Source organism: Candidatus Schekmanbacteria bacterium RIFCSPLOWO2_02_FULL_38_14 (assembly GCA_001790855.1).
Lineage (GTDB): Bacteria > Schekmanbacteria > GWA2-38-11 > GWA2-38-11 > GWA2-38-11 > 2-02-FULL-38-14-A.
In genome coordinates this window covers 1-115,343 of sequence record MGDH01000042.1, presented here as the reverse complement: position 1 = coordinate 115,343, position 115,343 = coordinate 1, and the positions used below count along the sequence as shown (strand labels likewise).

The following is a 115,343-nucleotide window of genomic DNA, read 5'->3' as shown; positions in this document are numbered from 1 at the left end:
TCTTTGAACCCATCATAAATCACCTCCTTCTGGTTAATATATCGAATTTGCTATTAGCATTGATTTGCTATTAGCATGAAGATATAATAAATTTTATTAATCATATTATATTGTTTTTTAAAATCAACTAAAAAATAACTAAATATTTTTATTTTATGAAAAAAGCACAGAAACAGATAGTTTCATTAATTATCATTTTGATACTCTTTTTATCTATTATTATTTTCTTTGCCTACAGGATTTATTATTCAAGCAAAAATACCCTTGCAGACCAGTTCAATTACCAGCAGTTATTGCTGGCAAAGGAAGTTGCAAGCGACATTCAAGATTATTTTTCAGAGTTAATTGATAAACTTGAACTCTTTTCAAATTACCAGGTTGTCAAAGATATGAAAAAAGAGACTATGGGAAGAATACAAGTGTTGTATAGTCAGGAAAAAGAGTATGTAAGATTTTTGGGTGTTGTGGACAGAGAGGGGAAAACCAGGTACTTTTCATCAAAAATCGGATATGGAGAGCCTGAGAGGGATTACAGCAAAATTAATTATTTTATAAAATCCAGAATAACAGGGCATTCGCTTATTATAATGGATTATTTTAACAGGAAGGGACCTGCAATTGTTATGATATTTCCTCTGGTATTAAAAAGTAATAAGGACGAATCCTCTAAAGATTCATCATCATACAGCGAGTCAAGATTTTTAGGTGCTGTGTTGCTTGAAGTTGAAATAGAAAAAATTATAAAACGTTACATACTCCCAGTCAAATCAGGAAAAAATGGATTTGCGTGGCTTATTGATAAAAACGGGATTTTACTCAGCCATATAAAACATCCGGAAATGGTAAATAAAAATATTTTTACTTCTGAGAAAAAATGTTTTTCCTGCCATAGCTCATTTTCTACAGAAAAAGAGATGGTTCAGGGGAAATTGGGAACCGGGAGGTATTCAGTTAGGGGAAGTCATGCAAATTTTATTGCCTATGCGCCTGTACAGATTGGGGATGATTTATGGTCCGTAGGCGTTGTTGCGCCTGTTTCAGAGGTTGAGGAATTGTTAAAAATTAATCTTGTAAATACATTGATATTGGTTTTTTTGATTATAATCTCTTCAAGTTCAGGAGCATTTTTGCTTGTAAGGATTAATACAAGGAGAGTTATCCTTGAAGAGAAGGAGAGATCTTCAAGGGAAATTCTCAGAGTCAAGACAGAACTCCAGGCTATCTTTGACGGAATAACAGACGGTATTACTCTGATTGATAAAAATTTAGTTATAATGAATACCAATAGAGCATTTGCGAAAATGTTTAGTAAAACACCTGAAGAGATTATTGGAGGGGTTTGCTTCAGAGAATTAAAAAAAGGAAAAAGCAAGTGCCCTTCATGCCCTGTCGAGATTGCACAAAGAACGGGAGCCCCTTCGTTTTCAGAGGAGATTATGGAGAGAGACGACGGAAGCAAATTCTATGCAGATGTAACGGCCTTCCCTCTCAGAAATGAAAATGGTGAAATTGTCCAGATAGTAGAATATGTGAAGGATACAACGGAACAGCACAGGACGAGGACACGCCTTGAGAGGTCAGAACAACTCGCTTTAATCGGCATCTTTGCATCGGCCCTTGCTCATGAGGTCAAAAACCCGCTCAACTCAATAAATTTACAGTTAACCCTGCTTGAGAGAAGGATTTCAAAAATAAATGCAGATATAAAAGATGAGGCCGTAATTCTGATAGATATTGTCAGAAAAGAAATAAGCAGGCTTAATAAATTGACAGAAGATTTTCTTGACCTTTCAAAAGTCTCAAAAAAGAATTTTATTGAGAATGACATTAATCGTGTGCTTAAAGAAACTTTAAAGCTTATTGAAATTGAAGCAAAAGATAAAGGCGTTATAATAAATGAAAATTATACTGAACTGCCTTCAATTCCTATGGACTCAGGACGAGTAAAACAGATTTTTCTTAACATAATAACAAACTCTCTTGAAGCAATGCCAAGAGGCGGGAGTCTGGAGGTTAGCACCTTGCTGGATAATGAGGGTGTTATAGTGAAGATAAGAGACACAGGGATTGGCATAAAAGATGGTGAGAATATATTTGATATGTTTTATTCCACAAAGGAGAAAGGAACAGGGCTCGGGCTATCAATTGCTCAAAAGATAATTGAGGATCACAGCGGGAAAATCAGTTTTGAAAGTCTACCCGGGAAAGGAACAACTTTTACAATAATAATTCCTGTTAAAACATGATTTTTGTAATTTATAATTCATAATAAGGAGATAAAAATGAATTTATCAGATTCATCAAAAGTAAGAAAGCGAATCATACTTGTTGATGATGATAAACACGCGGTTGAGACATTATCAAAGCTTCTTTCAGAGGACGGATATGAGGTTGTGGTATGTTTTAATGGTAAAGAAGCGATAAAAAAAATGGAGCTCAACAAATATGATGTTATTATTACGGATTTAAGGATGCCTGAAATAGGAGGGCTTAAACTTTTAAAAAATATAAAAAAAACAGACCCGGAACTTCCGGTTATAATTGTAACAGCTTTTGGTGAGGTTGGAAGCTATCTTGATGCTTTTGTTAAGGGGGCGTATGATTACATTAATAAACCCATTAATTATGAAGAACTGATAAGGCTTCTTGAGGCAATTTTCAGAAAGGAAGAAGGGAGAAAATGATATGTCTGAGCTTCGCAAAGATCCTATAATAAGAAGATGGGTTATTGTTTCAGATGACAGAAACAATAAATTATCTGAATATGTTACTACAACCACAGAAGAGGAAAAGCATATTTGCCCTTTTTGCCCTGGAAATGAGGAGAAATCTCCTGTTGAAATATTAGCTGTGAAAGACCCTATGAGTGAAGACAGCAGGAGCAAATGGAGAGTAAGAGTCATTCCTGATAAGTTTCCGTTGTTGAGAATAGAAGGGGATTTAAAAAAAAGAGGGCATGGAATGTATGATATGATGAACGCTGTCGGTGCCCATGAAGTTGTTATTGAAACTCCTGAGCACGATGCAGACTGGACAGAATTGGAAATTGACCAGCTGCAAATTATACTTGGTGTATATCGCCAGAGAGCCCTTGATTTAAGAAAGGATACAAGATTCAAGCATATAATTATTGTTAAAAACCACGGCATACCTACAACCCACTACAGCCATTCCCATTCCCATATTTTAGCTATGCCATTTGTTGTTAAGAGAGTTGATGAGGAGTTGAACAATTCCATAGATTATTTTAAAATCAAAGAGAGATGTATTTATTGTGATATAATTAATGAGGAGATAAATATAGGCAAGAGAATCATAAAAGAATCTGATAAATTTCTGGTTTTTAGTCCTTATGCATCAAAGTTTCCTTTTGAAATATGCATTACTCCTAAAACGCATGTTTCAGACTTTGGTGCAATCAGTGATGATGTGTTAAAGGATCAGGCAATTATTTTTAAAGAAATTATGACCGGAATAAAAAAAGCCCTGAGAAATCTTTCCTACAGCATGGTACTCCACTCTGCACCGTTTCAGCGCGGATTGGTGAATGAATATCACTGGCACTGGGAAATAATACCAAGATGCAGTGATATGATGGGTTTTGAATGGGGAACAGGGCTTTATGCAAATCCGGTACTACCAGAAGATGCAGCAAAGATATTGAGAGAAGCCATCCTGTCTTGAAATGTCAAAATAATCTTTTCTTTAAGCTTTGTTATCTGAAATTATAACTGTTTCAGTAATACTTTTTTACTCTCCTGTTGATATATCAGCGACTAGGGAATATAATGAACATAGAAGAAAATATAAAATTTATAAATATTTTAATTGGCGTTATGGAGCAAACTTTGAATATGGAAAAATACAGATTAATTGATCATACATCAGATATAGGGATTGAGGTTTTTGGGGAAAACCTGCCTCAACTTTTTTCTAATGCAGGCTATGCTCTTTTTGACATAATAACAGATCTCTCACTTGTGAAAAGTAAAGTTTCAAAAAGTGTAACTGTAACAGGAAGGGACCTTGATGAAATAATGGTTAACTGGCTTGGAGAGCTTTTATATATATATGATAAAGAAAGAATTATATTAAAAGAATTCAAGATTATAGAGCTAAATACATCATCTATAACTTCAAAAGATAAAAAACAGGATTTTTGTCAAATAATAGCATCTAAAAATAATACAGAGAAGGATAAAGAAGTCGCTTTTTCATTTAAAGAAAAAAAAAGCCCTGAAGAGGTTGAATGGTTGAAACTAGTTGCTGAAATTAGAGGTGAAAGATATGACGATGGAGTTCATATCATAAATACAACAGTAAAGGCAATTACCTATCATCAGCTTAAAATTATAAAAGATGATATTGGTTGGCATACAAGGGTTATTATGGATGTATAAATAAATTATAACCTACTACTAAAAACTATAGTGAACGACATAAGTAACATCCCATACGATAGGCGGGACATTCTTGTCCCGCCGAGACGGGGGTAGAAAACCCCGTCTATCGGGATTGAGATATGTCAATTTATTTTTGTCGTTTACTATAGTGAACTTATAAAGGTGGTGAGTTGAATGGCAGAAAAGATGGAGTTGCAGAGGATAGATGAGTACAGATGGAAAATTCCTAAAAAAGGGAGGATGAGAGTAGATGGTGTGATTTATGCTGATGAAAGAATGATTGAAACCATAAGGCAGGATGAGAGTTTAGTACAAGTTGCAAATGTGGCTCAGTTGCCAGGCATAGTCAAGGCTTCCTTTGCAATGCCTGACATACACTGGGGTTATGGCTTCCCGATTGGAGGTGTTGCTGCCTTTGATGTTGATAAAGGGGTTGTGTCTCCAGGGGGTGTGGGTTATGATATAAACTGCGGGGTCAGGTTGTTGAGTTCAAATCTTTTTCTGGAAGATGTTAAACCAAGAATCAGGGAGATAACCAACGTCATGTTTTCCAATATACCAACTGGAGTTGGTTCGCACAGGAAGGATTTAAAATTAAGCAGCAATGAGGAAAAAAAGGTTCTTGAAATGGGAGCAAAATGGGCAGTCAGAATGGGATTTGGCACTGAAGAAGACCTTCTCCATATAGAAAGTGAGGGGTGTATTTCTGGGGCAAATCCTGAGATTGTAAGTGTGAGGGCTTTGGAGAGAGGAAAAGACCAGCTTGGAACATTGGGTTCAGGAAACCATTTTGTAGAGGTTGGTTATGTCTCAGAGGTATATGATGAAAATCTTGCAGGCATTTTAGGCATAGAGAAAAATAAAATCACTGTAATGATACATACGGGCTCAAGAGGGTTAGGTTATCAGGTATGCGATGATTATATTAAGGTAATGATTGATGCTATAAGAAAATATGATATAGAAATTCCTGATAAACAGCTATGCTGCGCACCTTTAAAATCTGAAGAAGGTAAAAGATATATGGGAGCAATGGCTTGCGCTGCTAACTATGCTTTTACTAACCGCCAGATAATAGCTCACTGGGTAAGAGAAACTTTTGAGAAGGTTTTAAGAATTGGGCCAAATGACCTCGGAATGGATTTGGTTTATGATGTTGCACATAATATAGCAAAAATTGAGACTCATACTGTAAATGGAGTGGAAAAAAAATTATGTGTTCACAGAAAAGGGGCAACAAGGGCTTTTCCTCCCGGCAGTCATCATATACCAAGGGATTATTATTCAACAGGACAGCCTGTTTTAATTCCAGGAGATATGGGGAGATGCTCCTATGTATTAGTTGGAGCAGAAGGGGCTTTTGATGAAACCTTTGGAAGCACCTGTCACGGGGCAGGAAGGCTGATGAGCAGGAATCAGGCTAAAAAATTAGTTAAAGGAAGAGCCATAGAGAGAGAACTCGAGAAGAATGATATATTTGTTAAAGCTTCTGGAAGGGGAACAATTGATGAAGAGGTGCCTGAAGCCTATAAAAATGTAACTGATGTCGTAAATGTAGTAACTGGAGCAGGAATTAGCAGAAAAGTAGCTCAGCTTAAGCCTCTTGGTGTGATTAAGGGATGAAAAATAACTTATAAACTATAACTTCTGTCTTATGACTTTAGGATTAACGAGAAGTGGAGTCTTAAATCAACTTGAAAAAATGGAATTTTTCAATTGAAAGGAGTAATGAATTATGAAAAATATAGAGTTATAGAGAAAGTTGAAACTTCTTAAAGTAAATCTTTAGTCTTTTTAAGAAAGAAGAGTTTAAAATGGATATATATGATAAAAAACCAGAAGAAGGAATAATGGATTTTGAGGAATTTTTTGACAGGTTCCATAATTTTGTCAGACATTCTAGATTTTCACTTGAAGCAGTATGGAGACCTTCAATAGATATTGTTGAATCAGACGAAGAAGTTATAATTTTTGCTGAGCTTGCAGGTGTCAATAAAAGCGAAGTGGAAATTACTTACAAGGATGGAATATTGAGATTGAGAGGTAATCGCAAGCAACCGTACGCACAAAACAAAAAAAAATTTACGCAGCTTGAAATAGAACATGGCAGATTTGAACGCCTGATAAAAATTGAGGAAAAGATTAATGCAGAGGAGATTTCAGTCAACCTTGAAGAAGGGATTCTGAAAATAAGATTGCCGTTTAAGGAAAGAAGAAAAATAATAAAGGTTGAGATAGAAGAATAGAATATTAGGGGAATGACATGCCATTCCCCTACAAGAGGAGGGAAGTAATGGTTTTTTTTGATAAAAGCGAGAGAGAAGAAATAAATCAGGATAAAAAAGAGGAAAATGAAAAAATTCCTAAAGATCTTCCAATCCTACCTTTGAAGGATATGATTGTTTTCCCGTCAACCGTAACACCGCTTGTAGTTGCGGGAGAGAATTCAATAAAGCTTATTGATGATTCTCTTGCAGAAGATAAAATGGTTGGACTTTTCCTTGAGAAAAATCCAAACAGAGAAAAGGGTGAAAAACCGGAGTTAAATGAAGTTGGGACGGTTGCTGTGATACTCAAGATGCTCAAGTTTCCGGATAAAACCATAAGAATACTTGTTCAGGGATTGAAAAGGATTGGTATAATAGAGAGTACCCAATATACCCCATATTTTAAAGGTAAGATAAAAACTGTTGACGATGTTTTCGAGACATCAAAGGAGATGGATGCTTTAAAGGCTGCTCTTGTCAATAACTTCTCTAATCTTATTTCAAAGATACCCTATCTTCCTGAAGAGCTTCAGATTATGGTTATGAACATTGAAGACCCTGGAAGAATTGCTGACCTTGTTGCTTCAAGCTTGAATATAACCCTTGAGGAGAAGCAGGAGATTCTTGATACTCTTGATGTTAAAATACGAGTGGAAAAAGTTATTGCAATTGTTCAGAAGAATTTAGAGCTTTTGGAACTTGGCACGAAGATTCAATCTGAGGTTCAGTCTGAGTTAAATAAGGGACAGAGAGAGTATTTTTTAAGACAGCAGTTAAAGGCAATACAGAAAGAACTTGGCGAGAAGGATGAGAGATCTTCTGAAATTGAAGAGCTTGAGAAAAAAATTGCTGAAGCAAAAATGCCTGAAACGGCTGAAAAGGAAGCAAAGAGAGAGATTGACAGGTTAAAAGTAATACCTATTGAGTCAGCAGAGCACACAGTAGTCAGGACATACCTTGACTGGCTTGTTGCGCTTCCTTGGGCAGTTTCAACAGAGGACAACCTTGATATCCTGCGTGCCAAAATAATTCTTGATGATGACCATTATGACCTTGAAAAAGTAAAAGACAGAATTCTTGAGTATCTTGCAGTAAGAAAACTTAAAAAGGATGCAAAGGGTTCAATTTTGTGTTTTGCAGGTCCGCCTGGGACAGGGAAGACTTCTTTGGGAAAATCCATTGCAAGGGCTTTGGGAAGGAAATTCATAAGACTTTCACTTGGAGGTGTAAGGGACGAGGCTGAGATAAGAGGGCATAGAAGGACTTATATTGGGGCTTTGCCCGGAAGGATAATTCAGGGAGTCAAAACTGCTGGTTCAAACAATCCTGTGTTCATGTTGGATGAAGTGGACAAAATCGGGATGGATTTCAGGGGAGATCCATCTTCAGCGCTTCTTGAGGTTTTGGATCCTGAGCAGAATTTTTCTTTTTCAGACCATTACCTTGATGTGCCTTTTGACCTTTCAAAGGTGATGTTTATTACAACTGCAAATCTCCTTGACCCAATTCCACCTGCCTTGATGGATAGGATGGAGGTGCTTGAACTTTTGGGTTATATGGAGGATGAAAAACTGCACATCGCAAAAAAACATTTAATTCCCAAACAGCTTTTTGAGAACGGTTTGACTGATGATAATCTTTTAATACATGATGAGGCAATAGTCTCCATAGTCAGAGATTATACAAGAGAGGCGGGCTTAAGGAATCTTGAAAGGGAAATAGCAAATATCTGCAGAAAAGTGGCAAAGGGAATTACAGAGGGAAAAGAGGGAAAGTTTGAAGTAACAAAAGACAGCATAAAAGAGTTTTTAGGGAACAAGAAATACTTTTCAGAGATTGCAGAAAGGACCGATGAACCGGGTGTTGCAATAGGGCTTGCATGGACTCCATCAGGAGGGGATATTCTTTTTATTGAATCCACAAAGATGAAGGGGAGCAAGGGCTTGACTCTCACAGGACACTTGGGGGATGTGATGAAGGAATCAGCGCAGGCTGCTTTAAGCTATCTGCGGTCAAGGGCAAAACAGTTTGGAATAGATGAGAAGTTTTTTAATAGTTCTGATATTCATATCCATGTGCCGGCAGGCGCAATTCCAAAAGACGGTCCTTCGGCAGGGATAACAATGGCAACCTCTCTTGCTTCTCTCCTGACAGGAAGGCCTGTTAAAAATGAACTTGCAATGACTGGAGAGATAACGCTTCGGGGAAAGGTTCTTCCTGTTGGCGGAATAAAGGAAAAGGTTATGGCTGCAAACCGCGCAGGAATAAACACTGTCATTCTTCCTAAAAGAAACGAGAACGACTTAGAGGATATTCCAAAGAATGTCAGGGAGAAAATGAAGTTTATTTTTGTTGAAAACGTTGGAGAGGTTTTTGAGATAGCACTTGATAAGAGAAAGGCAAGAGAAGATAAGGTCAAGCCATCCAAGCGTGAGAGACCAGTTTAAGACTGAAAAATTTTCTAACGAAGTTCAATAAAGTTTTTTAGCGCATAAATTTTTGCCCCCCCATATTTTCCGCTTGACAATTTTGACCTTTTCAGTCAAATCTACGCCTTCAAAATTTAAGTATTAAACTTTAAGATACATTTTAACATTTTCACATTCTAACATTTAACATTTTTTTAGAGAGGTTTTAGATGCTTACAATATTATTAATAATCATCGCAATAAGCGTGATTTCTCTTGCATTTGCAGGTTATCTGACAAGCTATGTTTTCAAACAGGATTGCGGAACAAAAGAGATGCAGGAAATATCAAACGCAATCAAAGAGGGAGCTGAGGCATTTTTAAGACGTCAGTATAAAACCATCGGACTCTTAAGCATTGTTGTTGCTGCTGCACTTTTTCTTTTTTATAATTACAGCTCAAGCCCAAACATAACAGAGCTTGGACCTTCAATAGCATTAAAGGTAACTTTTGCCTTCATACTTGGCGCTGCCTGTTCTGCAGTTGCAGGGTTCATTGGGATGTTTGTTTCAATCCGTGCAAACATCAGGGCAGCATCAGCAGCAAGGGAAAGCCTAAACAAGGCATTGCAGATTGCATTGAGAGGCGGCGCTGTTTCCGGGCTTGCAGTGGTTTCGATGAGTTTACTCGGAGTTGGCGGACTTTTTTATTTTTACGGCGGGCTTGATCCTGATCAGTATCTTGTTGTTCCTCTCCAGATTGTAGGATTTGGTTTCGGAGCAAGCTTTGTTGCTCTTTTTGCACAGCTTGGAGGAGGAATTTTTACTAAAGCTGCGGATGTCGGAGCAGACCTTGTTGGAAAGGTTGAAGCAGGAATTCCTGAGGATGACCCGAGAAACCCTGCAGTAATTGCAGACCTTGTTGGTGACAATGTCGGTGATTGCGCAGGAAGGGGCGCTGACCTTTTTGAATCAACTGCTGCAGAGAATATTGGAGCAATGATTCTTGGAATCGCCCTTTACCCGATATTCGGACTTGGCGGAATTATGTTTCCGCTTCTTGCCAGAGCCTTTGGACTTATAGCCACAATGGTAGGAGTTATGGTTGTTAAAACAAAAGAAGATGGCGACCCTATGCAGGCACTTAACAGGGGCTATTATGTTACAACCGTGATAGCTATGATAGGTTTTTACTTTGCTGTACAACTCCTTCTTCCTCCTGGTCCTGGCATTAATAATAACTGGTTTTTTGCTGCAGGTGTAATCGGGATTCTGACAGCTCTTTCCTTTGTTTTCATCACACAGTACTACACAGAATTTAAATACAGACCGGTAAAATCTATTGCTGAGGCTTCAAGGACAGGTCCTGCAACAAACATCATAACAGGGCTTGCAGTTTCAATGGAGTGTACAGCAGCCCCTATTATTGTTATGTCTGCAGCAATAATGGCTGCATACAAGTGCGGGCAGTTTGCACTGCCTGGTGTAACAGGCGCAGGGCTTTACGGAACAGCAATTGCCACAATGGGAATGCTGGCACCATGCGCATATATCCTTGCAATGGATACATTTGGTCCTATAACAGACAATGCAGGCGGAATTATAGAAATGTCAAAACAGCCTGAAAAGATAAGACAGAGAACTGATAAGCTTGATTCAGTCGGAAATACAACAAAGGCTCTTACAAAGGGATATGCAATCGGAAGCGCAGGGCTTGCAGCATTCCTTCTTTTCAGGGCATATCTTGACGAGGTTCAAAAAATTACCCATAAAGTAATTCAGGTAGATCTCAGCCGTGTGCCGGTTTTTGTCGCTGGACTTCTTGGAGCAATGCTTGTTTTCCTTTTCAGCGCCCTTGCTATCAGGGCTGTCGGAAGGGCAGCGTATTGTATAATAAATGAAGTAAGAAGACAGTTTAAGGAAAACCCCGGTATCATGAAGGGAACTTCAAAGCCAAATTACGGGAGATGCGTTGACATAGTTACAATAGGTGCCTTAAAGGAGATGGTGCTTCCCGGTATTATTGCAGTTCTTTTTCCTGTTTCAGTTGGTTTTTCATTTAAGTATCTTTCTTCTTCAGGAAACATAGGTGCTGAGTCTGTTGCAGCGCTTCTGATGGTAGGAACAATTACCGGAATCCTTATGGCGACAATGATGAACAATGGCGGCGGCGCATGGGATAATGCAAAGAAATATATTGAAACCGGAGCCTTTGGCGGAAAGGGTTCTGATACCCACAAGGCAGCAGTAGTTGGCGATACAGTAGGGGACCCGTTAAAGGATACAGCAGGTCCGTCACTGCACGTTCTGATAAAGCTTCTGAGCACAATCACACTCGTTCTGGCACCGCTATTTATATAGAGAAGGGTTCAAGGGTTCGAGGGTTTAGAGTTTAAGAGATAATCCCCCCTGTTTCCCCCTTTAGAAAAGGGGGAGAAGAGGGGGATTTGTTCTAAGATTGAATCCTGCTTTTGCCCCTTACATTATTAACGGCTTTCTTGAATGCTTCTATTTCTTTGCTTATCATATCATCAGTTTTGTTAGAGTCTCTGAGCTTGCTTGCCTGTGCAGAAATATCAGCAGCTGTTTTGATAGCTTCATCCTGCTTTGTCTTGTCTTTTTCAAGCTTTATTTTCTCAACATACAGAAGCACTTTATAATTAAGGGCATCGGGATAATTCTTATTGAGTTCTATCGCATTGTCAAGGGATTTTAAACCATCTTCAATTGCTTCATTTTTAATAAGGTCTATTATTAAATCAACAGCCTTTGCAGCAGCATTCTTATTGACACCGCTTACTACAAGGGGAATGTAGTTTGCTAAATTTTCAGGGCTTTTGCTCAAAACAGAGTGAAGCATCTTTACTTCTTCTGGTTTGATTCCTTCAATTTTCCCAATACAGCTTATTATATCCTGAGGAGAACTTGTTATACACTCAATTGCCTTTTCTCCATATTCCTTTTTAATTTTCGGGACACTCGTAATCCGGGACATTAATGATTTTTTATCCAGTTTTCCAAGAACGGTTCCTTCATCTGTATTTATTGCGTCAAGCACCTGCGGGACAAGTTCCTTGCTTATCCCTGAAACCCTGCTTATCTTTTCAACTGCGCTTTCATTTGCCTTGAGGTTGTTTACATAATCTTTCATGCCCAGAACATTATAAAGTTTTCTGTTGTCAAAGCATAATCCCCAGTCAAGGACGCCTATTGTGTAATGTCCCTCTGAGTTGTTCGGGTCAATTTCGATTCTTTTCTTGAGGTATAGAATGGCTTCAGGGAACTGACCATCGTTCATATACATATTACCTATCTTTGCATACTCGCTTGAAATATTAAGTTGCGCCTCAGCATCATTAGGTTTTAGTTCTATAACTTTCTGGTAATATTTAATTGCATTGTTTGCTATCTCAAGACGTTTTGGTTTTTGAAAGGGGTCTATGTTAACAAGGAAAAGGTTTGAATAACACACGGCTATATTTTTATAGGCTTCATCAGATTTAGGGTCTATTTCTGCTGCAAGCCTGAACTCTTCTATTGCCTTTTCAAAATCACTTTCAGCATAATATTTTTCTCCCTGGCTTAAATGCTTCTGGTATTCTTTTTTCTTTCTTGAAGATTCACAACTGATGAGAGGGATTATTAGGGATATTGAGAGCAGAATGAGGAATATTTTATTTCTTTGCATTGGATTACTCCTTTAAAATAATTTCCTTTTATTTCTATATTACTATTTTTTTGATTGTCAAGAGATTTATTTTGTAATAAATTTAGTTACTTAAAAAAGGGTTAGGGTCTTTAAGAGGTCAGGAATTCATTATCATGAAAGGGGGTGAGTGGAACAATGATGAAGATAATAAAAGCTGACAGCAGGGAATTTAATAATTTCTTTAAGGCTTTATTGAATCGCCATGGAAAGGAATCGCCGGAGGTTGAAAAGAGAGTAAGCAGGATAATTGAAAGGGTCAAAAAATACGGCGACAGAGCGCTGATTGAACTAACAAAAAAGTTTGATGGTGTAAACATCAAACCTGATACTCTGAAGGTATCAGAAAAAGAATTCATTGCTGCAGAGAATATGGTTCCCGGCGATGTGAAAAAGGCTATGAGGACAGCAATGACAAGGATAAAAAAATATCACCTGAAGTATTTAAAGGGAAGCCGTGTTTATTCAGAGAAGAAGGGAATTTTCCTCGGGCAGGGGATGAGAGCAATAGAAACAGTTGGGATTTATGTTCCGGGAGGCAAGGCATCATACCCGTCATCAGTTTTTATGAACGCAATTCCTGCAAGAATTGCAGGTGTCAAAAAAATCATAATGTGCTTTCCTGCTCCAAAGGGAGATTTGAACCCGTACCCGCTTGTTGCGGCAAGGTGGAGCGGAGTCGATGAAGTCTACAGGATTGGAGGGGCGCAGGCTATTGCTGCGATGGCTTTCGGAACAGAAACAGTTCCGAGGGTTGACAAGATTGTCGGACCCGGAAACATCTATGTGGCAACAGCAAAGAGAATGGTTTTCGGAAAGGTCGGGATTGATATGGTTGCAGGTCCCACTGAAATTGTTGTTGTTGCTGACGCAGGGGCAAACCCCAAATATATTGCTGCCGACCTTCTTTCTCAGGCTGAGCACGACGAAACAGCATCAGCAATTCTGATAACCAATTCAGAAAAAATAGCTTCTCAGGTTAAAAAAGAAATATCAGCGCAGATAAAAAAACTTAACCGCTCTGAAATAGCAATCAGGGCGCTTGAAAAATTCGGAGCTATAATCATAACAGAGACAATTTCTGACGGTATTGGTATTGCAAACCGGATTGCACCGGAGCATCTTGAGATAATGGTAAAGAACCCAATGCGTCTTGTATCTAAGGTAGAAAATGCAGGCGCTGTGTTTCTTGGGAGTTATACTCCGGAAGTTCTTGGAGACTATGCCGCAGGACCAAGCCATGTGCTGCCAACAGGCGGAACAGCAAGGTTTTCTTCAGTTCTCTCAGTTGATGATTTTGTGAAAAGAATCAGCATTGTTTCTTTTAACAGGAAAGAATTTTTAAAGCTAAAAAGGCTTCTCATAACTTTTGCATCTATTGAAGGACTTGATGCCCATGCAAGGTCTGCAATGGTGAGAAAGTGAGAGGGCAAATTTTAGATTATAAATTGGAAACTTAGAGACAGAATTATGAGGGAATGAGAGTATTGAGGATTTTTTGTGATTCAGGGGAGATATCAACAAAAAAAATTCCGAGGTGATAATTTCCATTTTCAGCTATCTCAGACCTTCTCACTTCGCCTTTTAATGTCAGCAGGATTTCCTCAAGGGCAAGAGTTATTTCAAGCACTGAGTGTATTGGAAAAGGAACCCCTGACTCTATGAACATTCCGCTCAAGCTGATATTCAACGTAAGGGCAATTCCCTTCCTTTTCTCGTATTCTTTTTGATCAAAATAATTATAGGCATTTAAATGAAGTGATTTGATTCTTGGATATCCACGTTTTTCTTTAAAAATATTTTTTTTCATTGCCTGTATTTACAAAAAAATTAAATGTGATATTAAAATAGACTAATCATGAAGATTGTGTCAATAAAATTAAAACTGAAGTTCAAATTGCAACTCAAGGCTAAAAACTTTTTGGATTTTTTGAGAAAATGGACACGGTAGGCAAGTTATTTTTAGAGACTGCAAAAAAATATCCGGACAAAGAGGTTCTCCTGTACAAACACGAGGGGAAATTCCACGCAATAAGGTTCAGGGAATTTCTGCAGAAGGTTGAATGTTTTGCGGCAGGACTTGAAGCCCTCGGGTTCAGGAGAGGGGACAGGCTTGCTATTTTTTCAGAAAACCTGCCCCAGTGGATGATATGTGATATTGCAACAATCGGGGCAGGAGGGATAGATGTTCCCCTTTACACTTCCCTGACCCCGTCCCATCTTGAGTACATTATCAATGATTCGGGTTCAAAAATAATTGTTGTTTCAAACGAGCAGCTTCTGAAAAAGATTCTTTCTATAAGGAGTAAACTGAAAACCATTGAAAAAATAATTATTCTTGAGAGCAATTCAGAAAGAACCCCGGAAGAGGCTCTTACTTTCAGGGAAGTTGTTGAAACCGGGAGAGAGAGGCTTGAAAGCGGCTCTGAAAGCTATGAGAAAAGAGTATCAACCGTGAAACCATCTGATATGGCAACGATAATGTACACATCCGGAACAACAGGAGTTCCAAAAGGAGTTATGCTCTCTCACCGCAATATTACAGCGGAGATTTATGCTCTCGGGAAAAGTATTGAGGTTGAAAAAGATGACCTCCTGATATCCTTTCTTCCTCTGAGCCATGTTCTTGAGAGGATGGTTGAATATTTCGTGATATTTAACGGATGCGGGGTTGGTTACTCGGAAAATATCGAAGCCCTTGCAAAGAACCTTGCAAAGCTCAAGCCGACGCTTCTTGTTTCAGTGCCAAGGGTGTATGAGAAAATCTATTCAATGATTTCGGATGGTGTTGAAAGGGAAAGTGAATTCAAGAAAAAACTTTTTCACTGGGCGCTGAAATCCGGAAGAGCTTACAGGGAAAACAGGGGGACTGAAAGAAACAGAATCAGTTATATAAAAAATTTAATTGCTGAGAAAATAGTCCTTTCGAAAATAAAAGAGAGGCTTGGAGGAAGGCTGAGAATGCTTATTTCAGGAGGTGCACCTCTGTATAAAGAGGTTGGCGAGTTTTTCAGTGATTTGGGGTTGGTAATTCAGGAGGGATACGGGCTGACAGAAACAACCTGCGCCGTTACACTGAACAGGAGAGATGATGTCCGTTATGGAACTGTCGGACAACCATTGCTCGGAATTGAAATTGCAATTGGAGACAGGAATGAGATACTTGTACGAGGGGCTGTTATAATGCAGGGGTATTATAAGGATGGAGAGGGGACAAGGAAGGTAATTGATGATGAGGGATGGTTACATACAGGAGATGTTGGCTTTCTGGATTCAGATAATTTTCTTACCATAACGGACAGACTTAAAGACCTGATAAAGACATCAGGCGGGAAGTACGTTGCGCCACAGCAGATTGAAAATGCATTCAGGAAAAACAGGTTCATATCTCAGGCAGTTGTAATAGGCGACAGGATGAAGTTCATAACCGCGATTCTTGTCCCTGATTTTGGAGTCCTTGAGAGATATGCTGAAGATGAGAAGATAGAATTTTCCAGTAAACCGGAGTTAATAAACAACTCAAAAATAATTTCTCTGTACCAGTCTATCACTGATGGAATCAACAAAGAGCTTGCGACTTTTGAGAAGGTCAGGAGATTCTCTCTTGTAGCGGATGATTTCAGAATTGAATCAGAAGAACTTACTCCGACACTAAAAGTAAAGAGGGGGATAATTCTTGAAAAATACAGGGATGTTATTGAGAAGATGTATGACTGAAACATAAAAATTTCAGCTGTGAGTTATAAGTTATAAGCAGACAACTATCAGGTTTATAAAATGATTGTGAAAGAACAAAAAAAATATTTAATTTGTGAATTGCATTGCAGGTTTTACAAGAAGGGCAAGAAAGAAGAATCTGCCTGCAGGGGATTTGAGATAATGAAAAGTTTGCTTGATAACAAAATGTTTCAGGATAAAACAGAGGGTTTAAGGGTTCAGGTAAAAGAAATAACTTTCAGGTCTGATGATATCCTGAAAGAGATTATCTGCAAAAAATGTGATTTTTTCATAGATGGATGCGATTTCAGGGACCCTGACTGCAATTATGATGCCTCTCCCTGCGGAGGTTTTATCCTGCTCAGTTATTTATTTGAAAAAGGGGTTGTTTCCAAGGAAGGGATTTAAAATCCATAGCAGGGAAAGAAATAGAGTAATCTTAATTATCATTTATAAAACCCTAAAGTGCGGGCTGTTGCTGGCTGATGCAGTGTAGCGTCCCGAGTCCGTACACAAGGTCGCTGCAATTTATTCCAACAACACTGCGTTCAGGAAACTGTCTTTGGATTATTTCAAGGGCTTTCTTGTCATTTTGTTTTCCAAAAACAGGAGCCAGCACAGCACTGTTGCCTATGTAAAAATTTGCATAACTTGCAGGAAGTCTTCTTTCCTTATCTCCAATAAAACCCGGCATTGGTAATTTTACTACCTCTAATCTATTCCCATCCTGGTCTTTTGATTCGCATAAAATTTCATAGTTTTCTTTAAGTATTTTATAATTTGCATCTTCTTTATTTTCCTCATAGCAACAAAGGACAGTAGAAAGATTAACAAACCTTGCTATATCGTCTATGTGGCCATCAGTATCATCCCCAACTATGCCATCTTTGAGCCAGATAATATTGGTTACTCCAAGAAATTCTTTTAGATATTTTTCTATTTCGTTTTTGCCGAGATGAGCATTTCTGTTTTTATTTAAAAGGCAGACTTCTGTTGTCAGCAAGGTTCCATTGCCATTTACATCAATTGAACCACCTTCAAGAATAATTCCGGGCTTGAAGCAGGGCAGGTTAAGATGTTTGTTTATAAATGATGGAATTTCTGTATCCTTAATAAGGTCTTTGTATTTGCCACCCCATGCATTGAAAATCCAGTGGGACATGGCTATTTTTTTTTCATTTTTATTTAACAGAAAAATAGGTCCATAGTCTCTAAACCAGACATCTGCGTAGTTGTAAACAAAAAAACTGATACGGCTCAAATCAACATCTTTAAAAGTCAATAGTTTAAAAGCGTTAGCCTCAATATCTTCATTTCTTACAAAAAGATTTACTCTTTCGCTTTTATGAATTGTTTTTATTATATTTAGAAAAACTTTTTCAACTTTTTGAACGCGGTCAGGAAAGGTAATGGGGTCATGTGGCCATGAAAGCCAGATTGCATCATGTTTTTCCCATTCAGCAGGCATATAGTAGCCTAACTGGGAAGGAGTCTTGGTTTGGTTATTTATATTGGTCATTATGAAAAATCAAAAGTCTAAATGATAAATTAAAATTTAAAATTTATACTATCCACGAGTCACGAACGACGAGTCACTTTTTTACCAGCATCCCATACGTTTCCGGTCTTCTATTTTTTAAAAATCCCCAACCATCGCGGATTCTTTTGTTCTTGCTTAAGTCAACTTCTACCACGACCACTTCTTCTTTTTTGCTGCTTGCTCTTTTAAGCACTTTCCCAAAAGAGTCACAGACAAAGGATTGTCCCCAGAATTCAAGTTTCCCTTCTGTTCCAACCCTGTTCACTGATGCAACGTGTACTCCGCTTGCAATTGCATGGGAACGCTGGATTATTTCCCATGCATCATGCCAGTCTCCGTCAGGTGAAGTATAACCTCTAATCCATCCTATAGCAGTTGGGTAAAATATTATATCAGCGCCTTTGAGTGCAAGAATCCTCGCAGCCTCAGGAAACCACTGGTCGTAGCATATCAGAACTCCTATTTTAGCATATTCAGTATTATATACTTTAAACCCGGAGTTTCCCGGTTTGAAGTAGGTCTTTTCATAAAAAAGCGAATCTTGGGGGATATGAACCTTGCGGTAAGTATTGAGAAGTTTTCCATCTGTGTTTATTACAACAGCAGAGTTGAAATAATTCTTCTTTGAATCTTTTTCAAAGATTGGCGCGATGATGACAATTCTGAAATCTTTTGCAAGAGCGGAAAGGACATCTGTGGTTTTTCCCGGAATTGTTTCAGCTAATTTGAAAGCATTCTTGTTCCTGAACTGTGGAAAATATTTTGTGCTGAACAGTTCCTGAAGGCAAACAATCTTTGCACCTTCCCCCGCAGCCTCTTTTACTTTCTCTATGATATTTTTTAAATTTGCCTCAGGATTTTCAGAAACAAGGGTCTGGATAAGCCCGATTGTGATTTTACTTTTGTTTTTTGTGTTCATTGCTTGTATTGAAAAAAACTCTATAAAACTATTATCCCTGTAAAGATATGAATTCTGGTTTAATATAAATAACCGGGTTCCATGTCAAGCATGGAATTACTGAAACCAGTATTGTTAATTCTGTTTTGACAGGTCCTGGAAAAAAATCTTTTAGACTATGGTTCCCAAAGGCAAAGGCACTGAGGTCTGGTATTGAACCTATCGCAATAAAAAACCAAATCATATCTGCAAGGTTTGCATTAAAAGGCCTTGCAGCTGTCAAGCCCGTGTTTTTCAAGATAGCGCTGATGATATTCTTCTGCTTTGTAAAATTCAGCAGCAGGAGCAATCTGTGTAACTATTTTTCTGTCATAGACTTTTGAGTCTTCAAGTTTTTTTAAAGACTTTTTTGCTAATGCTTCCTGCTTAGGTGAATAGAAGAAAATCACTGACCTGTACTGGGTGCCTATATCAGGGCCCTGCCGGTTAAACTGTGTTGGGTTGTGAACTTTCCAGAAAACATCAAGGAGTTCTTCATAAGTAACTTTAGAAGGATCATATTCTATATGCACAACCTCTGCATGGCTTGTTTTGTCTGTGCATATATCTTCATAAGTTGGGTTTTTAAATGTGCCTCCCATATAACCGACTGTTGTATTTACAACTCCTTTTAGTTTTCTGAATTTTGCTTCTACACCCCAGAAACACCCACCTCCAAAAGTCGCTTTCTCCATTTTCTCCTCCTTGTTAAATTTGAGCGCTACTGAATTGATGCAGTATCTCTGTCCAGTTGGTTTGGGACCATCTGGAAATAGATGACCAAGATGAGAGCCGCACTTTCCACATATTACTTCTATTCTCCTCATTCCAAGGCTGTTGTCTTCTATTGTTTTTACACTTCCATCATATGCAGGTTTCCAGAAGCTGGGCCATCCTATACCTGATTCGAACTTTGTGTCTGAGCTAAAAAGTTCATTCCCGCAGGCAGCACATTGATAAATTCCTTTTCCTTTATTGTAGGTGTATTTCCCTGAGAAGGGGAGTTCTGTCCCTTTTTTTCTCATCACGTTGTACTGTTCTTCTGAAAGAAGTTTTTTCCATTCCTCATCGCTCATTGCCATTTCCTTAGAGTTTACTGAAACATCAGGGCAGGATAACTCATCTTTCTTTTCTGCACGGGTATCTTTTTTGCCGTATGTGATAAGCACCAGCAATAAAATAGACAGAGTACTAAAAAAGATTATGAACTTATTATTCATTTTACACCCTCCTTATCTAAACTTTTTAATCTAATTATAAATTTATTGAAATAGTTCAAGGGAGAAATTCAGGGGTCTGGAAAAAAGTTGTAAGTATGCAAAGTTTTGTGGTTACAGGGTAGTGGAGGCTTTAGCCTTCCATCCTGAAAACCACGGGCTTGTCTATGAATCGTAAGTTGCAAATACAAAATTTGTAGGAAGTGTCAAGGGAATGTAAAGACAGTTTACTTTTTTTGACTTGACATAGGTATATCCCTTTAATATTAGTTTTCTTCCATATAATCATGAAAATTAGCGGGACAGGAATGTCCCGCCTATAGATAGGCGGGGTTTTCTAACCCCGCATCTTAAGATTATAGTCTAGTTTGAAAAAGAGGAGGAAAGGTTATGGGTATTCTTATTGGAATTTTGGTTGTGCTCGTTATCATTATCGTTTTTTCCTTTGCGCTTTTTAAATACAAGAATCGCAGACCCCAACCAGATTACTTTGAGATTTATGAGAATCAGGACACTACACCAGTCGGAAAAGTAGGCATATTTGCAACAGCCCTTATTATGCCAACCAACCACAACCACTGGTTTTTTCATAATATTGTAAGGAAGATATTCAAGGTTGTTATTCCCTGGCCTTTCAATGTTCTTGCCACTAAGGACAGAGGAGTTGCGCTTTTAGACCCTAAACACGTCCATGCCAGAGAACCATTCGTTCCAACTCATCTTGAAGACGCTTTCGGGGATGACCGGGACCTTGACGGGACTCCTTACATAGAGAAATATCATCAGGGACAGGTTATATGGCAACCGCCATCTTCAAGAATCTATCTTGACCATGGATACTTTCTCTATACAGGGCGTTTGGGTGGTGAGCCGTCTATTTGCGGAAAGGTTGCGAATAAATCAAGGCTTTACTACTATGACCACGGGATTAAGCAGAAAAAACTGCCTCATTGGGAAGAGAGTTTTAAAATAATCAATGGCGCCTTTGATAAAATCAAGCAGAAATATAAAGATGTGGAGTTCAGGTCAGAGACTAACCTTTTCTATTATGATATGAGGAAAAAGCTCCATGAACTGCTTGATTCCGGATGCGAAACAATAATCCTTTCTTCTCCAATGGGCATCTATTCACACTTCGAGGATTTTAACTCAAGTTTTTATCATTGTTTTGAATACATAGAAGAATGGGAAAAAGAGCACAACAAAAAAATCAAGATAATCATTGCTCCGCAGATGGGGAATTTTCAGCCACTGAGACAGGCTTTCCTTGAAATGCTTGAAGACAGGCTTGATACAGTTCCAGAGGGCTCATCTGTCACAGTTGCTGTTACTGTCCACGGAATGCCTTGGGACGCTTTTCAGTGGGAAGGCTGGTTAAAACTTGCACCTGCATACCGCGACAAACTTTATGAAGATGTAAAGGAAATGCTGAAGAAGTACAAGTTCAGCAAAACAAATGTAGTAACCTGCCAGGATGAATTTGCAGACCCTATCTGGGACCCAAAGGAAAAATATCTTTCAACCAACCGCGCTTACTGGAATGCAATTAAAGAGAATTATGATTATGCAATAGGACTTCCAATTGAGTTTTTTGCAGAAAATTCTGACACGCTTATGCACCACGCAATGAAATGCTACCAGAACTTTGACCAGTATGATATAGAGAAGCCAATTGACTATCCTGACTGGTCAGTTCCATACAGCAGAATAATGGTACAGGGCAAAACCAAAGTAATCTACAATGGTGTTCCTGTAGGAAAGTATCAGAAACATGTAATTGAAGCCCTGCACCAGTCACTTGATTCTGTGATGTCGAAGAGGAAGTAGTTTTATTGGTCGCTCGTCACTGGTATTTTGTCGTTTCTATGTCGTACCTCGTAAGATGTAAAAACAGGTCTTATAAAAATGCGGGGTTAGAAAACCCCGCCTATCGATAGGCGAGACATTCTTGTCCCGCTACTTTCATATTGCAAAGACAAATTATATTTTATTATTTCTATGAAATATGACTGCATAGTAATCGGGGCAGGAATTGGCGGGCTTACATGCGCAGCGCGTTTTGCAAAAAATGGAATGAAAATCCTTCTCTGCGAAAAATTCGAACATATTGGAGGAACAGCTTCAGTGTTCAGAAGGGAAGGATATACATTTGCAGCAGGGCCATTATCATTCAGCTATCCAGTTTATGTTGCCAGCACATTGAAGGAACTAGGCGTAAAAGAAGAAATTACTTTCAAGCGCTCACATTTCCAGTATAAATCTGGAAAAATAGATTTGCTTCTTTCACTTCCTTTTCAAGAGTTGACTGATGAATTGAAAAAATATTTTCCAGAAGAAAAAAAGGGTATCCGTTCATTTTTTAGATTGATGAAGAAGATTGGAAAGGCTCAGGATAAAAGGTGGGAGTGGGACTATCAACTGCTTGAGGGAAATAAAAAAAACGAAGCTAAAAAACCATATGGCAATGAGGTTGAAAAGAGACTTTCGGTTATAAAAAAATACAGCAGAGTTGGTGCAAATAAGTTAGCAGATGGGTTTGTGAAAGATGAAATTCTTGAAAACCTTTTGGCAAACCAAAGTTTTGAAGAGGGAACAATGTCAGCTTCTTTGGCTGCGAACATGTGGGATTTGATGAGTGAAACTGGCATATGGTACCCTGACATCGGTTTTGAGGGGATTGGCAAATTATTTTCAAAAATAATATCTGAAAACGGAGGGGAGATAAGAACTTTTTCTCCGGTATCAAAAATCGTTGTTAGAAATGGTAAGGCTACAGGTGTAGAACTTAGTGGAGGAGAAGAGATTAAGTCTGACATTGTTATTTCATGTCTTGACCATAAACTTACTTTCCTTCAGATGATAGGTGAAAGTTTTCTGCCCCATGATTTTGTAAAATGGGTGAGAGATTTAAGAGACAGCGGTTCAGTTTTCTGTGTTTACCTTGGTGTTGATTCTTCCAAAGTAGACTTGAGCGCTTTAAGGGCATTACATCTTTTCTATCGTTCCAGTATAGCCCCTGTGGATTTATGGGGAAGCGGTACTTTCTCAAAAGAGTTTTTTACAAGAAGGGAATTTGAAATCTGCCACTGGTCTGGAAAAGATAAAAGCTTTGCTCCTGAAAGAAAGGACGCTATAATTATCAGAGTAAATGCACCCTATCAGCACTTCAGAAAATGGAAAGCCATGGAAGGTGGACGGAAAGAAGGATATTATGAGTATAAGGATAAAATAATAAAATATCTGATTCAGGCAGCAGAAACGATTCTGCCCGGACTTTCTTCTTCTGTTGAATTTTCTGAGGCATCAACACCATTGACATATGAAACATGGGGTGGAGGAAGCGAAGGCGCCTGTGCCGGATGGTCGTGGGATGAATCTGATGAGATGGGCTCAGAGCTTAAATGCCTGATAAGGACTCCAGTCCCAAATCTCTACATGGTTGGCTATCAGGCTTTTTCACAGCTTTTTATGGGAGGATTTGCAACAGCTATGCACAGCGGGAATATGGTAGCGGATATGATAGTGGAAGAAGTGAATGGGTGAGTCGATTAATTGTAGCAGTAGAGCGAAGCTCTACTTTTTAAAAATTTTGGAGTTCAGAGTAATTCCCAAGCCGTTCCTCAAATTCTTTTGTTTTCTTTTCACGCTCGTCAAAGAGAACCTCAAGTTCAGTGAATAGTTCTTCAACTTTTTTCTGCGATTCGTGGATTGTCTTTGAGAGCTTTTTGATTAATTCAGCTTTGCCTGCCTGGCAGGCTTCAAGATAAGCCTCTGAGTTCTGGTTTATTTCCTTTTCGAGGCTTATGATGGTGTTTTCAGTTTTTGCAATCCTGCTTTTCAATGCTCCGAGTATCTTTGACCTTTCAGAAATTATTTGAGCTCTTGCGCGCCTCTCATCTTTTTTGCTTAGCGGCTTATCTTGCGATTTTCCGTTTCTGCTATTGCTGTCTGTTATAAGAGATGCTTCATCTTCCCATCCTATCCTCTCAAGGAAGTCATGGTATGTCCCTTCAAAGATGCTTACCTTACCTTTATCAAATACAATGAGCTTAGTCGCTAAGGAATTTAGTATCAGCTCGCTGTGGGTTACTACTATAACTGCTCCATCGAATTTGTTTATTGCCTCAAGCACTGAGTCAATGGACTGCATGTCAAGATGGTTTGTTGGCTCATCAAGAAGAAGAAGGTTTGCCGGGCTTACAAGAAGTTTTCCGAGAAGGACTCTGCTCTTCTCTCCGCCTGAAAGTATGCTTACCTTCTTTAATGCCTTGTCGCCGTCAAACATCATGAGACCGCAGATACTGCGGGAGGCCCTGCGGTCGTGCCCGGGGTGCGCATCAAGCATTTCTTCCTCAACTGTTTTTTGGGGATTAAGGCGGTCTATGTTGGTTTGACCAAAATAGGCAGCCTTAAGTTTTGGATGCGTAATAATATTTCCGCTAATAGGTGAAAGTTCTCCGGCAAGAAGATTTAGGAGTGTAGTTTTTCCTTTGCCGTTTTTCCCGATAACACCGATTCTGTCGTTTTTTGCAACCGAGAAATTTAGCCCTTCAATGAGCGGGGGAGAAACATGGTCAAAAGAAAATAATAAATCCTCAACATCCATGAGCCTCTTGCCAAAAAAAGGAATCGATTTGAATTTAAAATCCAGATTTTTTACATCAGACAGCTCTTCAAGTTTCTCCTTCTTCTCAAGCTGCTTTATTCTCGACTGGACTGCGCGGGCTTTGCTTGCCTTTGCCCTGAAGCGATTAATAAACTGCTCGTCTTCCCTGCGTTTTTTCTCGATGTTTGTCCGTGTCTGTTCATAGACTTCTTTTTCCGTTGCAATCTGGTCATAAAGCTTTTGTGTGGAGCCAGCTATCTTTTTGACTTTGCATCTGTGGATTGCCATTGTGTGTGTTGTAACGCTGTCCATGAATAAACGGTCGTGGGTTATAATAATGAGCTCTCCCTTCCATGCGAGAAGGAAGCGCGTAAGCCAGCGGACGGAGACGATATCAAGGTAGTTTGTAGGCTCATCAAGAAGTATCATGTCCGGCTCTGAAACAAGAACCTTTGCAAGATTAAGCCGTATCTGATATCCGCCTGAAAGCTCGTAAGGGTTGCGGCCAAAGTCTTTTTTAGAAAACCCGAGACCGTTAAGAATGGTCTCTACCTTGTAGGTCTCATCTCTGCCTTTTTCCTGTGGTCTCAGGCTCAGGCATCCTTCTTCGAGGATAGTGTCCTCTGTGAAACTGATATGCTGGGAAAGATGAGAGATTATGTACCTGTTCGGGATGCTGATAGTTCCGGAGTCGGCGTTTTCCTCGCCAAGTATGAGCCTGAAGAGAGTGGTCTTTCCGTGGCCGTTTCTGCCGACAAGCCCGACCCTTTCACCCGGGCTGATGGAGAAGCTCACACCGTCGAAGAGTATCTGCTCGCCATAGGTCTTTGTTAGATTGCTTACCTGAATCATCCTTTGCTCCAAAAGAGTGTAGTTTGTTAAATTAATTTTATGAAAATAAACAAAAATATTCTTTTTTACAAGCTATTATTAATTATTGAATTGAAGATTAATGATGTAGTGTGTATAAGGAATTTATAAATTCTTATGTAAAAAGAAAAAAAGTTATAAAGAATTGTAAATCAAAATCAAATTAATGTTGACTCAAGCAGATTATTGCTTTATAAAAACAATGCGTTTTTAAATGCGGAAAGTTTCAAAAAAATTATATTTTTCTTAAAAACAAATTAGTGTTTCAGGGAAAAAAAATAGGTCAAGTGAAAGAGCGGGGAATAGGCTATAAGCTTTTTATAATATTTTCCCTTACAACAATCTTACCTGCTCTGATTTCCAGTTACCTTATTATAAATTATAACCTTCCTGAAGAATATTCAAAATACCAGCTTATTATCTTATTGTCTCTTGAAGTAGTTATTATTTTTCTTGGAATTTACCTTTCATCAACAATGGCAGGTTCAATAATGAAAGCCATCAGTGCAATAAAAGAAGTTGCTGAAGGAAATGTGAGCAAGAGACTGACAGAATCAGCAAGGGAAGAGATAAGCGGGCTCGCAATGAATTTTAACCGGATTACAAGCAACCTTGAAAATACCATAAAAAACCTTGAAGCATCAGAAGAACAGATGAGAAGGATGCTTTTCAGAATAGGAAATATTATTGCTTCTCCTGTTGATATAGACAAGGTAATGCAAATTCTTTTGTCTACAACTGTCCATGTCCTTGAGGGAGACAAGGGGTTTTTTTTTATGCAGGATGATGAAAAAGGGGTTATGAGTCTTTTGGTTAATGTCAATGCAACTGATGAAGATTTGAAATATTATGAGAACTGGAGAGAAGAAGGAATAATAAAAAAAGTAATAAGAGAAAAGAAGTCTGTCAGAATTTCCATAAATAATACTATTGAGGTCAATGAGGTTTTATGCCCAATTGACAAAAGCAAAACAAGCATAAGCGCTCCCATTATTCTTGGCAACAGAGTTATAGGAGTGATAAGCCTTGCTGATAAAAAAAACGGAGGTGAATATTTAGAGGACGAACTTTTTTTGCTTGAAAATTTAAGCAGCCAGATAGCGATGGCGCTTGAAAATTCAAGGCTTCGCAAAAATGCTGAAAAATCATATTTTGAAACCATAATAGCCCTTGCTACTGCTGTTGACTCAAGAGACGAATATACTATCGGGCATTCAAAACAGGTGGCTAAATATGCAATAGGAATTGCAAAAAATATGGGACTTGCACAGAGCGATATTGATGTTTTAAGGGATGCGGCACTGCTTCATGATATAGGTAAAATCGGTATGCCGGATGACCTTCTCAGAAATACAGATGAACTTACAAATGATGAAAAGGACTTAGTATGGAAGCATCCGGTTACAGGAGAAAATATTTTAAAACCAATAGAATCCCTTTCAAAACTCTGTCCAATTGTAAGACATCACCACGAAAGATATGACGGAAAGGGTTATCCTGATGGCTTAAAGGGCAAGGACATTCCCCTTCTTGCAAGGATAATAATGCTTGCAGATGCATATGACGCAATGCGTTCAGACAGGAGCTATCAGAAGGGGCAATCATCTGAAGAGGCTATAGAAGAGATAAAAAAGTATTCCGGTTTTCAGTTTGACCCGCTTTGCGTTAAAACTTTTGTTGAGTATTTAGAAACATCAATTGAAAACTGAAAGTTCAAAACAGCTGTAAGTTATAAGCTGTAAGCTTAGGCAGAAGTGGTAAAACTAAATTGCTAAAGTTAATTCTATTTTATAACCAACACACATAAATGTGTGTTTCTACATTTTATATATATAGAAACAGGTTTTTAAACCTGTTGAAAAACTCGCAATATTGTCATTGCGAAGGGCTTTAGCCCTGAAGCAATCTGACCCAAAGGGTCATTACGAGAGCCGATTTATCGGCTCGTGGTAATCTCGTCTGGATTGCTTCGCTTCGCTCGCAATGACATTACTCCGCAATCTCAGTTTTATGCAAATCAATGAGTTAGAGATTGCCACGTAGCTGTCGCTCCTCGCAATGACAATCTTGGACAATCTACTTTCTGTAGGGAGCTTCAGAATTATTTGAGATTTGTATTTTTCAAGTATATTGATAAGCGGGGTTTTCTAACCCTGCATTCAGGGAAGCAAAAAATTAAAACCTATGCCTATTTATGAATATGAATGTAAAACCTGCGGTAAAAGAATGAGTTTTTTAATCTTTTCTCAGGAAAGCTTGAAAACTCTTGAATGTAAAAAATGTAAAAGTAAAAAGCTCAATCGTTTATTATCTAGGATTGCCACCCCAAAATCAAAAGAATCACGGCTTGAATCCCTTGCGGACCCAAGCAAACTTGCAGGACTTGATGAAAAGGACCCAAAAAACATTGCCAGATGGATGAAGCGGATGGGGAAGGAGATGGGGGAGGATGCTGGCGAGGATTTTGACGATGCAGTTGACCATGCAATGGATGAGGATGCTCAAGAGGGAGAAAGTTCATCAGAAGAGCTTTAAGCTAACAGTATTTAATAGGACGGATATCCTATCTATCATTGTAGGAAGCAGAGCATTGTAAAAAAACTATTTTAAAAATTGTTTCCATTGACATAAAGAAAAATTATTTGCTAAAATTCAATCAAAGTAAAAAGATTAAAAAATTGAAATAAATTAATAAATCTTGAAAAAGGGAAATCTTCAATGATTATAGAATATGTAAAAGAAGCACTTCGAAGAGCTATGTACGAAAAAATAGATGATGAAGAACCTTTCTATGGAGAGATACCAGGTCTTAAGGGAGTTTGGGCAACAGGTAAGACCCTTGAGGAATGCAGACAGCGCCTTGCAGAAGTGCTTGATGGTTGGATTGTAATTCGTCTTAAAAAAGGTCTTTCTATTCCTCAATTAGGCCGTTATCGAATAGAGCCTCTTAAAGCTCTCCAGTTCCGTGGGTAAACTTACTCCTATATCTTGGTTCACCTTAGTAAAACGGCTTCGTTCATTTGGGTTTGAAGGGCCTTTGCAAGGCGGAAAACATCCCTACATGATAAAAGGCAATATAGTTCTTACTATTCCTAATCCTCATCGTGCAGAAATAAGCATTGATCTGCTGTCTCGAATCCTGAAGCAGGCTGGAATTAGCCGCAAAGAATGGTTAGAAAAGTAAATTTTTAAAGATTCTTATTTTCCCTTCTGACGTCTACATCTGGCTATCACAACACATCTTTTTTGTCTTGACATTTTTTGTGTCCTTTCTATACTTGAATAAAATTTCATATCTGAGTTTGATTAGCAAAGCAATTTAGGAATTAATCAGCTTATAGCTGTTATTATTAGTTCTAACAGGTTGCTGAAAGACTCTTTTAGTTGTCATTGCGAGCAGGTCCCTCGCTCGTCATTGCGAGCGATAGCGAAGCAATCTCTGCTGAAAACTCTCAGCAAACTCCTCTTTCTGAAAAAGATATAATCCCTCTTACTCCCCCTTTGGCAAAGGGGGATTTAGGGGGATTTTCTGAAAAGAAAACCCTCAACCCCGGTGAATTTGTTTTTGATATTAAAGATGGCAAGCTCTGGTTAGAGGCAAAAGAAACTGACCTTCAGAAACAGTTAAAAGCCATAGCAGAAAAGGCAAAAAATAGATAGCAACCCACTTAAAATTTTCTTAAGATATGCGTTGACAATTAATAAGCAAAGCAATATTTTTATTAAAAGTTTAACCTCTTAGGCTATTATAAAGATTTTACAAGAAGATTCTCTTTGAAGATAAAGAGGGTGAAGAGCTCTTATAAGGTAAAACAATAATGAAAATTTATTATGATGCAGAGGTTGATGCCCTCTATATTGAGTTTAGAGAACTCGAACCAGGAACTGCTGAAAATAGAGAATTAAATGAAGACATGATAGCAAATTATGGACCAGATGGTAAAATCGCAGGGTTGGAATTATTGAATGCAAGTGTTGTTATTGGTGACACAAAAAAGATTATTGTAGAAGTTACTCCTGTTCAGCAGACTTTAACTTAAGGTTTTTGCAAAAAGGGGTATCCAAGCTTTAAAAAAAAAGAGGAGGTTTATCTGTCATTTATAATTGATGGCATAATTTGGTTAGATGATATTGTAGAAAAACTTGCATGGAAGCATGTTGTTCTCCCTCATGAAGTTGAAGAAGTATTATCTGGTAAATGCAGAATATTTAGGAAAGAAAGTGGTAATGTTGAAGGTGAAGATTTATATAACGCACTTGGCAGGACAAGTACAGGACGTTACCTTTCAGTATTTTTTATAAAAAAACTTGGTAATAGAGCTTTGATTATAACAGCCAGAGATATGAACAGGCGGGAACGGAGGAGATATGAAAAAAAATAAGCAAAAAGGAATGACCATATTAGAGGCAAGCGATTTTTTTGATGAGCATGACATATTCGAGCTCAATAACGTGAAAGAAGTAACAGATATTAAGTTCAACTTGCAAAAAAAGAAATATGTCGGATTGGATATGGATCTATTTAAAAAGATTCGCAGCAAGGCAAAGAAACTTCATAAAAATGAAGACCTGTTAATACAGGAATGGTTGATGGAAAAAGTAGGATAATCTTCCCTAAATCTCTGTAATCATGGGAACTTAAAAAGGATTTTTTGTAATTAATCAGCTTATAGCTGTTAATTTTAATTCTAAATAAAGAAAATTAAGAAATCTTAATAAATCTTTATTCAGGACAGAAAATGGCACACTTTTTGCCTTCATTCATTCATTCATTCATTCATTCATTCATTCAAACTCCCAACCTAATTTATTTCCTAAACTCAGCTATCATAAAAACTGGAGAAAAAATTCCCTTATAATTTTCCTCCTGCTCTTTTTATCTTTTTTTTTCTTAATTTCTCCAGCCTCTGCTATTGCTCAAAAAGCAAAGTTGCTTGCAGGAAAGAAGAAAGGACATCCTAAAATAGAGAGTGTTTTGTTCGAGCTTCAAGAAGAATACATAAAAGATAGAGCTAATGCCAAGAAGTTTGCGAAAAAAAGAGCACTTAAGGTTAAAGAAAAAGATAAAATAACTGTGTTTTTAATCTCAGAAGCTGGAAAAACTGTAGATGCCATTGATAAAAAATCACTTATAAAATATGGCGCTGAAATTATTAAAAGTGGTGATAAGGTATTACAGGTAGATATTCCCGTTAATAGAATAAAAAAGATAGCTGATAATGTTAAGGGAATCTCATTTATTACCCTGCCAGATAAACCTACACCGGAAGGATTCCAAAGTGAAGGTGTTAACTTATCAGGTGCTTCAGTCTATCATTCTGCAGGTTATACTGGTTCAGGTGTAAAGGTTGCAATTATAGATAGTGGTTTTCGACCTTACCGCAGAGCAAGAGGCAAGGAACGCTCAGGATGTAATGGATTTCTTTGAGAGTAAGGCAACTCTTGACAAAATAGAACAGAAGCCATATAATTATAGTCATGGAAAAGAAACCTCAAAAATCTCCGAAGAAATATCCAAAACAGAAGGAGGGGTTGACAATAAAATCTCTTGGAAAGTATTGGAAAAAAGGTTCCCCGAAGTCATATCCGCAATATCAGGGCGAATAAAATCCCCTGTAAAAGAAATACATACTCTTGAAGATGCTGCAAGACATGGTTACGATTATCTAATAAAATATCCACAGGAACAATTACTTGCGACTATAACCGACAAGGAAGGGAAAATTCTATCAACTCATTTTCTTTCTAAAGGCGACAGAGCTTCTTCTCAAATTGATTTGAAAGAAATTGCAGGTATTGCAACAAGAGAAAAAGGAGCTGCTAACGTTTATTTGAAACATAACCATCCTTCTGGTAAATCTGAATTATCTGACAGCGATATAAATACTTATTTGGGTCTTAAAAATCTTTTAGACAGAACAGGTATAGATGCTAAAGGTATCGTTGCAGTTACCATTATGAAGCTACATTTACGGATACTGATTATGATGGATGGCATAATGTATCAGGAAGCGTTGAGGTTATAAGTTTAGAGGCAAGCTATGGAGATACAATTAAAGCATATTTAACTTGGGATGCATGGCCTACAACAAATCAAGATCATGACCTTTTTCTTTATGATAGTTCTATGAATCAAGTTGCTTCAAGCCAAAATTGGCAAATAGGAACACAAAAACCAACTGAATTTATTTCTTATTTAGTAACAAGTACCGGAACATATTATCTTAGAATTAAAAAGGTATATGCCACATCAAATCATCAATTAGAATTATACAGTTCAAACCACCAATTAAACCCAGCGGTTGCCTCAAGTAGCCTAACAAACCCGGCAGATGCAATATATGCGTTTGCTGTTGGCGCAATTGACCAAGGTAATTGGACAACAGGTGACCAGGAACCCTTTAGCTCTCAGGGTCCTGCAAATGATGGCTATATTAAACCAGAGATTTCTGGACCAGACGGGGTTTCAAATTATACTTATTGGGCTGGTGGGTTTTCTGGCACAAGTGCTGCATCTCCTCATGTTGCAGGCGCAGCAGCTTTAGTTTTATCAAAAAATCCAAGCTATTCTGTCTCACAGCTATGGAATGCTTTAACTAATGCTGCAATAGATATGGGCACAGCAGGTAAAGATAATATATATGGTTACGGGAGATTGAATTTACCATCTCTACCTACAACGACTACTACTACGATCACCACCACAACCACGACAACAACTACGACGACCACAACCACATCATCTACTACTACGACCACATCTGGAGGTGGAGGGACATCAACGACTACAACAACCTTAAGTACTACAACGACATCAACTACAACAACTACCACTACATCAACAACTTCTTCGAGTAGTACTACATCTACAACAACAACTACTTCTTCTACTACAAGTACGACAGTGTGTGGTGAGAATCCGGAGATTTCAGAAATTAATCCAACAAAGGGAACTTATTGGAAGGAAGTAACAATAACAGGGACTGGTTTCTGTGATGAAGAAGGACTGATTACGTTTAAAAAATCTGGTTATGAGGCTATGGACGGGTTTATAATAAGCTGGGCAGATGATGAAATTATAGGGTCAGTGCCATGGGGCTGTAAGGTCGGGATAAATAAGGTTAAAGTCACTACAGTTTCTGAAAATGAGAGCAATTCAGAATCATTCAAGTTTATAAAACCAAACCCAAGAATTACTGGTCTTTCAGCCAAATCAGGAATGATTGGTTCAGAACTTGTAATTGCCGGAAAGAATTTTGGTGAGGAGGATGAGAAGAGTCAGGTTCGCTTTAACAAAGCTCTGGCTGATGTTGTTAGCTGGGGAGATAAGAGCATCATTGTTAATGTTCCCGGTATGAAGTTAGGCAAGAAAGGAAAATTTGTTTCAGTCAAAGTCAAGACCATGTATGGCACGAGCAACACCAAGAAGTTTAACGTGTTGCCGGTAAAGTGAATAGTGAACAATATAAGAAAAATTATTGGTATTGTTAAAATAATATCATGGAATGCTATTTTACAAATACCAAGTTTACTTCCCTGCGTTTTAAATCAACTTCAGTTACCTTTACCTTTACCTTGTCGCCAAGCCTGTATATATTTTTTTTCCGTCCTCCCTTGAAACAGTGTTTCTCTTCAATAAATTTATAATAGTCATCCTTAAGGCTTGAAAGCCTTACCATCCCTTCGATAAAGAGTTCGCTGATTTCTATAAAGATTCCAAAAGAGGTTACTCCTGAAATTACTCCTGAAAAAACCTCTCCTTTTTTCTCATACAGGAATTCTAATTTTTTTATCTCAAGCACTTTCCTTTCTGCATCTTCCGCAACCTTTTCTCTTGTTGAAGAATGGGAGGCTATGGCTGGAAGTTTTTCTTCAAGTCCGGTTATTACACCACTTGGCAAATTACTTTTGCTCAGGAGTTTTTTCAGAATTCTGTGGACAATTAGGTCAGGGTAGCGGCGAATAGGAGAGGTGAAGTGGGTGTATATCTTTGAGGCAAGGCCAAAATGGCCAATGTTATCTTTTGAATAGAAAGCGTGTTTTAGTGAGCGGAGAAGGAGTGATGATATCATATGCTCAACAGAGGTTCCCTTGACACTGTTTAATAAATTCTGAAGCGCTTTCGGAACAATTTTTCCTATAGGTTTGACATCAAGCTTCAAGTCTTTAATGAATTCATTAAAATTTGTTATTTTTTCAGCATCAGGTTTCCCGTGTACCCTGTAAAGAGAAGGTATGTTTTTTAAAAAAAGGTGTGATGCAACAGTTTCGTTTGCTGCAATCATGAATTCTTCTATTATTTGATGTGCCAGGTTTCTTTCTGATTTAATAATGCTGGTTATCTGTCCTGTAGCGTCTATTATGAATTGAGGTTCTGGAAGGTCAAAGTCAAGGCTCCCCCTTTTCCATCTTTTCTCCTTTAAAAGCAGACATAGCTCTTTCATGATTATAAATTTGTCCAGGAGATAAGAGTATCTTTCAATTAATTTCTCATCTGAGTCTATGATAATCCTTTTCAGGTTTTCATAGGTCATTCTTTCGTTGCTTTTAATAACACTTTCAAATAATTCGTAACTAATACGTTCCCCGCCTGGATTAAACTCCATAAAAGCTGTAACCGTAAGCCTTGATTCATTTGGTCTGAGACTGCATATATCATTAGAAAGCCTTTCAGGGAGCATTGGTACGCAGTAGTCAGGGAAGTAAATACTTGTTCCCCTGAAAAAAGCCTCTTTGTCAAGATAACTTTCTTCTTTTACATAGTAAGCAACATCTGCAATATGAACCCATAACTTATAATTTCCATTTTCAGTTTTTTCTATTGATATTGCGTCATCAAAATCCCTGGCGTTTTCTCCGTCTATTGTAACAGTTGGAAGGTCCTGAAGGTTTTTTCTGCTTACAATATATTTTATGTCAGGGTGCGAGCAGGTTTCTGCCTCATTAATCGCAGAATCTGAAAATTCCTGCGGAATGTCATATTCTTCAATTGCTATCTTTGTCTCAATGAATCTGTCGTGATGGGACCCAAGAACTTTTATTATTTTCCCTTCAGGGTTGCGGTTTAGAGATGGATATTTTGTAATTTCAGCAACAACAACCTGTCCGTTCAAGGCTTTGTGTTTTTCATTGCCCGGAATATATATGTCGTGGGAAAATCCCTTCTGTTCAGGTATTGCCCATCCGTGGTCTCCTTCTTCTTCAAAAACTCCAACAATTTTTTTATAAAAATGTTTCAGAACCTGCACAACAACACCTTCCGGCTTTTTCCCGGGAGATGTTGTTTCAATTCTTGCAACAACAAGGTCATTGTGCATTGCGTTTCCAAGTTTATTCATATTGATAAACAGGTCATCTTTTCCTTCTTTCACAGGTATAACAAATGCTGAGCCTTTCCTGTTCATTTTTAGCTTTCCAACAACCAGATTCATTTTTTCAGGAATTCCTAATCTGCCATCTTTGATTCTGACTGTCTCACCTGAAAAAATGAGCTCTTCCAAGAGAAGCTCAAAAAACTCTCTGTCTTTGCTGGAAACTTTGAACCCTGATATAAGTTCTTCTGAAGTAAGAGGTTTGTCGCCGGATTTTTTTAAGTATTTTAATACATCTTCTTTTGTGATTTTCATAAATATTACATTTAAAAAGTTTTGCTAAAGATAACGGTTATAAGAAGCAATGTCAAATAACAAAGAATAAAAGTTAATGTTTAATAAATTTAATTACAAAAAAAACCTTGCAAAAAGCTACCCTTAATGTTAGAAAATCTAAACAAACAGGAGAATTTGCTTGGAAGATTACGCAGAAAAGATATCTGAGCGAAAATCATTGTTGATGACTTTTACTCTTGCGTTTTTAATTCCCGGAGGAGGCCATTTTTATCTTGGCAAAAGATGGAGGTCTTTGGCAATATTTTCAGCTATTACACTCCTCTCTCTGCTCGGGCTTCAGTTTTTCGGAGGGTTTTTTACTCCCCAGGGAGAAATGAGCGACCAATCATTTGCAAAAGTTTTTGTTTTGCTTTCAGTTTTTGTGCAGCTTTTTAATGGCATAATATATCTTATTCTCGCAGGTTTTAAAAGCTCAGCTCATGTCCGCGGAATACCGGGAATGATGGAGATAGGCGGAACCTTTATTATTATAGCAGGGCTTTTAAATATACTTATAATAATGGATGCCTATGATATTGCTATGAATAAAAAAGGGTAGGACAGGACGAGATTTAAAAGCAGAGTTGAGGTTTTGGAAAGGGAAAAAAGTGTTTCAGGTTTTAAGTTTTATATTCTTGGCTTTTGCAGTTTCTACAATATGGGGAATTTTAGACTTTGATGGGGGAAAAAATGAATTGCTGCCGTCATTCAGAATAGGGATTTATATTTTTCTTGGATTGGTAGGCATGGCAGCTGGCTTTGGAATAATTATCACTTTCCTTTCTTAAATTTTAACCTTCCATTTTATGGTTATAAGAAGTTTAGTAGTTCTTATCAATCTATTGCCGTTTATTTTAGCTCTTTTAAGAGACAGGAAACGGTTTGTTTTTTTTGGAAGCCCACGACAGGTACCAGAAACCGTACATATAAAAAGAGCAAAGAAACTAACAGCAAAAATAGCTGGCCTTGGACCTACTTTCATAAAACTTACACAAATACTGAGTAGCAGGGCTGACCTTCTGCCAAAGGTTTATCTTGAACAGCTTTCAACTCTTCAGGACCATGTTCCTCCTGTAAAGACAAAAGAAATCGTAGGGATAATTGAAAAGGAGTTTAATCAACCCGTTGGAGAGGTTTTTGAAAGATTTTCTGAACAGTCAATAGCTGCTGCATCATTAGGGCAGGTTCACAGAGCTGTTTTCAAGGGAGAGGATGTAGTTATTAAAGTTCTTCGCCCAGGAATTGAAAGGCTCATTTATATGGACCTGAGGGTTCTGAAAATAATAGTAGATTTTTTGTTTTGGGTTTTTCCTGTTCATGAAGTAAAAATTTTTGAAATAATAATTCAGGAATTCTCAAAGATAATCAAAGAGGAGATGGACTTTTTAAAAGAATCTGAGAATGCTATAAGATTTAGGGAGAATTTTAAAGAAAACCAGAATGTTATAATACCTGAAGTTTACCCGGAACTAACTACAAGAAGAGTTCTTGTTTTGAAATATTATAAGGGAGTAAAAATAGACCAGATTGATGAACTGAAAAAACTCAACTTAGATATGAAGAGAATTCTTGAAACTCTCATACTTATTTATTCGCATCAGGTATTAATCGATGGGTTTTTTCATGCTGATCCTCATCCTGGGAACATTTTGGTGAACCAAGAAGGTAAGATTATACTTTTGGACTTTGGGATGGTGATAACAATAGATGAAGGCACAAGAAGGGAGCTGGCAAAAGCAGCTATTGCCGGAGCCAACAGGAAGTATGACGAACTGATAGAAAGTCTTTCAAGGCTTGGAGTAATAGACCCTGATATGAATTTATCAGTTCTAAAAGATGCAACAGAGATGATGATGAATATTTTTGACAAGAAAAAGATTTCAAAGAAAAGAATTAAAGAGATTTCGAATGAAATATTTAATACCTTTTACCATTTCCCACTATATCTTCCATCAAATCTTGTATATCTTTTTAAAACAGCTGTTTTAATAGAAGGGATAGGAATCAAATATAATCCTGATTTTAATGGAATCAAAGACGGAACTCCGATTGTAAAAAAGGTTTTTGGTCAGGCTTTGAAAGAGCCAAAAGTTGAGATATTTGATCTTGTGTACGGAAAGATGAAGGAACTTTACAGACTCTCTCAGAACCTTGAGAAGGTAATGAGGCTTGCTGAAAGGGAACAGTTCAAAGTCAGACTTCATCCGGTTGATATTACGTGGCTTGAAGGAATTTTTGGCTATATGTTCCGCAGGATAATGGTAAGCATAACTGCAACATCAATAGCACTGGTTGGTGCAATACTCTATTTGAGGATTGAAAGAATATGGTTGCTTTTTATATCATTTGGCTTTGCAGGATTTTTATTGCTGGTAACATTTGTGCTTCCGGCAAGGCGTGTATTCAGTCCTTCTGAGTGGCACAAAAGAAGGGTTGAAAGAGAGATAGAAGAAAAATTTCCTTTTCTATGATAGTGGAAACCTGTTAATATAATTCAGTTAATTAATATAAATAGGAGGGTGTTGCAATGCCTGCAGAAGAAAAAAGCAAGGAAAAATATGAAGAGTTTAAGAAGAAGTCCAAGGAGGCGTGCCAGAATTTTGTTAATACAATATTATCCAAGATACCTGATGATGTACTGGAACACCTTGGAAATTCAAAAAAAGAAATTCTGCTTGCTCTCAAGTCGATGATAGACGAGGAGATAAAAAGAACTGAAGATGATGTAAAGAAAGCAAAGGACACAAAGGTTAAATCTTAATTAAAGAGGTAAAATGTCAGAAAAAAAGGGATTTAAAGAGTGTCCTTTCTGTGGCAAAGAAGTAGAGGAAGGGATTATTAAATGCCCTTACTGTAAAAGAATCTACAGGCTTGCAGCAGAAAGCAAAGTGACTGAAGAAAGCCCTTCTCCTCTTTTGATAAAAAAACCGCGGATAAACATCATTGTCTCCGTCTTTGGTTTTATTACGGTTGCGTTGCTGTTGTTTTATTTCTACTTACAAAAAGAAGAAATTGGAAATAACAGACAGAAATCAGCAATTATTGAAGAAGGAAAAAGTTTAGCTTTCACAGAAAAAAATGAGGCAAGAGGGAACAAAGAAAATGCTGAACAGGGTTTAAATGAAAATGTATCTGACCAAGCAGTATTATCCCGGACAGTTAATGCTAATGAAAAAGGAACTGCAGAAACTGGAACCTATGCTGAAAAGCCATCTCCGGAAAATATAAGAATGACAGGGGAAAAGAGAACTGAAGCTTATGTTCTTTACAGGAAGGGGTTATCTCTGGAAAAAGAAGGGAAACTGGATTTGGCTGAAAAAGAAATATTGGCATCAATAAGCATAGACCCATCCATTGCATGGGCGCACTATAGATTGGGAATTGTATACCTTAAGAAGGGGATGGATGATAATGCTCTGAGAGAATTTGAAAATGCTTTAAAAGTGGACAAAAAAATAGTTTTTGCTCATTATCAAATTGGTAAAATATATCAGAAAAGAGAGGATATGGAGAAAGCTCTCAATGAGTTTCAGAAGTCAGTAGAGATAGACAGCAGTTTTTCATGGGCTCATTACAGATTATCTGTTATATACAAAATAATTGGCAGAGAAGAATTGAGCAGGAAAGAATATGAAATATACAGCACCTTAAAAGGAAATACAGAAGAGTTTGAAGAATAGACATAGAGCGGAAAGGAGGTTTATATTTGATCAGAAATGAAAAACATAAAAAGGCTATGTTGATATTTTTAATATTCTTTTTTGTTTTCTCAGGATTGGATTTAGATTTTTCTGGTAATGGCAATATATTGATTAATCCAAGTTTTGCGGCAAAAAAAAAATACAGAAGTTCCCGCCGCACCAGCATACCAAAAAAAAAGGATTTTACATTCCCTGTAATATTAAAGGAGGATAAATATTCTGAGAACAGCGAATTAAACTCTCTTGGAAGTTTAAAAAAAGAGATTGAGAAGTTGGTTAGCTCAGGGGCATTGAGTAATTCGTCTTATGGGATTAAGATAAAGTCACTTAAAACAGGAGAGGTAATATTTGAAAAAAACTCTGACCTTTCATTGATTCCAGCATCAAATATTAAACTGATAACCGCTGCAGCAGCACTGGCTTATTTAAAACCAGAATATACTTTCAAAACGATGGTTTATTATGGCGGGGTTTTGAAAAACGGAAAAGTTGAAGGAAATATTTACTTGAAAGGATTTGGCGACCCTTCGCTTGTTTCTGAAGACCTCTGGATTATGGCAAATAATGTATACTTGAAAGGGATAAGAGAAATTACCGGAAATGTCATTGCAGACGATTCATTCTTTGATAACAAAAGAATGGGGGACGGATGGGAAGAATATCCGAAAGAGAGCCTTTATACATCGTATGTAGGTGCACTTTCTCTAAACTATAATACTGTAAGAATTATTGTCTCTGCTCTTCCGCAGGACTTAAAACATCCTACAGTAATGGTTGACCCTCCAACCAGTTATGTAGATATTGATAACAGGGTAGGATTAAAAACGTCAAAAGGAGGGGCTGCAGTATCAACCAGATGGATAGATGAAGATTCTGAGAACAATGAGAAAATTCTCCTTCAGGGAAGAATTGCAAACAGGGGAACAGCAGAAACTTATAAAAAAATTGATAATCCCCCGATTTATACTGCTACTGTCTTTAAAGATTTTTTGGATAAAAACGGTGTTTCAATAAAAGGAAAGGTTGAGAGAGGTGGTGTCCCGGGGAATGCGAGAATTCTTGTTATTCATAATTCCAGGCCGCTTGTTTCAATTATAAGAGATATGAACAAATACAGTAATAACTTTATTGCAGAACAGATTTTTAAGGTATTAGGAGGAGAGTTAAAGGGCGCTCCGGCAACAGAGGAAAAAGGAATAGAAGTGGAAAAGGAATTTTTAAAAAAAATAGGAATAGAAAACGGAAGCTATTCAATCGGTGACGGAGCAGGTCTGTCAAAAAAAAATAAAATAGCACCCTCTCAGATGATAAAAATTTTAGAGTATATGTATAACGATTTTGAGCTCTGGCCAGAGTATATTTCGTCACTGCCGATATTCGGAATAGACGGTTCATTAAAGAAGAGGTTGCCAGGATTTTTTACAGAAAGAAGAACAAGAGCCAAGACCGGTACTCTCAATGGGGTCACATGCCTTTCAGGTTATCTTGTTACGGCAGATAATGAACCTGTAGCTTTTTCTTTTCTTTTCAACAGGTGTTCTGATGTCTGGGCAGCTAAAGAAGTGCAGAACTCGATAATAGTCAAACTGAATAAATTTTCAAGAAATGGCATCTCAGGAGGCAAAGCAACAAATTAACCTTGGAGGAAATTTATGAAAAGAATTTTTTGTGGAATCGTTTCATTTCTCTTTCTTCTGTGCGGTTGCAGCCAGGGAACAATCAACAATCTTCCTTTTTATTTTATTTTAATTCCAGGAATTGCGGCAATTATAATTGTTTTTGTTGCAATCTCTTTTATATTTAGAAACCAGCAGGGACTTTATATGTCTCCTGAAAAAGTGATGAAGAAAAACCTTTCAACTGAAATAAACAAGGCTGGGAGATATAAACAAAAAACAGGGCTGCTTATTCTTGAGGTGAAGAGTGGAGTTCCAAGAGGTGTCCACTATTTTCTTCCTGGTAGAACTATTGATGTTGAGACAATTCAGAGCAAGTTAAGAGGACATGACCAGGTTATAAAAATGAACTTCAGGAGATACAAGGTTATTCTTTCTCAAATTGTAGCAGATGATAACCCTGAAAATATAAAAGAAAGACTTCTAAAGGTTGCAGAAGAAAAAGGTTGGGGAAATGTAAGAATAGGTGTTGCTTCATACCCTAGGGATGGAGAAACAGCAGACGACATCATAAAAGCTGCAGAAAAAGATTTGGATAAATAAAAAAGGAGGGAGGTGGTAACCAATGAAGAGGTTAGTGCTGAGATTAACAGCCATACTATTAGTTTCATTCTTTGCATATCTTGTTCCTGATTTTGCAAGAGGTGAAGGAGATATATCAGTAGCAGGAAAGCTTTTATGTTCAAGCATGGAAAAAGGACATAAACATACACTCAAAGATTCTTCAGGTAAAGTATTGAATATAATTGAGAAAAAACCGTATGAAATAGGTTGTCAGACAGAAGAAGTAAAAATAACAGGAAACAAAGAAAAAGAAAATGAGATTGCTTTGAAAAGTTTTGAAGTCAAGCAAAAGGATGGTGCATTTAAGAAATATATTTATTGTGAAGCTCATAAAAAAATGGATAACTGCAGCGTATCAGAAAAGAAATAAAATGTAATTTAAAAACAGATAGATTCCTTTTGGCACAAAATTTGCATTTGTAAGTTTTAAGGCTTCGGGGGTTGTGTTGCCAAAGGTTGAAGCAACTATAAGGTGTTTTATTCCGCGGGATTTAGCTTCGTTTATTGCAATTTCAAGGGTTTTTGTTGTGTTCTCAATGCCAGGTTTTTTAAAGTACATTTTGTTTATGTCTGCTTAAACTGTTTTCGCCTTTTGCTCCGGTTCTTCAGCTTTTACCGTAGAAGAAGGCGGATATAAAATTCTTAGTTTTCTCTGAGCTCTTTTAAGCTTTTTCCTGATTGTTCTTAACTCTTTGTCAGATTTTTGGTTTTCTGAATCTGAGGCTTTTTCTTTTATTTCCTTTTTTAAGTCAGCAATAGATTTTTTCAGTTTTTCTGCAGTTAACATAGATTTTTCTCCTTGCTATATCAGTAAAGGACACAGGTAAGTTACTGTAATTACCACAATCACAATACCTATTAAGTCAACAATAAAACCATATTTTATCATTTTTGTAATGGGAATGCAACCAGAACCATAAACAATGGCATTGGGAGGGGTTGCAACAGGAAGCATAAAACCTAAGCTTGAACCAAAGCAGGCACCCAGTGCAGGGAGAATGGGATTAATGTTTAGCGTCTTGGCAACTGCAATAGCGATTGGAATTACCATATTGGCTGACGCAGTATTGGATGTGGTTTCACTTATAATAACTGCTAAAACCGTAAACAGAAGAGTCGTCATCAAAAGAGTTTTTACATGGGTTAATTCAATTAAAAAAGTTCCAATTGATTTTGCTAACCCTGTTTTAAACATTAACTCACCAAGCGCCAGCCCTCCTCCAAACAAAAGTATTGTTCCCCAGTCTATATCTGCAGCCTGATTCCATTTCAATGTAAACTCCCGCTTTTTCCGGTTGACAGGGAGGATAAAAAGGAGGCTTGCTCCTATGAGCGCTGCAATAGACTCGGGAAAAATGTCTGAGAAGAATTTGTATGTATCATTTTCTGTTCCTAAAAATAATCCAAGAAGACCCGGCAAAACCCAAAGTGCTACAGTTACTCCAAAAGCTAAAATGACGTTTTTTTGACCTGAATTTAGTTTGCCGAGATTTGAATGCTGTTTTCTGAAAAAGCGGGACTGTTCTGTACTCAACTGTTTTTTCAGAGGGCAGGACCTTGAAATATAGAGGTAGAGAAAAAGAAACAGGAAAATTGAGATTGGAATTCCAAAAGACATCCAGCTAAAGAAAGATATCTTTATGTTTGTATATTTTTCAATCATTCCAATAGCGATTAAATTTGGAGGTGTTCCAACTGGAGTTGCTATCCCTCCGATAGAAGAGGCAAATGCAATGGTAAGCATCAAGCCTGTACTATATTTATATCTCTTGAAGCTATCACCACTTTCTGATGTTAGGGTTTTTAAAATACTTATACCAATTGGAAACATCATGGCAGTGGTAGCAGTATTGCTTAACCACATAGAAAGAAGATAGGTTATAAAGCCAAAGGCAAATAAAATTCTGGTACTGCTGTTTCCTATGAATTGTGAAGAAAGAATCTTATAAGCAAATCTCTTGTCAAGTTCATGAATGAACATAGAATTTGCGATTATGAAGCTGCCAATCATCAAAAATATTACGGGGTGAGCAAAGGATGAAAAGATATTATTTACATTATCAACTTTTAAAATAACACAAAGAGTAGGTCCAAGCAGAGCAGTTACTGGAATTGGAATTGCTTCAGAAACCCAAAGGATAATAACCATAGAGATTATAGCCAAAAGATTATGAGAGCGAGTTGATAGGTTTTGAAAGGGGATAAGCAGTATTACAACAAATGTAACCGGAGACAGGAAGAAGCCAGCAGTCCTTCTTATTTTCTCAAACCTTTCTTCCTGAGGAGATAAAACCTCTTTTACTTCTTTGTTATTTTGGTTCAATTGATTACCGCCCTGTAAATTTCATCTTTATATTCAGGAATAATTCCTTATGCCTTGGTGGAAAGTCAATATTTTTTTTAAAAATGTGGCTTCAAAAAACTATTGACAATCATTAGATTTAAGGTATTAGGATTCAAATTCAAAGGGCAGATTTTAAAAACTATAAATTTGTTTCTTAGAAAAGTAATAAGGCTATGACACAATATGAATTACTTGGTATTGAGATGGGACTTGATGAAAATCGACTGGTTGCAGGGATAGTGACCAAAGGTTCAGGGTGTTTTGGAGGCGATGATGCAACATTTCCGTATCCTATTTATTCACAATTGTGTGCCCTCAATGCTTGAGAATAAATGCTTAAAATATTCTGAAAGGGAGTTTGATGAAAGAGCTTAAAGAATTTATCCGTGATATTCCTGATTTTCCTAAAAAAGGAATAGTTTTCAAGGATATAACACCTTTAATTGGGAATGGCGCAGGCTACCAGAGAGCTATAAACACCTTAGCTGAAAGGTATAAAAATAAAAAGATAGATAAAGTTGTAAGTGTAGAAGCCAGGGGATTTCTGTTCGGAGCACCTCTTGCATATAAACTCAGTGCAGGAGTTATCCCTGTAAGGAAACCAGGAAAACTTCCATTTCACACTAATCGAATAGATTATGAACTGGAATATGGCACTGATAGCTTAAATATACATCAGGATGCTATAAAAAAAGGAGAAAAAGTTCTTATAGTTGATGACCTTCTTGCTACAGGGGGAACAATTAATGCTGTTTCCAAGCTTGTAGAGCAGCTTGAAGGAGAAATAGTAGAGTTGGCATTTTTAATTGAACTTAGTTTTTTAAACGGCAGAGATAAATTAAAACGTTATCCGGTCTTTTCCTTAATTACATTTTAATTAAATAAGAAGTTCTGCGTTTTTTTTAGAAAAAACCACGAAATGCGCGTAAAAAATCAAGGAGAAGTAAGAGCATAATAATGGCAGTAGATGAAAAAGCTACTGTGAAAAATACCTTTGTTCTCTTATCCATTTTTTAAATATCCTTCCTGAAATTGAATTACAGTTGTGGGGGGAAAACATCAATTGTCAATATCCCCAAAATTCTTGCTATTGTTTTTTCTTCAGATTTTCTTGGTGTTATATATCCATGGATTATTCTTGATAGCCTTGCTTCAGGTATTCCGACTTCTTTTGCCAATAGTCCCTGGGTTTTGCCAGACTCTTTTATGAGTTGTTTAAGCTTTGTATTTACAACCAACATTTTTTATCTATCTCCTGTCTTTCTTTGAGTTTCTTATTCGGAAAATATTTTTATTAATTAAGATAATAAAAAATCAACAAATAAATTAACTAAATTAAATTATTTGATAAATTATATTTATTGATATACTAAAATTAAATCCAAATAATAAATATTGAAAAGTTTTAAATATTTTTAAAAATCAAAAATAATATGTTTTCAACCATTTCTGATATTCTATCAGAAATTTACAGAAAATATGAAGAGAGATATTTAGGCGGGGTGAAAAAAATATCAATATTTTCCGTAATTGCATATAATCTATTTTTTGTTTCTTCAAATGTTTTTCCTGAAGTTTTTTTGAATCTTGATTTTGGAAAACCACGAATTCTGTCCATAAAGCCTTCCAGAGGATTTGCTGCCAATAAGGGGTACAATGGAACAAAGGTTTTAATCAATGGAAGTAATTTTAGTAAGTTTCCAAACAAAAATGTTGTCTTTCTGGGTAAAAAAAAAGCTGAGGTGGTAGAAGGAGATGAAAATAAAATATTGATAAGAGTTCCTCACGGAGCAAAATCAGAAAGGATTAAGGTTAGGACTCCAAGAGGCATTGCTTTATCTACAGAGATATTCAGGATTATAGGAAGACCGAGGATCAAAAAAATTTCTCCTCACAAAGCAAAAACAGGTGAACAGATTGTAATAACAGGGTTTAATTTTATTGATAAAGGTGCTGCTGAGAATAATAACAGAAAAGATATTTCTAATATACTTGATGAAGGGTTTTTAAAGGTTAAATTTGGTGATGTAGAATCTGAGATAGTTGCTGCAAAAAGAAACGAGATTAAAGTAACTGTTCCGGAAAATGCTCAGAACGGCAGGATTAAGGTAATAACACCAGCAGGAATATCAATAAGCCGAAGAGGTTTTATAGTAGAAAAACCTCCCGGGAGCCTTTCAGGCAAACTCACAATACAGCCTTACATTACGTTAAATGAAAAAGAGCCAAATAACTCTCTTGAAATATCGCAGCAGTTAAATACACTTCCTGTAGTTGTATTTGGAGATGCATCAAGTTCTGATAGTGGATATACTCTAGATAATTCGCAAGAAATCATACAGGATATTTTTTATATCTTAACTGATAATGAAATTGAAATAACTCTTGAGTCTAATAGTCAGGATGCAGACTTTGACCTTTTTCTTATAGATGACAGCGGACGGGCGATTGCAAGTTCAGAGAAAAAAGATAATGGTATTGCAGAGTCGTTGAAATATTATTCATTTCTCCCTGAACCGATATTTGTTGGCGTCAAAGCCTATAATGGCACAGGTTCATACATTCTAACTTTAGACAGACCAAGGCTTACAAGTGAAATTTCAACAGATGTATTGAATTTATCAAAAGAGGAATTTGTCCCGGGGGAGTTCATTGTAAAGTTTAAAAAAAAATATTTTGAAGGCAGAAGTAAAAAATCATCTCAGCTTGAAAATTTTAAAATAGCAAGACCCATAACAAGCGGATTAACGCTTTTAGAGCTTAAGAATGCAGATGAAATACTGCAAAACAGGAGAAAGGCTTACAGGATTAACAATCAGTTAATAAAAAATTATGATGAGGATTTTAAGGTCTTAACAGCCCAGATGCTCGAAAAACTAAGAAGCCTTCCTGAAGTTGAAATTGCTGACCTTAATTACATCAGGAAAGCATATTTAACCCCTGATGATAAATATTATAACCTGCAATGGCATTATTCAATTATCAACCTTCCACAGGCATGGGAACTTACAAGAGGAAATGATAACGTAATTGCAGCCGTTATTGATACCGGAATTGTCTCTGAACATCCTGACCTTGCCGGCAGAATTATTCAGGGATATGATTTTATCAGCAGTCCAAAAACAGCTCTTGACGGAAACGGTATAGATGACAACCCGAAAGATCCCGGAGATGACCCGAATAAAAAAAGGAGTTCTTTTCATGGAACCCATGTCGCTGGAACAATTGGAGCTGCTACTGATAATGAGATTGGAGTTTCAGGAGTAACATGGAGCGGAAAGATAATGCCTCTGAGGGTTCTCGGAGCCGGAGGTGGAACCGACTATGATGTTATCCATGCATGCCTTTATGCTGCAGGGTTGCCAAATGATTCTGGAACTGTTCCGTTTAAAAAAGCTGATGTAATAAACATGAGTCTTGGTGGCGCTGGTTATAGCCAAAATTTTAAGGAAAAGATAATGGAGGTGATTAATGAGGGTGTTGTTGTTGTTGCAGCAGCAGGGAATGAGAATACTAATAAACCGAGTTATCCTGCTTCGTTTGAAGGAGTTATTTCCGTTGGTGCAATTAACCTCAGTTTAAAAAAAGCATCATATTCAAATTTTGGTTCATCAATTGTAGTTGTAGCCCCTGGAGGGAATACTTTAAATGACATTAATAATGATGGTTATGTTGACGGCGTTCTGAGTACTCTTGCAGATGATAAAAAAAATTTATTTTACGGGTTTTATCAGGGAACCTCAATGGCCTCTCCTCATGTAGCAGGAGTAGTGGCACTCATTCAGTCTGTACGTCTTGATAATGGGTTTCCATTATTAACTCCGGGGGAGATAAAAGATATTTTGATATCTACAGCTGTGGACATAGGTGATCCTGGAAAAGATGATATATACGGTTATGGACTCATAGATGCTCAAAGGGCGGTAGAAAAGGCGATTAATATAATAAGGAATCCTTTTTTGCCTGTTTTGACAACTTCAACAAGCAGCTTGATTTTTGGAGATAATAAAACTCAGTTAACATTTTCGATAAAAAACTCTGGAGGAGGCACTCTGATTATTGATAGTATAGCTGGAGATATGCCTTGGCTAACAGCTAATCCATCTGCCGGGAGTGTAACAGAAAATAGTGAGCTTATAGTTACTGTCGATGTTATTCGGAGTGAGTTGACAGATGGTTATTATTCAGGAACGGTAACAGTAGCTTCAAATGGAGGGAACAGTAGTTTAAATATAAGCATGCAAGTTGGAAAATTTTCTCATAGAGACATAGGGACAGTTTACATACTGGTAGTGGATAAAAAAACTTTTAAAACTTTGAATGAAACGCAGACTGATTTGAGTCAAACCTTTGAGTACACAATTTCAGAAGTTGAAGAAGGAAAATATTTTGTAATAGCCGGAACAGACAGAGATGATGATGGTTTTATATGTGATGATGGAGAGGCTTGCGGAATATACCCGACTTTTGCAGATCCACATATTGTAGCCATTACACCAAAAACGGAGACTTCTGGCATTGACTTTGAGGTGAATGAGAAAATATCGATATTTTCTTTAAATGTTTTGAAACATGGCTTTAGATTGAAGAAAAATATGACTGAGAAATAGTCTGGTAAAAACAGAAAGGAAATAATGAAAATAATACAACAGAAAAAATATTTATTTAATACATCTTTTTTACAATAAAAAAACTTAATTTTTTTGTTGACAAAGAATATAAAAAGTATACAAGCAAATTTCACTATTGAAGCTAATGAAATTTTAGAATAATTCAGGTATTCAAGAGCATACTTTAAAATAAAACGGATCAAAAAGCAGTTGATAATTTTTTCTCTTTAAGAAGAAAAAAAATGTTATAAAAATACCATTGAGTATAATGAAAGGAGTGTAATGAAAGGAGGTCAAATTAGTGTTTGATACCCTATTAGAATCTGGGCAAGCGAAAGTAGGAGATAAAAAATGGTATTTAGCACCAATTTCCATAATCATTCATGGAATTGTAATAGGTATCATTATACTTATTCCTATATTATTTCCCCAGATGATAACTGAAAAGATTAATGTAAAACTTTTTGCGCCACCGCCGCCGCCACCGCCACCGCCACCGCCGGCAGCAGCAGCACCAAAACCAATAGCCCCAAAACCAGATATCTCAAAGATTGTTGCTCCAACTGAAACCCTTACTGCCCCTGATGTAAGAGGAACATCAAAGGGAGAAGGCGGAGAATTTGGTGTAATAGGAGGTGTTATCGGGGGCTCAACCGGAGGAAGCGGAAGTGATTTCCTAAAAGAAGTTGCAAAAAGCGTTTCTGCTGAAAGTGTACTTCCACCTCCTGTGATGGTTACTGCAAATATGACACCACCAGCATTAATAAGTCAGGTTAACCCTACATATCCAGAATTAGCCAGAAAAGCCGGAGTTGAGGGAACAGTTCTTCTCAGGCTGATTATAGGTGCTGAGGGTAAGGTTCAGGAAGCAAAAGTCCTGACAGTAATACCGCCAAAAGCAAAGGGAGTGGGGTTTGAAGACGAGGCGGTAAGAGCAGTTATGCAGTGGAAATTTTCTCCAGCTTTATCTGGTAGGAAACCGGTAAGAGTTTATTATAATGTTCCTGTAAAATTTATTTTACAGTAAATTTAAAATTTTTCAAGCTTTAATTAAGGAGGTTTAAAGTATGCAATTTACTTTAATAGAAATGTGGCATTCTATGGGACTTCTCGCAAAGGGAGTGGTTCTCATTCTTGTGCTTATGTCAATCTATGCCCTTACTACTGTTATTGAGAGGTTATGGGCTTTTTATCAAGCCAAAAAACAATCAAAACAATTTGTTGAATCTTCAAGTCCTTTGTTTAAAGATGGAAAGCTTGCAGAGATATTGGAGATTGCAAAAAACTCAAAAAACAGCCATGTTGCAAGAGTCATCGCAGCAGGACTTCAGGAAATGAAGGGTTCCAACCTGGGCAAAAACAGCGGTTCAATTGAGAAATTACTTATGACCGAAGAGAGAATCGAAGCTGCTTCAAGAGCTGTTCAGAGAGAGACGGCAGTTGAAGTGGCAAGATTTAAGAAAGGCACAGGAGCATTAGCAACTATTGGCAGTATTTCTCCATTCGTTGGGCTTTTTGGAACCATATTTGGAATTATAAATGCATTCCAGAGCATGGCTATGAGTGGATCTGGCGGACTTGCTACCGTTTCTGCAGGAATTGCAGAAGCTTTAATAACCACAGCATTAGGAATAGGCGTTGCTATTCCGGCAGTTGTGTTTTTCAACTATTTTATAACAAAGACAGAGAATTTTGTTGTTGAAATAGACAACTCTTCATCCGAGCTTATTGATTATTTAATCAAGGAGGTAAGCAAGTAATGGGAATGGATGTTGGAGGGGATAGATCAGTCAAATCTGACATAAACGTTGTTCCTCTTGTAGACGTTTGCCTTGTACTTCTGGTCATTTTTATGGTTGTGACTCCGCTGCTTCAAAAGGGAGTGGATGTAAAACTTCCAGAGGCAGCTTATTCGGCAAAAAAACCAGAAGTCAAGATAACTCTTGTAATAAAAAAAGATGGAACCCTTTATCTTGAATCAGATCAGGTTCCAAAATCAAATTTAGGAAACAAAGTAAAAGAGATTTTTGGATCAAGAGTTGATAAGGGAATGTATCTGAAAGCAGATACAACTTTATCATATCAGACAGTGATGGATGTAATGGATATATGCAGAGAATCTGGAGTAGAATCAATAGGGTTGTTGACAGAGAAAAAAGCAGTGATTCAATAGAAGGATAATAAAAAGGAGGAATCTTTAAAATGGGAATGGATGTAAGCGGGAAAAAGGGCCTGAAATCAGAAATAAACATTGTTCCTTTAATTGATGTAGTTCTGGTTTTGCTTGTAATATTTATGGTTATTGTACCACTTACACAAAAAGGGATTGATGTTAATATACCTGAAAAAACTGTTTCTGCTCCGCCGCCACCATCAGATGAAAACAAACCAGTTGTTCTCACAGTCAGACAGGACTCATCAATTGATATAAACACGGAGCCAGTAGCCAGATACCAGCTGGCTGAAAAAGTAAAAGAAATCTTTGCCGAAAAAAAAGATAAGACAATATTTATTAAGGCACATGGAACACTCGTTTACGGAAATGTTGTGGAAGTAATGGATATATGCCGCGGTTCAGGAGTAGAGACAATAGGAGTTGTAACAGAAGGTAAAAAACAATAATTCTGTTCCATGAAAAACTGTTTCATAGCATCAACAAATTATCCTTTCCAAGATAAGGGTTTTAAAAATTGAGATTCTTCCCAAAAGAAGAAAAATTTTTCGATATGTTTGCAAAAGGCTCCGAAAATGTGCTTGAAGGAGCAAGGCTTTTAAGTGATCTGATAACAGACTACACTGACATCATTGAAAAGAGCAAGAGGATAAAAGAGGTTGAGCATGAGGGAGACAAAATTACTCACGATACAGTAACAAAACTTAATAATACATTTATTACCCCTCTTGACAGGGAAGACATATACTCCCTTATATGCAAGATGGATGATGTTCTGGATTTTATAGATGCAGTTTCTTCGAGAATGATTCTCTACAAGGTCAAATTTCCAACCAATGAAGCTCGTGCTTTAATGGATGTATTGCTCAAATCAGTTGAAGAAATGGATAAGGCAATAAGAGAGCTTCGCAATATTAAAAAGCCTGAAGCAATATTAAAATACTGTATTGAAATAAATACACTTGAAAACAAGGGTGATGTGATTCTCAGAGATGCAGTGGCAAAACTATTTGACGATGGTACAAGCCCTATAGATGTGATAAAGTGGAAAGAGATATATGAGAATCTTGAAACAGCAATTGACAGATGTGAAGATGTTGCGAATGTAATTGAAGGGGCAGTCCTGAAGAATGCCTGATAGCGAAAATTTTCTGAAATATATTTTTAAATTAACCAGCCTTTTTAATCCATTTCTTTCAGGATATTTTAAATAATGATTCTTTTCCTTGTTATCCTAATAATAGTTGTAGCGCTCGCATTTGATTTCATAAATGGTTTTCATGATTCTGCAAATTCAATTGCTACTGTGGTTTCAACAAGAGTACTTTCTCCAAAATTAGCAGTCATATGGGCTGCCTTTTTTAATTTTGTTGCTGCATTCGGTTTTGGAGTAAATGTAGCAAAAACCATAGGGAAAGGAGTAATAACACCTGAAGCAGTAAATGAATATGTAATATTGTCATCTCTTATAGGAGCAATAGCTTGGAATTTGATAACATGGTATTATGGCATACCTTCAAGCTCTTCTCATGCCTTAATAGGAGGGTTTACAGGAGCTGCAATTGCAGGTGCAGGTGTAGGCAGTTTAATTCCTTCAGGTCTTTATAAAATTACTCTCTTTATCTTTATCTCCCCGCTAATGGGACTACTTCTTGGTTTTTTTAATATGATTGTGGTTTCATGGCTTTGTAAAGATTCTATGCCAGCAAGGGTTGACCACTGGTTTAGAAGGCTTCAGCTTTTTTCAGCCGCTTTATATAGTTTGGGACATGGAACAAATGATGCACAGAAGACAATGGGGATTATAACAATACTTCTATTTACTACGGGGTATCTTGGGAAGGAATTTTATGTCCCTTTCTGGGTGATAATAACCTGCCATATAGCAATAGCACTCGGGACTTTAGCTGGGGGATGGAGAATAGTGAAGACAATGGGACACAAGATAACAAAACTGAAACCAGTTGGAGGTTTTTGTGCTGAACTTGCAGGTGCAACAACCCTTATTGGCACAGCAATTTTCGGCATTCCTGTAAGCACAACACACACCATTACAGGTGCGATCATGGGGGTGGGATCAACTACAAGAATTTCTGCAGTAAGGTGGGGTGTAGCAAGAGAAATAGTTATTGCATGGATTTTAACTATTCCAATGTCTGCTTTAATTTCAGCAATATCATTCTACATAATAAATCTTTTTTTTAAAAGTTAATTTATAAATATATCAATAAGATAAAGCTAATCAATTAATCTACTGCATTATAATAACTTTACACTTTTTTAACCAAATTTTTATACAAAAACAATATTGTTTTGCTTGACAAAATGTTTTTAATGTATAAATTTTATGTTACGAACTATTCTTTACAGGAAGTATTTTTATGCAAGATAAGGAAAAAGCAGAGCTTGTTAAAAAAGCAAAAAGATTTGAAAAGGTTTTTGGAGAATTTTTCAAGATTGTCCGTTTAAGGAAACCCTCGAGTTTTTCCAATATCAATATCACAGAGCCTCAATATTTTGCCCTTAACTATCTTGCCAGAAACAATAACTGCACAATGGGAGAGATGAAAGAGCATCTGGATGTTTCTTTAAGCACACTTACCGGAATTATAGACAGAATGGTAAGGGATGGTTTTGTAGAGAGGCAAAGAGGTATTGATGACAGGAGGTTGGTTCGCGTAAAATTGACCCCAAAAGGGGATGAGATTATTGAAGAATTGAACAGGAAAAGACAGGATAGAATAGTTGCTGTTCTGGAGATTTTGAACAGGGAAGATCAGGAACTTTTGATAGGGACTATAGAGAGGCTGACTGAACACCTGAATCAGAATTCAAAAAAAGATATTTAGAATTTTTAATTAGTTCCCGGACAATACATTTTAGAAAGACAAGACAGTAAATAAAAAAAATATTTTTAAGGGTAACAGTATATGCCAGAAAAAAGTAAATTCAGAACAATAATAATTGTAATGTCAATTCTTTTCTGCCTCATAGTTTTTTACAGGATATTTTCTAATATGAGAGCAAAAAAGGCTCTTGAAACAGGCTCTAAAATTGAGATGCCTGTAGAGGTTTCTAAGGTTTTCAGGGGACAGATTGAAGACAGGCTTTTACTTACAGGAACAATTTATCCGAGAGCTGAAGTCGCAGTCTATTCTAAATTTTCAGGGAAACTTGAAAAAGTTAATAAAGATATTGGGGACAGAGTTAGAAAAGGTGAGGTGCTTGCTGTAGTTGAACATAAAGACCTCTCTCTGCAAGTTGAACAGGCTGAGGCATCCCTTTCTGTTGCAAAGGCTTCATTTGAGCAGGCAAGGGTTAACTACGAAACTGCCAGAGAAGATTTGGAACGGATGAAAAATCTTTTCAATGAAGGAACAATATCAAGACAGCAGTTTGACACGGCTAAAAATAAGTTTGAAAACACTCAGGCGCAGTTGAAACTGGCTGTGGCTCAGGCTGATAATTTGCAGACGGCTTCTTTAAATCTTGCAAAAGATAAACTTTCTGATTCCCACATAACAGCGCCAATAAGCGGGATAATAACACTCAGGAACTATGATGAAGGAGCAACTGTTACAAATTCATCTTCATCAATTAACAATGCGATTTTTAAAATAGAGAATATAGATGTGGTTAATGCCCTTACAAATGTTGCAGAGATAGACCTCCAGAAAATTAAAGAGGGATTGGAATCTCAGATAATTGTCGCAGCATTTCCTGAAATGATATTCAGAGGGAAAGTATCAAAAATAACACCAAGCCTTGATACAGTTACAAGAACATCTGCTGTTGAAATAGAAATTCAAAATAAGGACCACAGGCTCAAATCCGGTTTTTTTGCAAACATTATTATTTCTGGGAACAGGGTTTCGGATGCTCTGCTTGTTCCCAAAAATGCGATTTTATTAAAAGAGGGAAAGAATTTAGCCTTTGTAATAAATGGAGGTACCGCCCACTTAAGAAGGATTGAAACAGGCTTGCGTGATGATAAAAATATTCAGATTATTAAAGGATTGAAAGAAGGGGAAGAAGTGGTGGTAAGCGGTATCAATGAAATTGATGATGGTGAGAAGGTTACAAAGGAGAAGATTTAGTGTATATATCTGACCTTTCCATTGACCGTCCTGTTTTTGCAACCATGGTGATATGCGCCCTTATGGTGCTCGGGGCAATTTCGCTTTTGTATATCGGAGTTGAGCTTACTCCTGAAGTCAATCCTCCCTTTATCAATATTATGACAGTTTATCCGGGCGCGGGTCCTGAGGAAATAGAGACACTGGTTACAAAGCCCATTGAAGAGGGTATCAGTTCTGTTAACGGATTGAAAAAAATAACTTCAAGTTCCACAGAAGGAAGGTCTGTTGTTAACCTTGAATTTCAGTTTGAGGTTCCAATAAGGCTTGCTGCCATAGAGGTCAAGGAAAAGGTTTCGACCATAAGAAATAATCTTCCCAAAGATATTGATGAGCCAATAATCCAGAGGTTTGATCCTTCGGCAAGACCGATTCTCTGGTATGGTATTTCAGCAGATATGCCTGCAGACGAAATCAGGAGGATTGCAGAGAATGATATCAAGCCGGCTTTGGAGCAGATAGATGGTGTGGCAGAGGTCGGTGTTGTGGGAGGGCTGGAGCGGGAAATACATGTGAACATGGATATGGGGAAAATGATATCATACAATATTTCTGTTGCAAAGATGTTCAACATAATCAGAGATGAAAACATGAATATCCCTGCAGGCCGTATTGATCAGGACAGGCAAGAGATGATGGTAAGAACAAAGGGGGAGTTCAACAGTATAGAACAGATAAAAAATCTGGTTGTAATGGTTAACAATAGCGTGCCTGTTTATATTAAAGATATTGCTGAAGTTAAAGATGGGTTTAAAGATGTAAGAACAATTTCAAAAATTAACGGAGTTAATTCTGTCAGTTTTTCAGTAAAGAAACAGAGCGGGGCAAACACTGTGGCAGTGGCAGACAAGGTTAAGAAAGTCCTTGATGGCTTGAAGAAGAGCTTTCCACAGGATATGAAAATTGCTTCAATAGATGACCTGTCTATTGATGTAAAAACGGATATTGCAAATGTCAGAGAGGCGATAGTTTTGGGAGTGATAATGGCAGTGCTGATAGTCTTTCTTTTTATGAGAGACTGGCGCAGCACTGTTATCTGCGCGCTTGCCCTCCCAACCTCATTGATTTCTACATTTTTCTTTATGTACATAATGGGTTTTACCCTCAACATTATGACCCTTATGGCACTCTCCCTGATAGTGGGTGTTCTTATAGATGACTCCATAGTTGTGCGGGAAAATATTTTCAGACATATGGAAGAGGGAATGGAGCCTAAAAAAGCGGCTTCAGTTGGGACAAAAGAGATTGGACTTGCGGTTATGGCAACCACTTTTACCATAATTGCAGTTTTTGTTCCAATAGCTTTTATGTCAGGAATGATAGGGATGTGGTTTAAATCATTCGGTCTTACAGCTGCTTTTGCTGTTATGGTTTCCCTTTTTGTTTCCTTTACCCTTGACCCTATGCTTTCAGCATATTTTATGAGGCCCATAAGGCATGAGGAGAGAAGAGAGAATTGGTTTACAAAATTTTCTGACAGGCTTGAGGAGTTTTATAAAAGCATTGATGCAAATTACAGAGTTATTCTTCAGTGGGCTTTAAGCCATAAAAAATTTGTTGTAATAGGCGCTGTTGTGGTTTTTATTTTAAGCATGAGCCTTATATCTCTGATAGGCGTAGAATTTTTTTCTATGGAAGACAGGTCGCAGATGATGATTGATATTGAAACGCCTCCGGGCAGTTCAATAAATATGACTAACAGGATTGCTTCAAAAGTCGAGTCGATTTTGAGGAAGCACCCTGATATTAAAACAGTTTTTACCACGATTGGCACAGATGGAGATGTTACGTTGGCACAGTTGAATGTAAAGACAACACCAAAGGGTAACAGAAAAACCGGCAAAAGCATAGCGGAGATAATTTCTGATGCAAGAGATATGTTAAAAAAAGTTCCGGGAGCAAATATAGTTATAAACCAAAGAGGAATGGAAGCAGCCCATGAGGCTCCAGTGAACCTTTATATAAGAGGAGAAGATATTGATACGCTAAGCAGGCTTTCAGATGAGGTGTTGCCAATTGCAAAGAAAGTTCCCGGGACTGTTGATGTAACTTCATCTCTTAAAAAAGGAAAACCTGAGATGCAGGTTCTTGTTGACAGGCTCAGAGCTGCTGATGTTGGAATTGGCATTGGACAGATTGCGTCAACACTCAGGACTATGATAGCAGGGCAGGTTGCATCTAAGTTAAGGGATGGTGATAATGAATACGATATCAGAGTCAGGTTAAAAGAAGAAGACCGGAATAATCCTTTTATCGTAGAAAATATTTCTCTTAGTTCAGCCTTGGGAAAGCAGATTATGTTAAAGGATGTATCAAGATTTAATCCTGAGCTTGGACCAATGGATATAAGAAGGGAAAACAGGGAGAGACAAGTGATAATAAGTTCAAGGCTTAAAAATGCTCCTCTTAATGATGTAATAAGAAATATAAAAGACAGAATAAAAAATGTTAAGCTTCCAAGGGGATACACTATGGGTTTTACTGGTCAGGCAGAAAGGATGCAAGAGGCTTTCAGCACCATGGCAATGGCTTTGATTCTGGCTGTTATTTTTATATATATGGTACTGGCTTCGCAGTTTAATTCCTTTATTCATCCCTTTACAATAATGCTTTCTTTGCCGCTTGCAATTGTCGGCGCTTTGCTGACTATATTCCTTTCTGGCCTCAGGTTTAATATGTCAGTTATGTTTGCAATCATAATGCTGCTGGGGCTGGTTACAAAAAACGCTATTCTGCTGGTTGATTACACGAACACTTTAAGAGAAAAAGGGGCGGAGAAAACAGAAGCAATACTGACTGCAGGACCTACGAGATTAAGACCGATTCTGATGACAACATCAGCGATGATTCTTGGAATGCTTCCTGTTGCTTTAAGCAGAGCTCCCGGCTCTGAATTCCGTGCGCCAATGGCTATATCAATCATAGGCGGATTAATCGCCTCTACTGTCTTAACCCTTGTTGTTGTCCCTGTGGTGTATTATCTTCTTGATGAAGTAACGCAGAAGCTGAAAAAAAAGTTTAAGCCTTTTTCTGCTTAGAGCTGATCAAATGAAGGGTTCAAGGATTCAAGGGTTCGAGGGGTCAAGGATTTATTAATCCCCCCAACCCCCCCCTTTAGAAAAGGGGGGAGAGGGAGGATTTGATTTTTATACTTAGCATGCAGAACATTTTTTAATGATTCTTTTGGAGAAAAACCAAATTCCCCATGCCAGTAGCACTCCTTTTAATTGTCTTCTTTTTTTTTCTAAGTTTTGTATGGACAATATCTGCATTTTTTTTCGCATTAAATAAAAAGACCAAGACCTCAAAAGATGTAAAAATATTTTCTAAAAGCATTTCTTTATTCAAAGCTATTTTGCTCGAATATTTCTCTTTTTTATCTATTATTCTGCTCTATCCTGTTGAGGTTTTTAATATAACAGAAAAGAAAAAAACCCACAGCAAAGGGATTCCCGTCCTTTTAATTCACGGATATCTGCACAACAGCGGAGCTCTTTTTCCTGTTAAAATCAGGTTGCTCATGGATAAAACTCCAAATATATTTTCCATATCAATGAAACCGACATTTGCATCTATAAAAGAGCTTGCCCTGAGTGTTAAGAAAAAAGTTGAAGAGATAATCTTACTTACAGGTTGTGAGAGGATTAATATAGTTACTCACAGCATGGGAGGGCTGGTTGCAATGTATTACATAAAAGAATTGGGCGGTCATTCACGGGTTAGCCGCTGTATAACTATGGCGTGTCCTCATAGAGGGACAGATTTTGCAAAGATTGCATTGGGAAAAAACGGGAAGGAAATGCGTCCGGGAAGCGAGTTGCTTTGTGGGCTTGAAGAAAAAGGAAAAGAATTAAATAGATTGGTTATTTCAATATGGTCAGATATTGATAATATGATTTTTCCTCAGGAAAATGCTCTTCTTGACGGGGCGGAAAATATAAAAATAGAAAATCTGGGACATGTTGCCTTCCTGTTTTCTCCAAGAGTTTATAAAATAATTAAAGAAAACTTGATTTGATATTTAAATTTTGATATTTAAATTTATCATGAGAATAGACGGCAATACAAGGATTGTTGGACTTTTTGGTTATCCTGTTAAGCATACCCTTTCTCCTGTATTCCAGAATGCTGCTTTTCAGGCAAAAAAACTAAACTATGTTTATCTTCCTTTTGAGGTAGCTCCACAGGAGCTTGAGCTTGCTTTAAGAAGCCTTTCTACTCTCGGAATAGCTGGAATCAATGTTACAATTCCTCACAAGGAATCTGTGATACCATATCTTTCCGGACTCTCAACTGAAGCGCAGATTATCGGTGCTGTAAATACAATCTCAGTCATTAATGGAAAGCTGATAGGGTGTAATACTGATGGTTACGGGTTTGTTACATCATTAAAAAAGGATTTAAATACAGAATTAAAAGGAAAAAAGATAATGGTTCTTGGTGCCGGAGGCGGAGCAAGGGCTGTAGTTTTAAAGGCTCTCATGGAAAAAGCTGGCAAGATTTATATTGGTGATGTATTGGAAGAAAAGGTTGTCAGGCTTATTTCTGATGCGAAAAGAATCTATCCGGATTCAAAGGTTGTTCCATATTATTTCAAAGATAGTGAGATAAGGGATTTGCTGGAAGACGCAGAAATCCTCATTAATGCCACACCTGTTGGCATGAAAAAAGAAGATCCTCTTCTCGTAAAGCCTGAATGGATGAGAGATTCTTTATTGGTTTATGATTTGATTTATAATCCTTTTGAAACAAAGCTTTTAAAAGCTGCTAAAAAGAGGGGATGCAGATGTTCTAACGGGTTGGGAATGTTACTGCATCAGGGTGCAAAAAGCTTTGAAATATGGACAGGTGTAAAGGCTCCTGTTGAAGTGATGAAAAAGGCTTTGCAAAAGGCAATAAGGGGGGTAAGCTATAAGCCTTAAGTTGTAAGCTTTTTTAAAATTTAAAACCTTTAATTCTTAGACTTTTATAGTTTGATACTTTTCTGCTTTACAGCTTATGACTTATAGCTTTTTTTGGTTATTAGAATTTGTTTAGAGTTTAGGATTTAGAATTTAGATATTGAAAAGGCAACTGGTATGAGTAATAAAAAAAACAATATAGTTCTTGTGGGATTTATGGGAACAGGAAAGTCAGTTGTTGGAAGAAGACTGGCAAAGATTCTAAAAAGGGAGTTTATAGATACTGATAAAATAATTGAAGAGAGGGCAGGAAAATCTATTTCAGAGATATTTTCAGATGAAGGGGAAATTCACTTCAGGAATTTAGAAGCTGACGTAATAAAGGATATATCAGATAAAAAGAATTGTGTTATTGTAACTGGTGGGGGAGCTGTTATCAGGGATGAAAACATTAACAACCTGAAAAAGGAAGGAATAATTATATGCCTTAAAGCCTTGCCTGAAGTTATATATAAGAGAGTCAGATATGATATAAAAAGACCATTGCTTCAGACAGAAAATCCACTTAAGAAAATAAAAGAATTGCTTGAATATCGTGAAAAATATTATGAAAAGGCAGACTGCTTTATTGATACATCAAAGATGACCGTAGAGAAGATAGTTGAGGAGGTGTTGCGGGTTGGCGAAGTTAATGTCAAATACCAAAGCTCAAAATCTAAATGAAATCCAAAGCCCAAATGATTAAAACTTTTGATATTTGAATTTTGATATTCATTTGACATTTGGATTTTGTCATTTGAACTTTGCTGGGTTCAACTTTTTTCCTTTTCCCCGAACACCTGAGCTGAGAAAATATAAATTTCAACATCTCCCTTCCAGGCATTTTCAGGAAGACCGGCTTTGATGGATGTGTGTTCGAGAAATGCTTCGCGGTTCCATCCATACTCTGTTGCAACCTGCGGAAGAAGAAGCCCTGAGTAAAATCCCTTTCTTATCAAGATGCCATGTCTTCCAACCTCTATTTCTTTTATGTCTTTAATTTTCCTGAGAGGTGTAAGCACTGAAATTTCAATATCAATTTCTTTGAGTTCTTTCTCTGTTACAGGAGGGAAGCGGGGATCCTGTGTAGAGGCTGCTACAGCCATTTCTGAAATTGTTTTCCCGAGGGTTTTTATTGCTTCGATATAACCGATGCAACCCCTCAACATTCCTTTTTTATGAATGGTTACAAAAGCCCCTCTCTTTTCCATGAATAGAGGCGGGAGATCTTCAAAAGAAGAAATTTTTTCTTTTTTAACTAAGGCTTCAATTGTTTTCCGTGCAATTTCCAGAGCTATTCTTTTTTCTTCGTCATTTAAATATGATTTTTCAGAATTCATAATCTTTCAAATATATATTCCTGCAGATAAATATCCAACTACCCGTGAATAATCTCCTGATGTATCCCCTGAAGTTGCATATTTGAAAATCTTTGACTTTTTTGCGCCAAGCAACTTTGATACCAGCATTGTAGTAATAACGGGACCTGCTCCGCAGGCTTCACATATTCCGTTATCAAAATTCTGCGAAAGTTTTTCAGGGTCAAGGAATTGCACGCAATCAATTACAGCTTTGTCAAGTTTAACAGCTTTTTCATTGGAATAATAGTGTGAAAGGTCAGTGCTTGCTACAAGCAAACTATTTTTGAAAACAATTTTTGAAATGGAAGAAGCTAAGGATTTGCAGTTTTCAACAGACCTGTCATACATAACAATTGGTACCATTTTAAAATTTCCCAATACTCTCTGGAGGAACGGAAGCTGGATTTCAAGGGAATGTTCATCTCTGTGTGCGCCTTCGTGAAAATAAAAAAATGGATTTTCTTTTATTAATTTATCTGATAAATCTTCATCTATTTCTACAAGCCCCAAAGGAGTTCTAAAAGCACCTTTGTTATAAACAGAAGCTCCTTTGATTGGAACATGGTGGCTTGGAGCTATTATTATGACTGTATTTATTTTCATTCCTTCAAGTTGTTTGTAGGCAAATGCAGCAACTGAACCTGAATACATATACCCTGCGTGAGGTGATATGAGAGAAATTAAACCACTATTGTCCTCTTTTTTGGCATTTGCCAAAAATTTATCTATCTGTGATTCAAGTGCTGCTTTTCCACCAGGATACCAGCTTCCTGCAATCACAGATTCCCTGATAGATTTTACATTCATAAAAACACCTTTAAGAATTAATTTATTCCTTTTGTCCTTTATGTCAATTCAAAAAATTCTAATTAATTTTAAAAAAGTTAGAAAATTAGATTTAATTACCGCTGATTGATTAAAGATTGCATCTTACAATGAAATTTATAACAATGAGAAACAGAGACAGTTTTATATAAATAAAATGTTGGAAAGTTTTATATTTTTACTTGACTTTACAATATATAGCATGTTAATATTTTGACGATACAAGATATAGATGGTTATAGTTTAAACAAATCAAGAAGGGGTGTTATAGATTCAATGATATCATTTAAATTGATTTTGATAGCCATTGGAGCGGCATCAGTTTTATTGCTTATTATGGTGGCAATAAATGCTGTTGGCGGAAATGGCAGGAACTCATAATTTAAACAGTTAATAGACAATTAGCTCACATCTCCATCTGTTTTAAAAAAAAGGGAATTTTTATTCCTTTATTCCTCAAACCCTAAATTACTCTTGACAAGAAACATCTTATAAATTAATTAGTAAGTAAATAACATTTTTAAGGAGGTATGTAGAATATGGCTGAATATTTTGTCTATTGTAATTACAAACAAAAGAAAGCTGTCATACATGAAGCGAGTTGTCCGGAGTGCAAACCTCATGCTGGTACCCCAACTGACTATTGGTCTGGGCCATACAATACAATTGATAGAGCAAGAAACTATTCTTTTGGCGCCTTGAAACAGGATATAAGCGGTTGCCCAAAATGTACGCCGATTGGAAAGATTAAAAACCCTCTTTCAATGGATTCTTTTATTGGCAAAGAATATGATAAATAAAAATTAGGAACTGTATTATAAAAAAAAGCCGCTCTGGTTTTTCCCGGTGCGGCTTTTTTATTTGATGTTATTTTAATATTCTTTCACTTACCTTCTGCCAGTTGATATTCTTAAAAAATGCCTCAATATAGTCTGCACGCTTCAAACCGTAATCAATCATAAAAGCATGTTCAAAAACATCCATTATTAAGAGGGGTGTACAGCCTGCCGGATGGCTGACATCGTGTTCATTAATCCAGAAATTTATCAGTCTGCTATTGGCATTGTCCCGATAGAGTGCGACCCATCCAATACCTCTCATAGTGCCGGTTGATTTAAAATCCTTTTCCCATGTCTCATAGCTCCCGAAGTCTTCAGCAATCTTCTTGGCAAGTTTTCCTGCTTTATCTATTCCTGTTTTTCCGCCAAGGTTTTCAAAGTAAAGCTCGTGGAGCCTCATGCCGTTGAACTCCCACCCCAGTCTCCTCTTCAGCTCTGCATATTCAGGAGTTCCTATCTTTCCCTCTTTTAGCATTTGGTCAAGGGTATCCAGAACTTTGTTGGTATTGGTGATATAACCCTGATACAAGGTGAAATGATTTTTTAAAATGGTTTCACTGAAACCTGACATCCCAATCAAACTATTATAATCTTTTGGCAAGTATGACATTTCCTTCTCCTTTTTGCTATTAGCAAATGAAAAATTAATTTTACTAAGTAAAAAAGCTAAACTTCCTGAGGCTGAAAGTTTTAAAAAAAACCTTCTGTTGAAGATATGCTTTCTATTAAAGAAAAACATATTTATTTGATTACTAAATTATAAACCTATGTCAACCAAAAAAGCTTGAATTTTTATTTTAGCTTGATATTATCTGAAATTGATTGCACAGATTAAAGAAAGATTACACAGATTTTTTTATATAAAACTAATTTCTGTAATCACAATTTAATCTGTGTAATTAGCCGACAGGCCGAAGTGGCGGAATTGGCAGACGCGCTAGATTCAGGGTCTAGTGTCCGCAAGGGTGTGGGGGTTCGAATCCCCCCTTCGGCAATATTATTTTTTGAAATTTAAAAATATTTTATTCCTATGTTCTGTTCTGTTTTTATCTGTTGTTACAGAACATTACCCTACAACGAAACATGTGTAACTGCAAGCTTTACCATCCACAAAATAGTAAATCAATCTGCTAAACAGATATTGAAACTCATTGCGAACGCATTTCTAACAGATTGCTGCAGGGAGCTTCCAATTTACTATTTTGTAGGTGCAGGCTCTGATGGCAATGATTCAGGAGCAGGTGCTGGAGCTTCAGGCGCTGAAACTTGAGCCGGTGCCTGTGGTTCTGTTGGTGTGGTAGCTGGTGCCATAGAAGGAGCAGTAACTGGTTGGGATGTTGATACTGGTGGTATTGCTGCAGGCATTGAAGAAGCAACCGGAGCCATTGGTGGTTCAAAAATACGTAATTTTCTGTTTCCAAGCAAGTAGTCAGGATGGATATACCAGTCTCCTCCAATAGAGGATTTTGCCATTGATAAGGCTTTATCATGTGCAAAACCAACACTACAAATCAATACAACGCCACTTGATACAAGACCTATACCAGTATAGAGGCACTTATAAGGTAAATAAACAGGAGTTATGAGAACGCTTCCTGTAATCCAGTAAGCTTTTTCAGATTTGGTCAAATCTGAGTAAGTTTTTGCGTTTACAAAAACAGCTGATAATAAATTAAAAGAAAAGAAAAAGAGTAAGGCGATTACAATTTTTTTTTGAAACATGAATATTCTCCCTTCAAAACAGTAGTTTATTTTAGATTTTTTCTTTTTTATAACAAAAGTTAAGAATTAAAGTCAATATATTTTATGAAATCTAATCTGTGTAATCTGAATTTAATCATGAATAATCTTATTCGGGAATGCTTATTACAATTTTACCAAACTGTTTTTTATCTTCCATTTTAGCCTGAGCATCTTTGAAATTTTTTAATGGAAAAACAGAATCGATTATTGGTTTAATTCTGTTGACATTAAATAAACTAAGAACCTGCAAGAACTCTTTCCTGTTTCCCATAGTAGAGCCGAATATTGAAATCTGGTTCCAGAATATCCTTTGAATGTCTGTCTGCGGATTTGGACCAGTTGTTGCTCCGCATGTTATGAGTCTTCCTCCTTTGGCAAGGCATGAAAGGCTTTTTGTCCATGTTGCAGCTCCAATGCTGTCAAGCACAACATCTACACCTCTTTTGTTGGTTATCCTCCGTATTTCTTTTACAAAATCTGTCTCGTTATAATTGATTCCTTCTTCAGCTCCTGCCTGTTTTGCTTTTTTTATTTTCTCATTATCTCCTGATGTTACTATCACCTTTGCTCCAATCTGCTTTGCTATTTGGAGAGCAGCGCTTGAAACTCCTCCTCCAATACCAAGAATCAAAATAGTTTCTCCTGCCAAAATTCTTGCTTTGCTTACCAGCATGCGCCAGGCAGTCAGGAATACAAGAGGGAAGGCAGCAGCTTCTTCAAAGGAGAATCCATCAGGAATCGGATGAACATTTTCAAAAGGGGCTTTTACGAATTCTGCATAAGTTCCGTTAACGTGTTCCCCTAAAAGATGAAAAGCAGAGCACTGGCTGTGTTCTCCTGAATTGCATTGTTCGCAAGCATTGCAGCTTACTCCGGGATTCAGCAGTACCTTATCGCCAACCTTCACGTTTTTTACATCTGAGCCTGCTTGTTCTATAATCCCGGCTCCGTCGGACCCGAGTATATGCGGAAATTCTACTTTTATCCCTGGAATCCACTGCCTGACCCATATATCAAGATGGTTTAAAGAAGCAGATTTTAATTTTATCAGTACTTCTTTTGATGAGATTTCAGGTTCTTTTATATCCCCGTATTTAAGTTTATCAATGTTGCCGTGTTCGTTTATAAAGACAGCTTTCATTTGGAAATCTTTTTTTTGACAGGCGGGACGCCTGTCCTACTAGCAAATAATTAGATAATCAAAACAGGCAGGTCGGGCGTCTCGCCTGACCTGCATTCATCCTAAAAAAAATTTACTTTACCCAAGTAACTGACCAGAACCCTTTTCTCGCATCCATATATTTTCCTCTATCAGGTTCAATCTTTATAACCTTAAACAAAAAATCAGAAGGAAGCATATTTTCGTTAATCTGCATCACACTGAGGCATTCCCTGAATACATCAGGGTTCTCTTTTTTTGTATATACATGAGCCTTTCCCCATATTTGCAGACCTCTTGAACCAAAGTAGTCTTTATGTCTGTTGTATGGTGATGCAATTGAGACTGAAACCTTTGGATTATTTTTTATATTTATTATCTTTATTCCCCCTTCTGAGAACAGGTATATGGTCAGTCCTTTGTTTCTGTACTCAATAGGTGTTGCTCTTGGTTCACTGTCCTTGGAAACAGTTGCAAGATGGAGGACATTGTTTTCATCAAGATATTCAATAATTGCCTGTTCCACTTTTTCAGAAGTCAGGTTTTCTTTTAGCCTTACACCACTTGCCTCCATTGCCTTTTTTAATCCTCCGGTAACTTTTGGAGCAGATATTTTTGCCATTGATTTCCTCTTATGAAATTTATAATCTATAAATATATTTTCTAAAACAAATATTTACCTCTTGTCAATATCTACTTTTTTTTGGTAAAATAAAAAAAATGGAAAAGCCAAATGTTTACCTTAGAAAGAAAGAGACATTATAAAAAATATTTAATTGTTATATTAACTGCTTTGATGTTTGTTTCAGCAAGTTCTGTCAAAGCAGATGTGTTTGAAGTCATAAGTGCGAGTTTGTTTTTTTCTGATGATGAAAATAAATTTACTGTTAAAGGAAATATTGACATTGGCTCCATAGATTTAACTGCAAATGATGTGGTTTTTGAAGTTGGTTCATACAATGAGACAATAGATGCAGGTTCGTTTGCAAAAAGCGGGAACAGATATCTTTACGAAGGGGAACCTGATGATTCAGGGATTAAGAAAATTGTTATAGACTTAAAGGCAAAAACTTTTTCCATAAATGCTTCCGGGGCTGATATTTCTGGCACAAGAAATCCTGTGGAAATATCAATAATGGTTGGAGATTCCTTTTATGAATGCGCTTCTGTAAACATGAAAGAAAAGGAGACAGAAGAAGTCGAGATTTGGAGTTTTAATGGTAAAAGCGAAAAGTGCGATAACAGTTCTGATTTTGATGATGTTACAGAAGTACAATCTGAAACAAGAACAATAGATACGATTCCAACAACAACCACAACGACTTCTGTTGCTATTACTACAACCACAACCACATCAACAACAACCTTTCCTGCTGAAAAAAAAGAAAAAACAAAAAAGAGAACCTGTTTGTTTTTTTGACAAGCCAAAAAATCAAGGCAGAATGCTTTTTCCCAATTTAGAAATTGTTCTTGACTAATGTCAGTTTAAATATAACATAAATTCCATAGTTTTAACTTTCAGTCATGTCTAAAAAACTGTATATTCTGAGGAAAGAATGAAGCTTTTAAAGAGTTTTATTGTTGTATTATTTCTTCTGAATGTATTTGCCTTAGCGGTTCAATCTGATGCGGCGATATTCAGGATTACCAGTGCTAAACTTTATTTCACTAAAGGGAATAATAGATTAATCATAAACGGGAAAATTGCTATCGGTTCTATTGATTTGACTGCGAATGATTTAACGATTCAGGTTGGTTCTTATTCACTGACTGTTGAAGCCGGTTCTTTTTCAAAAAGTGGCAAAAAATATATTATTTCAGATGAACTTTTAGCAATGGGATTTCCTAAAATTATTTTAGATTTAAAGGCAAAAACTTTTTCTGTTACTGCCTCGGGGATTGACTTGTCAGGAACAGAAAATCCTGTGAATATATCAATAACTATAGGAGATTCATATTCCGAGTGTGCGACTTTAAATATGAAAAAATTTAAAAAAAGGTGCTTTATGGCGGTTTAGCGGGATAAGCAAAAAATGCGAAGGGACTCCTTCGACAACAACCACGACTACTACTACAACGACGACAACATCCTCAACTGTATCAAGCTCAACAACCACAACAACAGATACTTCAGATTCTTCAACTACGCTGACATCAGTCACAACAACTACGACAACCTCAACGACGACGACAACAACTACTACCTCAACAACAACAACTATAAACTGTGATTCGGTTTTGCCTGATGGAACAGCCTACGGCTGTTCCATAAGTTTAATGGTTCCGGCAAATTGCGAAGAAATCACCCTTCCTTATCTTTTTGCATGGACAACCAATGGGACATATTGTGAGACTCCGTACAAATTTTTTATTGGTGGGAATCCTTGGACAGAAGCGAATACATGGCAATGGTCGCTCTCGGAAGATGTTTCAGGTTACCCTCAAATTGTCAAGAGTGGAGTCAGTGCTAAGTGGGTAACAGCTGCAGATCTTGCTAATCTTACAACTGATAACGGGATATACCATTGGGTTGTTACTGGCTGGTCCGGTTCCCATCCTGCGAGTCAGACCTTCAGGGTGAAGCAGTAATCAGTGTGTCTCCACTCCTCCGCACACATTGATTACCTGTCCTGTCATATATTCTGCATCATCTGAAACAAGAAAAGAAACCACATTGGCAATATCCTCAGGCTGTCCTATTCTCCCTTTGGGCAATCTTCCTGATGCAATCATAATTTCAGCGAGGTCATGCGCCGTAATGCCGCTGCTCGCTGACATCTGATTGTCAAGCCTGTCAAGCATGGGAGTCTCAATAAGCCCCGGACATATTGCATTTACATTTATTCCGTGGGCACCAAGATCATTCGAGGAACATATTGTAAAGGTATTCAGAGCTGCTTTTGCAGATGCATAGGCAGAGCATTTAATGGGCGGGGTTTTTGATACTATGGAGGAGATATTGACTATTTTTCCTTTGATGCTTTTTTCAACCATGGCTTTTGCCACTGCCCGGGTCATAAAAAACACGCCCCGTAAATTGATATTATAGATTTCGTCCCATTGCTCATCAGTCATTTCAAGAAGGTTTGAAGACTTTCCCTCGATTGCGGCATTGTTAACAAGTATGTCAATTTTTCCAAACTCATTCAGAGTTTTTTTTACAATATTTTCAACATCAACTTTTTCCCCAATGTTGCCGCTGATAGCCATGCCTTTTCCATCAAGGCTTTTTATCTCTTTTATTGTTTCTTCTACCTTATCAGCTCTTCTTCCTACTGCTGCAATGGCTGCGCCTTCTTTTGCAAGCCTTATGGCAGTTGCCTTTCCGATTCCTGTGCCTGCGCCTGTTATAATTGCGACTTTACCGACAAATCTTTTCAAATCCTCCATGTATTACTCCTTTGTTTTATAACTTTGAGGAATTTTTTGATATTTGTTTTTATCTTATAAAAAGTTTTTTTCTGTCATTGCGAGCGACTCCTTCGACAAACTCAGGATAAACTCTGGGAGCGTGGCAATCTCAGTTTTAAGCTATTAACTATCAGCCATCAGCTTTAACTAAGATTGCGGAACCTGCCATGAGTCTGTGAGATTGCTTCGGGGATTGTGTCCCCTCGCAATGACAGGCGAAGTAGTCTTGCTCCTTGCAGTGACAAGCCAATATTACATGCCGAATTTTCTCCCGCTTATTTCCTTTATATGAAGCTTAAACAGATTTGATTCATTCGGGTTTGAAAGCAACCCTTTTTTATACTGTGCAAAAGCCTCATCTGTGTCTCCTTTGGTATCTTCTATCAGTTTTTTAAAATGTTCTTCCATTAAATCAAGTAAATAAATCAGTTCCTCTTTTTTAGCAACCCTTTCCATTTTTCCTTTTGCAATTACAGACTTCCAGCATCTTTTTTCAGAAGATTCTGGGTCTTCGAAGGTGCTGAATACCGTATAGCAGACATCAGTATTTCTCATTATTGCTTTAATAGCCTTTCCGCCAATAAGCATCGCAAAATTCATAGTCTTGCCATCATAATAATACGGTATTGGTATGCCGTAAGTTCCGTCATCATCTTTCATTGACAAAACGCCAATCCACTGAGAGGATAAAAACTCATCAATCTCTTTTCTTATCATTTCAACAGACATAAAAAATCTCCTGTAATTTTAAACAGAGATTGGCTAATCTTTAGACAAAATTTTATGTACAGGTTAAGGAATATTTATTCTCAGGTCTCAATCCGGCAAAATTTAATAACATTGACTTTATATTTTTTTAAGATAAAATGCAAAGACTAAATTTAAAACTTTAACGGTTTGATATTAAACAAAAATGCTTTCTCTTTTTAGAACAAAAAAATCACTTCTTAAAAAGAAAAAATATCTGGATGCGGAGAGGCTTTTACGCCATGCAAGAAATAGCGAAGCCTTTAAAGTCCAACCGACGCTTTTTGAAGAAAAAAAAGTGGCTTCTGAAATGGTGAAAAGCGGAGAAATAGATTATGAAGCAGTAAAGAAAAAAGCCTTAGACTTTATTTTTGACAAAAACTGGAAAATAAGAAATATTGGAGTGAAACTTTTTGGAGAAATACGGTGCAAGGATGGAGTCCAGTCTTTGTGCAATATGCTTTCAGACAGGAAAGAGATAGGTTTTATACGAAGGAATTCTGCAAAAGCCCTTGGAATGATTGGTTTGAACACACAAAATGCAATTGAAGCATTGTCTGAATCTGTAAACGATAACTACTGGGAGATAAGGACTGAAGCAATTAAGAGCCTTGGCCTGCTTGCCGGGAAGAAGAGTGAAATCGAGGCAATATTGCTTACGAGATTGCTGGGAAAGAATTTTCATAACGAGCTTTCAGGAAATGAAAAAACCAGAATAAATTTCAGGGAAAAAAACTTTGAGGTAAGAGAGGCAATCGCTGAGAACATGGGCAGGGTGGGTGTATCAAAAAATGCAGTTTTAGCACTGAAATATCTATTGAAAGATGATATATGGATGGTAAGGGCAAAAGCCCTTCGTTCGCTTTCACTGATGATGGGCAATGATAATGAGGAATTCAGAAAGATTACATCAGGTGTTGATTTGACCTGTGAATCCTTTGTTCCTGTTTTTCCGTTAAAAGAGGTTTTTTCTGAAATTGTGGTTAACAACAGAGTGAAGAAATAAGAATATGCTGTATTTCCTTTACGAACATTTTTATTCCAATGATTCTGTCTTTTCATTTCTCAGACTGTTCCGCTATTTAACCTTCAGGATTATTTATGCAATGCTTACTGCCTTTCTGATAAGCATTATTCTTGGCAGACCTGTAATCAGATGGCTTAAGGAAAAGAACATAAAGGATACATCCAGAGAGGAACTGGCTGTAATAGATGCATCAAAGAAGGAGGGGACTCCAACAATGGGAGGCATCCTTATAGTTTTTTCAATACTGATACCTGCAGTATTATGGTGCAATCTTTCAAACAGGTTTATTCAGATAATTATAACCACTACACTCTGGTTTTCAGTTGTTGGATATTATGATGACCTTCTGAAAATTAAATATAAAAACAAGGATGGTCTATCAATACCAAAGAAACTTTTTTGCCAGTTTGTTTTTAGTTTTATTCTTGGTGTTCTCCTGATTTCAGACTATTCGCCGTTTTGGCCCACAACAACCAACGCAACTCTTCTCAATATTCCGTTTTATAAATACCCGATAACTGACCTCAACTGGTTTTATATTCCATTTGTTATCTTTGTGGTGATAGCCACTTCAAATGCGGTAAATTTTGTGGACGGTCTCGATGGACTGGCAATAGGCCCGATTATTCTGAGCACTCTTGTCTTTGGGGTCTTCTCTTATGTGCTCGGGAATATGAATCTGTCACAGTATTTTCAGTTCAACTATATAAAAGGGACAGGGGAGCTTTCTGTTTTTTGTGCGGCTGTGATAGGGGCAGGAATAGGATTTCTATGGTATAACGCATACCCTGCACAGCTTTTTATGGGAGATATGGGCTCTATGACACTCGGTGGGATAATCGCAGTCATAGCTATAATGGTTAAACAGGAGGTGCTGATAGTGCTTGCAGGGATGATATTTTTCATAGAAGGATTGACAGTTTTTCTTCAGATGATTTCAATAAATTATATAGGAAGGCGACTCTTTTTCATGGCTCCCTTGCATCACACCTTCCAGAAAAGAGGGATTGCAGAGCCGAAGGTGGTTATAAGGTTCTGGATAGTGGCGTTGATTTTTGCTTTAATAGCACTGAGCACATTAAAGATAAGGTAAAGAAAATTGGGGCATGAAAAATGGCGGGACAAGAATGTCCCGCTTATCGATAGACGGGGTTTTCTAACCCCGTTGATGGAAGGATTTTATTATGGGTGAAGAAATAACATTTGATAAAATCAAGGCAATTGCAGAAGCGCTTATTTTTGTTTCAGATATTCCTTTATCCATTAACAAGATAAATGAAGTTCTGGACAAAACAGATGTGGCTACTATAAAAACTGCCATTTTGCAGCTTCAGGATGAATATGAGAAGGGAGGAAAGGGAATTCAGATAATAGAAGTTGCGAATGGTTATAAGATGTGTACAAGAAGCGAGTATTCTGATTATGTAACAAAACTTTTTACTCATAGAAAAAAGGCAAAACTTTCAGCCCAGGCTTTGGAGACATTGGCTGTAATTGCTTATAAGCAGCCAGTCACCAAGCCTGAGATAGAGGAAATAAGAGGGGTTAACATAATTGGGGTGCTGAAAACACTTCTTGACAGGAATATGATAAAGATACTTGGAAAAAAAGATGCGGTAGGAAGGCCTATTTTATATGGAACTACAAGAGAATTTCTGGAATATTTTGGTTTAAAGGATTTAACAGACTTACCTACTCTAAAAGACTTTTCAGAATTTGATTTGGGCGAGATTAAAAATGAAACAGAAAAACTTAGTGAGAATACAAAAAGTGATGTCCCAAATGGGGATATCGTCGAGGAGACAGTCAGAGAAGATGATGGTGGAAGGGCGGATAATTCTTAATAGTAAGATTGTAACTGAGCTTGGGACAAAGATGGACCCTGAAACCGACCACCTGAAGGTAGACGGAAAGCCTGTTAGAATAAAAGAGAACAGAATATATATGGTATTGAACAAGCCAAAGGGATATCTGACTACCTCTTTTGATGATAGAAGCAGGCCAACAATTTATGATTTGATTAATAAAAAAATAAAAATGTGGTTATTTACTGTGGGAAGGCTTGACTACAACTCAGAAGGTCTGCTTCTGCTTACAAATGATGGCCAGATGAGCAGGTATCTTACTCTTCCTCAAAATAACATTGAAAGGATATATGAAGCCAAACTTCAGGGAGTCATCAAGAAAGAGGAGTTGAAGAAAATTAATGATGGCATAATGCTTGAAGATGGATGGATTTCAAAACCAAAAGTAAGGTTTTCAAAAAAGACTAAGGAAAACTGCTGGGTTGAAGTAATACTTAAAAGCGGGAAAAACAGGGAGGTAAGAAGAATTTTTGAAAGAGTGGGATATAATATATTGAAGCTGAGAAGAATCAGTTTTGGTCCAATAAAATTAGGAGACATAAAGCCGGGGGAACTCAGGCATCTAACACCTTTAGAGATAAATAAATTAAATTTGTTGTGCAGTAACAAAACAGTTGAAATCAGGAATAGGAAATAGTAATTAAACTCAAATTTTAGAAATAAAAGCAAAATGTGTAGCCTGCCTGCGGCAGGCAGGCACTTTATGCGGAATTCATGGTTCGACTGGCTCACCATGCATCCTGAGCTTGTCGAAGGACTGGATTCCTGCTTTCGCCTGCCTACCGCAGGCAGGCAGGAATGACGATGTGAAAAAAAACAAAGGAAAATAATATAGGAGGTAGATGAATATGGGAATGTGGGTCGGAAGAAACCGGAAGGCAAGGCGCTGTTACGGGTTTGATGAGATTGCCCTTGTTCCTGGAGAGGTAACGATAAATCCTAACGAGGTTGATATAAGCTGGGAAATAAGAGGGAAGAAATATGATACTCCAATAATCGCAGCGGCTATGGACGGAGTTGTTGATACAAGGTTTGCAATAGAATTTGGAAAACTTGGTGGGATTGCTGTGATGAACCTTGAAGGAATACAAACCCGTTATGAGAATCCTGATGAAATTTACGACAGGATTTCAAATGCTGCAAATGATGTGGCGACCAAACTTGTGCAGAGTATTTATCTTGAACCAATCAAGGAAGAGCTTATTAGTGTAAGGATAAAGGAAATTAAAAAGGCAGGTGTTCCGGCTATTGTTTCAGCAATACCTCAGAAAGCTTATAAATATGGGAAAATTGCGCAGAATGCTGGCGCTGATATCTTTATTGTCCAGTCAACAGTAACCACAGTCAAGCATATTTCAAAGGAATACGAGTCAGTGGATTTTGAAAAGCTCTGCAATGACCTATCCATTCCTGTAATAGTTGGAAATTGCGTAACATATAAAACAACGCTGGAATTGATGGGAACAGGAATTGCTGCGGTTCTTATAGGAATCGGACCCGGGGCTGCGTGCACAACAAGGGGTGTGCTGGGAATCGGTGTGCCTCAGGTAACTGCAACCTGTGATGCAGCAGCAGCAAGGGATGAGTATTTTAAAAGGACTGCCCGCTATGTCCCCATTATAACTGACGGTGGCATGAACACCGGCGGAGATATATGCAAAGCCATTGCATGCGGTGCTGATGCTGTAATGGTTGGGTCTGCATTTGCTAAGGCAAAAGAGGCTCCCGGAAGAGGATTTCACTGGGGTATGGCAACCCCTCATGCTAATCTCCCGAGGGGGACAAGGATAAGGGTTGGAACAACAGGAACATTAAAGCAGATACTGTACGGACCTGCTGAACTTGATGATGGCTCCCAAAACCTTATTGGAGCGTTAAGGACTTCAATGGGAAACTGCGGTGCATCAAATATAAAAGAAATGCAACAGACAGAATTAATCATAGCTCCTGCCATGAAAACAGAAGGAAAGATATTCCAGCAGTCACAGCGTGTCGGAATGGGGAAGTAAATAAAAGCTCAAATGTCAAAGTTCAAAGCTTAAATAAAATCTAAAGTTCAAAGAAGCTAAAGTTTTGGGATTTGGAATTTGGCATTTATTTGAAATTTGGATTTTGATATTTGAACTTCAATGAAGAATGATATTCATAAAGAAAAAATTCTGATACTTGATTTTGGTTCACAGTATACACAGTTAATTGCAAGAAGAGTAAGAGAACAGAAGGTATACTGCGAAATTCACCCCTTTAATTATCCATTTAAAAAAGCAATAGATTTCAATCCTAAAGGAATAATTTTTTCAGGAAGTCCTTCAAGCGTTTTTGATAAAAACTCTCCAAAATGCGACATAGGGATATTTAAACTTAATGTGCCTGTTCTTGGGATATGCTATGGACTTCAGTTTCTGACAACATTTTTTGGAGGAAAAGTAGCCAAATCTGAAAAAAGAGAATTTGGTAGGGCTATTTTAAGAATCACTAAGGGCGACGGGATTTTTAAAGGAATAAAATCAGTCAGAAAAAGCGACGGACATACTGTTTGGATGAGCCATGGAGACCAGATACTAAAATTGCCTGAGGATTTCATACCAATAGCTCAGACTGACACCTGTCCTTATGCTGCTGTCAGAAACAGGGATGGAAAGATTTTTGGTGTCCAGTTTCATCCTGAAGTGGTTCATACAAGAATCGGGAAAAAGGTGTTAAGAAATTTTCTTTTTGATATCTGCAAATGCAAACCCCTCTGGAATATGAAATCTTTTATTGCCACTCAGATAGAGAATATAAGAAAAACGGTTGGGAACAGAAAAGTAATATTAGCTTTGAGCGGTGGAGTTGATTCTTCTGTTGCAGCAGTTCTTCTTCACAAGGCATTAGGCAGAAATCTCAAGTGTGTGTTTGTCAATAATGGAGTTTTGAGGGAAAATGAAGCCAGTCAGGTAATAAAAAGGTTTAAAAACAATTTTCACATAAACCTCAGTTATGTTGATGCAGGAAGAGAGTTTCTTAAAGATTTAAAAGGTGTTACTGACCCGGAAAAAAAGAGAAAAATAATTGGCAACAAATTCATAAGAATCTTTGAAAGAGAGGCAAGAAGATTAGGGAAAATAGAGTTTCTTTCTCAGGGAACACTTTATCCTGATGTAATAGAATCTGTTTCATTCAAAGGTCCATCAGCAACAATAAAAAGCCATCACAATGTCGGGGGATTGCCGAAGGATATGAGGCTTAAGCTTATAGAGCCTTTCAGAGAGCTTTTCAAAGATGAGGTGAGGTTGGTTGGAAAAGAGCTTGGATTGCCTGATGAGGTAATCTGGAGACAGCCTTTTCCGGGTCCCGGTCTTGCTGTTAGGATTTTAGGAGAGGTAACAGAGAAGAGACTTAAAATTCTAAGAGAAGCAGATACAATAGTGGTTGAAGAAATAAAGAAGGCTGGTTTGTACAGGGAGATATGGCAGTCATTTGCAGTTCTTCTGCCGGTTAAGAGTGTAGGAGTGATGGGAGATGAAAGGACATATGAAAATGTTGTTGGCATAAGGGCTGTTTCAAGCCTTGATGGAATGACTGCTGACTGGGTAAGGCTTCCCTATGATTTAATGGCAAGGATTTCAAACAGGATAATAAACGAGGTAAAGGGCGTAAACAGAGTAGTCTACGATATAAGTTCAAAACCCCCAAGCACGATTGAATGGGAGTAGGGAAGGGTTAAGAAGTAGTAGAACCGCTTGCCAGCAAAATGTTTTTAAAATCATCATGTAAAAAGAATTTGTTTATTTCTTGTAGGGACAGGGCTTGACCCTGTCCAATCTGATATAGCTGCCTGACTGCCGAACAGGCAGGCAGAGCCTTGCTCTGCCTATAAGTGAGGACAGCCGCCTGCCTGACGGTAGGCAGGCAAGGGCTGTCCCTACAAAATATTAAAAGGTATAACGATGGCTGAAAAAGTTCTTTTTACATGGAGCGGGGGGAAGGACAGTGCGATGGCTCTAAATGAGTTACAGAAGGGTAGTGTTTATGAAGTATCAGCACTGCTGACAACTATAACAGAAAAATATGACAGGGTGAGCATGCATGGAGTCAGGCGTATTCTTCTTGAAGAGCAGGCAGAATCTTTAGGGTTTCCACTTGAAAAAATCTTTATTTCTGAAAAATCTTCAAATGAAGAATATGAAGCAAAAATGAAAGAGAAACTGGTTTCATATAAAGACCGGGGGATTTTGTCTGTGGTTTTTGGTGATATATTTTTAGAGGACTTGAGAAAATACCGTGAAGAGAACCTCGCAAAAATTGGGATGAAGGCAATTTTTCCAATCTGGAAACAAGACACAACCAAGCTTGCAGATAAGTTTATAGACTCAGGCTTTAAGGCAGTGATAACCTGCGTTGACACAAACGTTTTTGATAAAGGATTTGCAGGCAGAATATTTGACAGGCAATTTCTATCTGACCTTCCTTCAAACGTTGACCCCTGCGGTGAGAATGGAGAATTTCATACATTTGTATTTGATGGGCCCATATTCAGAAGGAAAATATTATTCAATATTGGAGAAATTGTACTGAGAGAGAACCGTTTTTATTTTTGCGATTTAATACCTGTTGAAAAAGATGTTTCCTGATAAAGAAAATTCCATGGCAATTTAACATCAGTAACTTTTTTAATAACACTTCTTTTTATTTCATAAAAGCTTTGCATTTTGCATTTGACAGGATTATATTTTTATCCAGCCCCTACTTGAAATTTCTTTCATATCAGGAAAAAAGGAATAGAGTAAATGCTCAGAAAATTTCCAGCAGTTTTAAGCCTCATTTTGTTAATCCTTACAGGTTGTATCAGTTCTCTGAAAGATCGGAATGGAAAGATAGCAGGCGAATTAAAGACTGTTCCTGCAAAAGAGGGAAAACAGGAATTAAACCCATATCTTGGCGGTCTGGATTATTACAAAAGAAATGAATTTGATAAAGCAGTCAGAGAATTTGAAAAAGCAATAACTGATTTTCCTGAGATAAAGGATTATTCCCTGTATTATCTTTTTAAAATTGCAGAGTATAGATATGACTATGATGAGTGCAGGAGAATCTATGGAGTGCTGTTCAATGAGTTTCCAAAGAGCAGATGGGTTGAAGAATGTATGTATGAAATGGGAAATATATTATTTGCCAATATGAAATGGGAAGAGGCTCGGGGTATTTTTAATGAGTTCAACCGAAAATTCCCTGTAAGCAATTTTATTGCAAGCTCTTATTACCGGATAGGATTGTCTTATGTTTATATAGGGGAAAATGATAAGGGGAAGGAGATTTTCAATTATCTGTGGATAAACTATCCACTGAGCAGAGAGAGCAGAGAAGCAGAGAAATTTCTGAAGGATGCATATAAGACAGAATCAATAGAGAGCATGTTCAGGACTTCCGAGCTTTTAATAAGGGCTGATAAGTTTTATGATGCGAGAAAATTTGACGAGACCCTTTCAATTTCAAGATTCATACTGAACTCTAATGCGGAGCGTCAATATAAACTCGATGTAATGAGAAAGATGGCTGAATGTTATGAGAGGATGAAAAAATATCTCAATGCAGTTAGTTCTTATAAAAAATTAATAGAAGAGATTGAAAAGGAAAACGACAGGATACGGCTGCCTTTAATCTACTATAAATTTGCCAGAGCATGCTATCAGATAAATTACAAGGAAGGGTTTGAGTGGGTAAAAAAGAAACTTATTGAAAAGTTTCCTGATAGCGAGTTTGTAAAAGATATGCTCTATACTGCAGGACGGTATTACGAGGATGAAAAAAACTTTAATGAAGCCATTGAATCGTTCAATGAGGTTTTAAAAAAAGATAAAGATAGTGCTTACACAGATGATGTTCTCTGGCACATAGGCTGGGTTTATTATCTGAAAGGGGGGTTATCAGAATCTGCAGAATATTTTCTTAAAGAAAGAGAGAACTTTAAAAACAGTGAGAGCATAAATAAATCAATATACTGGTGTTATAAATCACTGGAAAAGAATAAAGACAGAGACAGAGCCGTTGATGTTTTAAAAGACAGTATCAAAGATTATCAGAGTTACTACTGGCTCTTGTGCAATTATAAAATAAAAAATAAAGATGTTTTTTATGATTACAACCCAAGCCGTTTTGAAAGATATGGAAGAAATATAAATGATGGTTCAGACAAGTCAAAAACCAAAGAGATATCTCTGGATGTATGGAACGAGATTATAAGAAAGATGACTTCAGACGGGGCAAGGGATTTTATAAAAAGAGCTATGGTTTTATGGAGAATAGGCTTGGCTGACGACTCAATAGCTGAATTGAAATATGCGAAAAAAACAATTCAAAAAAATGACAGGGAAAGTCTAATCTCCCTTGCCGAGATTTTATGGATGACAGGGAATTACACAATTCCAATAAAAATCCTTAGCAATATGTCCGGTTCTTTATCAGAGGAAACAAATTTGATGGCTGTAAAGTTAAATGAGATATTCTATCCCGCAGCATACTGGGATATAGTGTACAAGTATTCAATGGATAATGGAATAGATCCCTTTCTTGTGCTGGCAATAATGAGACAGGAGAGTTTTTTTGACCCAAACTCCTTGTCTCCTGCAGGTGCAATTGGTTTGCTACAGATAATGCCGAAAACAGCGCTAAAAATATTGAAGGAAAATGGAGAAGACTACTTTGAAAAAAATCAACTTTATGAATCAGAAACTAATATTTTGTTAGGCATTAAATATATTTCAAAGCTTTTGTTGAAATATAACAATAATCTTGTATTTGCAATTGCAGCTTATAATGCAGGAGAGCACCAGGTTAAAGAATGGCAATCAAGATTTCCTGATAGAGAGCTTGATGAATTTATTGAATCAATACCTTATCCTGAAACTAAAAATTACATTAAAAAAGTAATAACAAATTACGAAAACTATTATAGGATTTATTCAGCTGAAGAATAACATTTGATTGCTTAAGCAGTAAAAAATTATTGTTGTGAGTTTTTAAGCTGAGTTAATGGAGAAAGATTTCCTAGATATTTGTTTAGTATAGTTTCATCAAACTCAGAAATATTTGTTATATTTATTCCTGAAGTAAATTTTATTCCATCCTCTGTACCATATTTTTGAGTCCTGCAGACCTTGCCGCATAAATACAGTTTTTCATTATCCAAAAAAGGCTCTATTTCTAAAATTGAGTTTAGGGTGTATGGAGACATATGCTCCAGCAGGAATCCTGAGAGACTGATGTCTACAATCCTGGCTGTTTCCTTTTTATCTTTTTCTGTGTTGGTGCCAAACATTGCACAGTAAGCAAATTCTGAAGTTTTGAATCTTGGGTGTTTTCTTTTTTCAGAAAATCCCAAGATTTCTTCAGTAGTTTTCTGAAACTCTGTTACATCCTTTAGTGAGAGGAACCTGTTAAGGAAATTCTGGTTTTTCAGAAGATTATTCCAGTAGAGATTGATTTTTTCCTTTTCAGCATCCCTGTGGTCAAGATTCTGGTATGATTCAATTGAGTGGAATAGAACGAAACAGATAACTTTTGCTGGGGGTAGTTTTTCTGTTTGAATATCGATTCCTTCATTTGATCTTCCCAAAAACATAAGCGACCCAGAAGCATCAATAAAAGAACAGTAATTTATACAAAGGGGGAAAACCCCTTCGGGATAAAAATCTTTTTCTTTTTCAATCAATTCATAGCCTTTTTTTGACCAGAATTTTTCTAAGTTTTTGAATTCATTAACCGCAGCTACAGAATCAACTATTTTTGAGGATTTTAGAATAAGTTCAGCTACTTCAGTAAAGAGTGTGTTAATTGTCTTGGACTTGAGGTTTAATTCTAATATATCTGGAAGATAATATTTATTCACGTCTTAAGCCTAAAGAAATATTGGGAATGTTGTTACCTTTTCCTATTTGACCAATAATATCACAAATTTTCTGCATGTCAACAAATTTTTAAAAAAAATTACTTTTCAATCTTTGATTGCAATGCTTTTTCAAGTTTTGATTTAAAATAGATATCAAAAAACTCAGATGATAGTTTACTAAGAGCAAGAAGAAGTTTTTTTAATGTTTCTTCAGAATCCTTGCCAGAACTTATTTCAGATTTTAGCTTCTTTAAATTGTCTAATGTATCTGCTGAGAGTCTTTCTAATTCCTGTGCCTCTGACAGGTTAATTCGTAAACCAAAGGAATCTTTTTCTGTATTGCTAAATCGCTTCCATATGGTTTCAAGAAAAACCGAAAATTTTTCTGCCTCCCACATCTTGTTTCCAATTTTCCAGTAAAGTGCGGTTCCGTGAAACCCTCCTGCTACAATTCTGGAATTACTCAAAAGGCTTTTTATCTTTTTTAAAATTCCTCTGCCAGGAGAATCAATGATCAAAGTGGAGGGATTATGACAAAAATTTTCTGATTTTTTGTTAGCATTCCCGTAACATATTGTATCTATTATTATATTATTCCCATCAGGAAACATCGGGTGTTCAAAATGCGGGCTGAAAAGAAAGATTACCCCTTTACCATAAAAACTTTTAGCAGCAGCACAGGACCCGATTACTGTTTCAGAGGCTGTCTTTTCATCGACGAGGAAGATAGTATCTTTTGTGAAACCATGATAATTTGCAAGAGGTGTTAAATCATTTGAAGGAGTGATAAAACCCCCGCCAAATACAGGTGAGACTATAGTATCTGTGCTATAAAAGGGTGGTTTGCCAAGTAATTTAATTTGCATTGAGCCCCTTACAGGATGATACAGGTACTGGCAGCCATAGGGCATGGAAAACTTATAACTCATGTTGACTGAAAGCGGAAGGCTTGAGGAAAGGTTTTTTATCTTCCCGCCAGTAAGATTAAAAAAATCAAGAGGGGTCTTAGAAGAGTTAAGCATCAGATATGCACCGGCACATATTCCCAGATATGAACCTCCGTTTTCCAGGAAGTCTCTTATCTTGTTGCTGCCATTTTCCCCTATTTCTTCAGCAATGGCAAAGGTATCGCCTCCTGAAACAATAAAAATATTTATTCTGTCAAGAGCATCATTTTGAATGTTTTCCCCGTTGATAAAAGATATATCATAAAGGCCATATTTTTCAAAAAGCTCAGCAAGCCAAAGCCACGAGTGGGATGAACCGTTGCCGGTATAAATGCCAATTCTTGGATAACTGACAGGAAGAAACAGAGGCGTTTCTTCATAATCGCCTTTAAGCATCAGCGAGAAAAATTTTTTATAACTATTGGCATCCATATTTATTGAAAAAGGCTGCCTGCTTTTGATTTATAATCCAACTATAAATAGTGTAATCAAAGAGTTCTTTTGTACTTGCTTTCCAAAAAAATCTTGACATCATCTGAATGCTAAAATAGTTTAGAGGGAAGGTAGTTTCTAATCAAGAGAATTATTTGGAGTTGCAAATAAATATTTATACAGAAAACTAATTCCATAGTTATTCATTTTTTAAAGGAATTTGAATTGGATAAAATATATAATCATAGAAAACAGGTTGATGAAATAGACGAAGAGATTCTGGATCTTTTAAGCAGAAGGGCTGATTTAGCAATAAAGATTGGCAGAATAAAAAAAGCAGGTAATAAAAAGATTCATGCCCCAAAAAGGGAAATAGAAATATATGAGAAGCTGTTCAGCAAAAACAAAGGGCCTCTCAGCAATGAATCAATCAGAAATATTTACAGGGAAATAATTTCAGCCTCAATTTCTCTGGAAGGGCCAATGAAGGTATCATTCCTTGGTCCGGAAGCATCTTTCACTCACCTTGCATGTATAAAACAGTTTGGATTTTCTGCAGAATACCAATCAGCAAATTTTATTAAAGATGTGTTTGATGAAGTTGAAAAAGGGACCGTCATGTTTGGAGTTGTTCCGGTTGAAAACTCAACAGAAGGCGCAGTGAATCTTACTCTTGATATGTTCCTTGAATCGGATTTAAAAATTTACGGAGAGATACTACTGCCAATTAATCATAACCTGCTTAACAAAAGCGGAAACATAAAAAATGTAGAGAAGATAGTATCCCATCCGCAGTCAATAGCCCAATGCAGAGAATGGCTGGGAAGAAATTTAAGAGATGTGCCGGTAGAGGAGGTTTCAAGTAATGCGATAGCTGCTATAATGGCATCAAAGAACAAATCTCTGGCAGCCATCGCAAGCAAAACGGCTGGCGATGTTTACGGATTAAAGGTTGTTAGAAAAAATATAGAAGATAATGTTAATAATTTTACAAGATTTCTTGTAATCAGCAAGAATTATTTAGAAAAAACAGGCGATGATAAAACTTCATTGCTGTTTTCTATAAAAGATAAAGCAGGGGCTTTGTATAATGTGTTGGAGCCATTTGCTGAGAATAAAATCAGTTTAGCAAAGATTGAGTCAAGACCTTCAAAGAAAAAAGCATGGGAATATGTTTTTTATCTGGATTTTCTCGGTCATATTGATGACACTGCAGTTAAAAAAGCAATCAAGTCATTAAAAAATAATTGCATATTTTTAAAATTCCTTGGTTCTTATCCGAGAGCAAAACTTCTTTGAAAGTCACATGCCCCGGAAGACTATTAATATAGATTATCATCTTTAATCCGGTTTCAAAAAATGCACAAGCAAATAGGTGAATTAATAATAAGCTATATAGCACTGATTCTTGCAATTTCAGTCCATGAGTGCTCACACGCATGGACAGCAAACCGTTTTGGCGACCCTACTGCAAAAAATTTAGGGCGAATGACATTAAACCCTCTTGCCCATATAGATTTGCTTGGTACTGTTCTAATCCCTCTTTTCATTATTATCAGTGGCTCAAATATCCTTTTTGGATGGGCTAAACCTGTTCCGGTCAATCCTTATAATTTACGCAATCCAAAAAAAGGGAGCCTATGGGTTTCATTCTCAGGACCTTTAAGCAATATGGTGCTGGCAATTACAGCAGCAGTTATCTACCACTTAGCAGGCTTTATTCCCGGAGGAGTCTTTTTTGCTCAGGAATGGTTTTTTATCTTCAAGCCATTAATACTTATTGTTATATTTACCATCCAACTGAACATAATACTGGCAGTCTTTAATCTGATTCCTATTTTCCCTCTTGATGGCAGTGGAATTCTGATGGGTATTTTGCCTGCCGGAAAAGCAATCTTGTTTGAAAAGACAAAGCCGTATGGTTTTCTTATACTCCTTTTCCTTTTTTACACAGGAATTTTAGGGACAATCCTGAGCCCTGTATATTTCACATTAATCAACTTTTTAAGGGTTCCAATATTTTAAAGAGACAGTTGATATATGGATAAAATTAAAAAAGAGATAGCATTGAGCGGTATGAGACCAACTGGGAAACTGCACCTTGGTCATCTCATAGGTGTTCTTGAGAACTGGATAAAGATACAGGATGAATACGACTCTTTTTTCTTTGTTGCGGATTGGCATGCCCTTACGACAGAATACAGCAACCCTACAATGATAAAAGATTTAGGCAGGGAAATGGTGCTTGACTGGCTTGCTGCAGGGATTAACCCTGAAAAAGCAATAATCTTTCTTCAGTCTGATATTTCTGAGCATGCAGAGCTCCATCTCATACTTTCAATGATAGTTCCGGTTCCGTGGCTTGAAAGGGTGCCCTCATACAAGGAGATGAAAGAGGAATTAACAAACAAGGATCTTTCAACATATGGATTTCTTGGTTATCCGCTTCTTCAGGCTTCTGATATATTAATATATAAGTCAAATATAGTTCCTGTTGGCATAGATCAGGTTCCGCATATTGAACTGACAAGGGAAGTGGCTCGCAGGTTCAATCATATTTACGGGAAAGAGGTGTTTGCAGAACCGCAGGCGAAACTAACAGAAACATCCAAACTTCTGGGACTTGACGGAAGAAAAATGGGAAAGAGTTACAATAATTGTATTTATCTTTCTGATTCTTCTGAAGAAATCAGGCAAAAGGTTATGACAATGATGACTGACCCTCAAAGAGTAAAACGAACTGATTGTGGCAATCCTGAGCTTTCAGTTGTTTTCAGCTATCACAAAATATTATCTCCCCCTGAAACAGTAAAGGAGATTGATGATAAATGCAGGAACGCAAAAATAGGGTGCATTGACTGCAAAAAAGAGCTTTTAAAAAACCTTCTGGAATATATCAGCAAATTCCAGGAAAGAAGGTCGGTTTTATCCAAGAAGTGGAAAGATGCTGATGAAATCCTGCTTCTGGGCGGGAGAAAAGCCAAAGAAGTTGCTTCTGAAACTATAAGAGAAGCAAAGGAAGCCATGAGAATTGGTTAAATTCCATGAGTCAATATGCCGGTCGAAGAAAAAACCAAGCCCCCCCTCAGTGACTTAATAAATGCCATAGAATCCGGAGCCTCAGTTGCAGATGCAAAGGGACTACAGGTTTCTTCAAAGGCATTCCTCACAATATTGATTCACCGATTGCTGCAAAAAAAAATACTCATTCTGCTGCCTTCATCTAAGATTGCTGAACCGTTTTACAACGATTTAATATTCTTTTCAAATAATCTTAAACCCTTTAATGACAAAACGGCTTCAGATGAGATATTTTATTTTCCACACTGGGAAACGGTACCCTATGAAAAGTCATCTCCTTATGCAGAGATATCATCAAAAAGACTCCTTGTTCTGGATAGTTTATTGAACAACAGAGCCGGAATAGTTTTGATAACACCCGAGAGTTTGCTTCAGAAATTTATGAGTAAAAATGAATTAAAAGAAAAGTTTCTGAACATTGAAGCTGGAATGGAAATTCAAAAAGAAAAGCTTTTAGAGAATTTGCTGTTATGCGGTTATCAGGATAAAGACATTGTTGAGGAAAAAGGAGATTTCAGTTCCAGAGGCTGCATAGTCGATGTTTTTACATCACTCATTAAAAATCCATTGAGAATAGAATTTTTTGGAGATGAGATAGTTTCAATAAGAGAATTTGACCTTTATAGTCAAAAATCTACAAACAGGTTGAAACAGGTAAAAATACTTCCGGCAAGAGAAGTTTTTTATAATCCTTATTCAAGCGAAACAATAGTTGAGGAGTTTAAAAAATATTTTTTTGATCTTAAAGACAAAGGAGAATCGTATGAAAGGATTTTAAACTATCTCGACGGGAAAATGTACTTTCCCGGCATAGAAAATTTCAATCCTCTGTTTTTTAAAAACCTTGAGAGTTTTTTTGAATATATTTCTGATGATACGCTTATTATTTCAGAGGAGCCGGCGCAGGTAAAAGAAAAAACTGATGAATTTTATAAAGAGATATGCGCACAATGGGAAATATTAAAAAAAGAGGGATATCCTTCCTTCCATCCGACAGGGCTTTATATATCCCCTGATGATATAGAAAAGAGTTTAAAAAAATATCAGCAGGTATTTTTTGATTTCCTTTCTGACACAGAAAATTCCAAAGAAAAAAGTTTTTTCAGTTTTGATATAAAAACAATTTCTTTTTTGGGGTTTGAAGGAGGAGTGGACAGGCTAAAATCGTGTCTTCATCAGATAAAAAAGTTCAGTGAAAATAACTGCAAAGTCTATTTTGTATGCTCGAATGAGGGTTACGGCAAAAGACTTCAAAAGATATTCAGGGAGTATGATGCTGAGGTTGTCTTTAATCCTGAAAACAGAATCAAGGTAGATTTTTCCGAGATTGCTGATTTTTCTGTCCCTGAAATACTGACAGGAAAAATTTCAGGAGGGTTTGAATTTGAATCAGCAGGACTGGTAATAATTTCCGAGGAAGAGATATTCGGGAAAAAGATTACCAGAAGATTCAGAAGGTCATTTGACAGCAGCATCTTTATATCAGACTTCGGTGATATTTCCTCTGGCGATTTACTCGTTCACATAGATTACGGAGTAGGAAAATTCCAGGGAATAAAGAAATTCAGGATAGATGGTATTGAAAAAGATTTTTTGGCAATAGAATACCTTAACAGTGAATTTCTTTATGTTCCGGTTGAAAACCTTAACCTTGTCCAGAAATACATTGGGGTGCAAGGGTTTGTTCCCAAGTTAGACCATCTCGCGGGAAAAGGATGGGAGAGGATAAAGGAAAAGGCTAAGGAATCAATACGCAGGATGGCAAAGAAACTGCTCGGGATTTACGCAAAAAGAAAAGTTGCAGACGGATATGCCTTTTCAAAGGATGATAACTGGATGAGCGAGTTTGAGAGTACTTTTGAATACGAGGAAACACCTCATCAGTTAAGAGCTATAGAGGATGTAAAAAAGGATATGGAGTCTTCAAAGCCAATGGACAGATTGATCTGCGGAGATGTCGGATACGGAAAGACCGAGGTGGCTTTAAGGGCGTCTTTCAAAGCTGCAAACGAGAGCAAGCAGGTGGCTGTTCTGGTTCCAACAACCATACTTGCGCAACAGCATTACCAGACTTTTGCAAACCGCTTTTCTCCTTTTCCAATAAGGGTTGAAGTGTTGTCCAGATTTTGTTCAGCCAGGAAAGAAAAAGAAATAATCGAGGATTTAAAAAACGGTAAAGTTGACATAGTCATAGGGACACACAGGCTTCTTTCAGATGACATAGAGTTCAAGGATATCGGGCTGGTTATAATTGATGAAGAACAGAGATTTGGCGTAAAACATAAAGAGAAATTAAAAAAGTTTCGCAATGAGGTTGATGTCCTTACGCTTACTGCAACTCCAATTCCAAGAACCCTGCAGCTTTCGTTGATGGGTATCAGGGACATGAGTATAATTGATACCCCGCCTGAAGACCGTCAGCCAATAAAAACAATTGTCACAAGCTTTAACAAAGAACTTATTGTTCAGGCGATAAAAAGAGAAATGGAAAGGGGAGGGCAGATTTACTTTGTCCATAATAGGGTTTACAGCATACACGGAATTGAAAGGCTATTAAAAAACCTGGTGACTGAAGCCAGGATAGGAGTTGCACACGGGCAGATGAAAAAATCTTTTCTTGAAGATGTGATGATTAGATTCATAAAAAAGGAATATGATATATTGCTTTGCACATCAATTATAGAGTCAGGGCTTGATATTCCAGCAGTTAACACAATTATAATCAACAGGGCAGACAGGTTTGGACTTTCAGACCTTTATCAGCTGAGGGGAAGGGTTGGAAGAGATGGACATGTTGCCTATGCATATCTTCTGATTCCTCCCAAGGCTGTTCTCACAGATGACTCAAAGAAGAGGCTAAGAGTAATTGAAGAGCTTTCAGGGTTAGGCTCCGGTTTTAAAATTGCAGCCCATGACCTTGAAATAAGAGGCGCAGGAAATATTCTCGGTGAGGAACAGTCAGGGCAGATCCTGGCAATAGGCTTTGACCTTTACTGCAAAATGATTGAAGAAACGATAAATGAGATGCAAGATCTTTCTACTGAAGATAAAAGGACACGCTGCGTAATCAATTCCAAGATAGAGGCATATATTCCTGAAAATTTCGTAGAGGATTCAAGACAGAGAATTACTATTTACAAAAAACTGTCAGAAATAGGGCATATTGTTAACCTTGAAGAATTTAAAGAAGAGATCCGTGACAGGTTTGGGGATCTGCCTGAAGCATTGAACGCACTGTTTAAAATAAGTTCATTGAGGATTTTAGGCAATGAGGCAATGGTTTCAAAAATAGATGTTTCATCAAAAGAGATCAGAATAACCTTTTCTATCAGTTTCAAGATGTCGCCAGATATTCTCATTAAAATTATCTCAGAAAGAGAAAATCATATAAAATTTCTTTCAGAAAACTCTCTTGTTATCAGAAATCTAAAAGATATTAATCAGCTAATTGATTTTACTATAAAATTTATGGAGGAGATAATCAAGAGAAGAAAACCCGAAGTTTAGAGCTTGGCCAAATGGCTCATTACAATATCTTCAAAATCTTCAACATTAAACGGTTTGGGAATAAATGGATTTTGAGTTGATTCCAGAAACTCTTTGGTTTTCCCATCGTATGTATCACCTGTTGTAAATATTATCTTCTTCTCTTGTCCGGGCTTGTTCTCCTTAACCCACTCATAGAGCTTGAATCCGTCAACAACAGGCATTCTCAAATCTGTTATTATCAGGTCATAGGTATTTTTTTTTATCTTCTCGAGTCCTTTTTCACCTGAATTAACTGATTCAATTATGTGGTTTTTTTTCATAACAACTACCATTAGATCCTTAATCATTTCATCATCATCTATAATCAGTATTTTTTTTCTGCCTGCAATCTCTCTTGCAATACCTTCAGAATCTCTATAAGGTTTTACGATTTTTGTCTTTCTCAAAGGAAGCTCAACTGTAAAAGTGGTTTTTTTGCCTTCAATGCTTTCAGCATGAATCTTTCCATTGTGGCTTTGTATTATTCCGTAGCATACGCTGAGTCCAAGACCCGTTCCCTGATTATGTTCTTTTGTCGTAAAAAAGGGATCAAAAATTTTTTTCAGGTTCTTTTCGCTTATTCCATAGCCATTATCCGTAAACTGTATAACAATGTTTTCGCCTTTCATGAAAGATTTAACTGAAATAGTACCAAGCCTATTACCAATTGCCTGTATTGAATTATTCAATATATTTAGAAAAACCTGTTCAATCTGGTTTCCATCAGCCAAGGTTGATGGAAGTCCTTCTTCAAGATTAGTTTCAAGTTTCAGATTGCCTGATTCAAATTTATATTCAAGAAGAGAGAGCACCTTTTCTATTGTATCATTTATATTAATAAGACTAAGCTCGGGTTTGGTTTGTTTTGAAAATCCAAGAAGAGATTGTATTATCTTTTTGGCGCTAAGAGCGCTTAGCTCTATTTTCCCTATCATTTCAAGCTCTTCAGAGCCAAGATTTGACTGTTTTAAAAGCTGGGAATAACCCAGCACAGGTCCGAGTTTGTTGTTTAGCTCGTGTGTAATTCCTGAAATCATAGCTCCAAGAGAAGCAAGTTTCTCAGAATGAAGCAATTGCTGTTCCAGCTTTTTTATTTCAGTTATATCCTTTATGACAAAAACAAAACCAATTATTGGGGTTCCGTAACTGTCTTTTAATATAGATACAGAAAAGATTGCAGGAAAAAGAGTTCCGCTTCGCGATTTCATTCTGCATTCAGTATTGTATGAAGAGTTTCTCTTAAGCATTTTTTCTACGGTAAGGTTTGGAGATAATTCTTCAGCTATTTCATCTGGAAACAAGGACCATATCTTTTTCCCTTTGATTTCATTAGATGTTATTCCAAACATATTTTCTGCTCCGCGGTTAAGGAATAATATGGTTTTTTCAAAATCAACTGTTATGACAGCATCGTCAATGCCTTCAATAGTATAATCCAGATAGTTTCTTAAATATTTAATTTCTTCCTCTTTCTGAAGCCTTTCAGTTATGTCTTTTGCAATGAAAGTAAATCCTGACAATTTTCCTCTGTTGTTAAGCATATTAGCAGCAGAAAGGAGAACCGGGATATTCTTGTTGTTTTTGTTTAATATCTGGGTTTCGACATCATTGACACACCCTTTTCCCAATAAATATTCAAAGATGCTTTTCCCAAACTTTTCATCTTTTTCAAAAAGCTTTTTAACAGGATATCCCAGTATATCTGCTGAAGAAAACCCTGTAGCTTCTTTGGCTCCGCGGCTTGCAAAAACGATTTTTCCGGATTTATCTGTAATAAAAATGATATCCTGCAGATTTGATACTATATCCTCAAAATAATCTTTAAACTCAGCCGCTAAGTTTTTTGCTTCAGACGCATTATTTAAAGGCTTGATTTTTAATTTTGAATGATGCCTGGAAGGTTCGCTGTTTCTAATCTTTACAGGAAGAATTTTTTCAATGATGCAAAGTATTTTCTGCTCATTATTTTCCTGAAAATCATTAAGAGCAAAGGTATAAATCATCTCAACTAAAGTCCCGTCCTGTAGCATCCTCTTGGAAGTAAAGCTTGGGATTTTTTCGCCTTTTATAATTCTTTCCTTATAATTTAAGAGTTCTGAAAATATATTTTCATAGGTTGAAGAAATAGAAGTTCCAATTAGTTCTTCTTTTTTGTATCCGAACAATTCCTGTGCCGTCAGACTCCAGTCAGTTATTGAGCCGTTCAAATTTATAGAGAAAATTACTTTTTCTCTGGATTTTAATAGAGATTTTGTTTCCATATGCAAAGGAAGTTTAATTATCACATAGTATTAATTTTGTTGATAATTTATATCATAATGTTTTATAATAAGCAAACACAAACAAAAGGGTATCCATTTCTAACTTACTTAAAGGAAGGTTAAGATGTCTGAGATAAAAATTCTAATCGTAGATGATGAGGAAAACATCTGTGACATGCTCTCCAGACTTCTGGTAAAAGAAGGATTTTCTGTTGTAACAGCAAAAAGCCATAAAGAAGCTGCTGAGCTCATACAAAAAAATGATTTTACGCTTGCCCTTTTGGACCTTTTTATGCCTGAAGTTGATGGCATCCAAACCCTCAAAGCACTGCATTCTTCGAAACCTGACACAATAGGAATAATAATGACAGGGTACGCGACTATTGATAGTGCTGTCGAGGCTATGAAGGCAGGGGCATTTGATTATGTGTCAAAACCATTCAATCTTGATGAAATTCTTTTAATAATAAAGCGTGCAATTGAATACCAGAGGCTTCGGGGGGAAAACCTTTTACTGAAAAGTCAGCTAAAGAAAAAGTATAAATTTGAAAGCATTGTTGGCAACAGTGAAGAAATGATCAGGATTTTTCAGATAATTGAAACTATTGCTGACAGCGATAGCACTGTAATCATTTATGGAGAAAGTGGAACAGGTAAGGAGTTGGTTGCAAAGGCAATACATTATAATAGCATAAGACGGGATAAATGTATGGTTCCAGTAAACTGCGGTGCTATTCCTGAAGGTCTGCTTGAAAGTGAATTATTCGGACACGTAAAAGGTGCTTTCACAGGGGCAGCATATTCGAAAATTGGCAGGTTTGAGATGGCAAGCGGAGGAACCATATTTCTTGATGAGATAGGGGATATGAGCCTGAATTTACAGGTAAAGCTATTAAGGGTTCTTCAGGAAAGGGAGTTTATTCCTGTCGGAGGAACAAAAAATGTTAAGGTTGATGTAAGAGTTATAGCTGCAACTCACAGGGATTTGGAAAAAGCAGTTGAGGAAAAAATATTTCGCGAAGACCTTTTTTACAGGCTGAATGTCATTCCATTAATAATTCCTCCTCTTAGAGAGAGAAAGGGTGATACCCAGCTTCTTGTAAGGCATTTTCTTGACTATTATAATAAGGAGAGAGGTTCAAACATAGAGGATTTTTCTCCTGAGGTTATGAAAATTTTTTCAGAATATAACTGGCCCGGAAATGTCAGAGAGTTAGAGAACATGATTGAAAGACTGGTAATTTTTAACAGAAACAAAAAGATAATAAACGTTTCTGATTTGCCTCAGAAATTTCAAAACAAAGAAGAAAAACCTTCTGCATCCACCTTTAAACTTCCTGAAGAAGGCCTGTGTATAAATACCCTTTTATCAAAAATAGAAAATGACCTTATACTTCAAGCACTGAACAAAACAGGGTGGGTAAAGGAAAAAGCTGCAAAACTGCTTAACCTCAACAGGACAACGCTTGTTCAAAAAATAAAAAAAAGAAAACTGGAAAACACTGCATCCTGAATTCCTGCCTGAGAATTTTGAAAAGTCATGGCGAGCACATTCCCAACAGTATGCTACAGGTGCCTTCAATAATATAAATACAATCTGCTTTTACATAATATACCTGCTTCTGTTAACATTTTGACGTCTATCTTCTAAAAGTTAACACATTTTAAGAAAACTTTTCTTAATATTAAATCCGCTCATTCAAGATATTTAAAAACTTTTCTATATTAAAAGCATAAATTTTCTTTATCTTTCAAGATATTAATCAAGTTTTTGATTTATGAAATTTTTAAAGCATGAATCAATATAATGATACAAAATGTTTTGGCATACTATTTGCTATATATTGTTTGCGAATGCGTTCAAGGTTATTAATTAAAATTAAATGGATAGAGAAAAATCTATATAACCGGCTAAGTCTTGATAGATGGTTAAAAGTTGTTCCAAAATTAACTATCTTTTTAACAGAGGGGGGATAAATATGATGAATATACAGAAGGAAATTAAAGAATTGATACTGTATGATAAAGATAAAGAGCCAATCAATAAAAGTAAATTAATTTTAAAGTTTCTTCCATTTACCCGTAGCATAGCAGCAAGGATATCAATGAAATTGCCTGCAAATGTTGAAGTTAATGATTTAGTGAGTGCTGGAATAATAGGGTTGATGGATGCTGTTGAAAAATTTGACCCGTCAAAGGAAATAAAATTTAAAACCTATGCTGAGTTCAGGATAAGAGGAGCTATCCTTGATGAACTCAGGGCACTTGACTGGCTTCCAAGATCTCTGCGCCAGTGGACAACTCAGGTTGAGGATACTTATTATTATCTTGAACAGAAGCATTCAAGACCTGCAACAGACTATGAAATGGCTTGTGAGCTTGGAATCGGCATTGATGAATATTATGAAACACTAAAGCAAATTAAAGGTGCAACGCTTTTCAGTCTTGATAATTCTATGGACAGTTCAGATAATAAAGGCAAAAACCTCTTCTCTCTTATAGCAGACAGCGAAGAGAAGAGTCCTCTTTTTTCAACAAAACTAAAGGAGTTAAAGAAAATTGTTGGAGATACAATCAACAGATTGCCTGAAAAAGAGAAGCTGGTTATTTCCCTTTATTATTATGAAGATCTTACAATGAAGGAGATAGGAAAGGTCCTTGATATAACAGAGTCAAGGGTTTCTCAGATTCACACAAAGGCAGTTATTCTTCTTAAAAACAGGTTAAAGAAACTGTTGAGGGAAGAATAGAAGTTTTAACAACTAAAATCAGAGAGAATCATATGCTCGCAAATCAAATTGAAATACAAGTAAAAGAAAAAAATGGGAGTTTAGTTGATTTTATAATTAATCTTCAGAGATATGCTGTTGCAGGACAGATGTTTTCTGATATTACACATGAACTCAACAACATAGTTGGAGCAATGCTTGGATTTGCACAAATTGCAAAAATGACTAACAAAGAAAATGATATTAAAAAGTGTTTTGAAGTTATTATCTCATGCTCTGAAAAAGCAAAGCAGATAAATAACAGCATGTTATCATACCTGCAAGCAAATTCAAAAGATGAAAGGGAAGCTGATATAAACACGATTATTTATCAGAGTATTTCTCTTGCAAACAAAGGATTTTACAGAAAAGGAATAAAAGTTTCTTTTTTGCCAGGAAGTATTCCAATTATTAAATTAAGGATAGGTTTATTTCAACATGCTTTCTTAAATTTTCTTTTAGATGTAAAGAAGAATATATCCAATGGTAAGGAATTAAAAATCACTACAGAGCATAACGAAAAAGAAAAACAGATTGAAATTAACCTTAGAAACAGTACCTTTCTTGCTGATTGCAGAACCCGTGCTGAACGCCTTGAATCTTTTCAGGATATTTTCAACAGTTTTGAGAACCCTGATGGTTTAAATAAAGATATTAACGTTAGAATAGCTTCATGGATAGTTAACAAAGAGATTGGCGGAGAAGTGCTGAATAGTGGTGAGGAAAAGGTAACAGGTTACAAAATAAAAATTCCTGTTTAAAAAAAGTGTAGCAATTGCATTCTCCACCGTTACGAAATACAATCCGTTCACCTGTTTCATAAACTTTTAATTTTTAACCTCCTTCATCTGCTTTATTGTCAGCAGCTTATAATCAAAAAAGCAATTTATCTTGATTTAAATCCTGTAAAAATCTATAATTTGTTAAGAATATTTTAAATAGCTGTTTCCTTCCACAGCTTTTTTTAAAATTAAAAAAGGTAAGATTTGCGGAAAAGACTGTGAATATTATCCCTGTGTTGCATAACCTGCTGACAAAAGAGGCTAACCGTGTTAAAGAATGGATTAAGTTCCACTCAAAAAAAGTTCAGCTCCCTATTTATTCTTCCCACGACATAAGAAACAGCGGGTTTAAAGTTGCACCTGTTGATGCAAACCTGTTTCCTGGAGGATTTAACAACCTTTGCAGGAACAGCAAAAAAATGAGCAGCAAGTATTTTAAAGATTATATTAGCAGATATTTTTCAGGCACGAGGAAAGTATTAATTCTTGCTGAAGAGCATACAAGGAATAAATTCTATCTTGAAAACCTTCACTCATTAAGCCTGATTCTTGAAAAAGCCGGGTTTGAATCAAGAATAGGAGTTTTAAAAGGAGATTTTGATGACAAAAAGAATTTAGAAACAGCTGATAAGAATGAAATAACAGTTTATAGGATTAATATAAAAGGAAAAACCCTGTCTGCGGGAGAATTCATCCCTAATTTGATAATTGATAACAATGACTTTTCTGAAGGAGAGCCTGTTGTATTGCACAGCATACATCAGCCAATAATACCTTCCATTGAGCTTGGATGGTTCAAGAGAAAAAAGAGCAACCATTTACAATTCTATAATAACCTTATCGAGGAGTTTTCGCTGAAGTTCAAAATAGACAAGTGGTTCCTGTCGGAGTTTTATGAATCTGTTGATGATATTGATTTTACTAAAAAATCAGATTTTGAAAAGGCAGCTGAAAAAATCGACAAAGTTCTTTCTTTTGTTAATGGAAAATATGAAGAATATGGAATAAAAGAAAAACCTTTTGTTTTTATAAAAAATAATTCAGGAACATACGGGATAGCTGTTATGAGTGCTGAAAGCAGCTACGATTTCATTCACATGAACAGGGAAACTAAAAATAAAATGTCTTTTGGGAAAAACAAAGTTCCGGTAAAAAGTCTTATAATTCAGGAAGGAATTCCAACAATTGATAAAGTGGAAGGGTTTGTTGCAGAGCCTCTTATATATTTTGTTGGTGCAAAACCTGTTGGAGGTTTTTTCAGAATGAATACTGAAAGAACAACAAAGGAAAATTTAAATACAAGAGGTATGTTTTTTGAATCTGATAATTTATGTCCTATGAGTTCAGATACTTTCGGCAATGCTGTTAAATCAAATGTGTCTGTAGAAAACATAAAAGTCTATGAATTTATTGCCATGGTCTCAACACTTGCTCAGGGTTATGAAATCGCAGCAGTTTAAACATGGTTTCTAAATTAAGAATTGGATTTATTTTAGACCAGATTGAAAAACTGGTTATTGAAGAAGATACAAGCCTTCTGCTTCTAAATGAATGCAGGTCAAGAGGACATCAGGTATTTTATATTCATCAGGAAGATATTTTCTGGTTAGGCGGAACTACAATGGTTAATCTCGGTTATGAAGAATTTGACAAGAGATTTAATCCTGTAAATAGTAAGTTTAAGCTTGAGCGTATGGATTCTCTTGATGTGGTTTTTATGAGGCTTGAACCGCCATATAACATAAACTACTTCTACATTACCCATTTGCTACAACTTATTGGGGGGGGAACTCTTATCCTAAACAACCCAAAGGGGTTAAGAGAGGTTAGTGAAAAATTATACTCTCTGAAATTCCCTGAGATGATTCCAGAAACAGTAGTTGCAAAGAACATAAATCTTTTAAAAAGTTTTTTAAAAAAATGTGGTAAAATTATAATCAAGCAGATAAACATGTATGCAAGTAAAGAGCTTGTTGTTGTTTCAGATGATGAAAAAGATGTTTTCCAGATTTTTGACAAAGTGACAGAATCCAAAACAAAATACGTTCTTGCACAGAAGTTTCTTGATGATGTTTACACTACCGGTGATAAAAGAGCAGTAATTCTCTCAGGTAAGGTTATAGGATGCTATGCGAGAGTTCCAAAAAGAAATGATTTCAGAAGCGATCCGGACTTTGGGGGAGTTAACAAAAGAACAGAACTGTCAAAAAGAGAAAAAGAAATCTGTTCAGTAGTATCACAGAAACTTTCAGAAGATGGAATTTATTTTGCAGGAATTGATTTAATAGGAGAGAAGCTTACTGAAATAAATGTCACTTGTCCTGCTGGAATAATTCCAATCAACAAACTTTACAGGAGAAATCTTGAAAAAGAAATAATAGATTTTCTCGAGAGAAAAATCCTCAGGAGAAATTAATCTGAAAATTATTTTTACTGATGCAAAGGATGTTGCTGCAAAATAGTGCAAAGAGGTGAAACCCTTTCATTTTTTTTATTTAAATATCCATTTTAACAATTTTTCCACAAGTTTCTCCCATCTAATCTGGAAAAATTTAAATTAAGATTTTAAAACAAGGGATAAAAATCTGTTACAACTGCAGTGAACCAAACAGCGAATGGGTTGATGACAGAGAGAAAAGAAATTGTTGTGAATATTTTGTGGTTGTCATAGCCAGAAACCACAAGCTAATACGAAAAATCTTTTTCCATGATATCTTGTCTTATATAAATATTCTTTTCCGTATTCAATATTGACAACAGCAGTTAATTAAGCTTAAAATAACAAACAAGTTTTTGGAGATTCATATGGCTATCTCAGAAGAAGAAGAAAAAACCATAAGAGAAAAAACAAGAAAAGAGTTAGAAGAGAAGGAAAGAGAAAAGCTTGAATCTTTTCAAAGAGCAAAACTCTCTGAAGAAGAAGAAGAGAAAGAACTAAAAGAAACAGAAAATACAAGATCTGATAACATAAGAAGACTTGAAATCGCCGAAGAAGAGAAAAAAAAATTCTTTAAGGAGAAGGGGCATATCCCTCTGATAGATGGTTCAGGAAATACTATCTGGTTTTCTCCGGAAGAATACGAAACAAAAAAACACAGGGTTAAGCATCGCTCAGCAAGAAAAAGAACTGAAGAATATACCCATGAAGAGGATACAGATGTAAAAGAAGAGCAAGCTGTTCCTGCTGAAACATCAGATTTAAGCTTTAAAAAATATCTCTTTATTACTGTAATTGCATTGTTTTTAGTGTCATTTATATTGATAGTAGTCATTCCATTATTTACTTCTCTTGGCAAATAATAGCTTTTAAAATAAAAACTATCTGCTGAAATTCTGAGGATATTTGCCAATACGTTCATAGTTTTTATATATACTCACTGATTTTTTAATAAACAAAGATGAAAGTCTATAAGTTAAAAAAAGAAACATACCCTGTTTCTTCAAAAAAATTTAAAATTGATTACAGAAAAGAACTAAATAGCTCTCAGCTTGAAGCAGTAGAGTTAACTGAGGGACCTTATCTTGTTATTGCAGGTGCCGGAAGCGGAAAAACAAGAACTCTCATTTACAGAGTAGCAAGGCTTATAAAGACAGACATTGATGCAGAATCAATACTGCTACTTACCTTTACGCGCAGGGCTTCGCAGGATATGCTCAGAAGAGCAGCTTCATTAATTGACTATCCCTGTGAAAGAGTTTCAGGTGGAACATTTCACTCCTTTGCAAATACGATACTCAGAAGATATTCCAAAACAATTAATTTTCAATCAAATTTCACTATACTTGACCGTTCTGATTCAGAGGATGCCATAAATCTTTTAAGAAATCAGCTAAATTTAAACACCAAGGAAAAAAGGTTTCCAAGAAAAGATACAATTCAGAATATTTTCAGTATGTCTGTTAACAGAAATTTATCCATTGAATTAATAATAGGGAGAGATTATTCTTATTTTACAGACCATATTGAGGATTTAAAAAAACTTAAAGAGACTTATTCTAAATATAAACTCACTAATTTTCTTGCTGATTATGATGATTTGTTAATTTTTTTAAAACAACTACTTAAAGAGAGTGAAGAGGAAAGAAGACTTATGTATGTTGCTGCAACAAGGGCTAAATGCAATCTTTTTGTTACATATCCTGTGAATATTTTTGACCACTCAAGAGGAGCTGTTTTATCAAAACAATCAAGGTTTATTGACAATATTCCTCAGAATATTCTTGAACCATGGAATCTTCTGGAAGAATAGATACCGGATTTTGCAATTTGATTTTTTTCAATAATGATAATTTGCAAATTTTTTGTGTTGAAAAATGGCAAAGAAAAAAGAACAAAAAGCTGATTCTCTGAGTTTTTTATATGATGGAATGGCTCTCTTTGCAGACCCTGTCCATCAGTACATAGCATTCACAGTATCTGTTGACTCAGGTGAGAAATCGGAAAAAGACCTTATCGATTCTCCTTGGCTTCAGAGACTTAGGCAGATATATCAGCTACAGAGCTCAAAGTGGGTTTTCCCTTCAGCAGAGCACAGCCGTTTTCAGCACTCAATTGGAGCAATGCATGTTGCAGGAAGAGTTGCAAAGCATCTGTATCCAAGTCTGAAAAAAGCTGTAAAGAACTGCCCGTCTGAAAATTTTATTGAAGAACTTCTAAGAGTTACAGCACTTCTTCATGATGTTGGACATGGTCCTTTTGGGCATTTTTTTGATGAAAACTTCCTTGATACCTATGGGATTACCCACGAGGATATTGGGCAGGCAATAATTGAAAAAGAACTTGGAAGGATAATCAAACGTATAAAGAGAAGCCCTAATGGTTTTTTTCAAAGGAATGAGAGAATTAACCCCAAATATGTAGCATTTTTGATTAAGAAAGATGGAATAAAACAAATTGAGGATTATCCAAAATGGCTTCAACTGCTTCTACCGCTTTTTAATGGGATATACACAGTTGACAATATGGATTATGTTTTAAGAGATTCATATATGTGCGGAGTTGCAATAGGTCCGGTTGATATAGACAGGCTCATCTATTACACCTTTTACACAGAAAATGGATTGACAATCCATAAATCAGGAACTTCTGCTCTTACAATGTTCTTAAATGCCCGGTTATATCTTTACTCAAATGTTTATTACCATAGAACTACAAGGGCTATTGATATGCATCTTAAAGAAATATTTAAGGAAACACTCAATAGAATCTTTCCCTATAACCCGATTGAACACAGGAAAGAATATCTTGAGCTTTCAGACTGGTCATTGGCTCAAGAGGTTGCCAGATGGAGATACTCTGATGAAGAGGACAAAATAAGGCTCTCAAGAGAATGGTCTATGATTCTAAACCGTCTTCCAAAGTGGAAAATGGTTTATGACAAAACTATTTCTATAAAAGAGCTTGAAACCGGCAAAACTGTTATCAAAGACGAGGATTGGGAAAAGAGGATAAGAACGCACCTGCCAAAGAAATTAAAAAATTATAAATTGATGGTTGACACTGCTGTGCAGGACCCAAGACCTGAAAATCCACTTTCAATGGAACAGAGGCAAATTTATATTTATGACCCGATTACAAAAACTGTTTCAACTGAAATGCTGAAAGAACTCTTTGAATATATCCCATCAAAAATAATACATTACAGGGTATTTGCACTAAATCACGATTACGACAGAGAACTTTCAGATGCAGCAGAGAGAGGGTTGAAGTACAGGAAAGAAGCCATAAAGACAAATGTTTAAGACAAATATAATATGACTTGCAATAGCAAGATTTCCATGTTTGCTCAGAACAAATTCCATGATTTCAAAATTTTGCTTTTGGCTGATAAGTTTAAGTTTTTATAGTTGACAATATAATTTTAACAAACCATTATATGGTTAGGGGTTAGGTTTTTAAAATTAAGGGAGAAAAGATGAAAAACATTGAAAGAATTGTTGTTCCGGTTGATTTTTCTTCCGGTTGTATCAATGCTTTTAATCTTGCCTTAAGCCTTGCAAAGAAAAATGGTTCGAAAATCTATATTTTACACATAGTTTCAGAGCCTCAGGTAATTGACCCTCTTTATGCTTCTGACTTTTATTCAAATGTAAGCTTTGATGATATAAGGAGTGAGCTTGAAAAAGAAATTAGAAACACATACATAAAGGGGAATGAAGGAACCAACATAGAAATCCGCGTATTAAAAGGCTATCCGGTTTCTGGAATCATTGAGTTTTCAAAGGATGTTAAAGCTGATTTAATTGTCATGGCTACTCACGCAAGAAAGGGTTTGAGCCATGCAGTTATTGGAAGTGTTGCAGAAAAAGTTCTGAGAACTTCTCCTTGTCCTGTTCTTACTGTCAAGTTAAGCCATGAAATCAAACCTGACAAGTTTGACATAAAAAAAATACTTGTTCCTGTTGACCTTTCAGAGCATTCTGAAAAAGCATTTGAACTTGCAGTTGATTTTGCAAGCCTTTTTAATGCAAACATTGATGTGCTTAATGTGATTCAGCCAATCTCTTTTTATCCTTATTACTACAGCGATTTCTTTTCAAAAGAGGGTATAATTAAAAGGATGGAGGAGGAGATTAAGGTTAGACTTGGCTTGCTTATTGAGGAAAAAGGAAAGGGATTTAAGAATATAACCCATCAGGTCCGTGTTGGAGAACCGTTCCACGAGATTCTTGAAAAGGAAAATTCTATAAAGGCTGATTTGATTATAATGGGAACTCATGGACGAACAGGTATTTCTCATGCCTTGATTGGAAGCGTTGCAGAAAGATTAATAAGGCTTGCAAAGTGCCCGGTCATGACTGTTAAATAAAAAAGTTTTTAGTTTTAAGTTTTTAATTGATTTCTGATAGATAATTATAATTGTAGTCGCAGGCTTCCTGCCTGTCGGCAGACAGGTAATTTGAACAATGCAAAGACATAGGGTTACACATGTTCAACTCCTATTACTTAAAAATTTCTCAGTATTTTGTATTATTTAACAAAACTTAGCCCCAAGTATTTAATTTTTATTCTTTTTTCTTTCTTAGTTATTCTGCTGACATATTTTTTCAAAGATATTAGATTTGATGATCCCTACATAACTTTCAGATATGCCAAGAATCTTTCTGAGGGGCATGGGTTTGTGTTCAATGAAGGAGAAAGAATTCTTGGGACAACCACTCCTCTTTACACATTGATTTTAGCATGTTGCGGATTGTTTTTTAAAAATTTACCTCTTGTAAGCATTATTCTGTCGTCAATAAGTCTTATTTTTTTATCATATTTTCTTTATTTAATTCTAAACATTGTCAACAAAAAGATATGGGGGGTTTTCTGTGCAATTTTAATAATATTCAATTCTCAGACCTACAGTTGCTTTGGTCTGGAGACAATTTTTTACACCATGCTTATTTATGGAGCTATTTTATTTTATTTAAAAGATTATTTTTATTTATCAACAATTTTATTAGTTATTGCGATTCTTACAAGAAGTGATGCTATCATCCTTATTGGTCTAATTCTTCTTGCTTATATTTTAAAAAATAAAAAGTTTCCTTATAAATATGTTAGTCTTTTTTTAGTTATAGTTATACCTTGGTATTTGTTTTCATTTTTTTATTTTGGAACTTTTTTTCCAAGTTCAATGTCAGTAAAGACTGGTATGTCAAAAAGTATAATGTATGTATTTCTTATGCTTTTTGAAGATAAAGTAGTTAGGTTTTTAAATCCTATTTTTGGAGTTATTAAACCTTATTATTTTATGTTTTTACCATTGGGATTATTACAGATATTAAATAGTAGAAAAAAAGAATTAATTATTATTCCCATATGGACATTTCTTCATATCTTAGGATATTCTATCCTTAGAGTATCTCCAGCTGGATGTGATTGGCATTTTTATCCAATATTTCCAGGATTAATTATTACTTCTTTTCTTGGAGTGGTATTTTGTATTGAAAGGGTGATAGTTATTTTTTCAAGTTATAAAGTAGCTAAGGGAATCCTATTTTCTTTTTTAATATTTATATGTTGTTTCAGCATATTCAATAGCATGAGATATCTTTATGAATTTCATAATTTTTTCCCTAAGGATGAAAATTTTGGAACTAGGTATAACGTCTATAGAATGTTTGGAATATGGGCAAGCAAAAATACTGAAGAAAACTCAACTATAGCTTGTGCAGATATAGGCATAATTGGCTATTACAGCAAGAGAAAAATAGTTGATTTAGCTGGACTAGTAACTCCTGAGATGATTCATCATCATGATGATTATATCTGGGGTATTAAAAAATTTAAACCTAATTTGATTATCTATAGGAAACAGAATTGGAAGGACCCTCCTGAAATAATATATACCAATTTCCCTTATTATTTAATCAAAACTTTTAATGAAGACAGGAAGGGGAATGTTCTGATTTTTAAAAGAAAGGATTAAATATTAATAAAATTTTTATGCAGGCAAGTTCAATAATCTAACACAATACTTTGATATCATAGAGGGCGGCCAAAAGAAGTGTTTACATTATTGAACTTGCCTTATTTGATATTTATATTTAAAACCTCACCAACGGCGGCAGGGTCTGAAGAACCATTATCTCTGGGTCTATTCCCATTTCAAGACCAAACCTGAACCCTTCATCTTCAACAAGGTTGAACTCAACCCATCTCCCCCTTCTGTAAAGCTGTTTTTCCCTTTCTTCCTGCGTAAATGGTTCATCCTTCCGTCTTTCAACAATCAATGTATATGTTTTTACAAATGTTTCAAGAAGGTCTTTGACAAAATCAAACTCATCCTCATGAACATCAAATCCAATTCCATGTGCGCCACCCCTTGGCTCGTTTCGATACTTTAGCCAGAAATTCTGCTCAAGTTTTTTTCTCATAGGCTCATATTCCTTACCATATTTTTTGCACAGATTCTTCATTTCGTCTCTGTAAAGCTCAACATCTTCTTCAAAAGGGAAGTAGGGTGATAAATCTGTTCCGCCTGCAAACCTTCCTTCTTTTGCCTTCCTGTATCTTATGCTTATATTGCCAATAGGAACTTTAGGACTAGCCATATGACTGCATATTTCAAAAACTTTCATTACAACCTCTGTATTTTTACTTTCAGCAACATCTCTCATCGCTTCAGGAACATTTACTGATGCAGGGATTTTTTTTATTTTGTTTGTGCGGCAAACGCTTACCTTTTCAAAAACCTTTCCTCTGATGATATTTAGCTCAGCGGTTCCATCAGGAGTTTTCCAGATTTTTTTTTCAACAAGGTCAGCGCCTTCAATTTTTGTAAAGTTCCCGATAGCCTTTTTTTTCATTGAATCAAGAAAATCATCTATTTCTTTTAAATTATCCATTTGCGGTTCCTTTATAAAGAGTTTTTATTTTATAGTTGTTAAAATAGATTTTTTATATTAAAAAATCAAAACTTTTTCTGATAAAAACCTGTAAGCTATTATTCATGCAGTTCCATTATTTAATTGGTGATTTGTAAAATTTTTGAAAAGTTTCTTGACTTAAAATTCACATTTTAATATATAGTATGTTTGGAAAAGGTACGGTTATAAAAGAATATAATCTATTTTCCATATAAATCAAATTTTTAAATTTCAAGGAGGAAACTTATGCCGGAAGACAAAACAGATTGGAAGCAACTACACCGTTTTGCACAGATGAGAGGGTTTGGAATTATGGGACTTATGTCAATAGATGTGCTTAACAAGTATGGAAAAGATGGAGAAAAATTACTTAGAGAATTTTTCATTAAAATTGGTCAGGGTTCTGCCAAAGCATTTCTGGCAGAAACAAAGCCCGGCAAAGAGAAATCAGATTTTCAAAACTACTGTGACTGGCAGATGTGGTTTATGTCAAGCCAGAGGGCTGATAACTCAGGTTCTAAGATAATGGACCCAGTTGAGGTTCTTGCTAAAGACAAGGACGGAAATCCAACACACGTACGTGCAAAAAGAATCGGATGCATGATAAACAACGCATGGGATATGATGGGGATTAAAGATATAACCATGAGAAAAAAGCTTTGCAACATATTCACAGAGATTGACTACGGTGTAAGGGATGTAATTGGAAAAGACTGTGTTGAGTTTGTAAGATTTGACTGCCAGAGCGAGAGAGAACATGGTGACCCGGGTCTTCCACAGGGAAAACCATACTGCATATTTGAAATCAAGATAAACAGATAAGTTAAAAAAACTCAAAAGTAAAAAATCAAAAGCCCATTCTGAAGAAATTCTGAATGGGCTTTTTTATTTTACTTCTAAGAGATTACCACAAGCTGGATATCAAAATTCAGGTCTTTTCCAACAAGGGAATGGTTGGCATCAAGTGTCACAAGTGTTTCAGTAATATCAATAACTATAAATGCAATTATCCTTCCATCAGGCTGATTTGCCTGAAAACGATGTCCGATTTTAGGAGTTACGTGGTTAGGGAAGCGTTTTCTATCGACATAAGCATGTAAAGTTTTGTTGTGGTTATTAATGCATAATTAAGTTATTTTAAGACTTCTATCTGCTTTCGGCTTTCTAAAACTATCTCAGGCTTTCCTTTGTATTCTTTAATATAACCTGATACAAGAACTTTTTTACCTAAATAATACTTTTCAGGATTTTCAGGAAAGCGTGAAAAGTCTGATGAGAAGATAACTGCTGTAAGATAATGGTTGTAATCTTTATGGAAGTTGAGAAAGCAGGCTTTCCCTGAATTATATGTAGAAACAATCTTTCCCTCAACAGCGCAGTACTCTCCATAGTGCTTATCAGCGTCCTGCCACTGAATCACAGCAGGTGTTCCTGCTTTTTTATTTTTTTTAAATAATTGCCTGCTCCATATTCCAATCCCTTTTCCTCTTGCCTCTTTTTCAAGCCTGATAAATTCAGTCTTTTTAGTGAAAGAAAACCTCATATACACGCGAGCATAACCCTGTCTTATCATTTCAGCATTAAGAAGTTTGTTTCCCATAAAAACATAGGCAAGAATTCTTCCGTATCTGTCGCGGATTCCATCTGTTTCATACCCAAGTGTACATTCCTTTCCCTCTGCGAGCTGTTTTAAAAACTCTTTTGCTTCCTTTCCATACCATTCTCCCGGAATATCATCGTGCTGAATCTCAGGCGCATCAACACCAATCAAACGAATTTTTTCCCTGTTGCTGAGGACAAGAGTGTCTCCGTCAATGACATAAGTTATGCGGAATGCTCCCTTGGGAAGTGTTTGCCGGAGTTTAGTTTCTGCCGGATATTCTTTAGATGAGACAAGGATTGAAAGGGTTCCCTTCCATTTGCTGAGAGGTTCTATTCCTTTATATGATTTTAAAAGGAAACCTGCTTTTGTCAGAATAAAAGCTGTTATAAGAACTGTAGAAATTCTTATGAATCGGTTATGCAAAATTTTCATAATGAATATTTCTGATTATAAAAATATTAAGCTTATTTTCTGCAATATCAACAAAATTTTTACTGGAGGTATTCTCTTGATTAAAAAAATATAAAGTCATAGAAATATCTTGACTTTTTTATGATTTTGAATAAGTAGGGTGCGGTTTTTAAAAGTTGCATTGGTATTATTTAGGGTAAGGTTTTTAAATTAATTTTTTGCAGGAGGAGGGCAGGGGAGTGTTACTTCAGGATGCATTGACAAAAAATAACAAAGCTGACTTGCTCGTTGATATGGCTGAGCTTGCCAGCGGACTTCTTCTCGTGGGATTTTTATGGATTCACATGCTCTTTGTCTCAACAATTATTCTGGGACCTGGCATTTTCAACAATGTTCCTACACTTCTTGAAAAATACTGGCTTTCCCAGATAGGAATCCCGATGATAATCCTCTTAATAATTATTCACATGATTCTTGCCGGAAGAAGAATTCCAAACCGTTTCTCGGAAATGAAAATAGTCATCAAGCATTCAAGGCTCTTAAATCACTATGACACATGGACATGGCTTTTTCAATGCGTAACAGGTTTTGCAATAGGAATTCTTGCAGCAGCACATATATGGACTGTTGTTTCAAAATGGGATATCAACATAGCAATCAGCTCAGGAAGGGTGATTCAGTCACCATATTTTTTATTCTATATAATACTTCTTCTCTGCGGTGAATATCACGCAGGGCTTGGTTTATACAGGGAAGCAGTAAAGTGGGGATGGATTGACAGGAAAAAAGTCAGTTGGGTTTTGAGCGCAATAACAATAGCTATATTAACTCTTGGAATAGTTGCTCTGTTTGTTCTCAAGGGATATGCAGATATCAGTGGAGCAGGAGGGGTGCAATAATGAGTGGAACAAATTCATATATTACAGATGTACTTGTCGTAGGTGCTGGTCTTGCCGGCGAGAGGGCTGCAATAGAAGCAGCATCTCATGGTTTTAATGTAACACTTTTAAGCCTTGTTCCTCCGAGAAGGTCACACAGCACTGCAGCACAGGGAGGAATGCAGGCTTCCTTAGGAAATGTTGCAATGGGCAAAGGGGATAACTCTGATGTCCACTTTCAGGACACAGTGAAAGGATCTGACTGGGGATGTGAACAGGATGTGGCAAGGCTTTTTGCTAATCTTGCACCTGCTGCAGTAAGGCAGCTTTCATACTGGGGATGCCCGTGGAACAGGGTTACACCAGGAAAGAAAACACTTACTGACGGAAGGGTTGTTGAGGATTCAGAGGATAAAGTTGGTTTGATAACTGCAAGGGATTTTGGAGGGACAGCAAAGTGGAGAGCCTGCTATGTATCAGATGTTACCGGGCACGCAGTCCAGTATGCCCTTGACAGTGTTGTTGCAATGCACGGAATTACAGTTCACGACAGGATTGAGGTAATTTCTCTTATTCAGGACGGAGAGAAGTGTATAGGTATTGTTGCAAGGTGCCTGCGTACAGGCGAGCTTCGCACATATCTTGCAAAGGCAACAGTTATTGCAACCGGTGGGCATGGAAGGATTTACGGAGCTTCAACAAATGCGGTAATAAATGAAGGTTCAGGGATGTTTATTTCCTTAAATACTGGAATTGTACCTCTGGGAAATATGGAAGCTGTCCAGTTCCATCCTACTGCAATAATTCCTTCGTTTATTTTAATAACAGAAGGTGCAAGGGGAGACGGCGGTTACCTTCTTGATAAAGACCTTCACAGATTCATGCCAGATTATGAGCCAAATAAAAAAGAGCTTGCCTCAAGGGATGTTGTTTCAAGAAGGATGATGCATCATATAAGAATAGGAAAGGGTGTTGACAGCCCCTATGGTCCTCACCTCTGGCTTGACATCAGGCATCTTGGAAGAAAGCATATTTATACAAACTTAAGAGAGATAGCAAATATATGCAGGGATTTTAATGGCATAGACCCTGCCGAGGGACTCATTCCTGTAAGGCCTACACAGCACTATGCAATGGGAGGTATAAGGACAAATATTGATGGCGCTGCATACGGATTAAAAGGTCTTTATGCAGCAGGTGAAGCAGGATGCTGGGATATGCACGGCTTTAACAGGCTTGGAGGTAACTCTCTTGCAGAGACAATTGTTATGGGCATGGTTGTAGGTAAAAAAGTTGCTGAGTTTGTTTCAGGAGTTGAGTTTTCTTATAATGAAAAAATTGTCAGGGACCATGTCAAGTTTCAGGAAGAAAAAATTAATAATCTTATTTCAGGTAAAAACGGGAAAGAGAATGTCTATGCATTAAGACCTTTAATGGAGAAAATACTCCAGGATAAGGTTTATATATTCCGTAACGGAAAAGACCTGCAGGAAGCGGTAAATTCCCTGCAGGAGCTTTACAGAAGGTCATTAAAAATAGGGCTTAAGTCAAGCGGAAAAGCTACAAACCCTGAGCTCGGAACAGCGATGAAAATGCCCGGAATGCTGAGACTTGCTCTCTGCATCGCTTATGGTGCATCTCAGAGAACTGAAAGCAGAGGAAGCCATTTCAGGGAAGATTATCCAAAAAGAGATGATGCAAACTGGCTTAAGAGAACACTTGCTTACTGGAAAGATGGAGATGATCTCCCAACTCTGAAATATGAACCAGTGAAAATAACTGAAATACCTCCTGGTGACCGCGGATACGGAGAATCAGCAAAACCAGCAGAAAAAATAGAGCTAACTGATGATAAATCAAGAGAATCCATTCCTAAGGATATTAGGAATTCTGTATGGAAAAGAGATGAGGGGAAATGTGTAGAGTGTGGGTCTAAGGAAAAGTTAGAGTTTGACCACATTATTCCTATTTCAAAAGGTGGTAGTAATACAGAGAGGAATCTACAATTACTTTGTGAGAATTGCAATCGAAAGAAATATAACAAGATATAAAAATTTCTTCATTTTACGTTTACAATTTTAAATTTACAATTTCCAATATTGTAGATTAGGAGGATCAAGAATGGCTGACAGGACATTGAGCTTTTCGATATTCAGATATAGTCCAAATATACCCGGGGATAAGCCGAAGATGCAGGACTATGAGCTTCAAGAAATGCCTCATATGACACTCTACATGGCTTTAAACAAGATTCGTGAGGAACAGGACGCAACACTACAGTTTGATTTTGTCTGCCGTGCAGGCATCTGCGGTTCTTGCGGAATGATGGTAAACGGTAAAATAAAACTTGCATGTAAAACCATGACAAAGGATTTAAAAAAGAAAATAACTCTGATGCCACTGCCTACATTTAAACTTATAGGAGATTTATCTGTTGATACAGGAACTTTTTTCATGGAAATGAACAAAAAGACTGAGTCATGGGTTCATACAAGTAAAAAATTTAATCCTGATATAGAAGAGCGAATGGATAATGATTCGGCTTCGAAAATATATGAAGCAGACAGGTGCATAGAGTGCGGTTGCTGCATTGCAGTCTGTGAAACTGTAAATATCCATCCGGAATTTCAGGGCGCTGCAACAATTAACAGAGTAGCAAGGTTTATTTTGGACCAAAGGGACGAAAGAAGCCCTCAGCAGTATTTTGAAGTGATTGGAAATGAAGAAGGAACATTTGGTTGCGTGGGGCTTATGGCTTGCGATGATTTCTGTCCGCAGGAAATACCTCTTCAGTTACAGCTTGCCTTTGTCCGCAGAAAGATGCTAAAGGCTGGTCTTGGATTTAAAAATCTGTGAAATAGTTATTTTTTATAGCTACACTTTATGAAGCCATTACCCAATAATGGTAGGGACTTCGTCTTCTACGCATAACCCTAAATATTATGTAAATTTTGAATCAAACCCCCATCTATCAACAAAACAGCAAAGTTTACATAATATATCTTATCAGACATAGACAAATCATATCAGGTTAACCGGGAATGTCATTGCGAGGAGCAAAGAGACGAAGCAATCCCAATTTTAGAGCGGATTTTTCTCCAATTTTACGAGAGATTCTATATGGTATGTCTGAGGAAACATATCAAAAGGCTGGACAGAGCTTAATTTATAGCCTCTTTTTGAAAAGAACGAAATGTCTCTTGCAAGTGTTGAAGGGTTGCAGGATAAATATATGATTTTTTGTGGATTAGCTGAGGATAATGTTTTTTTCATTTTTTCACTGCAACCTGCCCTTGGAGGATTAATCAGGGCAGTATGACAGGATATTCCCTCATTTTCGAGTATTAAAAGCCCGTCCTCAGCTTTTTCATTATAAAAATAGCAATTCTTGATTTTATTAGATTTTTTATTAAAAATTGCATCATTTATTGAAGAAGGAGATTCTTCAATCCCAAACACAGAATCTGCTTTTCTGGATATTGGGATTGTGAATGTACCCACTCCGCAATATATATCAAAAATATTATCCTTTTTCTTTGGATTTACAAATTTGATAATTTCTTTTATTAACGTATCATGGAGAGAGTAATTTACCTGAAAAAAGCTATCTGAGGAAACCCGGTATTTTGTATCTTCAATTTCTTCAAAAAGATATGGCTTTCCTGAGAAAACTTTTTTCCTTTTCAAATTAATAACAAAGCCATCAATGTTTTTCTCTTGTTCCTTAATGTGGCTATAAAGCCTTTCCATATGGCTTTTATTGATTTTATTTAGTGATGATGCAAGGAGTATTTTTTTTGTTGAGTTGCTGATGATTATCTCAATATAGTTCAGGTTATTCAACAAGTTATCTTTATCAATTTGACTGAATACATTAATTAACCCATTGATTTCCTGCCGGCATATTATGCATTCATTTATGTGAATAAATTTGTGTGAGTCTTTTTTAAAAAAACCGAGTTCAATTCCTTCTTTTGTTTTTGAAATTTTAAGCTGGGCGTTTAATCTGTAGAAAAATGGTTCAGGAGAGGGGATGATTGGATAAACTGAGAATTCCTTAAATCCCCCTACCCTCTTTAATGTTTCATTTAAGATATGTTCCTTGAAGCCTAACTGTGCCTGGTATCTGATGTGCTGGTAATCGCAACCGCCGCAATTATAAAAATAAGGACATCTTGGAGTTATGCGGTCTTTTGAAGGTTTAATGATTTCGACTGCCTCTCCAATGTAATAGCCTGACTTTTCCTGTATTACCTTAACCCTTACTGTTTCTTCAGGAATTACCTTTGGAACAAGGATAGCTTTATCAAAAACCCTTCCAAGTCCATAACCACCGTAAATAAGCTTTTCAATTTTTGTTACAAATTCTTCGATGGCAAAACTCCTCTTATTATCACATTCACAAAACTGTGACTTTATACCTTTTGTCATTGCGAGCGTTAGCGAAGCAATCTCATTTTCAGTTATTAGTTAATAGGTATCAGTTTTTGGTTAGATTGCTTTGGTCGCTTTGCTCCCTCGCAATGACATCCAAGCAGACCTTTTCTTATTGTAAACCTGATATAGCCTTTTTGATGGCTTCCTCAGCATCCTTTGCTTCAATAATTTCTTCTGATATCTTCCATGTATCAATTCCGATAACTTTTTCCCCTATTTTTAAAGCGATTGCTATCTCTGAAAGTGTTCCGTACAATAAGATTATTCCTTATTTTGCCATCCCCTTCCCTACTTCATAAGCAACCTGATAATCTTTTTCAGAACACCTGGATGCTCCTATTACGCCGATTTGTAAGGTCATATCATTATGACATTCATTTGGATTTTTCAAAGATATCATTTTATTTTCTTGAGAGCATCACTATAGGATATATTTTGAAAATATCAATTAAAAACTTTTATCAAAGGGAGGGGAAAAAAATTGCAATGGGAATCTGACGTTTCTCTATCATATCTTTTATGAATTTATTCTTTGCAGCAAGAAGGCCATCTTTTTTATAGTTATACTATATTTCTTAGAAGCTCTCCTTTGGGGTTTTCCTGAGTCTTTTACCTGTATTTTAAAGGAAAATTTTCCAGCTTTTTTGGGTCTACCATAAATTCCACCACTTTTTTTATCAAGCTTCAAACCCAGAGGAAGCCTGCCACTAACCTTTAACCATTTATATGATGGTTTCCCGCCAGTAGCTTCAAAGGTAAAGGTATACTGATTCCCGACCTCTCCATCAGGCAAAACTTCAGAAAGTATTGTCAAAGCCTTACGTATAATGTAATTCTCTGTTTTAATATCTCCGGCATTACCAGCCGTATCAACAGCAAAAAACTTCAAAGTAGTATCAGAGCTTATTATTATAGGTTCTGTGTAAACACTTGATGCAATAGTTGGCTCTAAACCATTAAGGGTATAATAAATAGTTGCAGACTCGTTTGTCGTAAGAATAACAGTCTGGCTTGTAGTATATGTACCTCCCACAGGAGAAGCAGTGGTAACAGGGGGGATTATATCAGGAGCAGTTATGTCTATTACATAATTCTCTGTCTTTACCACTTCAACATTGCCTTCCTCATCAACAGCAAAAAAGTTAAGGGTTGTGTCAGAATCTATTGATATAGGTTCTGTGTAAACACTTGATGCAATAGTTGGCTCTAAACCATCAAGAGTATAATAAATAGTTGAGGGTTCATCAGCACTAAGAGTAACTAATTGAGAAATTGAATATGTTCCGCCAGAAGGTGATGCTGTGGCAACAGGCGGAGTTGTATCAGTGTTAGGTAAAAGCCTTAAACCCGGATCACCTAAAAGTGTAAAAGTCGCCACAATATCCTGTGATACTCCTTTCCCAAAGGCTGAGATTTTAGCCTGTGTGGTCGCATATCCTAAATTACTTCTCTTCTTTTCAAAAATAGTTGAGAAAAGTTCTTTAGCCAAAATGCTATGTTCTTCAGGGTATCCAATGCCTGTAGGTCCGTAAAATGCAATGGCGCCTTTGTCTTTAGCCCTTAAGAAATCCTCACCTAAGGAAAAGTTCTGGGAAGACTTAGTAGAAGGAAGAGCAAAATATGCATTCAAACAATTAAGAGTAACCACAAAGGTAAGTTTCTCTTTGTTGGTAAGTGAACCGATATCAGAGGGCTTGAATATAACCTCTGTAGCCCATTTTGTCAAAGACCCATGCCCTGAATAATTTGTGAGCAGAGCTCCATCATTTATATAATTAATAATATCACTTGTAGCATTTGCTGGTATTGGATAATTCTTAAGATATACCTCCCTGCTTATAAAGTTAGCAGATTCCAATTGAGTTGCAAGCTCATCAGAAAGGCTTTCAAAGATACTCAGGTCATTATCAGCTACAAGAAGCACATTTTTCTTCCAGCTAAATTCATTTTCGCTATAAGAGATTATCTTATTGATAACTGCATCTGCATCTTCTTTGCTTTTTACAGGTATTCTTCCTATAAACATATCAGGCAGATAATCATCTCCATTTACGCATACAAACCAGTTATCAGACGGCGTCTGGCCAAAAATATTGGTGTCGAGCATATAAGTTGGCACATAGTTTATCGTGTGGGCGTAAAGGTTACCTTTATACTGAACAAGGTTCCCTTTATAATCAAAATTAGCGTCTCCAACTAATAAGACATAAGTCGGTCTTGGCAATGTCCAGTTTTTATAAGCGAATTTCAAAAATTCTTTTATTGCTGTTGGGTCAAAAATGCCATAGCTAAAGTTGTCGTATATATCCTCTATCTTTACAACTTCTACCCTCAAACCCTTGCTCTTCCTGTAATCAGAAAGAGGCATAACACTCTGATAGAAATCCTCATGAGTTATTATAATATAATCAGCGCCTGTTATAGAAGATTTAAGGTCCTTAAAGGTGACAAGTTTAATATCAGAAGCAGAAGGCTTTTTTATTTTTGAAGTGGTTAATGCAATATATTTTTTATTATTTTCAATATTGTCATTAAATTTTACTTTATAATAATTTCCTGATGATTCAACAGAAGAATTTAGAACTCTTAAAGGATTATCCTCCTGTGTTATATCATAGACTTCAATGTCACTGCCTGAAAAATTTGTTATTTCAAAAGTCTTCTGACCTGTGCCCTCGTATGAAAACATCAGGAAGTCATTTTCTGCAATAATTTTTTTTAAAAACTCTACCTCAAACCAGTTAAGATAAAAGCTATCCACATTTGAACCTGTGTCTCCGGGCGCTTCAATTTTCAAAACATTTGCTCCATCGCGGAAAAGGGATTGGGAAATAAGTACCTCTTTAAGGTATCGGGTCTGCCCCTTCCACAAGCCATCATCTATTAAATTTTCATTCAGATAAACCCTTACATGGTGATCAGGGTCATCCATTTCAATATTTTCTGTTGCTCCTTCAAGGCCAAATCTTAAAAGTATATCATCTCCTGCATCTGCAAGATTATTCAACTGGAATGAAAATTCCTTTGAATTCTGAGCTTGTATCTTTGCCCATAACCAGTGGTCATTATCTATGGAGATAGGTTTATTTTGCCAATATTCACCATTCTCTTCAAAATGAGCAGTTTCCTTAAAATAAGGTTCTGGGGCAGAAGACGTGGAAGGAGTCCCATCTGTTGTTGACATTCGAAGACCATTTCCTTCTCCAAATGATAACCAGTAAACATTTGCCTTTGTGTATTCACTCCTGTTTCCCCTGCCATAGAACAGGATATAGTTATCAAAAACATATAATGGTATTTCCTTGCCGCCAGTTTTCATCTTTATATTTTCAGGAGGGATTTGTGATATGTTTATTCCGAGATTCTCAATCTCAGAAAAATCTATTCTATAAATTCCATCTTCTTCTATATAAACCTTTACTAATTCTTCCCCTGCGCCGGACAAACTTTTGTTTTTACCTCTGTAAAGATTTTTATTAAAATTAACTGGTTTCTTTTTCTCATACCCCAGACTTCTATAGTTTATTAAAAGGCTTTTTAACATCTCCTCATAAGGTCCATTTCCTTTTATCCCTTTCTTGAAGTTTTTTACCGTTCCGTTCTCAGGAATAAAAACTATCTCAAGCCTTATACTTTCATGAAACTTCATTTCCTTTGATGCAGGATTGCACTGAATTGGGTATATCTTTATCTGAGCAAGTTCCTGCTCACGCATATAGCCTGTAAAGGTTATTTCAGCCAATTTTGCAGGATAGAAGGAGTTTCTTAGATAGAATGACTTATCAATTGAAAATTCTTTGCCAAGATATTTTATCTTTTCCTCTTTTTTAACAAATATCCTTGGAGATGGATAAAGGTTATATCCTTTAAATATTGAACTTTTTGTATTTAAAATACTAATCTTAATTCTTTTTTGAGGAGGAATCCCTATCAATATGCTTTTAAAAGGAATTTGAGGCTTGCCCTTTTCTCTTGTAATCTCAAGCCCTGGAATTTCAATTGATTTATAAGAAGTGTTATTATGAAATTCTTTCCCTGTATCAAAATGAGAGGTTTTTAGCTCAAGAACTATTCCATTTTCATCTTCTTTTAAAATTTTTATATAACTTGATTTCTCTTCACCTTTCAGATCAGGAATAGCAAGGAAAGTTAGAGAGATGAAAGATATTAGGAGAATAGAAAAAAAAACTTTTGGAAATTTACACCTGAATGGTTTAATATTTTTCCGCACGGGGAATTCAGGTTGTTTTTTTGTTAAAGTTAATAACAGATATGAAGGTCTGTTTCTACAGATATTCATTACATCCAATTTAACCCCCCATTCCCCTTTACAAAAAAATGGGGGGGGAGATTTGAAAGACTTATATTATTCTACAACAAGGCTTGAAGCTGCGCTGGTAAATGACTTGCCTTTGCTATCCTTACCAATGGCTCTCCAGTAAATACTTCCATTTTTTTTGCCCAGTTTCTTAACCTTCTTCAACATTCCTTTTGTCAGCTTAGTTGAGTACTTTGAACTCCAGCTGCTCTTTGGTATGGATAAAGTTTTATTA

104 protein-coding genes, 1 tRNA gene and 2 pseudogenes (1 of these 107 running past the window's edge) are annotated in these 115,343 nt (G+C 36.6%); 77 read left to right on the top strand and 30 right to left on the bottom strand.

Annotated features, from left to right (window positions below):
* Positions 1-16: the 5' portion of a hypothetical protein gene (locus tag A3H37_08360; protein ID OGL48027.1), read on the bottom strand. 347 nt of this gene lie to the left of the window's left edge; the window shows 16 of its 363 coding nt (coding positions 1-16); its start codon is at positions 14-16; its stop codon lies beyond the left edge, outside the window.
* A gap of 139 nt (positions 17-155) precedes the next feature.
* On the opposite strand from A3H37_08360, the gene A3H37_08355 reads away from it, so the two are divergent.
* The 8 genes from A3H37_08355 (at position 156) to hppA (ending at position 11,438) form a co-directional block, all read left to right on the top strand.
* Positions 156-2,246, top strand: coding sequence for a hypothetical protein (locus A3H37_08355; GenBank protein ID OGL48026.1), 2,091 nt, complete (start codon positions 156-158; stop codon positions 2,244-2,246).
* Positions 2,247-2,282: 36 nt separating this feature from the next.
* Positions 2,283-2,684 (top strand): hypothetical protein, encoded by a 402-nt coding sequence (locus A3H37_08350; GenBank protein ID OGL48025.1) that lies wholly within the window; start codon positions 2,283-2,285, stop codon positions 2,682-2,684.
* A gap of 1 nt (position 2,685) precedes the next feature.
* Entirely contained in the window at positions 2,686-3,684 is a 999-nt protein-coding gene (locus tag A3H37_08345) for a hypothetical protein (GenBank protein OGL48024.1), read from the top strand.
* Positions 3,685-3,788: 104 nt separating this feature from the next.
* Entirely contained in the window at positions 3,789-4,400 is a 612-nt protein-coding gene (locus tag A3H37_08340; GenBank protein OGL48023.1) for a hypothetical protein, read from the top strand.
* A gap of 177 nt (positions 4,401-4,577) precedes the next feature.
* Positions 4,578-6,026, top strand: a complete 1,449-nt coding sequence (locus A3H37_08335) for an RNA-splicing ligase RtcB (GenBank protein OGL48022.1) — start codon at positions 4,578-4,580, stop codon at positions 6,024-6,026.
* Positions 6,027-6,217: 191 nt separating this feature from the next.
* The gene (locus tag A3H37_08330; protein OGL48021.1) at positions 6,218-6,649 is read left to right on the top strand and encodes a hypothetical protein; all 432 of its coding nucleotides are present in this window, start codon (positions 6,218-6,220) and stop codon (positions 6,647-6,649) included.
* 47 nt (positions 6,650-6,696) lie between these two features.
* Complete coding sequence (locus A3H37_08325; GenBank protein ID OGL48020.1) at positions 6,697-9,117, top strand: endopeptidase La; 2,421 nt, start codon at positions 6,697-6,699, stop codon at positions 9,115-9,117.
* 191 nt (positions 9,118-9,308) lie between these two features.
* On the top strand, positions 9,309-11,438 hold the full coding sequence (gene hppA, locus A3H37_08320) for a sodium-translocating pyrophosphatase (protein ID OGL48019.1): 2,130 nt from the start codon (positions 9,309-9,311) through the stop codon (positions 11,436-11,438).
* Positions 11,439-11,529: 91 nt separating this feature from the next.
* Here hppA and A3H37_08315 read toward each other — a convergent pair whose 3' ends face one another.
* A complete protein-coding gene (locus tag A3H37_08315; GenBank protein ID OGL48018.1) occupies positions 11,530-12,765 on the bottom strand; it encodes a hypothetical protein in 1,236 nt (411 codons plus the stop codon).
* A 156-nt stretch (positions 12,766-12,921) separates the two neighbouring features.
* Between A3H37_08315 and A3H37_08310 the strand changes: the two genes are divergently transcribed.
* Entirely contained in the window at positions 12,922-14,208 is a 1,287-nt protein-coding gene (locus tag A3H37_08310; GenBank protein ID OGL48017.1) for a histidinol dehydrogenase, read from the top strand.
* 43 nt (positions 14,209-14,251) lie between these two features.
* Here the strand turns inward: A3H37_08310 and A3H37_08305 are convergent, their stop codons facing one another.
* Positions 14,252-14,593: a hypothetical protein gene (locus A3H37_08305; GenBank protein OGL48016.1), complete on the bottom strand. Its 342-nt coding sequence runs from the start codon at positions 14,591-14,593 to the stop codon at positions 14,252-14,254.
* Positions 14,594-14,721: 128 nt separating this feature from the next.
* Between A3H37_08305 and A3H37_08300 the strand changes: the two genes are divergently transcribed.
* Both A3H37_08300 and A3H37_08295 read left to right on the top strand, forming a co-directional pair.
* The gene (locus A3H37_08300) at positions 14,722-16,500 is read left to right on the top strand and encodes a hypothetical protein (protein OGL48015.1); all 1,779 of its coding nucleotides are present in this window, start codon (positions 14,722-14,724) and stop codon (positions 16,498-16,500) included.
* Positions 16,501-16,560: 60 nt separating this feature from the next.
* Positions 16,561-16,908 (top strand): hypothetical protein, encoded by a 348-nt coding sequence (locus tag A3H37_08295; protein OGL48014.1) that lies wholly within the window; start codon positions 16,561-16,563, stop codon positions 16,906-16,908.
* Between the two features lie 52 nt (positions 16,909-16,960).
* On the opposite strand, the gene A3H37_08290 is transcribed toward A3H37_08295, so the two are convergent.
* The 4 genes from A3H37_08290 to A3H37_08275 all read right to left on the bottom strand — a co-directional run bounded on the left by A3H37_08290 (position 16,961) and on the right by A3H37_08275 (position 20,053).
* Positions 16,961-17,968, bottom strand: coding sequence for a hypothetical protein (locus A3H37_08290; protein OGL48013.1), 1,008 nt, complete (start codon positions 17,966-17,968; stop codon positions 16,961-16,963).
* 124 nt (positions 17,969-18,092) lie between these two features.
* Positions 18,093-18,959 carry a hypothetical protein gene (locus A3H37_08285; GenBank protein OGL48012.1) on the bottom strand — a complete coding sequence of 289 codons (867 nt, stop codon included), beginning with the start codon at positions 18,957-18,959 and terminating at the stop codon, positions 18,093-18,095.
* 31 nt (positions 18,960-18,990) lie between these two features.
* Positions 18,991-19,221, bottom strand: a complete 231-nt coding sequence (locus A3H37_08280; GenBank protein ID OGL48011.1) for a hypothetical protein — start codon at positions 19,219-19,221, stop codon at positions 18,991-18,993.
* Positions 19,199-20,053 (bottom strand): hypothetical protein, encoded by an 855-nt coding sequence (locus A3H37_08275; protein OGL48069.1) that lies wholly within the window; start codon positions 20,051-20,053, stop codon positions 19,199-19,201. The genes A3H37_08280 and A3H37_08275 overlap by 23 nt, the downstream gene beginning before the upstream one ends.
* Positions 20,054-20,584: 531 nt before the next feature.
* Here A3H37_08275 and A3H37_08270 point away from each other — a divergent pair.
* The gene (locus A3H37_08270; protein OGL48010.1) at positions 20,585-22,021 is read left to right on the top strand and encodes a hypothetical protein; all 1,437 of its coding nucleotides are present in this window, start codon (positions 20,585-20,587) and stop codon (positions 22,019-22,021) included.
* Between the two features lie 171 nt (positions 22,022-22,192).
* Positions 22,193-23,737, top strand: coding sequence for a hypothetical protein (locus A3H37_08265; protein OGL48009.1), 1,545 nt, complete (start codon positions 22,193-22,195; stop codon positions 23,735-23,737).
* A gap of 37 nt (positions 23,738-23,774) precedes the next feature.
* Here the strand turns inward: A3H37_08265 and A3H37_08260 are convergent, their stop codons facing one another.
* Entirely contained in the window at positions 23,775-25,652 is a 1,878-nt protein-coding gene (locus tag A3H37_08260; GenBank protein OGL48008.1) for a hypothetical protein, read from the bottom strand.
* Positions 25,653-25,930: 278 nt separating this feature from the next.
* Here A3H37_08260 and A3H37_08255 point away from each other — a divergent pair, with 278 nt between their 5' ends.
* The 10 genes from A3H37_08255 (at position 25,931) to A3H37_08210 (ending at position 32,215) form a co-directional block, all read left to right on the top strand.
* Positions 25,931-27,379 (top strand): hypothetical protein, encoded by a 1,449-nt coding sequence (locus tag A3H37_08255; protein OGL48007.1) that lies wholly within the window; start codon positions 25,931-25,933, stop codon positions 27,377-27,379.
* A gap of 475 nt (positions 27,380-27,854) precedes the next feature.
* Entirely contained in the window at positions 27,855-28,205 is a 351-nt protein-coding gene (locus A3H37_08250; GenBank protein ID OGL48006.1) for an FmdB family transcriptional regulator, read from the top strand.
* Positions 28,206-28,388: 183 nt separating this feature from the next.
* On the top strand, positions 28,389-28,643 hold the full coding sequence (locus A3H37_08245) for a hypothetical protein (GenBank protein OGL48005.1): 255 nt from the start codon (positions 28,389-28,391) through the stop codon (positions 28,641-28,643).
* Entirely contained in the window at positions 28,636-28,854 is a 219-nt protein-coding gene (locus A3H37_08240) for a hypothetical protein (protein OGL48004.1), read from the top strand. The genes A3H37_08245 and A3H37_08240 overlap by 8 nt, the downstream gene beginning before the upstream one ends.
* Before the next feature lie 206 nt (positions 28,855-29,060).
* A complete protein-coding gene (locus A3H37_08235) occupies positions 29,061-29,330 on the top strand; it encodes a hypothetical protein (GenBank protein ID OGL48003.1) in 270 nt (89 codons plus the stop codon).
* Positions 29,331-29,488: 158 nt separating this feature from the next.
* Complete coding sequence (locus A3H37_08230) at positions 29,489-29,710, top strand: hypothetical protein (protein ID OGL48002.1); 222 nt, start codon at positions 29,489-29,491, stop codon at positions 29,708-29,710.
* A 328-nt stretch (positions 29,711-30,038) separates the two neighbouring features.
* Positions 30,039-30,278, top strand: a complete 240-nt coding sequence (locus A3H37_08225) for a hypothetical protein (GenBank protein OGL48001.1) — start codon at positions 30,039-30,041, stop codon at positions 30,276-30,278.
* Positions 30,279-30,600: 322 nt separating this feature from the next.
* Positions 30,601-31,098, top strand: a complete 498-nt coding sequence (locus tag A3H37_08220; protein ID OGL48000.1) for a hypothetical protein — start codon at positions 30,601-30,603, stop codon at positions 31,096-31,098.
* Positions 31,085-31,696 carry a hypothetical protein gene (locus A3H37_08215; GenBank protein ID OGL47999.1) on the top strand — a complete coding sequence of 204 codons (612 nt, stop codon included), beginning with the start codon at positions 31,085-31,087 and terminating at the stop codon, positions 31,694-31,696. The genes A3H37_08220 and A3H37_08215 overlap by 14 nt, the downstream gene beginning before the upstream one ends.
* A 306-nt stretch (positions 31,697-32,002) precedes the next feature.
* The gene (locus A3H37_08210) at positions 32,003-32,215 is read left to right on the top strand and encodes a hypothetical protein (GenBank protein ID OGL47998.1); all 213 of its coding nucleotides are present in this window, start codon (positions 32,003-32,005) and stop codon (positions 32,213-32,215) included.
* A gap of 100 nt (positions 32,216-32,315) precedes the next feature.
* On the opposite strand, the gene A3H37_08205 is transcribed toward A3H37_08210, so the two are convergent.
* Positions 32,316-32,597, bottom strand: a complete 282-nt coding sequence (locus tag A3H37_08205) for a hypothetical protein (GenBank protein ID OGL47997.1) — start codon at positions 32,595-32,597, stop codon at positions 32,316-32,318.
* Between A3H37_08205 and A3H37_08200 the strand changes: the two genes are divergently transcribed.
* Positions 32,575-33,123 (top strand): hypothetical protein, encoded by a 549-nt coding sequence (locus A3H37_08200; protein OGL47996.1) that lies wholly within the window; start codon positions 32,575-32,577, stop codon positions 33,121-33,123. The two genes, A3H37_08205 and A3H37_08200, sit on opposite strands and share 23 nt — an antisense overlap.
* 55 nt (positions 33,124-33,178) lie before the next feature.
* Here the strand turns inward: A3H37_08200 and A3H37_08195 are convergent, their stop codons facing one another.
* Positions 33,179-35,296 carry a ribonuclease R gene (locus A3H37_08195; protein OGL47995.1) on the bottom strand — a complete coding sequence of 706 codons (2,118 nt, stop codon included), beginning with the start codon at positions 35,294-35,296 and terminating at the stop codon, positions 33,179-33,181.
* A gap of 160 nt (positions 35,297-35,456) precedes the next feature.
* On the opposite strand from A3H37_08195, the gene A3H37_08190 reads away from it, so the two are divergent.
* From A3H37_08190 to A3H37_08155, 8 genes are read left to right on the top strand one after another with little or no spacing between them, the layout of a single operon-like run.
* Positions 35,457-35,876, top strand: a complete 420-nt coding sequence (locus A3H37_08190; GenBank protein OGL47994.1) for a hypothetical protein — start codon at positions 35,457-35,459, stop codon at positions 35,874-35,876.
* Between the two features lie 25 nt (positions 35,877-35,901).
* The gene (locus tag A3H37_08185; protein ID OGL47993.1) at positions 35,902-36,105 is read left to right on the top strand and encodes a hypothetical protein; all 204 of its coding nucleotides are present in this window, start codon (positions 35,902-35,904) and stop codon (positions 36,103-36,105) included.
* Between the two features lie 54 nt (positions 36,106-36,159).
* The gene (locus tag A3H37_08180; protein OGL47992.1) at positions 36,160-37,788 is read left to right on the top strand and encodes a hypothetical protein; all 1,629 of its coding nucleotides are present in this window, start codon (positions 36,160-36,162) and stop codon (positions 37,786-37,788) included.
* A gap of 56 nt (positions 37,789-37,844) precedes the next feature.
* Entirely contained in the window at positions 37,845-38,078 is a 234-nt protein-coding gene (locus tag A3H37_08175) for a hypothetical protein (GenBank protein OGL47991.1), read from the top strand.
* Between the two features lie 13 nt (positions 38,079-38,091).
* Positions 38,092-38,997, top strand: coding sequence for a hypothetical protein (locus tag A3H37_08170; protein OGL47990.1), 906 nt, complete (start codon positions 38,092-38,094; stop codon positions 38,995-38,997).
* A 26-nt stretch (positions 38,998-39,023) separates the two neighbouring features.
* A complete protein-coding gene (locus A3H37_08165) occupies positions 39,024-40,655 on the top strand; it encodes a D-alanyl-D-alanine carboxypeptidase/D-alanyl-D-alanine-endopeptidase (protein ID OGL47989.1) in 1,632 nt (543 codons plus the stop codon).
* A 15-nt stretch (positions 40,656-40,670) separates the two neighbouring features.
* Complete coding sequence (locus A3H37_08160; protein OGL47988.1) at positions 40,671-41,237, top strand: hypothetical protein; 567 nt, start codon at positions 40,671-40,673, stop codon at positions 41,235-41,237.
* A 22-nt stretch (positions 41,238-41,259) separates the two neighbouring features.
* On the top strand, positions 41,260-41,628 hold the full coding sequence (locus tag A3H37_08155; protein ID OGL47987.1) for a hypothetical protein: 369 nt from the start codon (positions 41,260-41,262) through the stop codon (positions 41,626-41,628).
* Here A3H37_08155 and A3H37_08150 read toward each other — a convergent pair.
* The 3 genes from A3H37_08150 to A3H37_08140 are packed head-to-tail and all read right to left on the bottom strand — an operon-like array spanning position 41,614 to position 43,581.
* Positions 41,614-41,817 (bottom strand): hypothetical protein, encoded by a 204-nt coding sequence (locus A3H37_08150; GenBank protein ID OGL47986.1) that lies wholly within the window; start codon positions 41,815-41,817, stop codon positions 41,614-41,616. The genes A3H37_08155 and A3H37_08150 overlap by 15 nt on opposite strands.
* Positions 41,818-41,832: 15 nt before the next feature.
* On the bottom strand, positions 41,833-42,045 hold the full coding sequence (locus A3H37_08145; GenBank protein OGL47985.1) for a hypothetical protein: 213 nt from the start codon (positions 42,043-42,045) through the stop codon (positions 41,833-41,835).
* Between the two features lie 15 nt (positions 42,046-42,060).
* Complete coding sequence (locus tag A3H37_08140; GenBank protein OGL47984.1) at positions 42,061-43,581, bottom strand: hypothetical protein; 1,521 nt, start codon at positions 43,579-43,581, stop codon at positions 42,061-42,063.
* Between the two features lie 382 nt (positions 43,582-43,963).
* Here A3H37_08140 and A3H37_08135 point away from each other — a divergent pair, with 382 nt between their 5' ends.
* Complete coding sequence (locus A3H37_08135) at positions 43,964-44,479, top strand: adenine phosphoribosyltransferase (protein OGL47983.1); 516 nt, start codon at positions 43,964-43,966, stop codon at positions 44,477-44,479.
* A 160-nt stretch (positions 44,480-44,639) separates the two neighbouring features.
* Here the strand turns inward: A3H37_08135 and A3H37_08130 are convergent, their stop codons facing one another.
* On the bottom strand, positions 44,640-44,843 hold the full coding sequence (locus A3H37_08130) for a hypothetical protein (GenBank protein OGL47982.1): 204 nt from the start codon (positions 44,841-44,843) through the stop codon (positions 44,640-44,642).
* 192 nt (positions 44,844-45,035) lie between these two features.
* Between A3H37_08130 and A3H37_08125 the strand changes: the two genes are divergently transcribed.
* The 13 genes from A3H37_08125 to A3H37_08065 all read left to right on the top strand — a co-directional run bounded on the left by A3H37_08125 (position 45,036) and on the right by A3H37_08065 (position 60,145).
* The gene (locus A3H37_08125) at positions 45,036-48,212 is read left to right on the top strand and encodes a hypothetical protein (GenBank protein OGL47981.1); all 3,177 of its coding nucleotides are present in this window, start codon (positions 45,036-45,038) and stop codon (positions 48,210-48,212) included.
* Positions 48,213-48,513: 301 nt separating this feature from the next.
* Entirely contained in the window at positions 48,514-49,239 is a 726-nt protein-coding gene (locus A3H37_08120; protein OGL47980.1) for a hypothetical protein, read from the top strand.
* Positions 49,240-49,279: 40 nt separating this feature from the next.
* A complete protein-coding gene (locus A3H37_08115) occupies positions 49,280-49,972 on the top strand; it encodes a hypothetical protein (protein OGL47979.1) in 693 nt (230 codons plus the stop codon).
* Complete coding sequence (locus A3H37_08110) at positions 49,972-50,385, top strand: hypothetical protein (protein OGL47978.1); 414 nt, start codon at positions 49,972-49,974, stop codon at positions 50,383-50,385. The genes A3H37_08115 and A3H37_08110 overlap by 1 nt, the downstream gene beginning before the upstream one ends.
* Before the next feature lie 29 nt (positions 50,386-50,414).
* The gene (locus tag A3H37_08105; protein ID OGL47977.1) at positions 50,415-50,834 is read left to right on the top strand and encodes a hypothetical protein; all 420 of its coding nucleotides are present in this window, start codon (positions 50,415-50,417) and stop codon (positions 50,832-50,834) included.
* A 104-nt stretch (positions 50,835-50,938) separates the two neighbouring features.
* Positions 50,939-51,523, top strand: coding sequence for a phosphate transport regulator (locus A3H37_08100; protein OGL48068.1), 585 nt, complete (start codon positions 50,939-50,941; stop codon positions 51,521-51,523).
* Positions 51,524-51,598: 75 nt separating this feature from the next.
* Positions 51,599-52,597: an inorganic phosphate transporter gene (locus A3H37_08095; GenBank protein ID OGL47976.1), complete on the top strand. Its 999-nt coding sequence runs from the start codon at positions 51,599-51,601 to the stop codon at positions 52,595-52,597.
* A gap of 169 nt (positions 52,598-52,766) precedes the next feature.
* Positions 52,767-53,234, top strand: coding sequence for a hypothetical protein (locus tag A3H37_08090; protein OGL47975.1), 468 nt, complete (start codon positions 52,767-52,769; stop codon positions 53,232-53,234).
* A gap of 81 nt (positions 53,235-53,315) precedes the next feature.
* The gene (locus tag A3H37_08085; GenBank protein OGL47974.1) at positions 53,316-54,482 is read left to right on the top strand and encodes a hypothetical protein; all 1,167 of its coding nucleotides are present in this window, start codon (positions 53,316-53,318) and stop codon (positions 54,480-54,482) included.
* Positions 54,483-54,526: 44 nt separating this feature from the next.
* The gene (locus A3H37_08080; GenBank protein ID OGL48067.1) at positions 54,527-57,559 is read left to right on the top strand and encodes a hypothetical protein; all 3,033 of its coding nucleotides are present in this window, start codon (positions 54,527-54,529) and stop codon (positions 57,557-57,559) included.
* A 167-nt stretch (positions 57,560-57,726) separates the two neighbouring features.
* Positions 57,727-58,539 (top strand): hypothetical protein, encoded by an 813-nt coding sequence (locus tag A3H37_08075; protein ID OGL47973.1) that lies wholly within the window; start codon positions 57,727-57,729, stop codon positions 58,537-58,539.
* 28 nt (positions 58,540-58,567) lie between these two features.
* Positions 58,568-59,443 carry a shikimate dehydrogenase gene (locus tag A3H37_08070; GenBank protein OGL48066.1) on the top strand — a complete coding sequence of 292 codons (876 nt, stop codon included), beginning with the start codon at positions 58,568-58,570 and terminating at the stop codon, positions 59,441-59,443.
* 156 nt (positions 59,444-59,599) lie between these two features.
* Positions 59,600-60,145, top strand: a complete 546-nt coding sequence (locus A3H37_08065; protein ID OGL47972.1) for a hypothetical protein — start codon at positions 59,600-59,602, stop codon at positions 60,143-60,145.
* 89 nt (positions 60,146-60,234) lie between these two features.
* On the opposite strand, the gene A3H37_08060 is transcribed toward A3H37_08065, so the two are convergent.
* Both A3H37_08060 and A3H37_08055 read right to left on the bottom strand, forming a co-directional pair.
* Positions 60,235-60,801: an AMMECR1 domain-containing protein gene (locus A3H37_08060; protein ID OGL47971.1), complete on the bottom strand. Its 567-nt coding sequence runs from the start codon at positions 60,799-60,801 to the stop codon at positions 60,235-60,237.
* A 6-nt stretch (positions 60,802-60,807) separates the two neighbouring features.
* Positions 60,808-61,629: an AmmeMemoRadiSam system protein B gene (locus A3H37_08055; protein ID OGL47970.1), complete on the bottom strand. Its 822-nt coding sequence runs from the start codon at positions 61,627-61,629 to the stop codon at positions 60,808-60,810.
* A 557-nt stretch (positions 61,630-62,186) separates the two neighbouring features.
* Between A3H37_08055 and A3H37_08050 the strand changes: the two genes are divergently transcribed.
* Complete coding sequence (locus A3H37_08050) at positions 62,187-62,447, top strand: hypothetical protein (GenBank protein OGL47969.1); 261 nt, start codon at positions 62,187-62,189, stop codon at positions 62,445-62,447.
* A 67-nt stretch (positions 62,448-62,514) separates the two neighbouring features.
* Here A3H37_08050 and A3H37_08045 read toward each other — a convergent pair whose 3' ends face one another.
* Positions 62,515-63,096: a superoxide dismutase gene (locus A3H37_08045; protein ID OGL48065.1), complete on the bottom strand. Its 582-nt coding sequence runs from the start codon at positions 63,094-63,096 to the stop codon at positions 62,515-62,517.
* Positions 63,097-63,396: 300 nt separating this feature from the next.
* Between A3H37_08045 and A3H37_08040 the strand changes: the two genes are divergently transcribed.
* A tRNA-Leu gene (locus tag A3H37_08040) sits at positions 63,397-63,480 on the top strand.
* Between the two features lie 203 nt (positions 63,481-63,683).
* Here the strand turns inward: A3H37_08040 and A3H37_08035 are convergent.
* From A3H37_08035 to A3H37_08025, 3 genes are all read right to left on the bottom strand, one after another.
* Positions 63,684-64,208 (bottom strand): hypothetical protein, encoded by a 525-nt coding sequence (locus A3H37_08035; GenBank protein OGL47968.1) that lies wholly within the window; start codon positions 64,206-64,208, stop codon positions 63,684-63,686.
* 127 nt (positions 64,209-64,335) lie between these two features.
* Positions 64,336-65,370: an alcohol dehydrogenase gene (locus A3H37_08030; GenBank protein OGL47967.1), complete on the bottom strand. Its 1,035-nt coding sequence runs from the start codon at positions 65,368-65,370 to the stop codon at positions 64,336-64,338.
* Between the two features lie 112 nt (positions 65,371-65,482).
* Positions 65,483-66,010 (bottom strand): hypothetical protein, encoded by a 528-nt coding sequence (locus A3H37_08025; protein OGL47966.1) that lies wholly within the window; start codon positions 66,008-66,010, stop codon positions 65,483-65,485.
* A gap of 111 nt (positions 66,011-66,121) precedes the next feature.
* Here A3H37_08025 and A3H37_08020 point away from each other — a divergent pair, with 111 nt between their 5' ends.
* The 3 genes from A3H37_08020 to A3H37_08010 all read left to right on the top strand — a co-directional run bounded on the left by A3H37_08020 (position 66,122) and on the right by A3H37_08010 (position 67,977).
* Entirely contained in the window at positions 66,122-66,808 is a 687-nt protein-coding gene (locus A3H37_08020; protein ID OGL47965.1) for a hypothetical protein, read from the top strand.
* A 136-nt stretch (positions 66,809-66,944) separates the two neighbouring features.
* Positions 66,945-67,406, top strand: a complete 462-nt coding sequence (locus A3H37_08015; GenBank protein ID OGL47964.1) for a hypothetical protein — start codon at positions 66,945-66,947, stop codon at positions 67,404-67,406.
* Positions 67,407-67,665: 259 nt separating this feature from the next.
* Positions 67,666-67,977: a hypothetical protein gene (locus A3H37_08010; GenBank protein ID OGL47963.1), complete on the top strand. Its 312-nt coding sequence runs from the start codon at positions 67,666-67,668 to the stop codon at positions 67,975-67,977.
* On the opposite strand, the gene A3H37_08005 is transcribed toward A3H37_08010, so the two are convergent.
* Both A3H37_08005 and A3H37_08000 read right to left on the bottom strand, forming a co-directional pair.
* Positions 67,978-68,778, bottom strand: coding sequence for a hypothetical protein (locus A3H37_08005; GenBank protein OGL47962.1), 801 nt, complete (start codon positions 68,776-68,778; stop codon positions 67,978-67,980).
* 273 nt (positions 68,779-69,051) lie between these two features.
* Positions 69,052-69,528, bottom strand: a complete 477-nt coding sequence (locus A3H37_08000; protein ID OGL47961.1) for a hypothetical protein — start codon at positions 69,526-69,528, stop codon at positions 69,052-69,054.
* A gap of 184 nt (positions 69,529-69,712) precedes the next feature.
* Between A3H37_08000 and A3H37_07995 the strand changes: the two genes are divergently transcribed.
* From A3H37_07995 to A3H37_07960, 8 genes are all read left to right on the top strand, one after another.
* Positions 69,713-70,552, top strand: coding sequence for a hypothetical protein (locus A3H37_07995; protein OGL47960.1), 840 nt, complete (start codon positions 69,713-69,715; stop codon positions 70,550-70,552).
* A 4-nt stretch (positions 70,553-70,556) separates the two neighbouring features.
* Positions 70,557-71,666, top strand: a complete 1,110-nt coding sequence (locus A3H37_07990) for a phospho-N-acetylmuramoyl-pentapeptide-transferase (GenBank protein OGL47959.1) — start codon at positions 70,557-70,559, stop codon at positions 71,664-71,666.
* Between the two features lie 91 nt (positions 71,667-71,757).
* Complete coding sequence (locus A3H37_07985; GenBank protein OGL47958.1) at positions 71,758-72,417, top strand: SMC-Scp complex subunit ScpB; 660 nt, start codon at positions 71,758-71,760, stop codon at positions 72,415-72,417.
* The gene (locus tag A3H37_07980; GenBank protein ID OGL47957.1) at positions 72,311-73,075 is read left to right on the top strand and encodes a hypothetical protein; all 765 of its coding nucleotides are present in this window, start codon (positions 72,311-72,313) and stop codon (positions 73,073-73,075) included. The genes A3H37_07985 and A3H37_07980 overlap by 107 nt, the downstream gene beginning before the upstream one ends.
* A gap of 211 nt (positions 73,076-73,286) precedes the next feature.
* Positions 73,287-74,447 (top strand): inosine 5-monophosphate dehydrogenase, encoded by a 1,161-nt coding sequence (locus A3H37_07975; GenBank protein ID OGL47956.1) that lies wholly within the window; start codon positions 73,287-73,289, stop codon positions 74,445-74,447.
* 120 nt (positions 74,448-74,567) lie between these two features.
* Complete coding sequence (locus A3H37_07970) at positions 74,568-76,133, top strand: glutamine-hydrolyzing GMP synthase (protein ID OGL47955.1); 1,566 nt, start codon at positions 74,568-74,570, stop codon at positions 76,131-76,133.
* A 234-nt stretch (positions 76,134-76,367) separates the two neighbouring features.
* Positions 76,368-77,051, top strand: a complete 684-nt coding sequence (locus A3H37_07965; protein ID OGL47954.1) for an ATP-binding protein — start codon at positions 76,368-76,370, stop codon at positions 77,049-77,051.
* 156 nt (positions 77,052-77,207) lie between these two features.
* Positions 77,208-79,394: a hypothetical protein gene (locus A3H37_07960; GenBank protein ID OGL47953.1), complete on the top strand. Its 2,187-nt coding sequence runs from the start codon at positions 77,208-77,210 to the stop codon at positions 79,392-79,394.
* Between the two features lie 26 nt (positions 79,395-79,420).
* Here A3H37_07960 and A3H37_07955 read toward each other — a convergent pair whose 3' ends face one another.
* Together A3H37_07955 and A3H37_07950 are read right to left on the bottom strand one after the other, a co-directional pair.
* Entirely contained in the window at positions 79,421-80,305 is an 885-nt protein-coding gene (locus tag A3H37_07955; GenBank protein ID OGL47952.1) for a hypothetical protein, read from the bottom strand.
* 98 nt (positions 80,306-80,403) lie between these two features.
* Positions 80,404-81,684, bottom strand: coding sequence for a hypothetical protein (locus tag A3H37_07950; protein ID OGL47951.1), 1,281 nt, complete (start codon positions 81,682-81,684; stop codon positions 80,404-80,406).
* Between the two features lie 225 nt (positions 81,685-81,909).
* Here A3H37_07950 and A3H37_07945 point away from each other — a divergent pair, with 225 nt between their 5' ends.
* Genes A3H37_07945 through A3H37_07930 form a run of 4 tightly spaced genes read left to right on the top strand, consistent with a single transcriptional unit; the run spans position 81,910 to position 88,272 of the window.
* Positions 81,910-82,983: a chorismate mutase gene (locus A3H37_07945; protein ID OGL47950.1), complete on the top strand. Its 1,074-nt coding sequence runs from the start codon at positions 81,910-81,912 to the stop codon at positions 82,981-82,983.
* Positions 82,984-83,043: 60 nt separating this feature from the next.
* Positions 83,044-83,709 (top strand): hypothetical protein, encoded by a 666-nt coding sequence (locus tag A3H37_07940; GenBank protein ID OGL47949.1) that lies wholly within the window; start codon positions 83,044-83,046, stop codon positions 83,707-83,709.
* 24 nt (positions 83,710-83,733) lie between these two features.
* Positions 83,734-84,723, top strand: a complete 990-nt coding sequence (locus tag A3H37_07935; protein ID OGL48064.1) for a tryptophan--tRNA ligase — start codon at positions 83,734-83,736, stop codon at positions 84,721-84,723.
* 15 nt (positions 84,724-84,738) lie between these two features.
* Positions 84,739-88,272: a transcription-repair coupling factor gene (locus A3H37_07930; protein ID OGL47948.1), complete on the top strand. Its 3,534-nt coding sequence runs from the start codon at positions 84,739-84,741 to the stop codon at positions 88,270-88,272.
* On the opposite strand, the gene A3H37_07925 is transcribed toward A3H37_07930, so the two are convergent.
* The gene (locus tag A3H37_07925) at positions 88,269-90,578 is read right to left on the bottom strand and encodes a hypothetical protein (protein OGL47947.1); all 2,310 of its coding nucleotides are present in this window, start codon (positions 90,576-90,578) and stop codon (positions 88,269-88,271) included. The two genes, A3H37_07930 and A3H37_07925, sit on opposite strands and share 4 nt — an antisense overlap.
* Before the next feature lie 100 nt (positions 90,579-90,678).
* Here A3H37_07925 and A3H37_07920 point away from each other — a divergent pair, with 100 nt between their 5' ends.
* The 10 genes from A3H37_07920 to A3H37_07875 all read left to right on the top strand — a co-directional run bounded on the left by A3H37_07920 (position 90,679) and on the right by A3H37_07875 (position 102,521).
* Positions 90,679-92,067: a Fis family transcriptional regulator gene (locus tag A3H37_07920; protein ID OGL47946.1), complete on the top strand. Its 1,389-nt coding sequence runs from the start codon at positions 90,679-90,681 to the stop codon at positions 92,065-92,067.
* Between the two features lie 466 nt (positions 92,068-92,533).
* Positions 92,534-93,304: a hypothetical protein gene (locus A3H37_07915; protein OGL48063.1), complete on the top strand. Its 771-nt coding sequence runs from the start codon at positions 92,534-92,536 to the stop codon at positions 93,302-93,304.
* A 32-nt stretch (positions 93,305-93,336) separates the two neighbouring features.
* Positions 93,337-94,083 carry a hypothetical protein gene (locus tag A3H37_07910; GenBank protein ID OGL47945.1) on the top strand — a complete coding sequence of 249 codons (747 nt, stop codon included), beginning with the start codon at positions 93,337-93,339 and terminating at the stop codon, positions 94,081-94,083.
* Positions 94,084-94,322: 239 nt separating this feature from the next.
* Positions 94,323-95,564, top strand: coding sequence for a glutamate--cysteine ligase (locus A3H37_07905; GenBank protein ID OGL47944.1), 1,242 nt, complete (start codon positions 94,323-94,325; stop codon positions 95,562-95,564).
* Between the two features lie 2 nt (positions 95,565-95,566).
* Positions 95,567-96,520, top strand: coding sequence for a hypothetical protein (locus A3H37_07900; protein OGL47943.1), 954 nt, complete (start codon positions 95,567-95,569; stop codon positions 96,518-96,520).
* Positions 96,521-96,909: 389 nt separating this feature from the next.
* Entirely contained in the window at positions 96,910-97,404 is a 495-nt protein-coding gene (locus A3H37_07895) for a hypothetical protein (GenBank protein ID OGL47942.1), read from the top strand.
* Positions 97,405-97,502: 98 nt separating this feature from the next.
* Positions 97,503-98,354, top strand: a complete 852-nt coding sequence (locus tag A3H37_07890; protein ID OGL47941.1) for a hypothetical protein — start codon at positions 97,503-97,505, stop codon at positions 98,352-98,354.
* Positions 98,355-98,418: 64 nt separating this feature from the next.
* Positions 98,419-99,846, top strand: a complete 1,428-nt coding sequence (locus tag A3H37_07885) for a hypothetical protein (GenBank protein ID OGL47940.1) — start codon at positions 98,419-98,421, stop codon at positions 99,844-99,846.
* A 173-nt stretch (positions 99,847-100,019) separates the two neighbouring features.
* Positions 100,020-100,913 (top strand): hypothetical protein, encoded by an 894-nt coding sequence (locus A3H37_07880; GenBank protein OGL47939.1) that lies wholly within the window; start codon positions 100,020-100,022, stop codon positions 100,911-100,913.
* 156 nt (positions 100,914-101,069) lie between these two features.
* A complete protein-coding gene (locus tag A3H37_07875) occupies positions 101,070-102,521 on the top strand; it encodes a hypothetical protein (protein ID OGL47938.1) in 1,452 nt (483 codons plus the stop codon).
* A 118-nt stretch (positions 102,522-102,639) separates the two neighbouring features.
* Here the strand turns inward: A3H37_07875 and A3H37_07870 are convergent, their stop codons facing one another.
* Positions 102,640-103,440 (bottom strand): hypothetical protein, encoded by an 801-nt coding sequence (locus A3H37_07870; GenBank protein ID OGL47937.1) that lies wholly within the window; start codon positions 103,438-103,440, stop codon positions 102,640-102,642.
* A 267-nt stretch (positions 103,441-103,707) separates the two neighbouring features.
* Here A3H37_07870 and A3H37_07865 point away from each other — a divergent pair, with 267 nt between their 5' ends.
* Positions 103,708-104,283 carry a hypothetical protein gene (locus A3H37_07865; protein OGL47936.1) on the top strand — a complete coding sequence of 192 codons (576 nt, stop codon included), beginning with the start codon at positions 103,708-103,710 and terminating at the stop codon, positions 104,281-104,283.
* A gap of 310 nt (positions 104,284-104,593) precedes the next feature.
* Here the strand turns inward: A3H37_07865 and A3H37_07860 are convergent, their stop codons facing one another.
* Positions 104,594-105,496 (bottom strand): hypothetical protein, encoded by a 903-nt coding sequence (locus A3H37_07860; GenBank protein ID OGL47935.1) that lies wholly within the window; start codon positions 105,494-105,496, stop codon positions 104,594-104,596.
* A 272-nt stretch (positions 105,497-105,768) separates the two neighbouring features.
* Here A3H37_07860 and A3H37_07855 point away from each other — a divergent pair, with 272 nt between their 5' ends.
* The 3 genes and pseudogenes from A3H37_07855 to frdB all read left to right on the top strand — a co-directional run bounded on the left by A3H37_07855 (position 105,769) and on the right by frdB (position 109,209).
* Positions 105,769-106,374, top strand: a complete 606-nt coding sequence (locus A3H37_07855; GenBank protein ID OGL48062.1) for a hypothetical protein — start codon at positions 105,769-105,771, stop codon at positions 106,372-106,374.
* Positions 106,374-108,173, top strand: a pseudogene (locus A3H37_07850) (fumarate reductase flavoprotein subunit). The gene A3H37_07855 and the pseudogene A3H37_07850 overlap by 1 nt, the downstream one beginning before the upstream one ends.
* Positions 108,174-108,474: 301 nt before the next feature.
* The gene (frdB, locus tag A3H37_07845) at positions 108,475-109,209 is read left to right on the top strand and encodes a fumarate reductase (protein OGL47934.1); all 735 of its coding nucleotides are present in this window, start codon (positions 108,475-108,477) and stop codon (positions 109,207-109,209) included.
* Positions 109,210-109,434: 225 nt separating this feature from the next.
* Here the strand turns inward: frdB and A3H37_07840 are convergent, their stop codons facing one another.
* From A3H37_07840 to A3H37_07830, 3 genes and pseudogenes are all read right to left on the bottom strand, one after another.
* Positions 109,435-110,784: a 23S rRNA (uracil-5-)-methyltransferase RumA gene (locus A3H37_07840; GenBank protein ID OGL47933.1), complete on the bottom strand. Its 1,350-nt coding sequence runs from the start codon at positions 110,782-110,784 to the stop codon at positions 109,435-109,437.
* Positions 110,785-111,307: 523 nt separating this feature from the next.
* Positions 111,308-115,099 carry a hypothetical protein gene (locus tag A3H37_07835; protein OGL47932.1) on the bottom strand — a complete coding sequence of 1,264 codons (3,792 nt, stop codon included), beginning with the start codon at positions 115,097-115,099 and terminating at the stop codon, positions 111,308-111,310.
* Between the two features lie 57 nt (positions 115,100-115,156).
* Positions 115,157-115,343: pseudogene (locus A3H37_07830) on the bottom strand (hypothetical protein).

Bases quoted from the DNA above. Each gene is read 5' to 3' on its own strand.
- A3H37_08355 (OGL48026.1), top strand. From the start codon at position 156: ATGAAAAAAGCACAGAAACAGATAGTTTCATTAATTATCATTTTGATA.
- A3H37_08350 (OGL48025.1), top strand. From the start codon at position 2,283: ATGAATTTATCAGATTCATCAAAAGTAAGAAAGCGAATCATACTTGTT.
- A3H37_08345 (OGL48024.1), top strand. From the start codon at position 2,686: ATGTCTGAGCTTCGCAAAGATCCTATAATAAGAAGATGGGTTATTGTT.
- A3H37_08340 (OGL48023.1), top strand. From the start codon at position 3,789: ATGAACATAGAAGAAAATATAAAATTTATAAATATTTTAATTGGCGTT.
- A3H37_08335 (OGL48022.1), top strand. From the start codon at position 4,578: ATGGCAGAAAAGATGGAGTTGCAGAGGATAGATGAGTACAGATGGAAA.
- A3H37_08330 (OGL48021.1), top strand. From the start codon at position 6,218: ATGGATATATATGATAAAAAACCAGAAGAAGGAATAATGGATTTTGAG.
- A3H37_08325 (OGL48020.1), top strand. From the start codon at position 6,697: ATGGTTTTTTTTGATAAAAGCGAGAGAGAAGAAATAAATCAGGATAAA.
- hppA (OGL48019.1), top strand. From the start codon at position 9,309: ATGCTTACAATATTATTAATAATCATCGCAATAAGCGTGATTTCTCTT.
- A3H37_08315 (OGL48018.1), bottom strand. From the start codon at position 12,765: ATGCAAAGAAATAAAATATTCCTCATTCTGCTCTCAATATCCCTAATA.
- A3H37_08310 (OGL48017.1), top strand. From the start codon at position 12,922: ATGATGAAGATAATAAAAGCTGACAGCAGGGAATTTAATAATTTCTTT.
- A3H37_08305 (OGL48016.1), bottom strand. From the start codon at position 14,593: ATGAAAAAAAATATTTTTAAAGAAAAACGTGGATATCCAAGAATCAAA.
- A3H37_08300 (OGL48015.1), top strand. From the start codon at position 14,722: ATGGACACGGTAGGCAAGTTATTTTTAGAGACTGCAAAAAAATATCCG.
- A3H37_08295 (OGL48014.1), top strand. From the start codon at position 16,561: ATGATTGTGAAAGAACAAAAAAAATATTTAATTTGTGAATTGCATTGC.
- A3H37_08290 (OGL48013.1), bottom strand. From the start codon at position 17,968: ATGCCTGCTGAATGGGAAAAACATGATGCAATCTGGCTTTCATGGCCA.
- A3H37_08285 (OGL48012.1), bottom strand. From the start codon at position 18,959: ATGAACACAAAAAACAAAAGTAAAATCACAATCGGGCTTATCCAGACC.
- A3H37_08275 (OGL48069.1), bottom strand. From the start codon at position 20,053: ATGAGCGATGAGGAATGGAAAAAACTTCTTTCAGAAGAACAGTACAAC.
- A3H37_08270 (OGL48010.1), top strand. From the start codon at position 20,585: ATGGGTATTCTTATTGGAATTTTGGTTGTGCTCGTTATCATTATCGTT.
- A3H37_08265 (OGL48009.1), top strand. From the start codon at position 22,193: ATGAAATATGACTGCATAGTAATCGGGGCAGGAATTGGCGGGCTTACA.
- A3H37_08260 (OGL48008.1), bottom strand. From the start codon at position 25,652: ATGATTCAGGTAAGCAATCTAACAAAGACCTATGGCGAGCAGATACTC.
- A3H37_08250 (OGL48006.1), top strand. From the start codon at position 27,855: ATGCCTATTTATGAATATGAATGTAAAACCTGCGGTAAAAGAATGAGT.
- A3H37_08245 (OGL48005.1), top strand. From the start codon at position 28,389: ATGATTATAGAATATGTAAAAGAAGCACTTCGAAGAGCTATGTACGAA.
- A3H37_08230 (OGL48002.1), top strand. From the start codon at position 29,489: ATGAAAATTTATTATGATGCAGAGGTTGATGCCCTCTATATTGAGTTT.
- A3H37_08225 (OGL48001.1), top strand. From the start codon at position 30,039: ATGAAAAAAAATAAGCAAAAAGGAATGACCATATTAGAGGCAAGCGAT.
- A3H37_08215 (OGL47999.1), top strand. From the start codon at position 31,085: ATGGATTTCTTTGAGAGTAAGGCAACTCTTGACAAAATAGAACAGAAG.
- A3H37_08210 (OGL47998.1), top strand. From the start codon at position 32,003: ATGCAATATATGCGTTTGCTGTTGGCGCAATTGACCAAGGTAATTGGA.
- A3H37_08195 (OGL47995.1), bottom strand. From the start codon at position 35,296: ATGAAAATCACAAAAGAAGATGTATTAAAATACTTAAAAAAATCCGGC.
- A3H37_08175 (OGL47991.1), top strand. From the start codon at position 37,845: ATGCCTGCAGAAGAAAAAAGCAAGGAAAAATATGAAGAGTTTAAGAAG.
- A3H37_08170 (OGL47990.1), top strand. From the start codon at position 38,092: ATGTCAGAAAAAAAGGGATTTAAAGAGTGTCCTTTCTGTGGCAAAGAA.
- A3H37_08160 (OGL47988.1), top strand. From the start codon at position 40,671: ATGAAAAGAATTTTTTGTGGAATCGTTTCATTTCTCTTTCTTCTGTGC.
- A3H37_08155 (OGL47987.1), top strand. From the start codon at position 41,260: ATGAAGAGGTTAGTGCTGAGATTAACAGCCATACTATTAGTTTCATTC.
- A3H37_08150 (OGL47986.1), bottom strand. From the start codon at position 41,817: ATGTACTTTAAAAAACCTGGCATTGAGAACACAACAAAAACCCTTGAA.
- A3H37_08145 (OGL47985.1), bottom strand. From the start codon at position 42,045: ATGTTAACTGCAGAAAAACTGAAAAAATCTATTGCTGACTTAAAAAAG.
- A3H37_08135 (OGL47983.1), top strand. From the start codon at position 43,964: ATGAAAGAGCTTAAAGAATTTATCCGTGATATTCCTGATTTTCCTAAA.
- A3H37_08130 (OGL47982.1), bottom strand. From the start codon at position 44,843: ATGTTGGTTGTAAATACAAAGCTTAAACAACTCATAAAAGAGTCTGGC.
- A3H37_08125 (OGL47981.1), top strand. From the start codon at position 45,036: ATGTTTTCAACCATTTCTGATATTCTATCAGAAATTTACAGAAAATAT.
- A3H37_08115 (OGL47979.1), top strand. From the start codon at position 49,280: ATGCAATTTACTTTAATAGAAATGTGGCATTCTATGGGACTTCTCGCA.
- A3H37_08110 (OGL47978.1), top strand. From the start codon at position 49,972: ATGGGAATGGATGTTGGAGGGGATAGATCAGTCAAATCTGACATAAAC.
- A3H37_08105 (OGL47977.1), top strand. From the start codon at position 50,415: ATGGGAATGGATGTAAGCGGGAAAAAGGGCCTGAAATCAGAAATAAAC.
- A3H37_08100 (OGL48068.1), top strand. From the start codon at position 50,939: ATGTTTGCAAAAGGCTCCGAAAATGTGCTTGAAGGAGCAAGGCTTTTA.
- A3H37_08095 (OGL47976.1), top strand. From the start codon at position 51,599: ATGATTCTTTTCCTTGTTATCCTAATAATAGTTGTAGCGCTCGCATTT.
- A3H37_08090 (OGL47975.1), top strand. From the start codon at position 52,767: ATGCAAGATAAGGAAAAAGCAGAGCTTGTTAAAAAAGCAAAAAGATTT.
- A3H37_08085 (OGL47974.1), top strand. From the start codon at position 53,316: ATGCCAGAAAAAAGTAAATTCAGAACAATAATAATTGTAATGTCAATT.
- A3H37_08080 (OGL48067.1), top strand. From the start codon at position 54,527: ATGGTGATATGCGCCCTTATGGTGCTCGGGGCAATTTCGCTTTTGTAT.
- A3H37_08075 (OGL47973.1), top strand. From the start codon at position 57,727: ATGCCAGTAGCACTCCTTTTAATTGTCTTCTTTTTTTTTCTAAGTTTT.
- A3H37_08070 (OGL48066.1), top strand. From the start codon at position 58,568: ATGAGAATAGACGGCAATACAAGGATTGTTGGACTTTTTGGTTATCCT.
- A3H37_08065 (OGL47972.1), top strand. From the start codon at position 59,600: ATGAGTAATAAAAAAAACAATATAGTTCTTGTGGGATTTATGGGAACA.
- A3H37_08060 (OGL47971.1), bottom strand. From the start codon at position 60,801: ATGAATTCTGAAAAATCATATTTAAATGACGAAGAAAAAAGAATAGCT.
- A3H37_08055 (OGL47970.1), bottom strand. From the start codon at position 61,629: ATGAATGTAAAATCTATCAGGGAATCTGTGATTGCAGGAAGCTGGTAT.
- A3H37_08050 (OGL47969.1), top strand. From the start codon at position 62,187: ATGGCTGAATATTTTGTCTATTGTAATTACAAACAAAAGAAAGCTGTC.
- A3H37_08045 (OGL48065.1), bottom strand. From the start codon at position 63,096: ATGTCATACTTGCCAAAAGATTATAATAGTTTGATTGGGATGTCAGGT.
- A3H37_08035 (OGL47968.1), bottom strand. From the start codon at position 64,208: ATGTTTCAAAAAAAAATTGTAATCGCCTTACTCTTTTTCTTTTCTTTT.
- A3H37_08030 (OGL47967.1), bottom strand. From the start codon at position 65,370: ATGAAAGCTGTCTTTATAAACGAACACGGCAACATTGATAAACTTAAA.
- A3H37_08025 (OGL47966.1), bottom strand. From the start codon at position 66,010: ATGGCAAAAATATCTGCTCCAAAAGTTACCGGAGGATTAAAAAAGGCA.
- A3H37_08020 (OGL47965.1), top strand. From the start codon at position 66,122: ATGTTTACCTTAGAAAGAAAGAGACATTATAAAAAATATTTAATTGTT.
- A3H37_08015 (OGL47964.1), top strand. From the start codon at position 66,945: ATGAAGCTTTTAAAGAGTTTTATTGTTGTATTATTTCTTCTGAATGTA.
- A3H37_08010 (OGL47963.1), top strand. From the start codon at position 67,666: ATGGTTCCGGCAAATTGCGAAGAAATCACCCTTCCTTATCTTTTTGCA.
- A3H37_08005 (OGL47962.1), bottom strand. From the start codon at position 68,778: ATGGAGGATTTGAAAAGATTTGTCGGTAAAGTCGCAATTATAACAGGC.
- A3H37_08000 (OGL47961.1), bottom strand. From the start codon at position 69,528: ATGTCTGTTGAAATGATAAGAAAAGAGATTGATGAGTTTTTATCCTCT.
- A3H37_07995 (OGL47960.1), top strand. From the start codon at position 69,713: ATGCTTTCTCTTTTTAGAACAAAAAAATCACTTCTTAAAAAGAAAAAA.
- A3H37_07990 (OGL47959.1), top strand. From the start codon at position 70,557: ATGCTGTATTTCCTTTACGAACATTTTTATTCCAATGATTCTGTCTTT.
- A3H37_07985 (OGL47958.1), top strand. From the start codon at position 71,758: ATGGGTGAAGAAATAACATTTGATAAAATCAAGGCAATTGCAGAAGCG.
- A3H37_07980 (OGL47957.1), top strand. From the start codon at position 72,311: ATGAAACAGAAAAACTTAGTGAGAATACAAAAAGTGATGTCCCAAATG.
- A3H37_07975 (OGL47956.1), top strand. From the start codon at position 73,287: ATGGGAATGTGGGTCGGAAGAAACCGGAAGGCAAGGCGCTGTTACGGG.
- A3H37_07970 (OGL47955.1), top strand. From the start codon at position 74,568: ATGAAGAATGATATTCATAAAGAAAAAATTCTGATACTTGATTTTGGT.
- A3H37_07965 (OGL47954.1), top strand. From the start codon at position 76,368: ATGGCTGAAAAAGTTCTTTTTACATGGAGCGGGGGGAAGGACAGTGCG.
- A3H37_07960 (OGL47953.1), top strand. From the start codon at position 77,208: ATGCTCAGAAAATTTCCAGCAGTTTTAAGCCTCATTTTGTTAATCCTT.
- A3H37_07950 (OGL47951.1), bottom strand. From the start codon at position 81,684: ATGGATGCCAATAGTTATAAAAAATTTTTCTCGCTGATGCTTAAAGGC.
- A3H37_07940 (OGL47949.1), top strand. From the start codon at position 83,044: ATGCACAAGCAAATAGGTGAATTAATAATAAGCTATATAGCACTGATT.
- A3H37_07930 (OGL47948.1), top strand. From the start codon at position 84,739: ATGCCGGTCGAAGAAAAAACCAAGCCCCCCCTCAGTGACTTAATAAAT.
- A3H37_07920 (OGL47946.1), top strand. From the start codon at position 90,679: ATGTCTGAGATAAAAATTCTAATCGTAGATGATGAGGAAAACATCTGT.
- A3H37_07915 (OGL48063.1), top strand. From the start codon at position 92,534: ATGATGAATATACAGAAGGAAATTAAAGAATTGATACTGTATGATAAA.
- A3H37_07910 (OGL47945.1), top strand. From the start codon at position 93,337: ATGCTCGCAAATCAAATTGAAATACAAGTAAAAGAAAAAAATGGGAGT.
- A3H37_07900 (OGL47943.1), top strand. From the start codon at position 95,567: ATGGTTTCTAAATTAAGAATTGGATTTATTTTAGACCAGATTGAAAAA.
- A3H37_07895 (OGL47942.1), top strand. From the start codon at position 96,910: ATGGCTATCTCAGAAGAAGAAGAAAAAACCATAAGAGAAAAAACAAGA.
- A3H37_07890 (OGL47941.1), top strand. From the start codon at position 97,503: ATGAAAGTCTATAAGTTAAAAAAAGAAACATACCCTGTTTCTTCAAAA.
- A3H37_07885 (OGL47940.1), top strand. From the start codon at position 98,419: ATGGCAAAGAAAAAAGAACAAAAAGCTGATTCTCTGAGTTTTTTATAT.
- A3H37_07880 (OGL47939.1), top strand. From the start codon at position 100,020: ATGAAAAACATTGAAAGAATTGTTGTTCCGGTTGATTTTTCTTCCGGT.
- A3H37_07870 (OGL47937.1), bottom strand. From the start codon at position 103,440: ATGGATAATTTAAAAGAAATAGATGATTTTCTTGATTCAATGAAAAAA.
- A3H37_07865 (OGL47936.1), top strand. From the start codon at position 103,708: ATGCCGGAAGACAAAACAGATTGGAAGCAACTACACCGTTTTGCACAG.
- A3H37_07860 (OGL47935.1), bottom strand. From the start codon at position 105,496: ATGAAAATTTTGCATAACCGATTCATAAGAATTTCTACAGTTCTTATA.
- A3H37_07855 (OGL48062.1), top strand. From the start codon at position 105,769: ATGGCTGAGCTTGCCAGCGGACTTCTTCTCGTGGGATTTTTATGGATT.
- frdB (OGL47934.1), top strand. From the start codon at position 108,475: ATGGCTGACAGGACATTGAGCTTTTCGATATTCAGATATAGTCCAAAT.
- A3H37_07840 (OGL47933.1), bottom strand. From the start codon at position 110,784: ATGACAAAAGGTATAAAGTCACAGTTTTGTGAATGTGATAATAAGAGG.